The 115,343-nt window shown below is 31.7% G+C and carries 113 protein-coding genes (2 of these 113 running past the window's edge); 72 read left to right on the top strand and 41 right to left on the bottom strand.

Translation table 11 applies throughout. The annotated features are described in order from the left end of the window. On the bottom strand, positions 1 to 1,347 hold the 5' portion of the coding sequence (locus tag AAFU52_RS23300; RefSeq protein WP_024769540.1) for a TonB-dependent receptor. 102 nt of this gene lie to the left of the window's left edge; 1,347 of the gene's 1,449 nt are visible here — the first part of the coding sequence; its start codon is at positions 1,345 to 1,347; its stop codon lies off the left edge, out of view. A gap of 167 nt (positions 1,348 to 1,514) precedes the next feature. On the opposite strand from AAFU52_RS23300, the gene AAFU52_RS23295 reads away from it, so the two are divergent. Together AAFU52_RS23295 and AAFU52_RS23290 are read left to right on the top strand one after the other, a co-directional pair. After that, complete coding sequence (locus tag AAFU52_RS23295; protein WP_438423751.1) at positions 1,515 to 2,276, top strand: MBL fold metallo-hydrolase; 762 nt, start codon at positions 1,515 to 1,517, stop codon at positions 2,274 to 2,276. 3 nt (positions 2,277 to 2,279) lie between these two features. After that, the gene (locus AAFU52_RS23290; protein WP_024769538.1) at positions 2,280 to 2,777 is read left to right on the top strand and encodes a hypothetical protein; all 498 of its coding nucleotides are present in this window, start codon (positions 2,280 to 2,282) and stop codon (positions 2,775 to 2,777) included. A gap of 60 nt (positions 2,778 to 2,837) precedes the next feature. Here the strand turns inward: AAFU52_RS23290 and AAFU52_RS23285 are convergent, their stop codons facing one another. From AAFU52_RS23285 to AAFU52_RS23275, 3 genes are all read right to left on the bottom strand, one after another. Next, complete coding sequence (locus AAFU52_RS23285; RefSeq protein ID WP_024769537.1) at positions 2,838 to 3,680, bottom strand: DUF4249 family protein; 843 nt, start codon at positions 3,678 to 3,680, stop codon at positions 2,838 to 2,840. A gap of 14 nt (positions 3,681 to 3,694) precedes the next feature. Then, the gene (locus AAFU52_RS23280; protein ID WP_035091000.1) at positions 3,695 to 6,055 is read right to left on the bottom strand and encodes a TonB-dependent receptor; all 2,361 of its coding nucleotides are present in this window, start codon (positions 6,053 to 6,055) and stop codon (positions 3,695 to 3,697) included. Positions 6,056 to 6,375: 320 nt separating this feature from the next. Then, positions 6,376 to 9,180 carry an esterase-like activity of phytase family protein gene (locus AAFU52_RS23275; RefSeq protein WP_438423749.1) on the bottom strand — a complete coding sequence of 935 codons (2,805 nt, stop codon included), beginning with the start codon at positions 9,178 to 9,180 and terminating at the stop codon, positions 6,376 to 6,378. A 467-nt stretch (positions 9,181 to 9,647) separates the two neighbouring features. Here AAFU52_RS23275 and AAFU52_RS23270 point away from each other — a divergent pair, with 467 nt between their 5' ends. From AAFU52_RS23270 to AAFU52_RS23095, 36 genes are all read left to right on the top strand, one after another. Beyond that, a complete protein-coding gene (locus tag AAFU52_RS23270; protein WP_438423747.1) occupies positions 9,648 to 12,065 on the top strand; it encodes a TIM-barrel domain-containing protein in 2,418 nt (805 codons plus the stop codon). A gap of 134 nt (positions 12,066 to 12,199) precedes the next feature. Beyond that, complete coding sequence (locus AAFU52_RS23265) at positions 12,200 to 12,595, top strand: hypothetical protein (protein ID WP_152538496.1); 396 nt, start codon at positions 12,200 to 12,202, stop codon at positions 12,593 to 12,595. A gap of 24 nt (positions 12,596 to 12,619) precedes the next feature. Next, positions 12,620 to 13,165, top strand: coding sequence for an MOSC domain-containing protein (locus tag AAFU52_RS23260; RefSeq protein WP_024769532.1), 546 nt, complete (start codon positions 12,620 to 12,622; stop codon positions 13,163 to 13,165). 266 nt (positions 13,166 to 13,431) lie between these two features. Continuing rightward, positions 13,432 to 14,022, top strand: a complete 591-nt coding sequence (locus tag AAFU52_RS23255; protein WP_024769531.1) for a YdeI/OmpD-associated family protein — start codon at positions 13,432 to 13,434, stop codon at positions 14,020 to 14,022. 71 nt (positions 14,023 to 14,093) lie between these two features. Continuing rightward, a complete protein-coding gene (locus tag AAFU52_RS23250; RefSeq protein ID WP_438423744.1) occupies positions 14,094 to 14,351 on the top strand; it encodes a hypothetical protein in 258 nt (85 codons plus the stop codon). Next, on the top strand, positions 14,348 to 15,208 hold the full coding sequence (locus AAFU52_RS23245; protein ID WP_024769529.1) for an SH3 domain-containing protein: 861 nt from the start codon (positions 14,348 to 14,350) through the stop codon (positions 15,206 to 15,208). Before AAFU52_RS23250 ends, AAFU52_RS23245 begins: the two co-directional genes overlap by 4 nt. 99 nt (positions 15,209 to 15,307) lie before the next feature. Further along, complete coding sequence (locus tag AAFU52_RS23240; protein WP_024769527.1) at positions 15,308 to 15,841, top strand: hypothetical protein; 534 nt, start codon at positions 15,308 to 15,310, stop codon at positions 15,839 to 15,841. 431 nt (positions 15,842 to 16,272) lie between these two features. Continuing rightward, positions 16,273 to 16,857: a hypothetical protein gene (locus tag AAFU52_RS23235; protein ID WP_024769525.1), complete on the top strand. Its 585-nt coding sequence runs from the start codon at positions 16,273 to 16,275 to the stop codon at positions 16,855 to 16,857. Positions 16,858 to 17,039: 182 nt separating this feature from the next. After that, positions 17,040 to 18,254: a serine hydrolase domain-containing protein gene (locus AAFU52_RS23230; protein ID WP_438423740.1), complete on the top strand. Its 1,215-nt coding sequence runs from the start codon at positions 17,040 to 17,042 to the stop codon at positions 18,252 to 18,254. Between the two features lie 256 nt (positions 18,255 to 18,510). Continuing rightward, on the top strand, positions 18,511 to 19,488 hold the full coding sequence (locus tag AAFU52_RS23225) for a hypothetical protein (protein ID WP_024769522.1): 978 nt from the start codon (positions 18,511 to 18,513) through the stop codon (positions 19,486 to 19,488). Between the two features lie 163 nt (positions 19,489 to 19,651). Next, a complete protein-coding gene (locus AAFU52_RS23220) occupies positions 19,652 to 20,218 on the top strand; it encodes a Crp/Fnr family transcriptional regulator (RefSeq protein ID WP_024769521.1) in 567 nt (188 codons plus the stop codon). Between the two features lie 87 nt (positions 20,219 to 20,305). Then, positions 20,306 to 20,656: a DoxX family protein gene (locus AAFU52_RS23215; protein WP_024769520.1), complete on the top strand. Its 351-nt coding sequence runs from the start codon at positions 20,306 to 20,308 to the stop codon at positions 20,654 to 20,656. Positions 20,657 to 20,803: 147 nt separating this feature from the next. Then, positions 20,804 to 21,238 (top strand): nuclear transport factor 2 family protein, encoded by a 435-nt coding sequence (locus tag AAFU52_RS23210; RefSeq protein ID WP_438423737.1) that lies wholly within the window; start codon positions 20,804 to 20,806, stop codon positions 21,236 to 21,238. Between the two features lie 101 nt (positions 21,239 to 21,339). Continuing rightward, on the top strand, positions 21,340 to 22,071 hold the full coding sequence (locus AAFU52_RS23205; protein ID WP_438423735.1) for a DUF3108 domain-containing protein: 732 nt from the start codon (positions 21,340 to 21,342) through the stop codon (positions 22,069 to 22,071). A gap of 612 nt (positions 22,072 to 22,683) precedes the next feature. Beyond that, complete coding sequence (locus AAFU52_RS23200; protein WP_051473699.1) at positions 22,684 to 22,914, top strand: hypothetical protein; 231 nt, start codon at positions 22,684 to 22,686, stop codon at positions 22,912 to 22,914. A gap of 159 nt (positions 22,915 to 23,073) precedes the next feature. Next, a complete protein-coding gene (locus AAFU52_RS23195) occupies positions 23,074 to 23,703 on the top strand; it encodes an FAD:protein FMN transferase (RefSeq protein WP_438426654.1) in 630 nt (209 codons plus the stop codon). Positions 23,704 to 23,872: 169 nt separating this feature from the next. After that, positions 23,873 to 25,126: a glycosyltransferase gene (locus AAFU52_RS23190; RefSeq protein WP_024769516.1), complete on the top strand. Its 1,254-nt coding sequence runs from the start codon at positions 23,873 to 23,875 to the stop codon at positions 25,124 to 25,126. Between the two features lie 157 nt (positions 25,127 to 25,283). Beyond that, positions 25,284 to 25,775 (top strand): flavodoxin family protein, encoded by a 492-nt coding sequence (locus AAFU52_RS23185; RefSeq protein ID WP_024769515.1) that lies wholly within the window; start codon positions 25,284 to 25,286, stop codon positions 25,773 to 25,775. 341 nt (positions 25,776 to 26,116) lie between these two features. Beyond that, positions 26,117 to 26,368, top strand: coding sequence for a hypothetical protein (locus AAFU52_RS23180; RefSeq protein WP_084050170.1), 252 nt, complete (start codon positions 26,117 to 26,119; stop codon positions 26,366 to 26,368). A gap of 232 nt (positions 26,369 to 26,600) precedes the next feature. Then, positions 26,601 to 27,053, top strand: a complete 453-nt coding sequence (locus AAFU52_RS23175) for a carboxymuconolactone decarboxylase family protein (RefSeq protein WP_035090995.1) — start codon at positions 26,601 to 26,603, stop codon at positions 27,051 to 27,053. Between the two features lie 143 nt (positions 27,054 to 27,196). Further along, positions 27,197 to 27,658 (top strand): hypothetical protein, encoded by a 462-nt coding sequence (locus tag AAFU52_RS23170; protein WP_438423732.1) that lies wholly within the window; start codon positions 27,197 to 27,199, stop codon positions 27,656 to 27,658. Between the two features lie 141 nt (positions 27,659 to 27,799). Then, entirely contained in the window at positions 27,800 to 28,291 is a 492-nt protein-coding gene (locus AAFU52_RS23165) for a hypothetical protein (RefSeq protein WP_438426653.1), read from the top strand. Positions 28,292 to 28,553: 262 nt separating this feature from the next. After that, a complete protein-coding gene (locus AAFU52_RS23160) occupies positions 28,554 to 29,105 on the top strand; it encodes a DUF7151 family protein (RefSeq protein ID WP_438423730.1) in 552 nt (183 codons plus the stop codon). Between the two features lie 148 nt (positions 29,106 to 29,253). Next, positions 29,254 to 29,838, top strand: a complete 585-nt coding sequence (locus AAFU52_RS23155) for a Crp/Fnr family transcriptional regulator (protein ID WP_024769510.1) — start codon at positions 29,254 to 29,256, stop codon at positions 29,836 to 29,838. A 75-nt stretch (positions 29,839 to 29,913) separates the two neighbouring features. Continuing rightward, on the top strand, positions 29,914 to 30,714 hold the full coding sequence (locus AAFU52_RS23150; protein ID WP_438423727.1) for a type 1 glutamine amidotransferase domain-containing protein: 801 nt from the start codon (positions 29,914 to 29,916) through the stop codon (positions 30,712 to 30,714). Positions 30,715 to 30,892: 178 nt separating this feature from the next. After that, complete coding sequence (gene bla, locus AAFU52_RS23145) at positions 30,893 to 31,795, top strand: class A beta-lactamase, subclass A2 (protein ID WP_438423725.1); 903 nt, start codon at positions 30,893 to 30,895, stop codon at positions 31,793 to 31,795. A 272-nt stretch (positions 31,796 to 32,067) separates the two neighbouring features. Further along, the gene (locus AAFU52_RS23140) at positions 32,068 to 32,778 is read left to right on the top strand and encodes a DUF4241 domain-containing protein (protein ID WP_438423723.1); all 711 of its coding nucleotides are present in this window, start codon (positions 32,068 to 32,070) and stop codon (positions 32,776 to 32,778) included. 304 nt (positions 32,779 to 33,082) lie between these two features. Next, positions 33,083 to 33,997, top strand: a complete 915-nt coding sequence (locus tag AAFU52_RS23135) for a C1 family peptidase (protein ID WP_438423722.1) — start codon at positions 33,083 to 33,085, stop codon at positions 33,995 to 33,997. A gap of 163 nt (positions 33,998 to 34,160) precedes the next feature. Continuing rightward, the gene (locus AAFU52_RS23130; RefSeq protein WP_438423720.1) at positions 34,161 to 34,754 is read left to right on the top strand and encodes a hypothetical protein; all 594 of its coding nucleotides are present in this window, start codon (positions 34,161 to 34,163) and stop codon (positions 34,752 to 34,754) included. Between the two features lie 102 nt (positions 34,755 to 34,856). Then, positions 34,857 to 35,171: a hypothetical protein gene (locus AAFU52_RS23125; protein WP_024769504.1), complete on the top strand. Its 315-nt coding sequence runs from the start codon at positions 34,857 to 34,859 to the stop codon at positions 35,169 to 35,171. 157 nt (positions 35,172 to 35,328) lie between these two features. Next, on the top strand, positions 35,329 to 35,841 hold the full coding sequence (locus tag AAFU52_RS23120) for a DUF4348 domain-containing protein (RefSeq protein ID WP_024769503.1): 513 nt from the start codon (positions 35,329 to 35,331) through the stop codon (positions 35,839 to 35,841). 239 nt (positions 35,842 to 36,080) lie between these two features. Continuing rightward, positions 36,081 to 36,449 (top strand): hypothetical protein, encoded by a 369-nt coding sequence (locus AAFU52_RS23115; protein ID WP_035091036.1) that lies wholly within the window; start codon positions 36,081 to 36,083, stop codon positions 36,447 to 36,449. A gap of 109 nt (positions 36,450 to 36,558) precedes the next feature. After that, on the top strand, positions 36,559 to 37,365 hold the full coding sequence (locus AAFU52_RS23110) for a class I SAM-dependent methyltransferase (protein WP_438423715.1): 807 nt from the start codon (positions 36,559 to 36,561) through the stop codon (positions 37,363 to 37,365). A gap of 212 nt (positions 37,366 to 37,577) precedes the next feature. Beyond that, entirely contained in the window at positions 37,578 to 38,069 is a 492-nt protein-coding gene (locus tag AAFU52_RS23105) for a hypothetical protein (RefSeq protein WP_438423713.1), read from the top strand. Between the two features lie 88 nt (positions 38,070 to 38,157). Next, a complete protein-coding gene (locus AAFU52_RS23100) occupies positions 38,158 to 38,892 on the top strand; it encodes a LytTR family transcriptional regulator DNA-binding domain-containing protein (protein WP_438423711.1) in 735 nt (244 codons plus the stop codon). A gap of 123 nt (positions 38,893 to 39,015) precedes the next feature. Beyond that, positions 39,016 to 40,227 (top strand): alpha/beta hydrolase-fold protein, encoded by a 1,212-nt coding sequence (locus AAFU52_RS23095; RefSeq protein ID WP_438423709.1) that lies wholly within the window; start codon positions 39,016 to 39,018, stop codon positions 40,225 to 40,227. A gap of 70 nt (positions 40,228 to 40,297) precedes the next feature. On the opposite strand, the gene AAFU52_RS23090 is transcribed toward AAFU52_RS23095, so the two are convergent. Both AAFU52_RS23090 and AAFU52_RS23085 read right to left on the bottom strand, forming a co-directional pair. Beyond that, on the bottom strand, positions 40,298 to 40,888 hold the full coding sequence (locus tag AAFU52_RS23090; protein WP_438423708.1) for a hypothetical protein: 591 nt from the start codon (positions 40,886 to 40,888) through the stop codon (positions 40,298 to 40,300). Further along, complete coding sequence (locus tag AAFU52_RS23085) at positions 40,885 to 41,391, bottom strand: RNA polymerase sigma factor (RefSeq protein WP_024769496.1); 507 nt, start codon at positions 41,389 to 41,391, stop codon at positions 40,885 to 40,887. The genes AAFU52_RS23090 and AAFU52_RS23085 overlap by 4 nt, the downstream gene beginning before the upstream one ends. A 543-nt stretch (positions 41,392 to 41,934) precedes the next feature. Here AAFU52_RS23085 and AAFU52_RS23080 point away from each other — a divergent pair. The 8 genes from AAFU52_RS23080 (at position 41,935) to AAFU52_RS23045 (ending at position 48,978) form a co-directional block, all read left to right on the top strand. Next, positions 41,935 to 43,413: a nitrilase-related carbon-nitrogen hydrolase gene (locus AAFU52_RS23080; RefSeq protein WP_438423705.1), complete on the top strand. Its 1,479-nt coding sequence runs from the start codon at positions 41,935 to 41,937 to the stop codon at positions 43,411 to 43,413. Positions 43,414 to 43,697: 284 nt separating this feature from the next. Further along, a complete protein-coding gene (locus tag AAFU52_RS23075) occupies positions 43,698 to 44,093 on the top strand; it encodes a lysozyme inhibitor LprI family protein (protein WP_438423700.1) in 396 nt (131 codons plus the stop codon). Positions 44,094 to 44,249: 156 nt separating this feature from the next. Beyond that, a complete protein-coding gene (locus tag AAFU52_RS23070; protein WP_438423698.1) occupies positions 44,250 to 45,071 on the top strand; it encodes a LytR/AlgR family response regulator transcription factor in 822 nt (273 codons plus the stop codon). Positions 45,072 to 45,166: 95 nt separating this feature from the next. Continuing rightward, positions 45,167 to 45,826 (top strand): hypothetical protein, encoded by a 660-nt coding sequence (locus tag AAFU52_RS23065; RefSeq protein WP_438423697.1) that lies wholly within the window; start codon positions 45,167 to 45,169, stop codon positions 45,824 to 45,826. Between the two features lie 3 nt (positions 45,827 to 45,829). Then, positions 45,830 to 46,297, top strand: coding sequence for a DoxX family protein (locus AAFU52_RS23060; protein WP_438423696.1), 468 nt, complete (start codon positions 45,830 to 45,832; stop codon positions 46,295 to 46,297). Between the two features lie 565 nt (positions 46,298 to 46,862). Next, a complete protein-coding gene (locus AAFU52_RS23055) occupies positions 46,863 to 47,390 on the top strand; it encodes a GNAT family N-acetyltransferase (RefSeq protein WP_438423695.1) in 528 nt (175 codons plus the stop codon). Between the two features lie 76 nt (positions 47,391 to 47,466). After that, entirely contained in the window at positions 47,467 to 47,970 is a 504-nt protein-coding gene (locus AAFU52_RS23050) for a hypothetical protein (protein WP_024769484.1), read from the top strand. A gap of 54 nt (positions 47,971 to 48,024) precedes the next feature. Further along, positions 48,025 to 48,978, top strand: a complete 954-nt coding sequence (locus AAFU52_RS23045) for a hypothetical protein (protein ID WP_438423694.1) — start codon at positions 48,025 to 48,027, stop codon at positions 48,976 to 48,978. Between the two features lie 178 nt (positions 48,979 to 49,156). On the opposite strand, the gene AAFU52_RS23040 is transcribed toward AAFU52_RS23045, so the two are convergent. From AAFU52_RS23040 to AAFU52_RS23005, 8 genes are all read right to left on the bottom strand, one after another. Beyond that, positions 49,157 to 49,837, bottom strand: a complete 681-nt coding sequence (locus tag AAFU52_RS23040) for an HAD family hydrolase (RefSeq protein WP_024769483.1) — start codon at positions 49,835 to 49,837, stop codon at positions 49,157 to 49,159. A gap of 77 nt (positions 49,838 to 49,914) precedes the next feature. Then, positions 49,915 to 51,699: an NAD(P)/FAD-dependent oxidoreductase gene (locus AAFU52_RS23035; RefSeq protein ID WP_438423693.1), complete on the bottom strand. Its 1,785-nt coding sequence runs from the start codon at positions 51,697 to 51,699 to the stop codon at positions 49,915 to 49,917. Positions 51,700 to 51,720: 21 nt separating this feature from the next. Further along, complete coding sequence (locus tag AAFU52_RS23030; RefSeq protein WP_438423692.1) at positions 51,721 to 52,536, bottom strand: TauD/TfdA family dioxygenase; 816 nt, start codon at positions 52,534 to 52,536, stop codon at positions 51,721 to 51,723. Between the two features lie 35 nt (positions 52,537 to 52,571). Then, complete coding sequence (locus AAFU52_RS23025) at positions 52,572 to 53,546, bottom strand: L-tyrosine/L-tryptophan isonitrile synthase family protein (protein ID WP_438423691.1); 975 nt, start codon at positions 53,544 to 53,546, stop codon at positions 52,572 to 52,574. An 887-nt stretch (positions 53,547 to 54,433) separates the two neighbouring features. Then, positions 54,434 to 54,922 carry a hypothetical protein gene (locus AAFU52_RS23020; protein ID WP_438423690.1) on the bottom strand — a complete coding sequence of 163 codons (489 nt, stop codon included), beginning with the start codon at positions 54,920 to 54,922 and terminating at the stop codon, positions 54,434 to 54,436. 108 nt (positions 54,923 to 55,030) lie between these two features. Then, a complete protein-coding gene (locus AAFU52_RS23015; RefSeq protein WP_438423689.1) occupies positions 55,031 to 55,672 on the bottom strand; it encodes an outer membrane beta-barrel protein in 642 nt (213 codons plus the stop codon). Positions 55,673 to 55,925: 253 nt separating this feature from the next. Then, the gene (locus AAFU52_RS23010) at positions 55,926 to 56,792 is read right to left on the bottom strand and encodes a hypothetical protein (RefSeq protein ID WP_438423688.1); all 867 of its coding nucleotides are present in this window, start codon (positions 56,790 to 56,792) and stop codon (positions 55,926 to 55,928) included. 27 nt (positions 56,793 to 56,819) lie between these two features. Further along, positions 56,820 to 57,176, bottom strand: coding sequence for a hypothetical protein (locus AAFU52_RS23005; protein WP_438423687.1), 357 nt, complete (start codon positions 57,174 to 57,176; stop codon positions 56,820 to 56,822). A gap of 317 nt (positions 57,177 to 57,493) precedes the next feature. Here AAFU52_RS23005 and AAFU52_RS23000 point away from each other — a divergent pair, with 317 nt between their 5' ends. Both AAFU52_RS23000 and AAFU52_RS22995 read left to right on the top strand, forming a co-directional pair. Next, positions 57,494 to 58,171, top strand: coding sequence for a response regulator transcription factor (locus AAFU52_RS23000; RefSeq protein ID WP_106794859.1), 678 nt, complete (start codon positions 57,494 to 57,496; stop codon positions 58,169 to 58,171). After that, entirely contained in the window at positions 58,168 to 59,430 is a 1,263-nt protein-coding gene (locus tag AAFU52_RS22995) for a sensor histidine kinase (RefSeq protein ID WP_438423686.1), read from the top strand. Before AAFU52_RS23000 ends, AAFU52_RS22995 begins: the two co-directional genes overlap by 4 nt. Before the next feature lie 2 nt (positions 59,431 to 59,432). Here AAFU52_RS22995 and AAFU52_RS22990 read toward each other — a convergent pair whose 3' ends face one another. The 5 genes from AAFU52_RS22990 to AAFU52_RS22970 form a co-directional block, all read right to left on the bottom strand. Further along, positions 59,433 to 60,092: an alpha/beta hydrolase gene (locus AAFU52_RS22990; protein ID WP_438423685.1), complete on the bottom strand. Its 660-nt coding sequence runs from the start codon at positions 60,090 to 60,092 to the stop codon at positions 59,433 to 59,435. A 4-nt stretch (positions 60,093 to 60,096) separates the two neighbouring features. Then, positions 60,097 to 60,906: a hypothetical protein gene (locus tag AAFU52_RS22985; protein ID WP_438423684.1), complete on the bottom strand. Its 810-nt coding sequence runs from the start codon at positions 60,904 to 60,906 to the stop codon at positions 60,097 to 60,099. 21 nt (positions 60,907 to 60,927) lie between these two features. After that, positions 60,928 to 61,257, bottom strand: coding sequence for a membrane protein (locus tag AAFU52_RS22980; RefSeq protein ID WP_024769477.1), 330 nt, complete (start codon positions 61,255 to 61,257; stop codon positions 60,928 to 60,930). 68 nt (positions 61,258 to 61,325) lie between these two features. Continuing rightward, positions 61,326 to 62,579 carry a dihydroorotase gene (locus AAFU52_RS22975; RefSeq protein ID WP_438423683.1) on the bottom strand — a complete coding sequence of 418 codons (1,254 nt, stop codon included), beginning with the start codon at positions 62,577 to 62,579 and terminating at the stop codon, positions 61,326 to 61,328. Next, positions 62,576 to 64,504 carry a vWA domain-containing protein gene (locus tag AAFU52_RS22970; protein WP_438423682.1) on the bottom strand — a complete coding sequence of 643 codons (1,929 nt, stop codon included), beginning with the start codon at positions 64,502 to 64,504 and terminating at the stop codon, positions 62,576 to 62,578. The genes AAFU52_RS22975 and AAFU52_RS22970 overlap by 4 nt, the downstream gene beginning before the upstream one ends. A gap of 253 nt (positions 64,505 to 64,757) precedes the next feature. On the opposite strand from AAFU52_RS22970, the gene AAFU52_RS22965 reads away from it, so the two are divergent. Beyond that, a complete protein-coding gene (locus AAFU52_RS22965; protein ID WP_438423681.1) occupies positions 64,758 to 65,990 on the top strand; it encodes a DEAD/DEAH box helicase in 1,233 nt (410 codons plus the stop codon). An 82-nt stretch (positions 65,991 to 66,072) separates the two neighbouring features. Here AAFU52_RS22965 and AAFU52_RS22960 read toward each other — a convergent pair whose 3' ends face one another. Continuing rightward, complete coding sequence (locus tag AAFU52_RS22960; RefSeq protein ID WP_438423680.1) at positions 66,073 to 66,615, bottom strand: porin family protein; 543 nt, start codon at positions 66,613 to 66,615, stop codon at positions 66,073 to 66,075. 172 nt (positions 66,616 to 66,787) lie between these two features. On the opposite strand from AAFU52_RS22960, the gene AAFU52_RS22955 reads away from it, so the two are divergent. After that, a complete protein-coding gene (locus AAFU52_RS22955) occupies positions 66,788 to 68,353 on the top strand; it encodes an NAD(P)/FAD-dependent oxidoreductase (protein WP_438423679.1) in 1,566 nt (521 codons plus the stop codon). On the opposite strand, the gene AAFU52_RS22950 is transcribed toward AAFU52_RS22955, so the two are convergent. The 4 genes from AAFU52_RS22950 to AAFU52_RS22935 all read right to left on the bottom strand — a co-directional run bounded on the left by AAFU52_RS22950 (position 68,350) and on the right by AAFU52_RS22935 (position 73,930). Further along, positions 68,350 to 69,558 carry a sensor histidine kinase gene (locus AAFU52_RS22950; RefSeq protein WP_024769471.1) on the bottom strand — a complete coding sequence of 403 codons (1,209 nt, stop codon included), beginning with the start codon at positions 69,556 to 69,558 and terminating at the stop codon, positions 68,350 to 68,352. The genes AAFU52_RS22955 and AAFU52_RS22950 overlap by 4 nt on opposite strands. 186 nt (positions 69,559 to 69,744) lie before the next feature. After that, positions 69,745 to 71,538 (bottom strand): cytochrome-c peroxidase, encoded by a 1,794-nt coding sequence (locus AAFU52_RS22945; RefSeq protein WP_024769470.1) that lies wholly within the window; start codon positions 71,536 to 71,538, stop codon positions 69,745 to 69,747. 4 nt (positions 71,539 to 71,542) lie between these two features. Further along, complete coding sequence (locus AAFU52_RS22940) at positions 71,543 to 73,012, bottom strand: hypothetical protein (protein WP_024769469.1); 1,470 nt, start codon at positions 73,010 to 73,012, stop codon at positions 71,543 to 71,545. Between the two features lie 144 nt (positions 73,013 to 73,156). Continuing rightward, positions 73,157 to 73,930, bottom strand: coding sequence for a TIGR02757 family protein (locus tag AAFU52_RS22935; RefSeq protein ID WP_024769468.1), 774 nt, complete (start codon positions 73,928 to 73,930; stop codon positions 73,157 to 73,159). 256 nt (positions 73,931 to 74,186) lie between these two features. On the opposite strand from AAFU52_RS22935, the gene AAFU52_RS22930 reads away from it, so the two are divergent. From AAFU52_RS22930 to AAFU52_RS22920, 3 genes are all read left to right on the top strand, one after another. Then, positions 74,187 to 75,245, top strand: a complete 1,059-nt coding sequence (locus AAFU52_RS22930) for a helix-turn-helix domain-containing protein (protein WP_024769467.1) — start codon at positions 74,187 to 74,189, stop codon at positions 75,243 to 75,245. 553 nt (positions 75,246 to 75,798) lie between these two features. Continuing rightward, positions 75,799 to 76,641, top strand: a complete 843-nt coding sequence (locus AAFU52_RS22925) for a M57 family metalloprotease (protein WP_024769466.1) — start codon at positions 75,799 to 75,801, stop codon at positions 76,639 to 76,641. 691 nt (positions 76,642 to 77,332) lie between these two features. Continuing rightward, the gene (locus tag AAFU52_RS22920) at positions 77,333 to 78,169 is read left to right on the top strand and encodes a M57 family metalloprotease (RefSeq protein ID WP_024769465.1); all 837 of its coding nucleotides are present in this window, start codon (positions 77,333 to 77,335) and stop codon (positions 78,167 to 78,169) included. Between the two features lie 130 nt (positions 78,170 to 78,299). On the opposite strand, the gene AAFU52_RS22915 is transcribed toward AAFU52_RS22920, so the two are convergent. Continuing rightward, entirely contained in the window at positions 78,300 to 79,166 is an 867-nt protein-coding gene (locus tag AAFU52_RS22915) for an ABC transporter ATP-binding protein (RefSeq protein WP_024769464.1), read from the bottom strand. Between the two features lie 55 nt (positions 79,167 to 79,221). Continuing rightward, complete coding sequence (locus tag AAFU52_RS22910; RefSeq protein WP_438423678.1) at positions 79,222 to 81,657, bottom strand: DUF5916 domain-containing protein; 2,436 nt, start codon at positions 81,655 to 81,657, stop codon at positions 79,222 to 79,224. 142 nt (positions 81,658 to 81,799) lie between these two features. On the opposite strand from AAFU52_RS22910, the gene msrA reads away from it, so the two are divergent. The 3 genes from msrA (at position 81,800) to AAFU52_RS22895 (ending at position 83,322) form a co-directional block, all read left to right on the top strand. Then, positions 81,800 to 82,357, top strand: coding sequence for a peptide-methionine (S)-S-oxide reductase MsrA (gene msrA / locus AAFU52_RS22905; RefSeq protein ID WP_024769462.1), 558 nt, complete (start codon positions 81,800 to 81,802; stop codon positions 82,355 to 82,357). A gap of 5 nt (positions 82,358 to 82,362) precedes the next feature. Then, the gene (folE, locus tag AAFU52_RS22900) at positions 82,363 to 82,959 is read left to right on the top strand and encodes a GTP cyclohydrolase I FolE (RefSeq protein WP_024769461.1); all 597 of its coding nucleotides are present in this window, start codon (positions 82,363 to 82,365) and stop codon (positions 82,957 to 82,959) included. 63 nt (positions 82,960 to 83,022) lie between these two features. Then, entirely contained in the window at positions 83,023 to 83,322 is a 300-nt protein-coding gene (locus AAFU52_RS22895) for a hypothetical protein (RefSeq protein WP_438423677.1), read from the top strand. Here the strand turns inward: AAFU52_RS22895 and AAFU52_RS22890 are convergent. From AAFU52_RS22890 to AAFU52_RS22855, 8 genes are all read right to left on the bottom strand, one after another. Further along, positions 83,319 to 83,840 carry a DUF6787 family protein gene (locus AAFU52_RS22890; protein ID WP_024769459.1) on the bottom strand — a complete coding sequence of 174 codons (522 nt, stop codon included), beginning with the start codon at positions 83,838 to 83,840 and terminating at the stop codon, positions 83,319 to 83,321. The two genes, AAFU52_RS22895 and AAFU52_RS22890, sit on opposite strands and share 4 nt — an antisense overlap. A gap of 34 nt (positions 83,841 to 83,874) precedes the next feature. Further along, positions 83,875 to 84,303 (bottom strand): DUF6146 family protein, encoded by a 429-nt coding sequence (locus AAFU52_RS22885; protein ID WP_024769458.1) that lies wholly within the window; start codon positions 84,301 to 84,303, stop codon positions 83,875 to 83,877. Positions 84,304 to 84,350: 47 nt separating this feature from the next. Next, positions 84,351 to 85,163: a hypothetical protein gene (locus AAFU52_RS22880; protein ID WP_438423676.1), complete on the bottom strand. Its 813-nt coding sequence runs from the start codon at positions 85,161 to 85,163 to the stop codon at positions 84,351 to 84,353. 88 nt (positions 85,164 to 85,251) lie between these two features. Next, entirely contained in the window at positions 85,252 to 85,764 is a 513-nt protein-coding gene (locus AAFU52_RS22875; protein ID WP_438423675.1) for a hypothetical protein, read from the bottom strand. 117 nt (positions 85,765 to 85,881) lie between these two features. Next, positions 85,882 to 86,514, bottom strand: a complete 633-nt coding sequence (locus tag AAFU52_RS22870; protein WP_024769455.1) for a DUF937 domain-containing protein — start codon at positions 86,512 to 86,514, stop codon at positions 85,882 to 85,884. Between the two features lie 177 nt (positions 86,515 to 86,691). Then, positions 86,692 to 87,642 (bottom strand): D-2-hydroxyacid dehydrogenase, encoded by a 951-nt coding sequence (locus tag AAFU52_RS22865; RefSeq protein WP_106793001.1) that lies wholly within the window; start codon positions 87,640 to 87,642, stop codon positions 86,692 to 86,694. A gap of 68 nt (positions 87,643 to 87,710) precedes the next feature. Then, on the bottom strand, positions 87,711 to 88,775 hold the full coding sequence (serC, locus tag AAFU52_RS22860; RefSeq protein ID WP_106793002.1) for a 3-phosphoserine/phosphohydroxythreonine transaminase: 1,065 nt from the start codon (positions 88,773 to 88,775) through the stop codon (positions 87,711 to 87,713). A gap of 232 nt (positions 88,776 to 89,007) precedes the next feature. Continuing rightward, the gene (locus AAFU52_RS22855) at positions 89,008 to 90,069 is read right to left on the bottom strand and encodes an acyl-CoA reductase (RefSeq protein WP_024769452.1); all 1,062 of its coding nucleotides are present in this window, start codon (positions 90,067 to 90,069) and stop codon (positions 89,008 to 89,010) included. A 66-nt stretch (positions 90,070 to 90,135) separates the two neighbouring features. Between AAFU52_RS22855 and AAFU52_RS22850 the strand changes: the two genes are divergently transcribed. From AAFU52_RS22850 to AAFU52_RS22835, 4 genes are all read left to right on the top strand, one after another. Next, positions 90,136 to 90,483, top strand: a complete 348-nt coding sequence (locus tag AAFU52_RS22850) for a 4Fe-4S dicluster domain-containing protein (protein ID WP_024769451.1) — start codon at positions 90,136 to 90,138, stop codon at positions 90,481 to 90,483. Between the two features lie 118 nt (positions 90,484 to 90,601). Beyond that, a complete protein-coding gene (locus tag AAFU52_RS22845; RefSeq protein ID WP_024769450.1) occupies positions 90,602 to 91,192 on the top strand; it encodes an outer membrane beta-barrel protein in 591 nt (196 codons plus the stop codon). 104 nt (positions 91,193 to 91,296) lie between these two features. Continuing rightward, positions 91,297 to 92,172 (top strand): alpha/beta hydrolase, encoded by an 876-nt coding sequence (locus AAFU52_RS22840; protein ID WP_024769449.1) that lies wholly within the window; start codon positions 91,297 to 91,299, stop codon positions 92,170 to 92,172. After that, entirely contained in the window at positions 92,159 to 92,962 is an 804-nt protein-coding gene (locus AAFU52_RS22835; protein ID WP_438423674.1) for an alpha/beta hydrolase, read from the top strand. The genes AAFU52_RS22840 and AAFU52_RS22835 overlap by 14 nt, the downstream gene beginning before the upstream one ends. Before the next feature lie 108 nt (positions 92,963 to 93,070). Here the strand turns inward: AAFU52_RS22835 and AAFU52_RS22830 are convergent, their stop codons facing one another. After that, on the bottom strand, positions 93,071 to 93,436 hold the full coding sequence (locus tag AAFU52_RS22830) for a hypothetical protein (RefSeq protein WP_024769447.1): 366 nt from the start codon (positions 93,434 to 93,436) through the stop codon (positions 93,071 to 93,073). A 561-nt stretch (positions 93,437 to 93,997) separates the two neighbouring features. After that, complete coding sequence (locus tag AAFU52_RS22825; protein ID WP_438423673.1) at positions 93,998 to 95,704, bottom strand: alpha-amylase family glycosyl hydrolase; 1,707 nt, start codon at positions 95,702 to 95,704, stop codon at positions 93,998 to 94,000. Between the two features lie 196 nt (positions 95,705 to 95,900). On the opposite strand from AAFU52_RS22825, the gene menA reads away from it, so the two are divergent. The 8 genes from menA (at position 95,901) to AAFU52_RS22785 (ending at position 106,004) form a co-directional block, all read left to right on the top strand. Further along, positions 95,901 to 96,800, top strand: a complete 900-nt coding sequence (gene menA / locus AAFU52_RS22820; protein ID WP_438423672.1) for a 1,4-dihydroxy-2-naphthoate octaprenyltransferase — start codon at positions 95,901 to 95,903, stop codon at positions 96,798 to 96,800. Between the two features lie 104 nt (positions 96,801 to 96,904). Then, positions 96,905 to 97,585 (top strand): metal-dependent hydrolase, encoded by a 681-nt coding sequence (locus AAFU52_RS22815; protein WP_024769444.1) that lies wholly within the window; start codon positions 96,905 to 96,907, stop codon positions 97,583 to 97,585. Further along, positions 97,585 to 98,625, top strand: a complete 1,041-nt coding sequence (locus AAFU52_RS22810; RefSeq protein WP_438423671.1) for an o-succinylbenzoate synthase — start codon at positions 97,585 to 97,587, stop codon at positions 98,623 to 98,625. Before AAFU52_RS22815 ends, AAFU52_RS22810 begins: the two co-directional genes overlap by 1 nt. Before the next feature lie 6 nt (positions 98,626 to 98,631). Beyond that, complete coding sequence (locus tag AAFU52_RS22805; protein WP_024769442.1) at positions 98,632 to 99,570, top strand: CPBP family intramembrane glutamic endopeptidase; 939 nt, start codon at positions 98,632 to 98,634, stop codon at positions 99,568 to 99,570. Positions 99,571 to 99,640: 70 nt separating this feature from the next. After that, complete coding sequence (locus AAFU52_RS22800) at positions 99,641 to 100,756, top strand: AMP-binding protein (RefSeq protein WP_024769441.1); 1,116 nt, start codon at positions 99,641 to 99,643, stop codon at positions 100,754 to 100,756. Between the two features lie 190 nt (positions 100,757 to 100,946). After that, positions 100,947 to 103,031, top strand: a complete 2,085-nt coding sequence (locus AAFU52_RS22795) for a YfbK domain-containing protein (protein ID WP_438423670.1) — start codon at positions 100,947 to 100,949, stop codon at positions 103,029 to 103,031. A gap of 118 nt (positions 103,032 to 103,149) precedes the next feature. Then, entirely contained in the window at positions 103,150 to 104,469 is a 1,320-nt protein-coding gene (locus AAFU52_RS22790) for a M24 family metallopeptidase (protein ID WP_438423669.1), read from the top strand. Between the two features lie 83 nt (positions 104,470 to 104,552). Then, positions 104,553 to 106,004 (top strand): hypothetical protein, encoded by a 1,452-nt coding sequence (locus AAFU52_RS22785; RefSeq protein WP_438423668.1) that lies wholly within the window; start codon positions 104,553 to 104,555, stop codon positions 106,002 to 106,004. 10 nt (positions 106,005 to 106,014) lie between these two features. Here AAFU52_RS22785 and AAFU52_RS22780 read toward each other — a convergent pair whose 3' ends face one another. Both AAFU52_RS22780 and AAFU52_RS22775 read right to left on the bottom strand, forming a co-directional pair. Next, positions 106,015 to 107,250 carry a M14 family metallopeptidase gene (locus tag AAFU52_RS22780; RefSeq protein WP_438423667.1) on the bottom strand — a complete coding sequence of 412 codons (1,236 nt, stop codon included), beginning with the start codon at positions 107,248 to 107,250 and terminating at the stop codon, positions 106,015 to 106,017. A gap of 146 nt (positions 107,251 to 107,396) precedes the next feature. Further along, positions 107,397 to 109,025 (bottom strand): acyl-CoA carboxylase subunit beta, encoded by a 1,629-nt coding sequence (locus AAFU52_RS22775; RefSeq protein ID WP_024769437.1) that lies wholly within the window; start codon positions 109,023 to 109,025, stop codon positions 107,397 to 107,399. Positions 109,026 to 109,530: 505 nt separating this feature from the next. Between AAFU52_RS22775 and AAFU52_RS22770 the strand changes: the two genes are divergently transcribed. Genes AAFU52_RS22770 through AAFU52_RS22755 form a run of 4 tightly spaced genes read left to right on the top strand, consistent with a single transcriptional unit; the run spans position 109,531 to position 112,774 of the window. Then, positions 109,531 to 109,713, top strand: coding sequence for a CAL67264 family membrane protein (locus AAFU52_RS22770; protein ID WP_034238511.1), 183 nt, complete (start codon positions 109,531 to 109,533; stop codon positions 109,711 to 109,713). 40 nt (positions 109,714 to 109,753) lie between these two features. Continuing rightward, positions 109,754 to 111,445, top strand: coding sequence for an energy-dependent translational throttle protein EttA (gene ettA / locus AAFU52_RS22765; RefSeq protein ID WP_024769436.1), 1,692 nt, complete (start codon positions 109,754 to 109,756; stop codon positions 111,443 to 111,445). A 4-nt stretch (positions 111,446 to 111,449) separates the two neighbouring features. After that, positions 111,450 to 112,142: an HAD family hydrolase gene (locus tag AAFU52_RS22760; protein WP_024769435.1), complete on the top strand. Its 693-nt coding sequence runs from the start codon at positions 111,450 to 111,452 to the stop codon at positions 112,140 to 112,142. Between the two features lie 2 nt (positions 112,143 to 112,144). After that, a complete protein-coding gene (locus tag AAFU52_RS22755; RefSeq protein ID WP_438423666.1) occupies positions 112,145 to 112,774 on the top strand; it encodes a CatA-like O-acetyltransferase in 630 nt (209 codons plus the stop codon). 95 nt (positions 112,775 to 112,869) lie between these two features. Here AAFU52_RS22755 and AAFU52_RS22750 read toward each other — a convergent pair whose 3' ends face one another. From AAFU52_RS22750 to AAFU52_RS22740, 3 genes are all read right to left on the bottom strand, one after another. Next, the gene (locus AAFU52_RS22750) at positions 112,870 to 113,655 is read right to left on the bottom strand and encodes a DUF3050 domain-containing protein (RefSeq protein WP_438423665.1); all 786 of its coding nucleotides are present in this window, start codon (positions 113,653 to 113,655) and stop codon (positions 112,870 to 112,872) included. A gap of 335 nt (positions 113,656 to 113,990) precedes the next feature. After that, positions 113,991 to 115,112, bottom strand: a complete 1,122-nt coding sequence (locus tag AAFU52_RS22745; protein WP_035090976.1) for a histidine decarboxylase — start codon at positions 115,110 to 115,112, stop codon at positions 113,991 to 113,993. A 186-nt stretch (positions 115,113 to 115,298) separates the two neighbouring features. After that, positions 115,299 to 115,343, bottom strand: partial view of a pseudouridine synthase gene (locus AAFU52_RS22740; RefSeq protein ID WP_438423664.1) — the 3' portion only. The gene runs 546 nt beyond the window's last position; the window shows 45 of its 591 coding nt (coding positions 547-591); the start codon falls outside the window, past its right edge — the gene reads right to left on this strand; its stop codon occupies positions 115,299 to 115,301.

Here is a 115,343-nt window from a genome sequence, read left to right as displayed (position 1 = left end):
TTGAATTTTTTGTAATACTTCTCTTGAGAAAATATTCATAATAGAAGGATCATAATCCGTAATATCCTGTAGCTTTCCATTATACTTAAAGAACTTATAAAGCTCTTTCATTCTTGGGTGTACTTTAAGAGTATCACTAGTGGTTATCTCTCCTGTTTTATGATTTTTTAATGGGTATAAGTATACTTTTAAATCTTTAAAGAATAGTTTACCAAAAGCTTCCAGAATACCTCCACTAAGATGTCTGTAGTATTTTTCATCAAAAATATCTACCAAATTATTAACCCCCATAGAAAGTGCCATACGTTCTTTGGTGTAATTAGAGAAATACTCAACTACTTTGTAATATTCTTTAAAATTAGAAATCATTACCGTTTGCCCTAGAGAACAAAGTAACCTGGCTCTAGCCATAAAATCCTCTTCGTCGATTTCACCTTCTGCCCTTAAGTTCGATAGTGTTACCTCAAAGATGACTACGGTTTTGTCTTTATTTACTTTATTTTCACTCAAGAACATATTGAGTGATTTTTTATAGATATCCATATTAACCTTAGTCACGGGTCTAAAACTCCCACGCAGTGCCAATATGTTTTTCTTATATAATATTGCGGCAGGTAAAATATTATGTCCGTCGGGTCCAAACATTACCGCTTCGGTCATTCCATTCTTAACCAATTGTAGACTCATCAATCGATTATCTACTTTTGTAAATCGTGGTCCAGAAAAGTTAATAGTGTCAATCTCTATTTGATCTTTATCCAAATGATCATACAGATATCTCAATAATTTTTTTGGATTATCGTATTTGTAATATGCTCCATAAATAAGGTTAACACCTAATATTCCTAATGTCATTTGCTGTAATCGGGCATCATTTTCATGAAACCGAATATGGAGCAAAATTTCATTATAATCTTCATTTGGTGTTGTTTGATATCGAATGCCTACCCAACCATGACCTTTATATTTCTTAGCAAAATCAATTGTTGCTACAGTATTTGCATAACTAAAAAACAGCTTATTAGGATGTTTCTCTCTGGTAATTCTTTCTTCTATAAGACCAACTTCATGCCTAAGCATTTTTTTTAATCTTGCTTCGGTAACATAACGTTTATCGTTTTCGATACCATAAATAGCATCACTAAAATCTTTATCATACGCACTCATTGCTTTTGCAATGGTACCAGAGGCTCCGCCTGCTCTAAAAAAATTCCGAGCAGTTTCCTGACCCGCACCTATTTCTGCAAAAGTACCATAGATGTTTTGGTTCAGGTTAATACGCAAAGCTTTACTCTTTATTGAAGGGACAGATTCAAATTCTTTATCTCCCATTATCTTAATAGGCATAGTAAAAAGGGCTTTTTTTGTTTAGCGTAAAGGTAATAATACAATGAGTATTAAAAAAGGTTTGAATGTAAATTTCTATATTCCCTAATATTTTAAGTATTATTTATGGTAAATATGTGATTTTTGACCAAAAAAATATAAGTACATTTGCTCTAGTTTATTAAAGTATGGAAGTAACTTTTCTTGGTACAGGTACATCACAGGGGATTCCGATTATAGGAAGCACTCACCCTGTTTGTTTAAGTAACGATCCAAGAGATAAGCGACTTCGTGTTTCTATACTTGTATCTTGGGATGATTACCAGTATGTTGTGGATTGTGGACCAGATTTTAGACAGCAAATGCTCTCGAATCAGGTGTCCCGAATTGATGGAGTAGTCTTTACTCATGAGCACGCAGATCATACTATGGGATTAGATGATATACGACCATTTTTTTTCAGGCAGGGCGATATTCCTATCTATGCGCATAAAAGAGTTTTACAAGCACTAAGAATGAGGTTTGAGTATATTTTTTCTTCAGAAAATAAATATCCCGGAGCGCCAAGTGTTATTGAAAATGAACTTACTAATCAACCTTTTCAATTGGGTAATCTGGATATTATTCCTATAAATACGTTTCATAACCGTTTGCAGGTTTTTGGATTTCGATTTAGAGATTTTGCATATCTAACAGATGTGAAAACGGTGGAAGAAGAGGAAAGATTAAAATTAAAAGGAGTTAAGGTTTTAGTGATTAATGCACTAAGAATAGAACCCCATCACTCGCACTTTAATTTGGAAGAAGCTCTCGAATTTATTGAAGAAATACAACCAGAAAAGGCATATCTTACTCATATAAGCCATATGTTAGGGTTTCATGCCGAAGTAGAGAGATCATTACCTAAAAATGTATATATAGCTTACGATAATTTAAAAATAACTATCTAGAATATGAAAAATAAGATCTTTTTATATCTATTCATTTTTGCAGCATTATTTATTCTTTTTCAGTTTATGAATGCCAAAAAAGCAAAAGAATCCTATGATACAAAAATAGAGAACTTAAAAACCAAAATTACAACAAAAGAAGCAACCATTGATTCACTGATTAGTGCTAATATGGATATTACCTATTTTACTTTAGAAAGTAATGAGGATGCAGTAAGTTACTTTGAAGAAATGGGGTATGATGCCAATAAATTAGCTTTAACGATAAGTGACCAGATTATTGGGCAAAATAAGGCAGGAAAGGATAATCCATTAATCCCATTTGTAGGGATGGAAGGTAATATGAGTATTAATAAAGTAAGATTACTAAATCACAAATGGATTATAGCTGATTTTACTGATGGTGTGTATTGGGGAGAGCTTTTTATTATTTATGAAGTGAAAGAAGGTGGTGTGATAGATTTTGAAGTTGAAAAATCATTTTTGTATCCAAAAGACTAGAAGAATATTTAATTTAATAAAGGCCAGGAGTATATCACCTGGCCTTTATTAAGTTTATCATTAATTAAAAGTATACGTTCTTCGTGATACTTGGGTTACTCTAAAATAACCATTGGCATAATTGCTGGCATTATCCAGATTAATACAATTTCCTTTTAAAGCAACTGGAGTTGCACTAAAAAGACCGACACCTTCAGATTGCTCGATGAGTATTCTTATATAGTTATAATATCCCTCAGAAATACCGTATAAATCAATGTTTACAACATCTCCGGGTTTAAATTCTTCGGTTTTGGTTTCGGTATCTTCTTCTTTTTCATAATACCAGCTAATTTCATTACCATTTGCAAATTCATCGTCAAAATCTTCAAATTCTGCTAGGAGATCACCCACTTCTTTAAATCTGAAAAGGTAATAGTTATCTTCATCTTTTGGATCATCGAATTTAAGGTTAACCTCCAGAACTTCATCATCAAAACCATCTTCAGTTGATTGATTAACTTCTTTAATATCAACAACAGGCATTAATGTTTCTTTGGCAGAATAATTTTCTCCGTTATAGATCACCTCTAGCGTATAGGATTGATTAAGTACAGGTACAAATTCTGTAGTTGTATATTCTCCATTATTTTGATCAGTAAAAATAAACTCTACCCCGCTAGAGTCATTAGTTACTTTAACTGAAGCACCAGTAACACCTGTATTAGAGGTTGTATTAAAGTATGGAGTAGATGTACTTAATTTTATAGTTTGATTATTTCCCGTAGTACCTTTCTCCCAATCTAATGAGGCTTCAATAGTTAATCGGGCAGGAGCTGTTTGTAGATCCACATCTATTACATCTTCACAAGAGGTAAAGACGATAGTAAAAAGGAATATTATTATTTTAAAATAAGCTTTCATATGTTTATATTTTTTTAAAATTTGAAGTTATAGATTACCGATGGTACTATACCAAAAATTGCTGTTCTCGTGGCTTCATTTGCTCCTGTTTCTACATTTTGACCAAAGGATATTGAAGCTGCATTTTTCTGATTATATACATTGTATATTCCAAAGATCCATTCTCCTTTCCATCTCCTGTTTGGTTTTCTATTGGGTCTGTATGTTGCAGAGATATCAAGTCTGTGATAAGAGGGTAATCTATCAGAATTTCTATCAGAAAAGCTGGCTATAGACAATCCTTCATATTCGTATTGACCATTAGGATAGGTTACAGGTCTTCCGGTTTGAAAAACCAGATTAGCTCCAAAACTCCATTTATCAGTTAGTTTATAAGAACCTGTTACCGAAATATCATGTGTTCTGTCATATGCCGTATTATACCAATCTCCATTATTGATTCCTGGCCCTCCTGCATTACCGCCAAGACTTCTTTGTTCTGATTTTGATAAGGTATAAGAAACCCATCCTGTTAATTTACCTTCATTTTTACGTGCCAAAAATTCCAATCCGTAAGCTCTGGATTCTCCATTCAATATTTCGGTTTCAATAGTGTTGTTTCCTATTAAATCAGACCCATCAATATAATCTATTCGATTATCAGTGGTTTTATAATAAACTTCTGCTTCCAAAGAGTACATCTTATCTTTAAAGTTTCTGAAATACCCTAATGCATATTGATCTGATAATTGTGGTTTTATATATTTTCCACTTGGTGTCCACACATCTAATGGTGTAACAGAAGTAGTATTGGATAATAAATGGATATATTGCGCTGCTCTTGAGTATCCCATTTTAATAGAAGAGACATCATTTAATTGATATGCTAAGGATGCTCTGGGTTCAAAGTTTCCAAAACTTTTGATTGTTTCACTTTTCTTATAATCGGTTTCTCCTATTTCGACACCTCGTTCATAAAAACCTAAAGTACTATTATAAACAACAGGTTGGTCATTAGCATAATTTTTCAAAGCTTGCCCACCTAAACGACTAAAAGCACTATATCTAACACCATATTGTACTGTTAGCTTATCGGTAAGTTTATGCTCTGCATTTACATATACACCACTTTCCAAAGCTTTTTTTCGATCCAGAGATAAAGGGTTTATCGAAGAAGATTCTGATGTTGGCTGCACTTGCCCTGGGTCAAAATCATAATAGATACCGCTAATCCCAAAGTCTAATTTAAATTTATCACTCGCATAATATTTAAGATCATATTTAGCATTGTAGTTATTGATTGACGAAATCCATTCGAATTGCTCGATAGCAATATCTAAATCATAATCGTATTTACTATAGATAAGAGATAAGTTCGAAAATAATTTATCATTAAAGATATGGTTCCATCTTAAATTTCCTGATAGGTTTCCGTAGCTGGTTTTGAAATTATTTCCAAATTTAAAGGTATCTCTACCATAATATCCAGATAAGTATAATTTATTATTTTCGTTTAATTTATAATTGGTTTTAAGGTTTACATCATAAAACCCAACGGTATTTTTCTCTCCAGCTGCTTTTAAGATAAGATCGACATATGAACCTCTACCTGCAACCAAAAAAGAACCTTTATCACTAAATAAAGGACCTTCGGCGGCTAATCGGCTAGAAATTACACCAATTCCCCCGGTAAGACTAAATCTCTTATTGTTTCCATCCTTTTGACGAACATCCAGGACAGAAGAAGTTCTACCACCAAAACGAGCAGGAATCCCTCCTTTATATAATTTAATATCTTTAATAGCATCTGCATTAAAAACAGAAAAGAAGCCTAATAAATGAGAGGTATTATAAATTATAGCTTCATCGAGTAATACTAAATTTTGATCCGCGGCTCCTCCTCTTACATGAAATCCACTAGAGCCTTCACCATTATTGGTTACACCTGGCAGCATTTGAATAGATTTTATAATATCTACTTCTCCTAATACTACGGGCATTTGCTTTACAGTTTTGATGTTTAGCTTAGAGACACTCATTTCGGGTTTTCTAAGACTTACACGCTCTGTCTCTTCACTTTTAATAATTACTTCATCTAATTCTGTAGAAGATTCAATAATATCAAAATCTATCTTTTGATTTTTATCAAGTATTACTTCTTTATTAATATCTGCATACCCTACATAGGAGGCAATAAGGGTGTAGTTTCCTTTTGGAGCGGTAATAGAATAAAAGCCATACTCATTAGTGATAACACCAATAGAAGTACCCTTCAAAAAAACGGAAGCGCCAAAAAGTGTCTCCCCATTATTATTATCTTTAATCGTACCACTTATTGTATAGTTGTCTTGTGCCATCGCACTGGTACTAACAAAAAATATAGTCAAACAGCACATTATTAATTGCTGCGTCCTTTTTTTTAGATTTCTAAATTTAAAATGTCGATGCATATTGGTTTTGTTTTATAACTTTTGATTTGATTGAGTTGTTAAAAAAATAATTACGTATTAATGATTTTGTATTTCATAGACAATTCAGAAAACCAAGGGTTGCATGGATAACAAAATATTTAATTTTCGCTTTACATATAAACTATTAAAGTCTTGTTATTACTGTGGTTATTAAGCAAAAAAGCATACTATCTAAAAAAACCACCGGTGTAGGTGGTTTTTCTGTTTAGTTAATTTATTAAGTGATGTGAAGTTAGTATGCGATATTATTTTTTTAAGAGTTTCTTTTTGATAAACTCTCCATCGATCTCGATTACAGCGATATAGATTCCTTTAGAAACTTCAAAACCATTTTTTGATGTACCATTCCAGGTATATGTAAAGCCTTCATCATTTTGCTGTTGATCTACTAATTTTCTAATAAGGTTGCCATGTATGTCATAAATATCAATAGATACAGTATTTTCTTTTTTTATGGTATTGAAAAAAGTAACCTCATTTCTAAATGTATTTGGATATACTTTAATAGTATTGGCGGTTGTATTGTTTTTGTTAGACTTTATTTCGTCCCATTGTCTTCCTAATGGTTGATCTAACCATAAAAGTATAAACTCATTATCATCAGGTAGTCCCATACCTATATGGCGACCTACACTAAAAGGGTAGTTATTATCATTGAGTACACCAATTAAAAAAGGATTAAATACAACTACGCTTTCTATCGTAACAAATGGAAATGCAAAATCTTTCCCTATTCCTATATCACCTTCTAATCCTGGTTCAGAAATTCTACGAATATCGTTGATTTTAAGAAGATCAACATTTAGTCGTTTTTCTATCAATGTTTTGTCTTTATCTAATTCAACCTCATAAATTGCTTTATAACCATTTATATCTCCTTGAGAACCATCACGCTCTATGATTAGCCCTCTTTTTGAGTTAAACATGATAAAATCTCCTATTGCACTAGCTTTCCTATCAAGAGGATATTTAAATCTTTTACCCGTATATGATTTACTTTCTAAATCGAATTCATGAATCAGTAAATTATTAGAATCAGAACCTTTAAGAGGTTTTTCTAATAAGGGCAATAGCGTTTTTTTATCGGTGCTTAATGCCATTCCTTCAAAGCCTCCACTTCCTTTTACCCGAAAAGGAGTGTCTAATTTTGTATTTCTATATGGCCAATATAGTCCCGCTAGCCATGGAGTATTTTTCCCATTTTGATCTTGTAAATTGGTTCCATCTCCTGCATTACCTACTTTTGGAAAATCACCAAATAAACATACTGTTCGTATCTCTGGGTATTTTTTATGAGCAATAAGAAGTGTCCTGAAATCAAAACTTTGAATATCTGCCCGATCCGTAAGATTATTTGCAACGATTACATCGGCCACAGCTGTTGTAAAAGTTTTTGGATCTACTGTTCTATTTGCAAAAACATCCCCACGATCATCGATATCCGTCCTAGGGTTAATTTTGGTTTCAATATTAAAACGAACCTTGGATGCATTCTTCCAACGTTTCACTGCCTCGGGATCTGAAGCCCCAGGTCCGTTTTGGTAGTATGATGTATAAAAATTCACAAAATCGAATAGTTGTTGTAAAGAAGGCATAATATAAGGATCTATAAACCTATTCTGTTTTGCAAAAGCTACAGCAACCGGTGATAAAGAGAGATCATTAGTTTGAGAAGGCCTTCCATTTAAGATTTTATCAGCAATAAATATATTTTGAATTTGATCTAAGGAGAGATCTTTAACAAGAACTTCATCTTTAAACTCATAGGGTGTACCATCTGCTTTACGTGCTTTTGAAGCTTCGATATGCGGATCATGATCCAAAACAGGAATTCTATCCAGAGTAATGCCGCAATCAGTTTCTATCGTTGGCATCAGAAAATCCAATGCTGCCTCTATAGCGGGTAATGTATTCTCTGGGCGTAAGTTTCTGGCACCTCTATGACCTTGTCCATCAAATAAATTGATATTGATCAACCCTTCAGAAGTCATAAAATCGGGTTGACCATCTTTATTTTTATCAAAGTTTTGAAGAGCTTCTAATAATACATCAGGACGATCAGAGATAATTCCCTGTACACCAAGATCCAAAAGCAGGTTTATGTTTTCAATATCATTTACCGTATATACAACTACTTGGTGACCTGCACGATTTAAAGAAGAGACATTAAATAGCTCACTCGATGCAGCGGCTAGGGTAGAAGGAGGAGTTTTTCTACTTCCTACCACTGTATTGGTATTTTGATCATCAAGCATCACATACCATGGAGACATTACCGGAGATTTGCTTCCATATGCTTTTGCATGTGACCTCATAGCATTCATTATCCGTAGGGCACTATACTCCTCGCTATATGGATTCTGTGGTGCACGAAGTTCTTTCCCAGAGGTGTCAAAATCAGGTAATGAGATTGGAGGATCTAATAAAACACCATTTTTATCAAAATGTAATAGAAAAGGTCCAAATTCATCACCAATCCAATACTCCCCATTAGAAGTTCTTTGTATAGATTCTATATCAAAATCCGCTCCGGTAAGAACTCTCGAATCACTAAAATGATTTGTAATGGCAAAAGGAATCAAACCATTAGGATCTCGCAATTCGATATAATTTAGTATATCAATAGATCCATTACCCCAACCAATAATACTCTTAAAATTTGGTCTAATGCTATAAAGGCGAAGATTATAATCTGATGAGTTTTCGATACTCCCAAAACCATTATCAGATAATACGGTGAAGGTTCTGTCGTAGTTGTTTAAAATAGAAGAAAACCCTTGTATTGGCTGTTTATTATAAAAAGGAACTGGTTGTTGATTGATTAATCCTTGGTTGATGTATTGTCCTGAGGTGGGTCCATTGGAGAAGCTGGCAGCTGGTAGAACTGCTCTGGATATCAATATATCTCCAAAGTTTATGAAGGACTTACCAGTTCCTTTTAGGTATGTTTTTCTATTAAAATGGTTATCGGCAGGAAGATCGAATTTAGATTTCTCTATAGATTCATCTTTTGAAGTCAATTTTTGAGCTTGTAATGTAAATAGCCCCATACATAGTAGTATACTTATAAGTATACAGTGTTTTATTTTAGAAATGATTAAGTAATGACGTTTCATGGCGTGTTGTACATTTAAGATTTGCTTGGTTAATGACACCCTAAATTTACATCGCGTATATTACCTGATTGTTTATCATTCTTAAATAAATGATTATGTCTGTTATCGATTTTTATTTTTCTGAATTTACCGTAATGAAATGCTTTTTTTACTTGTAATATCGGCTTCAGCAAAGTTTTGTTACCCAATATGCAGCACTTTATGATGAACTTATTTAGAAGCCTGATTTGTACTAGAAATTTTCACGAAAACGTTGTAGTGATTTTTTGTGATTCTTATTAAGTAAATTGAGTTTTACTGAAAAATCAATAATTCTTCTCGTGCAGCTATCGTTATATCCTTATTCTATTGGGATTCCGTTATATTTGAGTACTATCTATTGATAAAAATACATGTTGAATATGAATTCTAAGTTTACCTTTTTTCTAGTATTTGTAGCACTTATACTCACGACAACTTCTTGTAAAAAGAAGTACGAAGGCCCATATCAAGGCTTCAAAAAAAAAGACACTCATATCGAGGTGTTTAAGGATAATGGAAAATATATAATTAAACCTTATTCTGATAAAATTATAGAAACCTCATTTATACCAACAGGGGAAACATTTGATTCACAATCTCATGCTGTAATCTTAAACTCTATTGCTACAAAAATACAGGTATTAGAAAATGATAGTGTATTGACTATACATACCAATGGGATTGATGTTCATATCACCAAAGTACCTTTTCATATTTCATATACGTATAAGGGAAAGAAGCTGATTTCTGAAAAAGGGGGATATATAAAAACAGATTCTACCGAAATTTTAGATTTTAACCTGGATAAAAGTGAAGTGATTTACGGAGCTGGATCTCGAGTGGTAGGGATGAATCGTAGAGGTAAAAGACTTCAGTTATACAATAGAGCTCATTATGGGTATGAAAATTATTCTGAATTAATGAATTTTACAATGCCTTTGGTGCTTTCTTCTAAAATATATGCTGTTCATTTTGATAATGCTCCGATTGGATTTTTAGATATAGATAGTAAAAAAGATAATACACTACAATATGAAACCATTAACGGAAGAAAAACATATCAGGTAGTTGCAGGGGATGATTGGAAAGACCTAATAGATCAATATACCAACCTCACAGGAAAACAACCATTGCCTCCTCGTTGGGCATTTGGAAATTTTGCGAGTCGTTTCGGGTATCATTCTGAAAAAGAAACCAAAGAAACTATAGCTAGATTTAAAGCAGATAGTATACCACTAGATGCAGTGATTCTGGATATTTATTGGTTTGGAAAAGAGATCAAGGGACATATGGGGAATTTTGAGTTTTTGAAAGACTCATTTCCAAATCCAAAACAGATGATAAATGATTTTAAAGATCAGGGAATCAAAACAATATTGATTACAGAGCCCTTTGTATTAACGACTTCAAAAAAATGGGATGATGCCGTGAAGAGAGGTGTCTTAGGAAAAGATATGAAAGGGAATCCATTTCAATATGATTTTTATTTTGGAAATACCGGAATTATAGATATTTATAATCCTGAAGGAAAAGAATGGTTTTGGGATATTTATGCTACATATACTCGCGATTATGGAGTAGCAGGTTGGTGGGGTGATTTAGGAGAACCCGAAGTGCATCCTTCAGAATTACAGCATGCTACAGGAAGTGCAGATGAGGTTCATAATATTTATGGACATGATTGGGCGCGATTGGTACAGGAAGGGTACCAAAGAGATTTCCCTGATCAACGTCCATTTATATTAATGCGTTCGGGATATTCTGGATCTCAACGATTTGGAATGATCCCATGGTCTGGCGATGTAAGTAGAAGCTGGGGTGGTTTGCAATCCCAAACAGAAATAGCATTGCAGATGGGGATGCAGGGATTAGGGTATATGCATTCTGACCTGGGAGGATTTGCTGGCGGTGAGGTTTTTGATTCAGAATTGTATACTCGCTGGTTACAATATGGAGTGTTTCAACCAATATTCAGACCACATGCTCAGGAACAGATTGCACCAGAACCTGTTTTTCATGATATAAAGACAAAAGCTTTAGCCAAGAAAAGTATCGAACTTAGATATAGCTTACTACCTTATAATTACACCATTGCTTTTGATAATAATCAAATGGGATTACCATTAATGCGCCCTTTGTTTTTTGAAAGTACAGATAATAAAGAATTATCCGAAATAAGTTTTGCCTATATGTGGGGAGACCATTTTCTGGTATCACCCATAGTACAACCAGGTATTGCATCTATGGATATTCCGTTTCCAAATGGAACTAATTGGTACGACTTCTTTACCGGACAAAAATTTGAAGGAGGAACATTTAAAACAGTTGAAATAGTAGAAGATCACATTCCTGTATTTGTAAAAGCAGGAGCATTTATTCCTATGGTAAAACCTGTACAAACCACAGAAATGTATACGACCAAAGATATAACACTACATTATTATCATGATGATCAAGTGAAGACAAGTTATGGTAAACTGTATGATGATGATGGTAAAACGCCTAATGCTTTTGAAAATGGAAAGTATGAAATATTAAAATTTGATAGTAAAACGACTCCTGAAAAATTATCTGTAACATTATCAGCAGAAAAAGGAGCCAATTACACATCAAGTGACAGAAAAGTGACTTTGATTATTCATAATATTAAAACTGAACCAAAATCTATAACAATAAAGGGAAGTTCTACTTTGTTTGATTGGGATGAAAAAGATAAAAAGCTGAAAGTAAGCCTTAATTGGAATTCTAAAGAAACTAAAAACGTGAATATTTCTTTGCAAAAGAATCTAAAAATATAGATATTGTATGTCTTAAAACCTTTAATCGATTAAGAATTAGAAGAAAATAAATACGGGTAATTTAGTATTATAAATTGCGATTGGTATTTCTTTGGATTTGCATCAAAATTCTAAGGTTTTTAATGCAAAAAAATATGAAAATCAAGAGTATACTGTTTTTTTTTATTGCCTTAATTTTAGTTGGATGTAAAACCGATGATATAGTTTGGCTTGATGGCCAGTGGGAAGGAGTAGGGTGTCAATTAGATTTAGAAGATAATAATACCTGGTCTATTAATTTAGAGATCGATATTTACCGACAATCATTTGAGATAAAATATCCAAGTTTAGAATGTTCTGGACAATGGGAACTGGTCGAGTATTCATATAATCGTGCTACTTTTAATGAATTAATTTTAGAGAACACCAATAGCTGTATAAAAGAAGGAACGGTAATCATAACCAAAGTGGATGAAAATCATATTAGTTTTAGCTATTATATTATAGATGGAAAAGATGTTTTAGCTTTTTCTACGTTGAAAAGAAAATAAGAATATTGGCGTATTATATACTAAATGAGGAAAGGAAAGATACTAGGTGTAAGCAAGAGTCAATCTCACACTTTTACTAAATTTAGTTGCGAGCATATAACTCTTATCAAAGGATTGGGCATTAAAGGAGATGCCCATATGGGAAAAACAGTAAAACATAGATCTAGAGTATTAAAAGATCCTACCCAACCAAATTTAAGACAAGTACACCTGATTCATTCTGAACTATTTGAGGAATTGAAGCAGAAAGGGTTTTATATCAAAAATGGAGAGATGGGAGAGAATATTACTACTATCGGGGTAGATTTATTAGGCCTTCCTAAGAGTACTATTCTGAAGCTTGGTGAGAAAGTGAAAATTAGAATAACCGGTTTAAGAAATCCTTGTAATCAATTAAATTCTATAAAAGAAGGATTGATGAAAGCTGTTTTGGATACTGATGAGAATGGGGATTTAATAAGAAAAGCCGGTATTATGGGAGTGGTGGTAGAAGGTGGAGAAATATCTGTTGGAGACGAAATTGAAATTTTATTACCCGAAGAACCTTACCATAAACTAGAAAGAGTATAAGAAAAAGGATACTATATCTACTTGTTGTGCATTTAGATATTTTTTTTAACTATAATCCGTCAATTCGAGTGATTCGACTTTAGGAGAAGTGTATCGAGAATAGGATTTTAGCTTTAAAAAGCTATTCTCGATACATTTTGTCTCCATTCCATTACGACAAAACACTCGAATTGACGCTTTTTTTGTAATAATCTTCCTAAATGCACAACGGGTTATATCTATAATTTAGTAGTGTTCTGAAACGTATAAATTTAATACCTGGAGTTATGCAAAAAAATAAATCAGTCGAAGAATTTATTTCAAAGAAAGAAGAATGGAAAGAAGCATTAGAAATCTTAAGATCAATAATGCTTACTACAGAAATGGAAGAGACTATAAAATGGGGGATTCCGGTTTATACTATTAATGGAAAAAATGTAATAGGAATAGGAGCATTTAAATCCTATGTTGGGATTTGGTTTTATCAAGGGGTGTTTTTAGAAGATAAGGCAAAGAAGTTGTTAAATGCTCAAGAAGGAAAAACCAAAGGTTTACGACAATGGAGATTTAATACTACTGATGAGATAGACAAAAAATTAATACTTCAGTATGTAAAAGAGGCGATTAGAAACCAAAAAGAAGGTAAAGAAATCAAACCAGAAAGGTCAAAAACAATCGAGATTCCTTCTGAATTGTTAACTGCACTGAATGCTAATGATAATTTGAAAAAATCTTTTGAACAACTAACTCCTTTCAAACAAAAAGAATACGCAGAATATATTACTACTGCAAAACGAGAAGCTACTCGTATATCGAGATTAGAAAAAATAAGCCCAATGATACTCGATGGTATTGGGTTGAATGATAAGTATCGATAAAATTAATATTATTCTTATATAAACGTTAGCATTAATACATAAATAGATTGATAAAAAAACTCATCTGCATATTGACATTAATATTTCTGACTTCTTGTTTAAGTAATAAAGAACTAAAAGAAGGTTGGTGGAAATATGGTGACGGATATCATATTGGAGATGTAATAAGTTTTGAAAGATACAATCTGGTCAATGATACTTTATATCTAAAAGATATACCAAAAGCATTATTAATTAGTCAAGAAGAAAGTGTTTTTGGCTTTACAAGTAGAAAAATCGTAATTAAGGATTTAAAATCAAACGAAACAGGTACTTATTATCAAAAATGAATAAAGTAATATTAAGCATACTATTAATTTTAACATATAATATTTCTTATGGACAAGAAATATTATATGTTAATGCGGACAATGGTTTAATAATTAGAGAAGAACCTAATAAAAAATCTAAAAGATTAGGCAAATTTAAATATGCTGAGAAAATTAAAGTTCAAGAAAAAACCAACATTAAATTTTTCATAGTTGATAATGGAGAAAAAATAAACGGTTCGTGGCTAAAAGTTCAAGGGATTGTAAATAGTAAAGTTACTAGTGGCTATGTCTTTAGTGGTTTTCTAATAGATAAGGTTCTAAAAGAACGGGTAGAAATAAAGTTTAATGATTTTATCTTAGAATTAGATAATATTGGGCTAATGGGAGATTTAACAGTATTATCAAAAGTTCAAAAGGATACGGCTAAAGTAAGTTTAGATTTATCTGGAACACCTGAAAACAAATTCCTCAAAATCATTCAGAAAAAATATAAGAAAATAGAAGTTTTTCAACGCTATGAGAATAGTATTACGATAATGGATGAAGGTCCTCATTGTGACCTCACGGAATGGAAACATTTCTACTCTGAGTGGAAAAAACTACCATATAATAAAATCAAAAATTCATTTAAAACCTTTAAATATTCAACGAAAGATTGGGAGAAGTTTATTCCTGTAAAAATCAATGAACTTAAAAGTGCAGTTGATGAATTTTGCGGAGAAAAATGGTCTAAGTTGATAAAAAACATTAAAACAGCAAATGAATACCCAAGTGGAGTTTCAATGAGCAAAATATTTTTAAAAGTTATCCTGACTAATAAAAACGATCAGATTACCGAAAAAATTATTGAGTTTGAAATTCCAATGGGATGCTAAAAAACTAATGCTAACAATTTGTATAATGCATATGCACCCTTCGGGATGCAAACGCATCATACAAGAGACGTTGTGTACAATTATGAAGTTTATTGTAAAATGAATAAAGAAATAAAAATATACATTGGAATCACAGCATTGATGTTAATTGATTTAATTCTTTATTTAACTTTAGATATTTCCTTTATTGGAAATTTAATAGATCGAATTATTCTCTGGGTTTGGTTTCTTAGTACTTTCTATATCGTTTTTAAATTTATTAGAAAAAAGTGGGCGAAAATTTATGGAGGTATTCTGATTGTTATAATTGGACTGAGTCTATTACCCATGATGATTCCTTTTTTAACAACCATTGGATTTGCAATAGTGAATGAAAATTCAGTGAAAATTGATAATGAAATTCATATTCGTGAAACTTCGAAAAGTGTAATTGCGATGCCATATATATCCATATTAAGGAATTATTGGATATTCGAACGTGAAATTGGAAAAACGGAATATGATTTTGAAATAGACGATGAGTTTTTCGGAATTGATGACGCGAAATCTATTAAAAGATTACCAAAATTAAATGACAAAAAAATAAGACTCGAATTTGAATTTGAGAACGGAAAAGTAATACGAGAAATATAAAAGAACTGTACACAACACCAAGTATGTGATCATAGCAGTTAAGTGATTACCCAAAGATTCTTTTATATTTGCTATGGCGCCAAGATTTTATGATGAGAAAATTATAAAATCAACGCAGAAAAAGTCGATGGCAAGGTAACATTTTGCTCTGCTACTACACATACTTATAACGTTCTTCGCAATTTTACCAACCAACAAACGAATGAATAAACATCATATTTTGAATACAATTAAGTTTATAGGAAAATCAATTCTTGTACTTCTGACAGGTATTTTAATATTTGCATATTCAATTGCATTAATCGAGAAAATACAACATCCGTCTTTTAAAAACTTACCGACAAATGAATTTGTAATTATCGGAATAATTTTACTGATTTTGATTTTTGTAAATCTAAAATGGGTTTTCGGAATTTTTAAAACCAAACTAAATGAAAAGTAAGATAACTATCATCTTTCTGATTATAATATTAGTTTCTTGCAAAAATGAAACTGAACAGAAATCGGAATTTGCAAAATCTGATTTTAATATAAAAACTGAATTAACCGATTTTAAGAATAAAATGACTGAATTAGATACAATCAAAATTTGGTTTGACCATTCTGTTTGCACCTATCAAGCAGTTGAACGCATTGAAATAACAAAAAAATCTGATTCAATTAAAATACGAACTGAATTTAACGAAGAAACTTTTAACGAAAATCCCGAATGGAAATTGGTTTATGAAAATAAAATACCAAAAACCGATTCAATATGGAAAATTGAGGAATTCTTTAAACGGAATGTAGAGAGACAAAAGTCTGAAGAAAAAGATTATGGAACTCTTCAGGTTTCGCACAAAGGAATTAAAGTTCATTATTTTACTAATGGTTTAGTTGACTTAAATAGATTTATGGCTGACTATTTTAAAACTATGAAAGGTTTACATCCAGAAAACATAGATAATATTTATGGTGTCGAAATCGAAAAAATCATAGACGAAGAAATAATAGAAACGGAATTAAAATCTGAATAAAAACTGCGTAGAACACCGTGTAAAATTAATGGCTGGCTATCATCGCTTACTTACGAAAATCCTCGCGGATTTTCTATTCAGTTTATATTTTTTAAATTAGATACTTAAACACGCCACTAACCATACACAAACACGTTACAGCCAATTATCCAAAACATTCTACAAATAATCAAAAACATTAAATGAGAAAAAAACTAAAAATCACATTTCTTACAGTACTGTCATTTGTTCTATTCCTTTTGATACTTCTTTCTATTCAATATACACCTACCTATGTTTATAGGCTTATAACAATGAATGTGGCTGATGTTTATGATTATAAAAACTTTAAAAATCATAGGATTCAAGGAGCAGAGCATACTAATACATTTATTTCAAAACCAAAAGAGAAGTATATAGAGTCATTATTTGAAGAACTCGTAACTAAAACTGGATTTAATAGCTTTAAAGATTGGGCAATCGAGTCTCAAACAACCGCTCTTATTGTTATAAAAAAAGATACAATCATTTATGAGAAATATTTTAATGGCTTTAGTAGAGATTCTTATTTCCATTCTCAATCTATGGCAAAGTCGTTTATATCGTTTTTAATTGGAACTGCTATTGATGATGGCTTTATAAAAAGTGTAAATGACCCAATAACAAATTATATTCCTGAACTTTTAGAACGAGATTCAAGCTTCAAAAAAATAACCATCAAACATTTACTTGAAATGCGTTCTGGGCTTGAGTACAACACAAGTCTTATACCCTTCACTAGCATTCATTCACCTTGGCACGATGAAGCTGTTGGTTATTATCACCCAAATATTCGGAAGTTGTTACTTGAAAATGTTGATATTTCATCCGAACCAGGAAAAGATTTTCAATATTCTAATTACAATACAAGCTATTTAGGATTGATTCTTGAAAGAGCCACCAGTTTAACTGCTTCCAATTATCTGGAACAAAAATTATGGTCAAAAATAATGGAGTATGATGCGCTTTTTTCTATAGATAGTGAAGAGTCTAATTTTGAATATATGCCAAGTCGTTTGATTGCTAGAGCAATTGATTATGCTCGTTTTGGTCAGCTCATGCTCAATGAAGGACATTGGAATGGCAATCAAATTGTATCAAAGGACTGGGTATTAAAGTCTACCCAAGAAAATAAATCCATTCCTCGTGATATTTATCCAAAATGGTTTGGAAGAAGTGACAAAAGAATTTACTACAATTATCAATGGTGGGGTCACGTAAATAAAGACGGTACTTATCATTTCTATGCAAATGGTAATCTTGGACAGAACATCTACATCATTCCCAAAAAAGAAACTGTAATTGTTCACTGTGGTAATTCACTTCAATATTACAGTAGTGATTTTGATTTATGGAATGTTGCTTTACAGTTAAATTAGAATTAAGTAACAGCTAAGATTCAAAATAAAAACTGGCTGTAATACCGTATATAAAACATAGCTAATATGGGTTTTCTTAAAGGTTTGTGTGTTTTTACGAGGTCACCAAATATAAATTTGGCGTTTATAGAAGAAAAAGATAAAAACAAAATATTTATATTTAGCTAAGTAATAAACCGAAACGAAAGTGCTTATTAATTACCCTACGTTTCTTATACGAGACGTTGGCAAACATTAAAAAAAACACTCATTGAAAATGAAATTTCTAATTTTAACTTTTTTATTCCTGTCTGGATTTTCTGTTTTTGGACAGTTCAATGAAAAGAAAATAGAAACTGATTCGAGTCATATTAGAATCATTAAGAATTCCGTTTATAAAACCTATACCGAAACATATAAATTCAAGGATTTAGAGTGGTATAGTGTTCATTTTATCAAAGACACTACTCGACTAAATACTGAAGGTTGGTCGATAAAGGATGGAAAGAGAATTGGGATTTGGAAAGAATACAATTTTAACAGACAATTAATGTTCACAAGAGATTACGATAATGCAGTTTGTGAAGTAAACAAAACTTTATTTCCATTTCACGAACTTCTTGAACAAATGAAAACCAAAGCAGATAATCTAATAATAAATACATATAGTAAAGAGTTTTTCGAAAATTACGTTCGTTTTGATTTTAATTGTTATGCATATGACACAGATGGATATGTCGGAAGTTGGACTGAACCCATTGAAAGAAAACCAACAAAATTTTTATTTAGATACCAAGTAAAATTAAATACCTCAGAATGGTATGACGAAATGATTGGAATTGAACTGGACGAAAAAGGAGAATATATTCCTAACGAAGGGTTCTGGAATAATTACGGATTTGAAAACGTGAAATCCAATAATAAAACATTCCAAATTGATAAAAACAAAGCGATTGAAATTGCAAAAACAAAAGGTTTACTAGTAAATAATTTAGAAAAAGTATCGGAATTTTTAAAATGGGAAAAATTCAAAAAAGCTGAATTTTATAACGGACAGTTTAAGTATTATATAACTGAATTTACAAATGAAATAAAAGACATTAAAGATAAAGGACGTTCAAGGATTGTATATAAATATAATGTTTACTCATTCGACCCTTGGACTGGAAAATTTATTGAAAAAAAGAAAATGAAAAGAGTTAGGGAATGGGAAAAAAATAGTGGATTTACATCTGACCTATTACCTGATGAATAAAAAAAACGCACTACAACAATGGCTATAATTCATTGTGGTTTTGTGCTACACCATAGTAAAAGTATAAATCAAATGGCTGGATTTCGGCGGAATAATCCTGCGGATGATTCCACAACGAAATCATAGCCGAGACCGTTGGCAACAATATAGGAAATCACTCAAAATGAAAGAACAAATCAAAACATATTTCAATCGATATGTTGAATTTAGTGACACCGAAATAGATAAGATTTATTCTAAATTAATACCAAAGACATTTCAAAAGAAAGATTACATTCTTTGTGAAGGGCAAATATGTAAAAGCAATTATTTCATAATAAATGGATTAGTTCGCTCTTTTTATATCGACGATAAAGGGAATGAAAAAATAACTCAATTTGCTCTTGAAAATTGGTGGGTAACTAATATGGAAAGCTATATAAAAAATATTCCTTCTTACTTATCTATTCAAGCAATTGAAAAAACTACAGTTCTAATAGTTGACAAAGTAGAATTAGAAAGGCTATTTAAATCTATTCCAAAACTTGAAAGATTTTTCAGAATGATTACAGAAAACATGTTAATTGCTATTCAACGTAGAAGTGACATTTATTTACAAATGAATAGTAAGGACAGATACACACATTTAATTAGACACTTTCCAAGTTTTTCTCAAAGAGTTCCTCAGTATATGATTGCATCTTACCTAGAAATTACACCTGAATACTTAAGTGAATTAAGAAAAAAGTAAGTTTTATCTATTTCTTAAGATACCTTAATTTTTAAAGAAGCTGTGTTATATAGTTTTGTAGTCATAAACTTTTAAACATCAATTGTTATGAGCAGCGAAATTTCAAAAACGAAAAAAATTATTGCTTGGATACTTGCTGGGCTCTTATTAATCCTATACCTAGGTAGTGCCGGAGCAAAGTTATTTCAACCCGAGCAGATGAACCAAATGCAGTTAGCCGATTGGAGAATTGTAATTGCTATTGGTGAGATTGTAATAGCTTTTCTTTTCTTAATTCCAAAAACAAATAAATATGGTACTCTATTGCTAAGTTCATATATGGGTGGTGCAATTGTAACGCATATGATTTGGTCTATTCCAATATATATGCCTGCTATAGTCCTAATTTTAGTTTGGCTTGTTTTCTATCTAAGAAATCCAAAATTTATCGAATTATAATCATTAACAATACAATTATGGAATGAATTACCTATCAAGACATCCCAAATGGAATGTTTGAAACGCAATACAAGCAGAAAATTTCAATGATACGAGAATGTGAAATTCAAACATTTGCTTCGTTTTAAACAATTAAAATAAAATATGATGATACAAAAAATTTCAAAACAGGTTATCGAAACTTGGATTTCAGGCTTTCATAAAGAAGATGTCGAACAACTTACTAACTTGTTTTCTAAAGATGCCACTTTCTATGATCCACGATATCCTTTATTAAAAGGTAAAAATACGATTGAATCCTATTATGTTCATTTATTATCTGAAACCACAGCTTGGGGTGCAACTATGTTTGAGGGTCCTTATTTACATGGTGAAGATTGTTTTGCAATACATTCTCGTTTAAAATTTACTTGGCGAGAAAACAATATAACTGTAGATTGGCCATTCGTTGCTTTTTTTAAAGTACGTCTATCTGATGGTAAGATTATTCGTTATAATGAATACTGGGATTCTGAAGATACTTTAAAAAAAATAGGAATTAAGACTTGGGGACCTTTACCAGAATATGCAAAGTCTAAATAATAGATCCTTTTAGATTGATAAATATAAAGGTTCAAACAATGTAAATTATAGATGAATTTTATTCTTATTCCAATCGTATCTAACACAAAAAATAATAATTTATGAAAAATATTCTTTTAGTAGTCCTTTTAGTATTTATCTCTTTGAGTTCATTTGCACAAGATTCTACGATCACACCAGTAAACAATTCTTTTGATTCAAAATTAATCAAAAATGAGAATTATGAAATGACATGGTTTATGGAAATAGACACTTCAAAAATAGAAATAGGAAAAATTAAAACAGAGATAAAAAGAATTAAAAATAACGTTTTAATAATAACCTCTGTTAAAATGAATCAAGCACAAACAAAATGGGTTGACACAACTCTTGCTCATATAAATAATCTTAAACCTATTTACCATTCTTCATATAATCAACAAAGGGATATGGTACTTAATTTTGATAAAAAAGTAACTGGTTATTATTTTGACAAAAAGACAAATACTAAAAGCGAAATAGCAGAAACTACATCTGGTAGTTATTTCGATAGCAATATCTATCCGCAATTGATTAGGTGGCTGCCTTTAAATAACGAATACCACAAAACTATTTCAATTTTTGATTATAACCCGAGTGCTAAAACAGGAGTAATAAAAGCCTTTATTAAAAATGTTAAAAAAGGTAAATTGCCTGGAAATGGAGATAGAGATGTATGGATAGTGAAAGTGACTGATGACATTTCGGACAATAAAGCCATTATGACATTTTATATTGATATTAATAATAGACAAATAATTAGACAAGAAGTAGATATGCAGGGACGAAAGATGATTATGGAGTTAATTAATTAATACGGACAGGATATTATGTACGACAGAGTATAATTTATTTTTAAATAACACAAAAATTGAATCCAAAATCTGCAATTAAAATTATGCTCTATCTATTGGTAGCGGTAATACTTTTTCACTTATGTATTATGATAAAAATAGTTCCCTATGAAATTTCTTGGGGAGGAAGATTGAAAAATGATTCTGATATGTATGTTTTTGAAACTATTTCAATCATAATCAATCTATTTTTATTTTCGATCCTTTTGATCAAAGGAAAGTATTTAAGAGAGTTTATATCAATGAAAATTGTGAATATTACTTTATGGATTTTCTTTGTCTTATTTGTATTGAATACTGTCGGAAATATTTTTGCTAAAACCTATTTTGAGAAATTTTTTGCTCTATTGACGTTATTTTTTTCAATTTTAACTTGGATAATTCTACGTAAAGACAAAAAACGAAAACACAACACGGTAAAAGATACATAGCACACTAAAAGCTATTTGTCTCATAAATTAACACAAACTTGAAGTATAGAATATGACTTACTACCAACAAGTATCTAATGCCATTTTGAAAGAGTGCATCATATACATTAGTTACCACACATTTGACAAAACCTAAAACAGAATGAATATTTTAAAATTATTTTCACTTTTTATACTTACTACAATTCTTTTAGGATGTGAAACAAATAAGCAAAAATCAATTGTCCTACAAGGATTAGCCATCGGAACTTCTTACAAAATAGAATATTATAGTAGTAATGATAATCCGAAAATCAAAAAAGGAATTGACTCTGTCATTTATTCAATGAATAAATCTTTGAGCACTTATATACCTAATAGTGATATATCCTAAATCAACGAAGGAAATTCAAATATCAATACAGATATTCTTTTTCAAGAAGTATTTAAACTTTCAAAAGATTTATATACAAAATTAAAAGGATTTTTTGACCCAACTGTTGGAACATTAAGAAATGCATATGGATTTGGAGATACTTAACCTCTTAAGTTAATTACTGATTATAAATTAGATTCTATGATGAATTATGTTGGTTTCAATAAAGTTAAGCTATTAGACAATGGTAAAATTGTTAAAGAAAATCCTAAAATTTATCTTGACTTTAATTCAATTGCAAAAGGCTATACAATAGATAAAATTGTTGAATCAATTGCAAATGAAGGTATTGAGAATCTAAGAGTAGAACTTGGTGGGGAAATTAGAGTAATTGGAAAAAACTTAAATTATAATGATAATTGGACAATTGGAATTGAAAGTATTGAATCTAAAATTAATAATAGAGCAGTCAGAGCTAGATTAAAACTAATAAACAAATCAATAGCTGGTTCTGGAAATTTCAGAAAATATAGAATTGATTCTATCACTAAGAAAAGATATGTTCATACAATAAATCCACTAAACGGAAAAGCAGAACAAAGTGATGTTTTAAGTTCGTATGTAATTGCAAACACTTGTGCCAAAGCTGATGGTTATGCAACTGCATTTATGGCTATGGGAATTGAGAAATCAAAAAAGTTGCTGTCTGAATTAGAGAAAATAGATGCTTATTTGGTTTATTCAGACTCTTTGGGAGAAACGAAAACATACATCACTAAAGGCTTTAAAAAATTAATAATAAAATAGAAAAAAAACGTGTAGTAACACCGTATATAATTTATTGCTAGTGCTAGCCTAGTTATGAAAATCCTTGTGGATTTTCTATTCGGTTTTTATTTGCTAAATTCCTTACTTAACTACGCAACAAACAATATACAAATACGCTGTAACTCATGCGAAAAAACAATTAGACAATATGAAAATACTTCTAATTTCTATAGGAACACGTGGTGATATAGAACCTTTTTTAGCGATTGGACAGCTACTGTATAAAAAGGGTCACGAAATAATATTTTCCTTTCCAGAACAGCATTCAAAATTAGTTTCAAATGAATTTAAATTTTTTCCGTTAAGCCCAAAATTCATAGAACTGATAGAAAGTGAAGATGGAAAAATAATGATGGGCGGAAAAATGAGACTGAATTCAAAAATCAAAGCTTTATATAATTTATACAAAAAAGGTAAATATGTCAATAAACTTCTTGTAAAGCAACAATATGAAATTATAGAAAAAGAAAAACCTTATAGAATTATCTATAATTCAAAATGTAACTATCCGTTGATTTGGAGTATTGAAAATTCAATGAAATCCGTAATGATTAGTCCAGTACCTTACGTTATACATTATGTCGAAGGGAATGCCCATATCGGTTTCAATGGAAATTACGGCAAACTAATTAACCGATTAACTTATCGGTTGGCAATTTTTGGTTTAGTAAAAATGATTAAAGATGCCTCCAATAATATTCCCGAAAAAATTTCTTTAAGCAAAAGAAAAATTAAAAAAGCATTATTTGCAGAAAATTTAATATTCACTATTTCTCCCACACTATTTTTAAATCCAAAAGATTGGCCTTCCAATGTTCAAATATTAGGTTATCACAAGCAGGACAAAAAAGTGGACTGGAAACCTGAAAAAGAACTTATTGCCTTTTTAGCAAACAATAAAAGAGTTGTTTTTTTGTCATTTGGTAGTATGGTGAATCCAAACCCTGAAAAAACCTCTCGTTTGCTATTAAAAACGCTGAATAAATTACAAATACCAACAGTTATAAACACAGCATCAGGTGGAATTATAAAATTGAGCGAATTTGCCAATAACGAACTATTTCATTTTGTGACTTCTATTCCTTACGAGTGGATTTTTAAAAGAACTTATGGAGTTATTCATCACGGAGGATCGGGAACAACACATATGGGACTAAAAAATGGTTGTGCCACACTTATTATTCCGCATATAATTGACCAATTTGGTTGGAACTCTATGATTAAAAGTATTGGTGCAGGACCCAAAGGACCCTCAATTGGAAAACTTTCAATAAAGACAATAGAACCTTTATTAATAGATTTAGTTACTAAAGAATCATATAAATCAAAAGCAGAAAAAATATCTCACAAAATGAATAGTGAAAATCTAAAAGAAGAGTTATACGAATTTATAATGGCGTGAAGGAAGATGTATAAAAATAATAGCGGTTTAATCGCTAAAACGAAAGTAAGTAAATATAAAAAAGGTCTGTATTAAACCGAAAAGTTAGTGCATAAAAATCGGCAACTATTATTATACTAGACCGTTGCCACACATTTGAGGAAAAACGAAACGCTTAATGAAAAATATCATAATTACAGGAAGTTCAAGAAATGATGGAGATACTAAAGCTCTGACGAATGAACTGATAAAAAAATCAAACTGGGATTTGATAGACTTGAACGATTATAATATCGGATTTTACGATTATAAGCATAATTATGAAAATGATGATTACCTCATGCTAATGCGAAAAATTATTGATAAATATGATACTCTGATTTTTGCAACACCTGTTTATTGGTATTCAATGAGCGGAATTATGAAAGTATTTTTTGACAGAATAACTGATTTATTAGAAATTGAAAAAGACCTTGGGCGAAAATTACGTGGGAAAAACATGGCTGCAATTAGTTGTTCAGTAGGAAATAATTTAGGTCATATTTTTTGGCTTCCGTTTTCTGAAACCGCAGATTATTTAGGAATGAAATATCTCGGAAGTTTACACACAATCGCAGGAGAGATAAACCAACTGGAATTAGATGAATTTATCAATCAAGTTGGAAAATAAAAACGTGTGACAAAATTTATTCACCTCACAACTAGGTAGCGGACTAATAGATATTAAGGTATATTTTTACGATACGATCCATATACATAAACATTAGCACCAATTAAAAATCAACAAACTGAAAATTATGATTTTATCAATCTTAATAAGCATAATATTAATTGGACTCGGATTAATTCATTTCAACTGGGTCATTGGAGGGGAATTTGGTTTTTCGGAATCGTTACCGACAAAAAAAAACGGAGAAAGTAAAATATGTTGAAAAATTTTTATCTGAAGTTTTTACCGAATGTGACGAATTTGCAGTCAAATACTTATCAAAAGTATTCTTACATTTCAAAATGGATTTTACACCTGCACCTGTAATAAATGAGATAAAATCTAATTCAATAAAAATTCCCATAACATTATTTGCTGGAAAAAATGACATACTTTTTCCTGGAAATAAAATGATTAAAAGAGCGAAAAAGATATTCCCAATTTTGAAAAGTGCAAAACTAATTGAAGATTCAAAACACGTTCAAAGCAAGAGGCAAAATGAATTGATCGAAAAAACCATACTGGAGAATAATGTATTACAACAACATATATAAAAAACAGTGTAAATAGTTCTCAAACCTAAAGGTTTAGATGTATATGCAAAATGGTCTAATTTTACCCAAAGAGTTCCTCAATATATCCATAGCCTCCTATTTAGAAATCACACCTGATTATTTAGGTGAATTGAGAAAAAACTAAATGCATTTCACTTCTTAAGACATCTTAATTTTTATAAGACAGACACACCGTAAATTTGTTTCATAAATTAATTAAAACATTATAATTATGGAACGAATTACATATCAAGACATCCCAAATGGAATGTTCGAAAATTTAAGAATTATTGAAGACTCAATTATTAATTCTTCTTTGGATAGAAAACTAATAGAAATAATCAGATTAAGGACTGCTCAAAGAAATGGCTGTGCCTATTGTGTGGATATGCATCACAAAGAGCTAAAGCATTTAGATGAATCTGATCTACGACTATCCTCTTTATGTGTTTGGGAAGAAACACCTTACTTTTCAGATAAAGAAAGGGCAACACTATATTTTACAGATGCACTTACCAAATTAGAACGCAAACCAATACCAGATGATATATATAATTCATTATTGAGTTTCTTTTCTAAAGAAGAAATATGTTTTTTAACATTGGCAATATCTCAAAGTAATACTTGGAATAGGTTGATGAAAACTTTTGGATTTACACCCGGGAATTATATAGCGAATAAATAATTACTGTTGCCAACACCGGATATGAAAAATAGCAGTTAAGAGCCAAATTTATAGTTTATTTCTTTTCTGCTATCTTTGTTTTAAACTGAAAATAGTCGCATACAAATCTGCTACTTTTCATATACAAAACCGTTGGCAACAATTTGAGAAAACCGAAAAACATACTAAACATTTTAACTCTGATTTTAATTTTAAACTATGGAGATTTTTATGGACAAGATACTATTAAATTAAAAGGACATTTAAGAGAAACTTTTCTTTTAGAGTCTTTTGAAATGTATCCTGACAAAACTTTCAAATGGACTAATGAATATGATTTAAGTTGGAGTGAATATGGAGAATATAAAATAGAAAAAAACAAACTGATTTTTGATTTTTATATTTGGATGTGGAAACCAACAAGTATGAGTATAAGAGATAGTATTGCGAAAACACCAAAAATATTGAATACTCGGATATTTGAAATAGAAGGAAAAAGGGTTTATCCAATTACGGAGAAAGGAAAACGGATAATCAAGATGAAAGATCCATATTACAGAAGGAAATGGAGTTGGTTATTCGGAAATAGATATGAATATAAAATTATGGCTGATAAAAAACTGTAGCCAACACCGTATAAAATTAATTGTTAGCAAATTACTTATTTACGAAAGTCCAAATGAACTTTCTTGGTTCGTATTTTATTTAGTAAATCAGTTTCTTAAAACACGCAACTAACCTTATACAAAAATGGTAGCTAATTGAAAATGATATCTAGAATTTTAAATTTAATATTAATATCCTGCCTTGTTATTGGTTGCGGAAAGAATAAAAAACAAACCGAAAACCTGAAAATAGAAATGGATATCTCTGAAAACGAACCCAAATCATTACTTGATAATGTTAGGCTTGCTATAAATCCTAAATTTGAAGATTGGGTATTATTTGAAAATGGGACTTACATTATTTTTGATGACATTAATAAAGTTAAAAATACCGAAGTCAAAGCAATTGAGTTAATGAAAGAATTTGGACCAGTTAACGCTGGCGGACCTGCCGGTGATTTTAATGTAATATCTCTTAATCAAACGAAAGGTTGGGTTGTTTCAGGACACGGATATGGAATGTACACTTATGTTCATCCTGACGAATTAAATACCAGCTCTCCAGACGATATTACAATCGGATTATTTGGACGTTCTAAGCGAGATAAAGATGGAAATGACCCGAAAATTATCCATATAAACAAAAATAACTAGCTACAACAACATATATGTGCTCATAGCAACTAAGTGATGAATTGAATGGTTGTTGTATTTTTGGTTAGGCGCAATGCTTGCCAAAAGTAAAAGTTAGCAACCAATGCGCAAAATAAATCGAAAAGCAAGGTAACATTTTGCCTTGCTACGACACATATATTAAACGTTGACAACAACCATGGGAGTAGCATCTGTTAATTATAACGGATCGGAACAAATAGAAAATGATTAAACATATAATATTAAAACAATAAAAATTAACATGAAAAAATTATTACTAAGCTTATCTTTTATTACTATTATTCTATTGGGGTGTGAAAATGAAGGTCTTGATGGGAAAAACTCTTTAATAGATATGACAATTGAAAATGCTGGAGAAAATTGTTCGAATGAAGGAATTAAGATTGTTTCGGGAATAGATTTAAATGGCAACAATGTTTTAGAGGAAAATGAAATTCAAGAAACAGAATACATTTGTAATGGTAATAACGCTAGCCTTGATTTCAGTAGCTATGTTGTAAAATTAAGTCAATCAGGAACAAATGTGCCATCAGGCATAGTAATTAAGAATGATTTAAGCTTAACTATTACTTGGGTAAGAGAAAGTTCAGGTTCATACCTAGGTACCTTTGACATGCCTTTGGATTTGACTAAAACTATTGCAACTGCAACACCTCCTCCTTCTATCAGAAATGTTTATTTGCAATTTGTGAATGATAATTCAATAAGAGTAAAAACGGAGCCTTATAATAACATTTACCAATTCACAGACACTTGGAATGACTTAATATTGGAAATAAAAACGTTTAACTAATGGCAGTTGCCAACATTTTGTATAAGTAATGGCAGGGAAAGTGCGAAATTTCAAGTTTTGTAACCCGCTCAAACTACGTAGCGGTTTGACTGGAAAGAAACTCGCAATCTGCCACTACTCACACAATTTGTAGTTGTGAGTAATTTAAATGAACATCGAAAACTCAATAATATCAGAAATTTTTAAAGACATCTCTTTTTCAAAAAAAGAAGAAAATCTTATTGAAAATAAACTTGAAAAACTCAATTTAAAAAAAGGTGCAACAATATTAAAAGCAGACGATAAAGTTATCAGTCAATATTATGTTTACAATGGATGCTTAAGGACTTACTTTATTGACAAATCTGGTAAAGAACATACTTTGCAATTCGCTATTAATGATTGGTGGATAAGTGATTATACAGCATTCTTCACAGCATCCAAAGCAATTATGCATATTGAGACTATTCAGGAAGCAACTTTGTATAGAATTTCCAAAAAAAGTATGGACGATTTATTTGTAGAGATTCCACAATTAGAAACTTTTTTTAGAAAAAAAATGGAAAGAGCTTTTGCTAGCTTTCAAAACAGAATATTAGCAGGTTTAGCTCAATCAGCTAAAGAAAGATACGTTTCTTTTATAAGCACTTACCCAAATATTGAACAGACTGTAAAAAATTACCATATAGCTTCTTATCTAGGAATTACTACAGAAAGCTTAAGTAGAATTAGAAAAGAAATATCTCATAATTGATTTTATTACCATACATCAATTTTCAATACTTAATTTGACGATAATTTTGTCCCTTTAAAATACAAACATTCTCAAATGAAAAGAATGACAACAATTGTAATCGCTTTAGCTTTATTTTCTTCTTGTGGTAATAACACAAAAGAAACTAATTCTAATGGACAAAAATTAAGTACTGACACAGAAAAAAGCAAAACAATGAAAAAAGTATTATTTGTATTAACAAGCCACGAAGATTTAGGAGACACTAGACTCAAAACCGGTTTTTGGATTGAAGAATTTGCAGCACCTTATTACTTATTAAAAGATAAAGGAATTGAAATTACTTTAGCATCTCCAAAAGGAGGACAACCTCCAATTGACCCAAAAAGTAATGAACCAGATTTCCAAACTCCAGCAACAGTAAGATTTAATAAAGATACAGAAACGCAAGAAGTATTGTCTAAAACAATAAAGTTGGAAACTGTAAATCAAGTAGATTATGAAGCTGTATTTTATCCAGGAGGACACGGACCATTATGGGATTTAGCTGAAGATAAAAATTCAATTGCCTTAATAGAAGATTTTTATAAAAACAATAAACCTGTTGCAGCCGTTTGCCACGCTCCTGCTATTTTTAAACACACAAAAAATACAAATGGGACATCTTTGGTTAATGGGAAAAAAGTAACTGGATTTACAAACGGAGAAGAAGAAGCTGTTCAACTAACTTCTGTTGTTCCATTTTTAGTAGAAGACATGTTAAAAAGTAATGGTGGAATTTACTCTAAAAAAGCAGATTGGAACCCTTATGCTGTTGAAGATGGTTTATTAATAACTGGGCAAAATCCTGCATCTTCCGAATTAGTTGCTGAACTTTTATTAGAAAAATTGAAGTAAAAACTACTCGCAACAACGTGTATAAGCAATAGCGACTTGAGCTTTAATTCAAATCGCTATTCTTTTTTATTTTGTAAATTACTCTACGAAAAGTAGTGGCAAAAAATTCGATACTACTCATACACAAACACGCAAATTTCTATATACGAACACGTTACCAGCAGGCAAAATAAAAATTATGTTTAAAAAAACGCCCATTATATTCTTAATCTTTTTAATAACTTTCTCAAAAGGATATTCTCAAGAAATTGAAACATTAAGACAGAAAATTGACAGTATTATAAATACTAAAAAAGCAATTGTTGGAGTCGCAATTAATGGTATTAAGGTTAAAGATACTCTAAGTATCAATGGTCAAAGACACTTTCCAATGCAAAGCGTATTCAAATTTCCAATTGCATTGACAATTTTATCTGAAATAGATAAAGGCAACCTTTCTCTAAACCAAAAAATAGACATTAAGAAAAGTGAGTTGTTACCAGGACTATGGAGTCCAATTCGAAGAAAGTATCCAGAAGGTGGCAAACTTACTATAGCGGAAATCATAAAGTATACTGTTGCTTTAAGTGATAATGTTGGTTGTGATGTTTTGTTAAAACTTCTTGGAGAGCCACAGGCTGTTGAAAATCATTTTTCGAGTCTCGGTTTTAAGGATTTTGCTGTTAAGATAAATGAAGAAACCATGCAAAATAATTGGGATTCACAATTTCTAAATTGGACAATACCAAAAGAAGCTAACAAGATACTGGCAACATTTTATGAAAACAAAAATGGTTTACTTTCCAAAAAAAGCTATGATTTCATATGGAATATAATGAAAGGAACCAAAACAGGGAAAAACAGACTAAGGGGACAATTGCCTAAAGAGACGGTAGTTGCACATAAAACTGGCTGGTCGGGAAAACATAAAGAAACAGGTATAACTGCCGCAGTAAATAATATCGGAATTGTTTTTCTACCTAATGGAGAATACTTTACTATAAGCGTTTTTGTCACTGAATCAGTAGAAGATTTTGAAACTAACGAGAAAATAATATCTGATATTTCTAAAGCAGCTTGGGATTATTTCATAGATGAGTAACTATAGATTATCCTAATCAGATATTAAAAATGCTAGCAGCTAACAATGTGCATAAGTAATAGTGATTTAAGTGATAACACAAAATATAAACATATAACAAAGGTCAGTGCAAAACTGAAAAGTTAGTGAGCAGAAATCCATTACTACTCACAGACGAAACGTTACCAGTAATTTGAGAGACATTGAGAAAGCTATTAATATTCGGAATAATTCTAAACTTTTTGTCTTGTAATTTATCAAACGAAAAACCTGAATCGCAAAAAGAAAAAGAAATGTTTGGACTGTTTAAGAAAAAAAATGAAAAGAAAACTGAAGTACTTTCACACGCTGATTATAATCTGATTTTTGACAATAAAGAAGTTGAGGAAACCCCAATTGAATTACTTGAAATTGGAATGTTAAATGTTCCAAGCGGACAAATTGTGGTTTGCGACCCGTTAGTTTATTCCGAAACAAAACCTTTAACAAAAACAGTTAAACCAGGTAAATATCCAATCAAAATTTATGTAGCCAAAACAAAAGAATCTGGAGATAGATATGCTGTCGCAAAACTTGAATTTAGTGACAAGAAAGCCGAAAAATGGGTTATGGCTTTGCGAACAGAAGATGACATTAACGAATTGACAGACGAAGCCGACTATTTCGGATTTCCTGTTGATGCTGGATTAGGCGGATTTTATGACTTCCAATCTGGAAAAGAATATCAAAAATTTGAAACAGATTTTATTAAAGCTAATCCCAAAGGAAATATTTATGACGATTTTTTTGCTGCAGAATTTAAGAAAAATGCAAAGGACCAAAATGATCCAACTGATTATGGAGATTGGATAAACTTTCAACTTCCCAACTCGGAATTAAATATTACTATGTTTCATTCAGGATACGGAGACGGAATGTATCCATCATATTGGGGAATTGACAAAGAAGGAGAAATTGTATCTCTTGTAATTGATTTTTTAGTGTTGTTAATACCAGAAATATAAATACACTACTGGAAACAACGTGTATAAAACATAGCTAATAAGTGCTAGATCGAGAGGTTTTTGTCTATTTGGTTTGTCATCAAAGATCTAAACTTAGTATTTTAGAAAAAATAAATATAAAACATAAACTTTGGCTAAGTGATAGTTCGAAAACCAGTGATTTTTTGCTACCGCACTACGAATAGCTAAACGTTGTGTGCAATTTTATCCTTGGTCATTTTAAACTAAAATATACCTGCTATCGAGTATTGAAACTAACGAAACTTGATACTAATATTGTTTTATCATTTTAACCTTTAAAATAATGAAACAATCTAAAAAAAATCTAGGATGGATAAAAGACTATCCAGATATTCGAGACTACGACCCAAATACTTCAACTATCCTAAGAAACCCCTTAAAACCAGATCCAACCAAATCTGTAAAAGAGCTTTTAAAGAAAACAGGGATAGCAAATAACGCAGAAGAACAATTAGAAAAAAAAGTAGACAATAGAAACTGGTGTTCACCAATCAAAAATCAAGAAAACATAGGCTCTTGTACAGCGTTTGCAGCAGTAGGAATGTATGAGTATTTTCAGAAAAGAGCATTCAACAAATATATAGATGGGTCAGAATTATTTGTTTACAAAACAACTCGAAACATTTTAAATTGGAATGGAGATACTGGTGGATATTTGAGAACTGCAATGGGCTCACTAGCTCTATTTGGTGTGCCTCCATCAAGTAGTTATCCATATGAAATAGATAAGTTCGATAAAGAACCATCAGCATTTATATATTCATATGGTCAAAACTTCCAAGCACTTACATACTACAGATTAGACCCTTTAGGTTCAAGTGGTAATCAAACTCTCATTAATATTAAAAACCAATTGGCTATTGGAATTCCTTCCATGATGGGATTTACTTGCTATACTTCTCTCGACGATCCAAAGACTTCAAACAATGGAAAAATTCCTTTTCCAGGTGAAACTGAATCTGTACTAGGCGGACACGCAGTTATGGTTGTTGGGTACGATGATGATTTGGTAATAATAAACCCTATTGATAAAAAAAGAAAAAAAGGAGCATTAATAATCAGAAATTCTTGGGGAGTAGCTTGGGGTGATAATGGATATGGATATATTCCATACGAATACGTAAAACAAAAACTCGCAAGTGATTTTTGGTGTATAATATCAGCAGAATGGATTGATACTGGAAATTTTGCTAGATAAACCAAACAGCACACAACAACGTGTATAACTAATTGCTATAGCTGGCTAGGACGACGATCTTTGCGTACTTTTTATTATATTACTGCGGAAAATAAAGCGTGTACTTTTACGCAACTGACCATACACGAACACGTTGTAGGACATTATGACCAACCACATCAAAATGAATCGAATTTTAATAATTTTTCTTACATTTCTAATCGGATTTACTAGTTGTAAAAACTCTGAAAAGACAAATGACAAACTTGAAGTTGCTGAAAAATATTTTGTGGCACTTGACAAATCGAATAGTTCCGAAATGAAAGATTTATTAAACGACAGCCTTATAACCAAAATACCGAAATACAAATATGAAGTGAGGTATTCGAAAAATGATTATATGGAGAAATGGCTAAAATGGGATTCAGTTTTTGAACCAACTTATAAAGTGCTCGAAATGAATTTGGAAAACGGAATTGTCAAAGCGAAGGTTTCAAAAATTGACAATAGAATTCTTTTTTTTATGCAAAAGCCTTTTTTGACAAATGAGATTCTGAAGTTTGAAAATGAAAAAATCACTACAATAGAAACGGAGTACCTGAATTTTGACGAAGAGACTTGGGGAAAAAATAGAAACGAACTTTTAAGCTGGATTTCGGAAAATTACCCTGAATTGAAAGGTTTTATTGATGATCAAACGGAGGCTGGAGGAAAGAAATTCTTAAAAGCACTGAACTGTATAAGAATAAAAATTAACGTGCTACAACACTATATATAGCAAATAGGGCGATTATTGTTTAATCAAATGACAAGAATTGGATTGAAAAGATAAAAGTTGGAATAGAAAACGTTCGGTAACAACCTTTAACAAACATTGAAAATGAAATACGGAATTGGATCAGTTATTCTTGCATTAATCGGAATTTGCTTTATCGTTTGGATTAATTATCAGTTCTCTCAAGTTTATATTGAGGTTGCTGCAAAATTTGAAGCTGATGGCGGTGTTGTTCCAAGTGTCGTTATGAATAAATGGATAGATAGAAGCATCGCTATTGGAATTTCATTGCTTGGCTCTATTCTAGGAATTAAGTCCTATAGAATCGGAAATAAGATTGGATTATTTGGTATTGCGCTCTCAATTTTACTTTTAATTCTGGTGTTTTTTCCTTTATGGTCATATATCGCATATTGGTAGTACTTTAGACACTAAAACAAGAATTAAGTAACGTTTGCTAACAACATGTATAATTCATTGCTAGTGTAAGCCTATTTACGAAAATTCTCATGGATTTTCTATTCGGTTTGTATTTGCTAATTTAGTTGCTTAAACACATAACTAATCTTATACAAACATGTTATCTACAATTAGATCAAATGAAAATATTATCATTACAACATACTTATTAATAGTTTTAACTATAGTTAGCTGCAAACAAGAAGTAAAATCTGAACCTGAATCTGAATCGGAACTGAAACCTGAAGTTGTTGAAAAGATTAAAGAAAAAATAGAAATCCCTAGTAATGTAGACTCTGAATTTAAAACCTTCTTTAAGTTTTTCAATAAAGATTCTACTTTTCAAATAAGTCGAATAGATTTCCCTTTAAAAATAATGGAAATGAATGGAGAGATGTCAGATGTTGAGCCTAGAATAATAGAGCTTAAGGATTATGAAAAAATGGATCTGACTTACGACAAATCTTTTGAAACTAGAGAATATGACAAATACACTCAAAAAGTCATTTTAGACGGTTCTAAAGCGAGAATCGAACTCCGTGGAATAGACAATGGAATTCATAATAATTTTGAATTCGAAAAAATTGACGGACAGTGGAAAATGATTACTTGGACGGACTCATCAACATAAAAAAGTAGACAAAACTATATATAGTAAATAGAGCAATTAGCGCTTAATCGAAAGGTTGTTGTCTATTTTTAAAACCAAATCTTTTGATTTGGTTTTAAAAATGAAAAAATAAAACAAGATAAAAAGTTTTGGCTTGTGGTTAAACTGAAAGTAATCGCTTATTTTCTGCCCAACTTGCCATATATTTAACGTTGGCAGTAATTCAACACAAACTATTAATCTATAAAAAGACAGAAAATATGGGACAACAAGAAATTTTAGATCAAACGAACGAAGCTGGAAATAACAAAAAAAGACCAACTGCAATTACAGTAATTTGTGTACTTGGTTTTATTGGAGCGGCTTTTACTATCCCAATGATTTTTTCTGACATTGCTGGACAAGTAGGTAGTTGGTACCCACCTTACTTGGGTCTATCAGCAGTAATCGGATTAGTTTGTATGCTTGGACTTTGGAAAATGAAAAAATGGGCAGCATATATGTACACTGGATTTGTTGCTTTGAATCAGATAGTTTTATTAGCAATGGGCGTTTGGAATATAATGGCTCTAATTATCCCTGGGATTGTAATAGGAATTGCACTTGCACATATAAATAAAATGGATTAGTTACAAAACGTTGTACTTAATCTAACATGATGAATAACCTTTTTTGTAGCTACTTTGATATAAAATATTTCTAACTTAGTACGTTCCATTTTCAATATATTGCTAACCTATGCTAACCAATATTTTTGCTTTCTTTCTTAAAATTTCTCCACAACTGAAGCGAGCGGTCTGGAAAAAACTATATGAGTATCTGTCAAAGAAGTATCCAACAGAGGAGTGGACTTTTATGAACTACGGATACGAATCTTGCAATGAACCTATTGAAATTCCACTAAAAGAGGAGGAAGAGCGTGACCGGTATATGATTCAGCTATACCACCATGTGGCAACAGCTATAGACCTTGTGGATAAAGACGTATTAGAAGTTGGTAGTGGACGTGGGGGAGGTTCGTCGTATATCAAACGATATCTTAAACCAAAGACGATGATTGGAATTGATTACTCTAAAAACGCAATCAAATTCTGTAACAAACATCATTCGGTGGAAGGATTAACCTTTATTCATGGTGATGGAGAAAACTTATCGTTGGGGAATGAAAGTGTAGATGTGATTGTGAATGTCGAATCGTCACATTGTTATGGGTCCATGAAAAAGTTTGTGGAGCAAGTAAACAGAGTGCTTCGTCCTGGCGGGTATTTTTTGTTTGCAGATCTACGTCCCTCAGAAAAAATTGAAGAACTTGATAAGACTTTCAATGATGCAGGATTTGAAGTACTCAAAAAGGAATTGATCTCGAAGGAAGTGGTCAATGCAATGGATGCATTTCACGAATTCAAGTTAGAATTCTTTCAAAATATGGTAAAGGGTTGGTTAAAAAAGCCGCTGAATGATTTTGCAGGAGTAAAGGGTTCGAACATTCATAAGGAATTGAGTAATGGTAAGATGGTTTATTATCATTATGTGTTAAGAAAATGATTAGCTTCTACTCTTACTCCAACATGTTTATATAGACACAGTATTAAATTGAAAAACTAAGCACAACAGAATATATAAAAAATGCTCAATATTTGGCTATCTTTGAGTTCTTCCATACTATAAAAAAGCAATCACAGATGAAAGATTTGTGTTTTTAAAGAATCGCCCATTTCATATACAATACAGTTGTGCTTAATATTAAACTAACAAATATGAACTATAGAATAATTACTAAATACTATTATCTCATTGCCTTTCTTTTACTAACTAATTCTGTTTTTAGCCAAAATGAAAAACAAGAGAAAATGGAATTATTAAACTTTATGGTTGGTGAATGGATTGGAACGTCGAAAGTTTATGAAAAAGGTATGGTTTCCAAACAAGGTTCGGCATACCAAAAAATCACCTATGACATAGACAAGAGCATTTTGGTTATTGAGTTGAACACCGAATTATTGCAGTTGCACACAATAATTTATTATGATGAAAAAGACAATAAATACTACTATTATGCTTTTTCTAAAAGAGGGGTTTCTAGATATCCTGCAGAGTATAAAAATGGACAATTAATAGTGTGGAGTAATGAAAAAAAACGATTTATTTTCAATAGAACATTAGACGGCGGTTTTCGAGAATATGGAGAACAATTAGTTGACGGAAAATGGACAAAATATTTTGAGGACACTTTTAAAAATTCTCAATAAAAAAACACTAAATACAACAACGGCTATAATTTATTGTGACAGAGAGTTAAAACAAAATTTAATTTGAAAAACCAAATACTATTAATAAATGAATAAACTTAATCCATCCATAAAACATCACCTATTTGTTGGGCTATTTATAGGTTTTTGGATTTTTTGTTTTGGTTTTTTTATTAGACCCTTTGACGATGCTATATTAGATTATGAATGGGTTCCTATAAGTATTGGGTTTGGTGTGTTTAGCTTCTTATGTTATGCTATTGTAGCTGTCATACAAAATAGGTTGTATCAAAAGATTTTAAGATGGAATATAACTTTTGAGATTATAACCATAGTATGTTACTGTCTGTTTTTTACCATTGTATTGTATGCATACTCTAAAAGCGATTTTGTAAACTCTGCTTACAACTTTTCTTACTTCTCATTTTTAATGGCAAAGACCTCTATTGTCTTAATTCCTATCCTAATACTCGCTAGAATATATGTTGTAAAACTCATTCCTCCTAAAGAAACCATGCTCACTATAAAAGGTGATAATAAGTTAGACATACTCAAACTATATCCATCAGATTTAATATCTGTCTCGAGTTCGCAAAACTATGTTGAGATTTTCTTTTTAGATAATAATGCTTTGAGTTCAAAACTTATACGATCTTCTCTAAAAAAAATTCATCAAACTGTTCCTTCTTTAATACAAGTGCATCGTTCTCACTTTATAAATCCTTCTCATTTTAAATCTTGGAAAAATCAAAATACGATTTATGTTACCCAAATGGAAGTAGTTGTTTCTAAAAATTATAAAGAGGTTATTTTAACTTTATAATTTTCGTCCCTAATAGATAACTTTTCGTACCAAACCCATATTTTTTAACGGTTTGAAGCTTTTTTGAATGTACTTTTACATTGTGATAAGCCTGTCAAATAATCATCATAAAATCACTTTTAAATGAAAAACATACTACTAGTAGTTGTCATTATAAGCATACATTTTCAGATCAATGCACAATTTTCTAAAAACGGAAAGAAAGAAATTATCATCGCCACGGTAGATTCTATTTACTCAGAAACCCTTAAAGAACATCGAGAGATATGGGTGCATCTTCCAGTTGAAGGTGAAAAAGGTGAAAAATACCCTGTATTATATATTTTAGACGCTCCAGAGCAATTTTCACCAATTGCTGGTATTGTAAGCCATCTAGAAAAATGGGATATGCCACAGACCATTGTTGTAGGGATTCCAAATACAGATAGAATTAGAGATTTTACTCCTACTGCTGTCCCAGCTTCTCCCGGAGAGCCATTTGAAAATTCAGGAGGGTATGAAAATTTTATAGACTTTATGGAGTGTGAGCTAGCTCCATATCTTAAAAATAAATATCCTGTGGATGAGATGAGTACTATCGTAGGACATTCTCTTGCGGGTCTTTTTGTAGTAAACACCTATGTATCTCATCCACGTGTTTTTGACAAGTATCTAGCTATTGATCCAGCCGTTTCCTGGGATGATCAAACATTTGTAGATACATCTGAAGAACTACTCCAAAAAAATAACTATCAAAACAAATCACTTCACGTTGCTGTCGCAAATAGCACTTCGGTAGATACCGTAAGAGTAAGAAGGATGAATGATAGACATACCGAACATTTAAGAGCAAATCTTAACTTTCACGATATCTTGGTAGAAAACAAACAACACCTTGATACTACTTGGGAGTATTATTCAGATGATGATCACAGGAGTCTGATCATTCCTTCAATGTATTCTGGCATAAAAAACTTATTTAGTTGGTATAAATTTAAAGCAAGATGGCTTTTCAATACCCCTAAAGGATATAGCGCAAAAGAACTTACAGAACCTTACTATACTCATTTTAAAACCTTGAGTACACATTTTAAACGTGATATGAAACCAGAATGGGAATTTGTAAATGAGGTAGCATTCTTTATTTTAGATGTACATAAGCTACCTGAAAAAGCAAAAGCTTATCTTGATGTAAATCTTCACTTTTATCCAGACCAATCTAGAAGCTATGTGGCGATGGGAGATTTTTACTTCAAAGAGAAAAAGAAGAAAGCCGCTGTTGAGTATTACAAAAAAGCTATTGAGATAGATGGCAATACAGACGCTCTAGAAAAACTCAAAAAACTAACTAAATAAAACTGTAATCTGAAATTACAGTTTTAATATTCAAATATTATGTTTCAATGACTAGAATCATATGTTTGAATTATTCTTCTAAACTTTCAATCAATTCATCAATTCTATTAATTCTTGGTATAATTTCATTTTTTACTCTTCTTTTGCTCAAATAGTATTCATAAATTCCTACTCCGACCAAAGCCAAAAATGCTCCGACCCCTATATATCGTGCTAAAGGTTTCTCCCAAATACCAACAAAAAACAAAGGAGCTATGAGGTAAATAGTCAAAATAGACCAATTCAACGAAGTTTCAAGCATTTTCTTTTGGGCTAGAAGGTAGACTTTGGTCTTTTCTAAGTATTGCAGGTAATTTTCTTCAAGATCACTTGGCTTGAGTTTTTTTACTCCAGACATTCGAATTCCCACATATATTGACCACACTATGACGAGTACCGAAGCAATTTTCATAGAAATATAAGGAGCCCAATAAACAATGAATATAAATGCCAGAATAGTTATCAACGCAGAAATAATATTTACCCGTTCTATATACTTCCACCAACGGTGTAAGCGTCCTAAACTTGATTGTAATTCAAGCATCAATTTAGATTTTTCAAATTTTAAACGTTCCTGATTGCTAGACGATTGCCAGATACTAATTAATTCATCTTCTATCATAATATTTCATTTATACAGTTCAATAATTTTGATTTTATTCGCTTAACCTTTACGGCTATGTTATTTTCGGACAGGCCTAGAATACTAGAAATTTCCCTATAGGCTAATCCTTCCAGGTAAAGCGCAACAATCGCCTTATCACCTTCACTCAATTTTTTTACACATTTTCTTAGACTAATTAATTTTTCATTCTCGCCTCCGATCCTTTCTTCCGAACTAAAATTTTCAATAGTTATACTATCTAGTCTGATAAATCTATTTTGGTTTTTAGTGTGTTTGGATTTAAAACGAAGGCAAACGTTTAAGGCTATTCTGAACATCCATGTACTAAGAGATGAATTACCTTTAAAGGTAGCCATCGACCTCCAAACATGAACCAAAACCTCTTGAAAAAGGTCTTTAGCGTCCTCATGGTCTTTTGAATAAATCGAGCAAATTCTGAATAGTTTCTCCTGATTTTCTTCTAAGGCATTAAGAAATATAGTTTCACGTTCTTTTCTCATTATTAAAGCTTGTCTTTACTATTTTAGTTACCATAGTTTTCAAAATATGACACTTTAGGATACTATTTTTTAATCAATAACTAAAGCTTTTCATTACAACAGGTATTCTAGCTGGTACGCGAAGACGCACTTGACTCTGACGTGACTGTTACGGTGAGCTTTACTCAATCAGATAAAAGACAGACTCAAAAAATTAATTGCTTACTCTTTACGTGTTGCTACAGAAAATAACAATATGTAAGAAAAGATAGGTTTTTGTGTTTAATCCAAAGGTCTGTGTTATTTGTAAAGTCATCTAATATTCATATTTGACTTAGTACCAACCCGAATTGTATGGCTTATCAACTGCCCTACATTTCTTACACGAAACGTTAGCAACAAGCTAAAGAAATATCCGAACTAAGATTAAAATGAAGGTAATAAATAAAATCAAGATGTACATTTTACAATTCAACTAAGCCAAACGATACTTCAGCAAAAACAACTACTTGGTTGGAGAGATTAAATTGATATTGCACCAATATTAATTTAATAAATAGAAAAATGAAACTTACTAGAAAAATAACATTCGTATCAATCTTATTATTATTCTCTGTATTTTCTAACGGACAATATGCTGTCTTCTTTGCCATTTGGATTTTTATAGCAATGCTTCTTTTTGCTGTTCGAAAATTAAAGAGATGGCAAGGGTTTTTACTAGCCTTCTTGGTAATAACAGTAGGTTATTTTATTGGCTTTGATGTCGTCCCTTTTTTACCTCTTATTGTCTCTATTATTATTTCTACAATTTTTGGTTTGCTTGCTTCATTACCATATTTAATTGATTCATTTTTTTCAAAAAAAAGAAAATCCTTTTTAAGCACCTTAATATTTCCATGTTCAGTTGTTTTAATTGAATATGTTTATCACCTATTTAATCAATATGGCACTTGGGGTCATTTCGCATATTCACAGCAAACACAAAATGTTCTATTACAATCTATTTCTGTTTTTGGGATGGGTTATATTACATTTTTAATTACTTGGTTTGCCTCTGTTAGTAATTGGGTTTATGAGCAAAGAAATGACTGGGGAAATGTAAAAAAAGGAGCACTTATTTATAGTATAGTTTTAGGTTTAACATTCATTTATGGTGGTTATCGTGTGCAATTTCAAAAACCCAATTCTGAAACTATTAGAATAGCTTCTATTTCTGCATTAGATAGTCTTAAAGTTTTGGTTGATATTCAAGGATTAAACAACAAAGAAACTGAAAATGATGTTAAAGTAGAAACTAGAAAAAACACATCTAAATTGAATCAAAATTTATTTGATAGAAGTGTTAAAGAGGCAGAAGCTGGAGCAAAAATAGTTTTTTGGGCAGAAGGCAATAGTATAATATTAAAAGAAGATGAAAAGGAGCTTTATGAAAAAGCAAGCCAAGTAGCGTTAAAGCAAAACTTCTATTTGGGTTTAGGAGTAGCAGTAATCGACCCTTTAAATACTAAATTTCTTGAAAATAAATTTGTTTTATTCGACAACGACGGAAAAAAAGTCATTGATTATTGGAAAGGTATTTCAGTTCCTGGTGCAGAGACCTCAATTAGCAATAATAAAGCTACTGGAATCCAAAAAATAGAAACTGAGTACGGAACTATTGCAGGGGCAATATGCTTCGATATGGATTTTCCAAATTATTTAAAAGAGGCGAAGGGCTCTGACATTCTGTTAGCCCCAAGCAATGATTGGAAAGAAATTGACCCAATTCATACAGATATGTCAAAATTTAGAGCGATTGAGCAAGGTTTTAATTTTATTCGTCAAACTAGTCTTGGTCTATCAATTGGCACAGATTATACAGGAAAAGTGATTAGTGAAATGGATCATTTTACCGATAATGATAAAGTACTGATAACACAACTACCGACAAAAGGAACGAAGACAATATATTCTATGATTGGGGATAGTTTCATTCTATTTTGTTTGCTCTTGCTTATTTTGGTCATAATAGTAATTAGAAAGAAAAAGGCTGAAAAGAATTAATATTTAGCTTAAATAGACAAGTTAAATCAATAGACTAAAACCAAGCAGAACTTAAAAGCAAGTTGCCAACAATGTATAAGAAAACATAAGTTTTTTGTGCTTAATCCAAAGGTCTATGTTATTTGTAAAGTCGCCAAATATAAAATTTGACGTTTATGAGAAAAAGATAAAAGCAAAATATTTATATTTGGCTTAGTACCAATCCGAATTGTATCGCTTATCAATTGCCCTACATTTCTTACTCGAAGCATTGGCAACAAGCTAAAGAAACAAAACACTGAAAAATGAACCGATTATTTTTAATATTATTTTTGACTTTTAAATTGACTTGTTTTTCGCAGACTCAATCGGAAATGAATAAAGATGCGAATAACGAATATCAAAAAGCGGATACAGAACTTAATGAAGTTTATCAAAATATACTGACAGAATATAAATCTGACACAATTTTTATTGACCGACTTAAAAAAACACAAAGAATTTGGATTTCTTACAGAGATGCTGAATTGGAAATGAAATTCCCTGTTAAAAATAAACAAACCGAGTATGGAAGTGTTTACCCAATGTGCGTTTCTTATTTTTTGAAAGAACTGACTGAAGAGCGAATTGAAAAATTAAAAGTTTGGTTAATTGGAGTTGAGGAAGGAGATGTTTGTTCAGGTTCAGTTAAAATAAAATAAAAACCAGTTGCCAATACAGTATAAAAAATTGCAGGAGTTAGAATTAAGCAAAGGTCGTTGTACGTTTGCTACGTGTGAATTTCCGAAGGAAATTCTTCGCACACAAACACGCAACTTTCCATATACAAACACGTTGGTAGTAACTTTCAAAAAGAGGTGATAAAACAAAAACTTAATAAAACAATAAACAAACTCCTACATCCAAATTTTGGAACATTGGTTGTATTTTGTGTTGTACTTTATGGGTTAGCAATTTTTCAGGACTACGTTTTCTCCAAAATTAAACCTACTGGTTTTTATTGGACTGATACTATGCTCTATAATATGTATTGGCTTTTATTTATTCCATTTATAAAAATTGCAAATTTCTTTTACAATAAAGTTCAATTCAAATCCCTAACTAGCAAAGTACTTTACTCTTTAAGTACAGGATTTATATTTAGTGTACTACATATATTTATTTTTACTTCAATTTTTATTTTAGGAAGTAATCTTATCTATTCTGTACCTCACCGTTTTTTAACAATACTTAAAAATGTAGTCTCAAATCAATTACATATAACAATTATTGTCTATTTATTTAGTCCTTTTGTTTTTGACTATCTTAAAAGAAAAAAACAGTTAAACAAAAACTTCCAAAATCAAAAGACCAATAAGACCATTACTGTTAAAAATGGTATTCGTAGAGTAAAGATTGACATTTTTACAATCCTATTTATTGAAACAGACAGACCCTATACAATGATACATACAACTGGTCAAAAAATTTTGCATGATGAGAGTTTAAAAAAACTAGGAGACTTATTAGACCCTCAAACCTTTTTAAGAGTTCATCGTTCAGTAATTATCAATAAAAACCACATAACAGAATTAAAATCAAGAAAGAATGGTGATTATGATGGTGTTTTATCCAATGGCCAATCCATAAGGTTCAGCAGACACTATCGTCAAAATTGGAGTGAACTATTAAACCACTAAGTTCTAAAACCACTCCAGTAAGCCTATTTACAGGTGGTTGCCTTTTCAATACATTAGATTTTTTGGACTTTTGATGTTCAATAAAATTTAAAACAATGATTTATAAGAAAGGCACAATAGCGTTATGCATTGCAGGTTTATTCATTACTCTAAATGCTTGTTCACAATCCCCCAAAAAACGTGACAAGAATTTAAAAACAGAAATTTCCACAGAAAGCACCAATCAAAAAAAATGTAACTGGTGCGGAACTTTTGAAGTTCCGGAAAATGTTTCTTGGAGAACCATTATCCCTCCAAAAGGAGAATCAGGAAACAAGCTTATTATTTCGGGAACGGTATATTTCCCTGATGGTAAAACGCCTGCAAAAGATGTTATTGTTTACGTTCATCACACCAATACTAAAGGGATCTATCCCAAAAGAGGAAATGAAAAAGGAAATGGTAAATACCATGGATACTTGAGAGGATGGATGAAAACAGATTCAAATGGCAGGTATGAACTTGAGACTATTCGGCCTGCTCCCTATCACAGTCATGACGGAGAACCAGCACACATCCATTATAATATTGAAGCCCCTGACTATCCTGAGTATTGGCTAACCGGACTATGGTTTTCTGATGACCCTAGAGTGAATGGATATAAAGACAAAATCGAGAGAAACGGAGGGTTTTCCAACATTGTAACCTTAACAAAGGATGAAAACAATATTTTAAGAGGTACAAGGAATATTATACTGGAAAAATTTGAAGATTAAGGTATGAAATCACTATCATTTTTGAACAAATCGATTTGGACTACCTCTGAAATAAGTGTCAGTTTTGGTTTACTTATGTTAAGGATTGGGATATCATTTTCTATGATTTATTTACATGGGTATCCAAGACTTATCAATTTCAGTGAAATTAGTTCCGAATTTGCTGACCCTTTGGGAGTGGGTATCGTCACAAGTTTAAGTCTTGTTGTGTTTGCCGAATTCTTTTGTTCTTTATTTTTAATAATTGGGCTGTTTACAAGGTGGAGTTGTGTTCCATTGATTATTACAATGATTGTTGCAACTTGGATAATTAATGGAGGAAAAGGTTTTATTTTTCAAGAAAAAAGTATTATTTATTTAATTGGCTACACCAGTTTATTAATAAGTGGAGGAGGTTACTTTTCTTTAGATTACTTACTATTAGGTAGAAAAATGAAAACTAAAACACAAACTACTACGAACAATGTATAACTGCAATTACGGCGGATTCGACTATGTCTGAATCCACTCAGAATTACTAAAGTCAGTGTTTAATCTGAAAATTAATTAACTTTATACCCGTAACTAGCGATTATACGAGACCGTTGGCAATAATTGACAAATGAATCATTTAATTATCTGGAAAGAAACTTCTCTTTTCTTAGGAAGTAATAATACAGGTATTTCTGAACATCAACATCCAATGATTCAGTTAATACTATGTATCAATGATTTATTTTTATGGAAAGACACAAATAGGAATTGGATAAAAAAGAAGACCTTGCTTATTTCTCCAAACCAAACTCAACAGTGCAAGGACTAACTTAGGGAATTGTAAAATAGAAAGAATTGAATTTAGTCGAATGGAAAAATAATTTTGGGTAACACCTCTTATATGTGATCATAGCTGATTGAGGCTAAACCGAAAGGTCTTTGTATATTTATGATGGCGTAGCTTGCAAAACAAAAAACATAGCAATCAATGCATAAATAATGTCAAGGCTAGGTAATATCTTACTCTGTTACGGCACATATATGAAACGTTATAAGCAATAAAATGAAAACCTTAATAGAAACAGAAAGATTATTGTTAAAGGAAATTACTTTGGATGATAAAGAGGAAATGTTTCAGTTGCATTCTAATTCTGACGTACAAAAGTATACGGGAGAACCTCTGGTTGAATCTATAGAAGAAATGGAACAGGCAATACAGACAAGAATTTACGACTATAAAAAGTATGGATATGGAAGATGGGCTACCTTTCTAAAAAATGGAATGCAGTTTGTTGGCTGGGCTGGTTTAGCATACCTGCCTGAATTTGATGAAATTGATCTTGGTTATAGATTCTCACCTAAATATTGGGGGATGGGTTTTGCAACAGAAGCATCTCACGCAATTTTGACATACGGATTTGATAAACTCGAATTAGGACGGATAATAGCAATTGCTATGAAAGAAAATAAAGCATCTATAAGAGTAATGGAAAAAGTTGGGATGGAATTTGATAAATTTGCACCTTATGAACCTGGAAGTGAAGATGTTGCTTGGTATTGGTGTGACAAAAAACTTATAACAAAAAAATAAACGACATTAAAAACAACTGCTTATACTCAACGTTAGCGATCAGGAAGTAAAACAAGGAGTCAACCAGAATTAAAAAATGAAATTTAAAGCAAAGAAATCCTCAATTTTTGAATGTACTTTGGAAAGAGCATTTAAAACACCAATATTATGTGATGTAACAAAAGTTCATACTGGATATGGAGTTATGCCTAAGGTGATCCATACAAAAAATGATGAAAATTGGGGAAAAGTAGGGGCGAGCAAAAAAATATATGTAGCTAAATCAATGACGCAAAAAGGAGGTTTTGCTTCTGTAGATAGTATACTTGAACGAGTTGAAAATGAATATTGGAAAATACAAATAGATGAATTTCAATCTTGGATGCTTGGGTTTTACAAATTTGTTGGAAAATGGAAAGTGACAAAGTTAGAAGAAAGGAAAATTTTAGTAGAATACACCTATTTTTTACACTCTAAGAATCCTGTATTTTATCCCTTCAATTGGATATTTGCAAAAACGTTTTGGAGAATCTATATGAAAAGAGTTATGGATAATATTAGAAATATGGTGAACAATGAAGAGCCGTATCAATTTGAATAAAATAAACCCTAATCTTTAACTTGTGTAAATAATGTCCCTTAAGGAACGTTAAAAATGGACGAAGAACAAATTATAAAATGGTTGCTTAATGGTGATGTTTCAATACAGTATCAGGTTCACCGTGATTTGTTAGGTTCTGACAAAAAAGATTTACAAGAGAGAATTGCAAATGAAGGGTGGGGGAAACAATTCTTAGCAAAACGAAAGCAAAATGGCAATTGGGGAGATGGGTTTTATCAACCTAAATGGATTTCGACTCATTATACTCTTCTCGACCTTCGAAATTTGAATTTGAGCCCTAATCACAAACCAGTAAAAGAACCGATCCAAGAGGTTCTAAACACATCAAAAGCCAAAGATGGAGGAATTCAACTTGGCTCATCCACCTCTCAACATAGTGATGTTTGTGTAAATGGTATGTTTTTAAATTATGCATCTTATTTCAATGTTCCAGAAAAGGAACTTGAATCTATTGTAGATAGTCTTCTCAATGAAATAATGCATGATGGCGGATTCAATTGTAGGACGACAAGAAGCGGGGCAAGTCATAGTTCTTTACATTCAACAATCTCAGTTCTTGAAGGACTGCTTGAGTTTCAAAAAGCAGGTTTCACTTACAGAAAAGATGACATTTCAAGCGCAATCAAAAGTGCAGAAGAATTCATACTGATTCATAGATTATTCCTTTCTGACCGAACAGGTAAAATTATTCACAAGGACTTTTTGAAATTATCGTATCCGAGCAGATGGAAGTATGATATTCTTAGAGCATTGGATTATTTCCAAAAAGCTGAAAGAAAGTGGGATGAAAGAATAGATGAAGCTATTACAGTAATTCAAAAAAAACGAAATAAATATGGCACTTGGAATATGCAAGCGGCTCATCCTGGCCAGTTACACTTTGTAATGGAAAAAGCTGGTAAACCCAGTAGATGGAATACATTGAGAGCTATGCGGGTTTTGAAATATTATCAAAGAAATAAAAACTACAGCCAACAAAAGTTATAACACACTAATTAAAACGCTCGATAGCCAAACGAGATATTACTCGTATATCAAGATTAGAAAAAAATAAGACCATAGATACTCGATGGTATAGGACTTAATGATAAGTATAGGTAAAGAGTTTGTTTAAATAATGCTACTACAAAATTTAGTTACGAGAAAAAGGAGTAACATCTTTCTTTTATAAAACTACGTATTGATCTAGTAACAGTTGTTTTAAGTCATTAGAGTTTCTTACTATATAGTTTGGAGATAATGGTATCAATTTTTCTTCATTTCTAAACCCCCAGGTAATGGCAATGCTATCAATACCTGCATTTTTGGCAGTAACTAAATCTACTTCAGTGTCTCCAATTAATACCAATCGATCTAAAGATATTTTGAGAGAATGTGAAATATCTAAAATACCCTTTGGGTCTGGTTTTTTATGTATGTCTGATTGACCTATAATATGATCGAATTTGATATTTGGAAAAAAATGATTTGCACATTTACATGTTAAATCATGAAATTTATTGGATAATAAAGCTAATTTTATTCCAGTTGATTGTAATTCTTCTAAAATCTCCAAAATACCCACATATACTTCAGAATGTTGAGTATACAAATTTTCATACATTAAACGAAACTCACTTAATAAGTCTTCTGTTAATTTTTCATTTCTATCTTTTGTAGGAATTGATTGTATTATAAGATTTTTAGTTCCATTCCCAATAAACTCACGATAATTTTTTATTGTATGAGTTGGGAAATTATTTTTTTTCATAAGCTCATTCATGATATGAGTGTATATTCCTAAGGTATTTAAGAGCGTTCCATCTAAATCAAAAATGATCCCATCGTATTTCTTTTTTATTGACATACAACAATTGTTTTTTTAAGAGTTCCAGAGATAGATACTTTTATCTCTGTGAACTCTTTTTTATTTTGAATCAAAAATTATTTTATTTCTATAAGAGATTCTTTTTGCACATTTACCATACCTTCTAATATTAAATTTTTAAGTAAAGTTAATTGTGTCATACTTATTTTGTCTATTAATTCACTATATAAAACAGGCTGTTGTTTTAATAAATCAAATAGTGCTTTACCTCCTGTTCTTTGATCTACAAATCTAACTTCTTTATTTTTATCAAGTCCTGTTTTAGTAAATCTTGAACAAGGAATTAGATGTTCAATTCCTGAAGGAGCAGCATCACCATTTTTAATTGGATCTTTCCAATATGTTGCAATGGCTTTTTTTAGTTCTTCCGGAATCTCTATTGGAGGAATACTTGCTTTAAAACCTGGGACATCAATAGAAAAACCATCTCTAATATATACACTTTCATCTAATGATAATATGTCAGAGGGAGAAGGTTCAGATCGATTTAATTCTGATAATCTCTTCAAAAACCTACCATCAGTATCCAAATCTTCTTTTTTGAAAGAACCTGAGGTTAGTAATGTTAAGAGATCTTGATTTAAAGCAGTATCTACCAATGCATGAAAAGTTTCATCTTTAATACCCAGATCAGAAGTAAGTACATTCCTTTTATTCCAAAAAATACTTTGCGGGTTAGATTTGGCTATGGCATGATACCATTGATCTATAGATAGAGCAAAAGAGTGAGCAATTTTATGCCATTCTTCATCATAATCATGCCATACATCTTTTTTCATTTCATAGGTAAGGTTTTTATCATCTAGCGTCGACCTTATTAATAAAGAAGCAGTTGATGCCATACCACCTGCAAAAGCAACACCCGAAGAAAAAAGAGGGTCAACAAAATAAGCAGAATCTCCTACCATTATCCAGCCTTCATCAAAGTCACAAAATTTTTCCTGAATCATAGAATAGTTGGATAGCACTTTAACTTCATCATTTACAGGTTTTGCATCTTTAATAAGATCTTTTAATCTTGGAACGGTTTTTATAAAATCAAAAAACTGTTCAGGATCTTTTAAATCCTTATTTAAAGTTTTTATTAATTTTGGATCAGTAATGATTCCTAATGAGTATACAATTGTTCTTTCGTTGTTTATCATTTTAGGAATAGGAATATACCAAATCCAACCATGTTCAAAAGCGAAACAAGCAACCGGAGATTGATTGTTTTCTTTAAAGATGTTCCAATCCCCATCAAGAGTTTGAGCCGGTTTTCCTCCAACAAAATGATTCCAGACAGCCAAGTTTTTATATTCTGAAAGATAACTCTTTCGAGTCGTCGGGATTACCGTATTTCTTCTGCCGGATGCATCTACAAAAATTTTACAATTTAGAGTCTGACCAGATTCTAATGTAACAGTTCCGATATTGTTCTCATAGCGATACTCTTCTATTTTGTTTTTTTCAAATACATCAACGCCAGATGATTGTGCATGATCCAATAGGATTTTATCGAATTCTGCTCTATCTGTATGTATGGCCCAACGATGAACACCATCTTCTACATAGTTTAACATGTCAAAGAAGGTAGTTTTAGGAGTTTTGTTATCCCAATCAAAAATTCCTCCAAACTTTTTTATCCAGCAACCACTATCCAAAACTTTTTGAAGTACTCCGCACTCCTCCAAAATAGGAATTATAGGGTGAGCAAATGATTCTCCTATTTTTTCACGGGGAAATTCATCTTCTTCGAAAATTGCTACTTTTAGATTACTTTTTTTGGTTAGTAAAGCACCCAATATGGATCCAGAGGGACCTCCTCCCATGATTATAATATCATATTCTTTATGTGTCATAATTAGTTTATTATTTGTGGTTTATAAAATATGTATTCGTTGTAAATAGCGATCCATATTTTCTTTTAAAGAGTTTCTTCCGTGTAATAGTGATAAATTATCAATTAGTAAATAATCCCCTGTTTCCCATCTATGTTGATAACATACATCGGATTCATATAATTTTGGTATGAAGCTTTTCAGAAAATTATTTTTTTCATTTGTAGAAAACCCTGATATTTCAATATGTATAGGGTTAAGTTGTACACTTTCTTCATTTAGAGGTTCTGCAAATCGTATTACATCTTTACCAAGATGCTCATCAAAGTGAACAAGGTTCTGTGTTATTTTCCCTCCATAATGGGCGTTTTTTTCTGTGCTATATGTAATGGTGATACTTTTCCATAATTTTAATTCTTGTGAGCTAGCTTTTTCTAATACTTTTTGGGTATCACAAAATGTACTTTCTCCACCAGGTACACTAATATTGGCTTTTAAACATTGAAAAAATAAGAATGAGGGTACTGCATTTGCAAATGCTCCATCCCAATGAAAAGGAACATTTCCTTTTGTGAATAGATAATTATTAGTATTTTCTTTAATTTCTAAATTTAAAATATGTCCAAAATTCCATTCGAGAAGATTTCCCCACCGTTTTGCATAGTTTAGCATATTATCAGATTCCATAGGTTGAAACCCTTTTAGAAGCACAACTTTTTCTTGATGTATAATTTCTGTTAAATCTTTTATAGATAAATCAGTAAGTTGATCATTTTCGTTAGCTTGTATAATTGTGCCAAAAGGAAGTATTGGTTTGGTTTTTATTTGTGGTAATGCATTTAAACTATTTGTTTCCATATTATTTTATTTTTTTTATTTAATAAATAAGATTGTTATACCATTGAATAAAATGAATACCCTTTTTGTGAAGAGATTAATTCTGCTCCCATTTCTTTTGCCTCTTTGTTTTTTACTAATTTATAACCTTCTTCATCTAGCAAAACAACATTGTGCCAAGGAGTACCCCAATTATGATTGCATTTTACTAATTGAATGCCTATTTTTCCAGTGTTTAGTTTTTGTGGATGAATAGAAATTCTGATGCATTCGGGGAAAAATTTTGCTACTAGATCGCTCCAGGAATGACTTCTTTGAATTACTTGATACGCTATTTCTTTTGATTGTTTTTTTAATTGATTCTTACTTAATTCTCTATTTAATACAGACATATCTTCATATACAAACTTGTGTAAACCATTAAATAAGTTTTTCTCTGATTCTTGATTCTTTACATTATATTTTACTTCTTCTATACTTTCACCATAATTATTACTTAATTCATATCTCATTTCATCATATGATAGTTCTGGAAAAACGTTATCTAAATTGAAGGTTTCTAAATAGTTTATATTTTCTCGTTTAATCATATCGTTTAGTGCTTCAGAATAGGTCGTAACATCATCATCGTTGACTTGAACAATATCACTAAAGACTCTTCCGTCAGAGCAGATAACAACTTTTGCTCCTGGAGTATAAATCTGTTGAATCTGGGAACATATTTTATTAAGACGTTTTAACCCCAGAAATTCCCCCAAATCAGGTTTGATTCCTAAGGTTTTCTCCCGGTTGGGAGATTTTGCAGGAAAAGCAGGTAAGATTAGTCGGATTGGTTCATTTTTATGGATAAATGAATTTATTTTTTTCAAGTGATTTTGAACTGCAACATTTACATCTGGATCATCAAAAATGATTTCAATATCAAAAACTTTTAAATGACTATAATTCATTATAATATTGAAAACTTTTTTGGCTAGAGAAGATTGCTCTTTTTTAAGAGAAACAACACTGTTGTTTTGTAATAAATTCATGGTTTTAAATAGTTTAAGTTGGGTTATGTTTAATATTATTTGTAGTTGTTTGTTTAAGAGAAAGGCATAGGATTAGGTTTAAAAATGTAGCAGATTTAAAATTCCATATATTGTACTTTGGTTATCACCAGCAACAAATTTGATATTTTGTGTTTACTATATTAACCCCAAATCCTCCAAGGGGTTTTTTGGGTTTAGGAGATAGCCATATTAAATAGAAATCTTATTTACGTCTATGGTTCTGTAATTAATAAGAATTTGGTCAATATCTATTTCTGACAATGAGTCATTGATTGGTAGGGATAAGGATAAGGTTTTTTTCGAACCGTAATCTTTATGATGATTTTACCTTTAATAAGATGAATGCTATAGTAGTTTTTTATAGCTTGAATAATAGATAATTGTATAGTTATAAGCTTATCTATATGGTTATGAATTGCTTTTTGTAAGTGTAACATGTGTTGAGTTTGGTTTTAAGAGAAAGTATTTTTTTTACATATGCTTTATTGTTTGTAAGGAATACGATTAAAATTTATGTTTTATTTTGATGTCGAAATTAAGTAATTGCTTATACTTAAAATGTAACATTTATAGGTGTTTTATTGCACTTTTATGCTTACATATTCATTGTTTGATATTATATAAATAGTGATTTTGTTATGTTTATATAACTAATGATTTAAAAGAAAACCCCTCTCATTATAGATATATTAAGAATTTTGACTCTATTTTTTAATTCTAAGTGAGAATTAGAGTCGTTCACACAATCTTCCCTAAAAGGGATAAATTCTTGACATACTATATTAGATTTGCCCAAATTATTATTGAGCTATACCAACACCTAGTTTGTATAGGAGGAGAGGAGTTTATTTGTAGTTTATGAAGAGTTATGTTGTGCTATTTTTGTTTTCCACCTCTTCTTTTATAGAGTTGTAAATACTCTTATCATCAATTTTAGTTATCGAAGACAACTTTTTGAGTAACAACATTGCTTCGTCTTTGCCTTCCTCAAACATATTTATAGTATTCTTATTAAATGTGATGTTCTCTTCTGCTTCCATTTTTAGTATGTGAGATTGATATAAGAAGTTTCGTATAATATGATTACTAGCATATAACATTGAGTGATATATTTTTCTTTTTTCAACGTTTCGCTTCTTTTCTAAAATTACTATGATATTCAGCATAATAAATAGAGCAAAGAACTTAAACCATAGAAATATTAATTCATCGATTTTTGATGATTTTATAAAGTTGAAGTACATATCTATTTGTTCTGCCAAATCTATATTTCTAATAATGCAATAAAAATACCCGATGGTAGATAGTAAAAATCCAACGATCACGTAGACATATTTTTTTAAAACCAGTTTCATTGTATGTTATTATTTTATTTATAATATTTTTAGTTATGTAACAATACAACCGTAATGTATAGGTGATTTTAGGGTAGTTATTATAGTAGGTTATAACGGATGTTGTTTTTAGAATTTGTATGCTAATCCAAAATTGATATGCTCAAAATCAAATCCTATAATAATTTCGTCGGTGGATTTCTCTCCTTCATCAGCTTTCATAGATTCATAAGATAAAGCTCCCCATAGCGCTTCAATAGCAAAATGATCATTCAAGAAATATGTTAACCCAGGAATAAGCCCGATTTTATACCCTTTTTCTTTATTTTTAATACCATTTCTTTCTATATCAGCTGTAAGGTAATCTACTCCAAGTTCACCAAAAAGAGAGAATTTATGACCTGGCGTAAAATCATATCGTCCAAATACTCCTATAAGTCCATGATGAGATTTTATTTCTCCTTCTTCTTCTTTTTCACTTTCACTTTCATATCCAAGTTTTATACCACCAGTTACAGTCTCGGAAATAAGGTATCCAACTCTGGTGAATACATCTAACATAATATCTTCATGCTCTTCTCCTTCATTTTTAATTGTTTTGGAATCAAATCCAAACAAAGCAGAAACAAATACATCTCCTTGTTCAAACTCTCCTTTTTTATCATAGTCTTTAGCAAAATGATGCTCCTTCGTAGCATTATTATGATGTTCTTGAGCATTAGCAAAAGCGAATGATGCTATTGTGATCGTAGTTAATAGTATTTTTTTCATGAATTAGTATTTTTAAAATATTTAGTTTTATTATGTTTTTGATATTGCTAGAATCCAGCACGACATTTTGTAGAGGAAATGAGTAATATTTTGGGTTTTTTGTTAGGCTTAAATGTGGGGTAAGGATATTAATCTATAGCGTTTTTCGAAGCAGTGCCCTGGGGATAAGGCACCTTAAATAGCTCGAAAACATTGGGGTTTCAGAAGATTAATTTAGATTTTAACACGTTTTTACGTAAAGCAATGAGATACATTATAATTTGGTATGCTCGTATAAGGTTGTTATTTCATTGTATGCTCTGGTAAGTTTATTAGAAATATCATAGATTTCTTTATGCTTATATCCTTGTTTTCCAAGTTTACCTTGTTTTATAATTTCCCATATCGTTAACGCATTTGCAATTTTTTCATCTGTTTCTGCATTATCAAAGTCAGAAAGGAGTAATGGTGTATTCATTCCGTCTATTTCATTGTATATGTTTTTCAACATTTGTTCAGAATTTTTGTCTTTCAGTGTTGGATGATTTGCTAAATAATATAATGCCAGTCTTTGTGCAAGCATACGTTGTCTTCCTGAGACGGTTATGATTTTTTTAAGTTCTATATCTTTTTCGTTATAAGATTCATCATTGGCTAGTCCTTTTGTAGCTCTATTAGCGTTTTTGGATTCTATTGCGATCGAGCGCACAACATTTTCTGTTTCTTTAAGTAAATCTGTATTCAGGTTTAATATTTTTTTGGCATCATCAAAATTTGGAGTACTTACTATATGTTTTTTAAAAGTGGTCCATAGATTACTAACTTTTTTAATTTTACTCTTTGTTACTTTATTGCTAGAATTTTTAGATAAAATTTCATTCTGTTTTTCAAAAATGATTTTACTTGTCATGAGATCTCTTGAAGCTTTGGCATCATCAGAATTCTCGACCATATATAAATAATCTTTGGCCATTTTTTGAATTAACATGCCTTGTTTCTCTGATATATTAATAGCTTTATTATAAGTCATCACACCATACTTTGGCTTAGATTGGGCATTAATTGTAGACAAACCAAGTGTCATTATTCCTAGTATAAACAGTATATACGTTGATTTAGTAGTTAAATAATTATGTCTCATTTTTATTATTTTTTAAGTATTTAAATATTAATATTCTTCAAGAATTAATTTTGTAATTTTCTTATCAGGAGATACCCCTATAATTAGAATCAAGGAAGTATTTTCGAATTCTGTTAGGTATCTTTTTGCTTTGTCTTCATCTAATAAAAAAGAAGAAGCTCCCATTGGCCCTTTTTTTGATTGGTTTTCAGAAATGAATTGCTTCACTCTTTCTATTGTAAATGTCGATTGTAATTGGGGGGATAACGTATCAAAAATCTTTTTAGAATCTTTTGCGTTGTATGCATCCGTTACTTCGGTGATTATTTTTTGATAATCCTCCTGAGTTTGTGAAAAACCTATTTGCAAAAAAAGAAATAAGATTAGGCTAAGTATTTTTTTCATAGTATTTAAATTATGGTTTAACTATTTCGTGATTACGGTTAAATGATTGTTTTTAACCGATTTGTTTTATTGGGTGCGAAAGTAGAATTAGAATCTGTAGAGAATTTGTGGAGAATCTGTAGGAAATCTGTAGACGTTGTTTTGATTCTTTTTTTGAAATAATAACCTAAAAAACAAATAGATAGATAACTTCTTTTTAAGTCATGAATGGACTTGTTTTCTGAAAGTGAATATTATTTATAAAAACTTTTGCTTTCTGATAATTATTTGTTTCTTTAATTATAGGTAATTGGAGTATTAAATTTAATCCGAAAGAAGTGAAAATTCTAATTATAGAAGATGAACATATGCTTGCCGAATCAATGGTACAGTACCTTGAGAGAGAAGGATACCAATGTGAATGGACAGATAACTTAGCGGCGGCAAAAGAAAAAAGCTGGGATTATGAGTATGATTGTCTGGTTGTTGATATTAACCTTCCTGATGGTAGTGGTCTTGATGTTATCAAACAGGTTAAAGAAATGAGATCAAAATCAGGAATTATCATTGTATCTGCCCGTAATGCTATTGATGATAGAATTTATGGCCTTGATATTGGAGCGGATGATTACCTTACTAAGCCATTTGATCTTGCAGAGTTAAATGCACGTATAAAGGCAATTATACGCAGAAGAAATTTTGATGCACAAAATACGATTACCTTTAATGAAATTGAAGTGTGCCCTTATGAAATGAGCGTTAAAGTAAATAATAAAACTCTCAAACTTACTAAAAAGGAATATGACCTAATGTTATATTTTATCTCGAATCCAAATCGTGTAATTCCCAAAGGATCTATTGCAGAACATCTCTGGGGAGATGAAATGGGGATCGCAGATTCATATGATTTTATATATTCTCATTTAAAAAACCTTAGAAAAAAAATTCTCGAACAAGGTGGTCAAGATTACATCCAAACGGTATATAGTGTAGGGTATAAATTTTCTGATCAATGAAACTACTAAGCTTATCCAATCGTTATTATTTTACAGGATTGTTTATCGTATCCCTTATAGGAGGTTTATCTTCTTATTTTGTTATTAGACATACTGTAAATAGTGAGTTTAACGATAAATTATTTGCAGCAAAAGAAGAATTAGTAGATGAGCTTTATAGACATGATGAGTTATTAAGTAGTTATAGTCTAAATATAGGTGATAATATTGTTATTCAAAAAGTAGATAGAGATCCAAAAATCCAAACATTTATAAAAGACACGATATTGTTTAATGAATATCAAAATGAGGAGATGAACTATAGGCAGATCACCTTTTCTGATAAAGTGAAAGATACTTTTTATGTCTTTTCGATAACTAAATCATTACTTTCTTCAGAAGATTTAATACGAGGTGTTACACAGGTTATTACTTTGATTACTGCCTTGTTTTTTATAACAATGCTTGTATTAAGTAATATCGTTTCACAACGAATTTGGGTACCTTTTTATAATACTCTAAGCCAGATAAAAGATTTTAATGTAAAGAAACCAAAACCATTGTCTTTTAGTGAAACCAAAATATTGGAGTTTCGGGAGTTAAATTCTACGTTAGAACTCATGACAAATCAAGTAGCAAAAGATTATAAGAATTTAAAAGAGTATACCGAGAATACTTCTCACGAAATACAGACACCATTGGCGATTATTAAAAACAAAATGGAGCTTTTAATGCAAGATAAAAATCTTTCTGAACAACAAATATCCATTTTAGGACAAGTATATGAATCTACAGGAAGACTATCAAAACTTAAAGATAATCTTTCGTTATTGTCAAAAATTGATAACAATCAATTTATAGATACTACAAAACTAATAGTAGCAGAATATCTTAAAAAGAAAATAGGTAAGGTAAAAGAATTACTTGATATTAAAAATATTGAAGTAACCTATGATTTTAAAGGAAATCCAGTGATAGAGATTAATGAAACAATGGCCTATGTATTGTTTAATAATTTGATTAGTAATGCCATAAAACATAATATAGAATCGGGAAAACTCGTATTGACACTTACCAATGAGTATTTTGAAATTAAAAACACGGGAGAACCATTAGAGATACCAGAAGAACAATTGTTTGGACGTTTTAAGAAATCTGGAAACAGACCTGATTCTAGCGGTCTTGGTTTGTCATTAGTATATCGAATTGTTGATTACTATGACTTCTCTATAAGTTATAAAAATACTGATATTTGGCATAAAATTACACTTAAATTCTAATGCTAAATACGAGTACTCAACCATTCTTTAAATTGATAAAAATTCTGTGGCGCTACACCATGACCTACCGGAAATTCATTTAATGGACTTGTTATATCAAGCTCTGAAAGTAAGATAGGAGCTTTACGTGCCCAATCCACAGGAATTACTTGATCAACACTACCATGAGAACAATATAGATTAAGCTTAGAAAAGTCATTTGTCTTGTAATTATCGGCTAAGATATCTTCATTTATATATCCACTTAGTGCAATTACATTTTTTACCTTTTGAGGGTAGGAGAGTGCAACTGCATAACTAAGGATAGTTCCCTGGCTAAACCCAAGAAGAGTAACATTATCTTTATCCAAATCATAAGCATTTATAGCTTCATCAATAAAACCAGCAATTTTATCTCTGGATTCGATAGCCTGTTTATCATCACTAAATTTTCCTTGATTGTCATCAAAATAGATTGCGTACCATGCATTACCGTATGGTTGCATAGGATAAGGTGCTCGTACCGAGATAATGAATAATTCCTCTTGTAATTCTGTAGCAAAAGAAAAAAGATCATTTTCATCACTACCATACCCATGAAACATGAATAGAACAGGAGTCTTTTCTTTTTTTATTGTTGGTTCTTTAATGATATGGTGTAGTGATAATGTTTTGGCTTGCATAGTTTTATTTTAATTGTATATGTATATGATCATCATGCCGTACAGCCTGGCATCCATGAAATCGTATTTTGGCACTTTGTACCTTTAATCTATTCTTAAGATGTGGCTCTATAAAGACTTTCTCTATCTGTTTTTGTTTTACGATTGCCAAAAGTAAATCTTTTGTAGCTTTTTTTGAAAGTTTTAGCCCTTTGTTTATAGTTCCAAAAGTTATATACTTTGTAAAATCATACTGCCAGTTTCCTTTTTGTTTACAAACTAAGGTTTGATTATATTCTTGTTTAGTAGGAGATTCAAATACCCCGTAGCCACTAATTGAAGGTTTTTTATTTGTAACCTTATAATTATGATCTTGATAAATAAATGAGATGTCGATTTTTTTTCCATCATTATGACTTAAATGTGGAAGTAATGGAAATCCGTTTATGAATGGAAAATTTGCATCTAGATATATTAACATAACCTCTGGATTGGACTGTTGAACCAAACTTGAGGTTTTTTCTAATACGGTATAGAGTTTTGGATGTACATAATTCCTATTCAAAAGTTTTGTGAAGAAACTGTGGGCTTTTATTTGTGTAGTATCTTTTATTTTTTCTCTACCAAATAATGGAGCGATATATGGAACAATAAAAAATGTTATAAATATATAAGTGATAAGAAATACACCTAATTTTCTAAATCTATACTTTGGTACATTTCTTTTAACGAGTAATTCTGTAAGGATATATATAACTCCACCAATTTGGGTTAGAGCAGTTAAAAAAAGAAATAATAAGAATTTGAGGACTAGTTTCGCTATTTTTTTGAACATAAAAAGGTTCATTATAACCTTCTATTTAATAAAACTAAACCATTCCTGAAAGTAAGGCCCCAAAATGGGAACTGTTTTTTGTTCTTCTCGTATTGCCAAGATAAGTCCAAAAACAATCAATACAATGCAGAATATGTAAAAAGCGAGATGAATCATTAGTGAGTCAAAAACATTAGCTAAAGCTATTAAAAGGTAGAAACTGATCCACGAACCTAATGCCTGCCTGATATGAAAACTTGCAAACTGGTTTTTACTTTCCTGATTCATAAAAAAAGCTATAATTGTACCAATAACAGTTATATATGAAACAATAGCCGCTGTTTTTCCTTGTTTTGCGTAGTCAGATTGCATGATTGTCGTATTATATTATTTAGTTTTACTATACTAGATCTTAATGAAGAATTAGCTTTGTAATAGACTTATTTCAATATCATTTTTCCCTTAGCAATAATGCCATAAGGAGTTCCTTTTATGGGTTTTCCTATAAAAGCACTATTTCTTGAAGAAGATATAATATGTTCTTCTGTAAAAGTGGTATTATTCATAGGACTAAATAGTGATAAATCTGCTTTATTACCTTTTTCAATGCTCTCACTTTCTATTTTGAAAATAGATTTACCTCTGGTAAGTAGTGCTATTGTTTGTTCAATATCTAATACGTTATTAAGAGTTCCAAAAGCACTTTCTAGCCCTGTTGTACCATATTTTGCATGATCAAATTCTACCTTTTTATGTTCTACATCTATTGGCTGGTGATCACTGGTAACCATATCAATTGTACCATCCTTTATACCTTTTACTAAGGCATTTACATCTTTTTGTGTTCTTAATGGAGGGAGTACCTTATAATTAGTGTCGAATGTAACCAGTTCTTTATCGGTTAGAGTTAAATGATGAACGGTTGTACTACAGCTTACTTGTAATCCTTTTGCCTTAGCGTCTCGAATTAGTGCTACTGATTTTGCTGTCGAAATTGTAGGGATGTGTAAGGTGCCTCCGGTATATTCTAGTAGAAATAAATCCCGTGCAATCTGTAACTCTTCTGCTAAAGCAGGAATTCCTTTCAACCCTAATAAAGTACTTTGTTCTTCTTCATTAACCATTCCTTTTCCGGCAATATTATTTTCCTGAGGAAAAGATAGAACCAATCCGCCAAAATTTTGCGCATAGAGAAGAGCAATCTTTAATAAATTAGGGTTTTGAACGGCTTTTTTATAATCACCAAAGGCGATAGCACCTGCCTGTTGCATATCATATAACTCTGCCATATCTATTCCCTTAGATTGTATTGTCAAAGCTCCGATAGGATATAGGGATACTGCACTATTTTGGGATTTTCCTTTCAGAAAGCCTACAGAAGTACTATTGTCGGTTATAGGAAATGTGTTTGGATGTAGTGCTATAGCTGTGAAACCACTTTTTGCAGCTACTTGTAAACCGTGATCGATAGTTTCACGTTCTTCGTATCCTGGTTCACCAAAACTTACACTACTATCAAACCATCCTTGCGAGACGTGTAAGTTGTCTAATGTAACTTCTTCAACATGATCCGAGGCCTTGATTGTGGTATTAATATCTGTAATTATCCCGTTTTCGATCAAGATATCAACTGTTTGACGATGAAAGGGAGACTTTGGATCAATTACAGTAGCAGCCTTTAATAAGAAGTTCATTTTAGATATTTTAATAGTAGTATTTCAATTAGCAGGAATATCAATGCAAAAATAACAAACCATTTCCAAAGTTCATTAACACTAGTCTCTTCTTTTATTTGGTCAAAAAGCTCTGTTATTGATTGGCTTACTTGATAATCTCCGGTAGTATTTAGATTATAGTATTGTAAATCACTCTCTGCACTATTATAATTATAACTTACATGTTGTTGAACACTGTTATTTTTATCTTGCACTCTATAAATTCCTGCTCTCGTAGGAACCTCATCTGTAGTGATACTCACTTTTGTAGAAAAACTTTGCTGCAAGGGTATAATACTTTCCTGATCAGAAACCAGAGACAATATCCCATCTTGCCCGAGAGATATGGGAACATCATAAGAATTGATCTGACCAATAGTATATGATATATCGGTAAGTTGCAGGCTGCGTTTACCAATGTTATATAGTGTAGGAACAATTAGCGGAGAATTCTTAAAATTAGAGTTTTCCTGATTTATAGCCGATGTAAATACGTATATATTATTTGTCTTATACAAGAAAGGACTATTATCTTCAAAAGATAATACAATATTAGATGCAGTTGCTTGATAATAGCTATTCACCTTTGGATATTGAAAATTGGTAATCTTTTTATCAAATACCCCCCGATACAATGGGTGTGAGAAGTTAATCGAAGTAATTTTCTTTTCCTGTGTTTTTTCTGCCAATAATCCTTGTGTCGAATATCCGCTTATAAATTGTTGATAAGAAACCAAATCCCCCTGTATAGCAGGAATAAGACAAATAGTGCCTCCTTGATCAACAAAAGGTTTTAATGCGTTAATAAGTGATACCGGAATTTGCTTAACCTCATTAATTATCACAAGGTTTGCATTATTAATATCATTATAATTAAGTCTTTCGACAGAGCTGCTTAGCACTACAAATTCATCTGGAGTAAAAATATTTTTTATAAAACTATCATCAGCTTCATTAATTGCAACAACTTTTATCTTTTCTGGAGTGTTTATAGTAAAAAACCTTGAGTTATCAAAGGTTATTGCAGGATCTTCTATAATAACGCGACCATTGATTTTTATGTTTTCATCTAAACGAAATTCAGTTTGAGCTGTACCATTTTCGGGAATTGAAACTGCCGTTTTAGCAATTAATTTATCATCATTATATAACGCAATAGATGTGTTTTCTGCATTAGCATCGGTATTGCTTAATACTACATTAAGTGTGAGGTCATTATTTGTATTGTGTTCTAAATATAAACTGTCGATAGCAATATTTTGCCTAGTGACAGGTTGTAATTGAACAAGGTGCGTTTTTGTATCTGTATCTTTTTGTAAAGCAAAAGCGTTTTCTTTTTGTTGAAAATCCGAAACCATTATTACACGCTTAATAGTTTCTGGAGATGTCCCGAGTAATTGTTTCGCTTTAAGATAAGCTGCAGGGTATGAAAGTTGATTTGATGAGTATTCGATCTGTAATAAGTCGTTTTGAATATCTTGTTTAGAAACATCAATAAAAGTCTCTGTATTGGTAAAAAGAGATATTGTCTCTTCCTCAGGAAGGTCGCTAAGGATTTCTTGTACAGCACGTTTTAGGAGAGGCCCTTTAGATCCTTTGGCCTGCATACTAAATGAATTATCAAGGTATAATGCCGTTTTACTTTTTTTGCCAACAATTTCTTCTAATGCCAGAAATGGTTGAGCAAAAGCAAAAATAATAGCAGCCATAGCTAATAAACGGGCAATTAGTGTTAACCATTTTTTGATTTGAGAACTCTTACGAGTTTGTATGGTAACTGCTTTTAAAAACTGAACATTTGTAAAATTAACCTTTTTAAAACGCCGTAACTGAAATAAATGAACTAGAATAGGAATTATAAGTGCAAAAAGAGCGTAAAGAAATTCTGGGTGTTTAAACTGCATTCCTCTTGTTAATTCTTGAATTGTGTAAATATACTATAAGATTTGAGAATAAGGATTTTGAAAACGTATTTTTTATATGCTATGATGTATCAGGTACAATAGATTATTTAAAGTAGTAGTATTAGGTAGGTTATTAAACAAAAACATCATTCTAGATTGTTTTACTAAAGAAAATCATAAAAAATAGGGCTATCTTTGCAAAAATATTCAGAAATGGCATTTCGCATAAATTGTTATTTCTTAAACGATTTATATGTCATTTAACACATTAGGATTATCCGATGCACTTTTACGAGCCATCGACAAAAAAGGATATACAGTTCCTTCGCCGATTCAAGAAAAAGCTATTCCGCCGATTTTAGAAAGAAAAGATGTTTTAGCATCTGCGCAGACAGGTACTGGAAAAACAGCAGGATTTACATTACCACTATTACAGATTTTGTCTCAAGGACAGAAATTAAGAAAAAGACCTGTACGTGCTTTGGTACTAACACCTACAAGAGAATTAGCGGCTCAGGTATTAGATAATGTAAGGGCATATAGCGAATTCCTGGATTTGCGATCAATGGTAATATTTGGAGGAGTGAATGCAAATCCACAAATACGAGCATTAAGAAATGGTGTTGATGTATTGGTTGCTACTCCTGGACGGTTATTGGATTTACATAATCAAAGAGCACTCTCTTTGGCCAATGTTGAAATTTTGGTTTTAGATGAAGCAGATCGTATGCTTGATATGGGATTTCAAAGAGATATTAATAAGATTCTAAACTTATTACCAGCAAAGAGGCAAAACTTATTATTTTCTGCTACATTTTCTAAAGAAATTAAACAATTAGCTAATGGAATTTTACATCATCCAGTCTGGGTTGAAGCTGCACCAGAAAATACTACAGCAGAGAAGATTGAACAAAAGTTATATAGGGTTGATCAAAAAAGAAAATCTGAACTAATTATTAAATTTATATCAGAAGGAGGGTGGAAACAAGTATTAGTTTTTACCAGAACAAAGCATGGAGCTAATCGACTAACAAAAAAAATGGTAGCAGAGGGTATTACTGCCGCCGCAATCCATGGAAATAAAAGCCAGGGAGCTAGAACAAAAGCCCTCGGAGGTTTTAAAAAAGGAACGATTCGGGTGTTGGTAGCAACAGATATAGCGGCTCGTGGACTAGATATTCCATTACTACCACATGTTGTAAATTTTGAATTACCCAATATTTCTGAAGATTATGTACATCGTATTGGTCGTACTGGTAGAGCAGGAGCTAGTGGAGAAGCGATCTCTTTGGTTAGTCAGGAAGAAATAAGCTATGTAAAAGGAATAGAAAAATTATTAGGAGAAAAATTGCAAAGTGAAATTGTAGAAGGTTTTGAACCCACAGTAGGTTTTGAAAAATCAGCATCGACACCAAGAAACAAATCTCGTAAAAAAACTAAGCCAAAAAGTAATAATAGAAACTATAACAGGAGATCTAGAAGGTGAAAAATTGGCTTTTCATAAAATAGTAGGCAACAAAAAAGCGGAAGTAAGACTTCCGCTTTTTATATATAAATCTTTTTTTGTATTAAAAGATATAGTATCCAACAGAAACTTGAAATACAGAGTTTTTAGCTTCAGTGTTATCTACAATATCAGTAAAACCAATATTATATCGTAATTGACCGAAAAAAGAACCAAATTCTACTCCAGCACCTATAGCAGCACTTAGATCAAAACTTTCTGGATCGGTACCACCATTAAAATTATCATTAACTATAAAACCAAATTGAGGTCCTGCTTCTGCACTAAAAAATTTAGCGAATTTAAATTTTACCAAAACTGGAAGATTTAAATAATCAACATCAATATCTTGATCTATACCAAAGGCTTTAAATTTTGCTCCTTGTGCAGAATATATAAGTTCTGGCTGTACAGCAAACATATCTGATAGCCCTATTTGAACTACAGCACCAATATGATATCCTGTTCGTCCATCTAAATTGGCGTAACCGTTTCCATTTAATGTAGCGAAGTTTACCCCTCCTTTAAAACCAAGTTTGATGTCTTGTGCATTCGAAGAAATAGAAAAACCGATTACCGCAATTGCTAATAAAAAAAGCTTTTTCATAATTGTAAATTTAAGGTTTGTTTGAGGTCAAAGATAGGAACTAATATCTTAAGAAAAGGTTAAATCTAGAAAGCTTCGACTTGTTTACTAGTACCATTTTGATGTTTTGTAAGAGTTATTTTGAAGCAAAGAATGTTGTATCTTCGCCCTAAATTCAAAACCTAAGCTAAGATTGCAATACGAATTCACAATACAAGTTTCGCCAGAAATTGCGGCACATCCCGATCAATTAAAAAGTAAGGTAGCACATAAAAATGGTATCCCTTTGGATGAAATTAGACATGTTCAAGTTTTAAAACGTTCTATTGATGCGCGACAACGGGCAATTAAGGTTAATTTGAAGCTAAAAGTATATGTACAGGAGGACTTTATAGATCAACCAATTTTAGTACCCGAATATCCGGATGTTTCTAATGCACCAGAAGTTATCATCATTGGAGCTGGGCCGGCTGGTTTGTTTGCAGCACTACGTTGTATTGAATTAGGTTGTAAACCCATTGTTTTAGAACGAGGAAAAGATGTACAGGCACGTCGCAGAGATCTTAAAGCTATTAATAGAGATCATATTGTTAATGAAGATTCAAATTATTGTTTTGGAGAAGGTGGAGCAGGTACATACAGTGATGGTAAGTTATATACCCGATCTAAGAAAAGAGGAGATGTACATCGTATTTTAGAGCTTCTGGTTGGATTTGGAGCTACCGATCAGATTTTGGTCGAGGCACACCCGCATATTGGGACAAATAAATTACCCGGTATTATAACCGCAATACGAGAGAAAATTGTTGAAAGAGGAGGGGAGATACATTTTGATACCCGTGTAATTGATTTTAAAATTAAAAACTCTGAAATTAATGGTGTAACTCTACTTGATGGCAGTACTATTGATACTAACAAGGTTATCTTGGCTACAGGACATTCTGCAAGAGATATATTTAAACTGTTGCATGATAAAAAAATAGAGATCGAAGTAAAACCTTTTGCTTTGGGAGTACGAGTAGAACATCCACAAAAACTTATAGATCAGATCCAGTATTCATGTGAGGTTCGTGGCCCTTATTTACCTCCTTCACCATATAGTATTGTAAAACAGGTAAAAGGCAGAGGAATGTATTCTTTCTGTATGTGCCCGGGAGGGGTGATTGCTCCATGTGCTACCAGCCCTGGAGAAGTGGTTACAAACGGGTGGTCTCCTTCTAAAAGAGATCAACCTACCGCCAATAGTGGTATTGTTATAGAATTAAGGTTAGAAGATTTTAAGGAGTTTTCTAAGTATGGCCCTTTATCTGGAATGTATTTTCAGAAAAGTATAGAGCAGCACGCATGGCAGGTAGGTGGGGAGACTCAGAGAGTTCCTGCACAAAGATTAATAGATATGGTTGAAGGAAAAATATCAACAAACCTTCCTGAAACCTCTTATAAGCCTGGTTTAACATCTACTGATATGGGGCTAGTATTCCCCGAATTTATTCATCAAACGCTACAAGATGGTTTTAAGGCATTTGGTAAAAGCATGAAAGGGTATCTTACTAACGAAGCTATAGTACATGCTCCCGAGTCCAGAACATCATCGCCAGTTCGTATTCCCAGGGATTGGAAAACATTAGAACATACACATATTAAAGGATTATACCCTTGTGGTGAAGGTGCGGGATATGCCGGTGGTATAATTTCTGCGGCTATTGATGGTGAAAAATGTGCTCAGGCTTGTGTAGCAACAACAACTAAAACAGTTTAATTAGATTTCTTTATAGAGAACTCAAAAGTGGTTTGAATCTTTTCTTTAGAAGATACTTTAATATAACCTCCTAGGTTTTTAACTAATTTTTCTACTGTAGAAAGCCCAATACCATTACCTTTATTACCACTTCTATCTGCAATATTTGCTGTAGTGAAAAGTTCAAAAATAGTATCCAATTTATCATTTGGAATTCCCATTCCATTATCCGTTATTCTGAAATAATAGAAATTTTCATCTTCGTTAGTTTCTATAGATATAATGATTTGCTCTTTGTCATTATATTTAATACTGTTTCCGATAAGATTAAAGAAAATTTGTTTTAATGCAAGCTTATTACACTGTATAATAGGATCTTCTTCAGGAAAATAAATAGTGAAATCCGGTTTCATAGTAAGTAAATCAACGATTTTATTCAACAGATGATTTAAATAAAATTCTTCGGGTTTATTATGCATTAAACTTTCACTCTCATAATGATCTAGTACATCACTAATATAGCTACTCATAGAGAAAGAAGAAGTTTTGATATAATCAAAATATTCTAAACTTTCATTATCGAGTTTATCTCCCAGTTTAAGCTTCAATAAATCTGTCGATGTAATAACATTGGCTAAAGGCATCTTAAGATCATGAGAAATCACTCTTGCAAACTCCCTTAAGGATTCGTTATGTTTTTTTAACTTATTTTGAATTATTTGAAGATCATTATTCTTTTTGTTCAGCTCAAAGAGAATAATCACTTGTTTTGCCAAAGCATTAAGAGATTCTAATTGCTTATTAGAAAGTTCTCTTGGAACACTATCCATCACACATAATGACCCTAAAGCAAAACCATCCTTATCTACTAATGGAATTCCTGCATAAAAAATAATAGGCTTTTCTTCAAGAATAATTGAGCTGTCATTAAAACGTTTATCTTCTCTGGTGTCTTTAATTATTAATGGAGCATGAGGTTGTAAAACAACGTGAGAGCAAAGAGAATTATTACGAGGAGTCTCGCAAGTTTCTAATCCGTGTTTAGATTTAAACCATTGTCTGTCATTATCTACCAACGAAATTAGTGCCATATCTGTTTCACAGATAAACGCAGCAAGAGCTGTAATCTCATCAAACTCCTTCTGTGATTCGGTATCCAGAATGTCTAATGATTTTAAAGCTTCTAACCTAAAGTTTTCGTTTATGGGTATTGCGTTTGATATCATCCTCTTACAAAGAATTGATTTATATAAGAATCAATTCCTAATAAAATTAACAAAAATAACCCAGATATTACAAATTAATTAGCATTACATAATAATTTTACGTGATAACCGTAATGTAATTAGAAGAGATATGCTATTATCTATATTCTATTAGTAAAGGGGTAAGAAGAGTGATCAAATTCTCTTTTAATATGCTTCAATGTCATCTTCTAGTGAATGTATAAATGAAATAATATCCTTTATTTCCTGATTAGTGAGGTCTAATGCATCAGAAGGTAGTGTTTGATATTCATTATGAATACCAATACCAATACCGCCGCCACGATTATAAAAATCCATAACATCTTCTAGAGTATTATACACTCCATTATGCATATAAGGGGCAGTTTTTCCTGCGTTTCTAACTGTAGGGGTTTTAAAAAAATGCTTCCTTTCAGGAGTTTTATATACATGATACCTTCCCAAATCAGAACTAATAATGGCATTGATAGTATCATTTTGCTCTGGAACTCCAATGAATTCAATTTCTGACTCTCTATAGTTGGGCGGTACAGTACCATTAAAAACAGGAGCAAAATGACATGTGGCACATTTGGCTTTACCATTAAAAAGATTAAAACCATTAATTTCATTTTGCGTAAGCGTATTTTCTATAGTGTTTATGTTACGATCAAATTTAGAGTCAAACGGTGCTAAACTTCTTATATAACTGGCTATAGCATTCCTGATTTCTGCATTACCAACTTTTTGGTTTTTAAAAACTTCTGCAAAACTTTTTGTGTATATACTATCTTGTGTTACAACTTGCCTCAACGTTTCTAAATCTGTATGAAACTCATTTTTGTTTTCTATTACAGCAATAATTTGCCCCTCTAAACTACCTGCTCTTTTATCATAGAAAAATGCCTTTTGTAAACCCGAATAAAGTAGAGTAGGAGTATTGCGTGTAACTTTTGCTCCAATTTTTAATCCATCTGTAAACGCTTTATCTGCATGATGACAAGTTGCACAACTAGTTTTTTTATCCGATGACAAATTAGTGTCGTAAAATAGTTTTTTACCTAATGTTATTTTTTGCGGAGTCATTTCTCCAGAATTTCTGTCCGAAAAATAGGTGTGATTATAAGTGTCTTTAGAAAAAAGAGAAATAGCTTTATTTTTTATTGCTAACTCAAAAGGAAAACTCACATGCCAATCATTCACAATCTGATTCCATAAGTCTAATTGTTTATGAGTATGATTTTTAATGAAATCATATCGATTAAATGTATTAAAATCAGCGTTTAAATCTTTAATTGAAGCTTCTATTTCATAATTCCATTTTTTTAAAAGTGCTGGATTATTAAATTCATTTTGAAAGATCGATAAATATGTTTTCAAACTCTGATATACTATTTTGGACTCTTCTAAAGAGTTTTCTAAGACTGGAGAATCAAAACCTGTTATTCCTGTAAGTGCTATTTGAACTATTGATTTTCTAAACAGCCACAAAAAATGATATGTCTTTAAGTGATTAAAACTAGTGTTCTTTCTGATTAATTTTAATCTATTTGAAACTAGATTCAAGTGTTTGTTTACACGTACAGAATTCATGTTTTCTGTAAAGATTTCTTCTTCAAGCACTTGATATCCACTTGGCTTTTTAGTTTTTATATCAGTAAAGTCCTCTTCTTCGACTTTCAAAATATTTGGTTGATTTAAGAAGCCATAGTTTTCAATGTCCAGGGAAGCCAAAATGGGTTCGATTTTTTTGAAATACTTTCTGGATTGAAGAAAATATTTTTTGACATTGCTAGTATCAGTTTTAGCACTATCCAAATGATTAATAGCCATAGTGATATCGGATATGAATTGTTCTTTCATTTGGATATTGAATGACGTTTTTTCTTCTTTCTCTTTTGAACAAGAAGAAAAAATACCGAATATGATAAAGAGGCTTATCACAAAATAAGCCCCTTTACTGTATTTAAATAAAATCATATGTTTATCTTTCTAAACCTTTAATTATATAAAGCATACTTCCTTCTTTACGACTATTTGCTATATCAGGATTTGCTGTAGGATCGGTAAAAGGTGTTCCGTCTGCTCTTTCCCAACCATGATTTTGGGTAATCATAAGAAAAGTCTCATCTATACCAATAACGTCTGATATATCAATCATACCTGTTATTTCCCATATTCTGTCTAGACTACCATATCCGGCTGCTGCTGCTTTAGGTTGATCACATTCTAACACTACTTTTAACTCTCCGGTGTTTAAATTGTATTGATATAATCTTGAATAATGATTTGCTGCAGGTTTAAAATCTTGAATCCCATTTGGGTCTTCTTGTATGTAAGCATAATTTTTGGTTACCAAAATATTATCAGGGCTATGAAAAGCTTCCGCGGTACCGCCTACTTTATCACCATCCAATACACACGTTATTTTACCGGGACCATATGGAGTTTTATGATTTAGTTCTACTTTATAAATTCTTCCAGAACGTGTTCCTTTTCCCACTAATCCAGGTTTATCTCTTCCCGTTACTGCAAAATAGACTTCTTGATTATTACTTCTACTATGTCCTCTTCTCCAATCTATATCTTCCAATCTAGAAAATCCCATTACGCCTTTTTCTTTGGCTTCGGCATCCAATAAATCGATATTTTTTTCGGTTAATTCTACAAATTCCATTTCATAAGAAACCCCTTCTTCCATATCTACTTCGTAGGTTACTGTAGGTGAGGTTACCTTTAACCCATATAATTTACCACCCTCAAGATCTCCTTGTCTGCCTACATACATTCCTAATTGTCCAGAAGGAACTTCGTTATTACTATTATCATCACCAATAAAAACTACAGTTTTACCAGGATACGCACGTCTGCTTAGTGCTACTGCATTTTCGGTAGACCATTGTCCTAATGCAGTCAACATTCTTGGGGCAGAAGCTTCTGATACGTTTTTATAAGGATTAGTTGCGAAAACACCTTTAGAATTTCCTCCCCATTCACCACCAGAAAGGTATAAAGGACCGAAACCATGTACAGATGGAGTGATTAATGAACCAGAACACTGGGCTGTGTTTGCAGTGGCCAATGCATTAAGAATATGTTCTCCTTTAATGGGTTTAAAAGTTTCATCTAATGTGATTCTGGCAACAGAATAATCAGCTTCGATATTATTAATTAAAGTAAATGTTCCGTTTTTATTACGAAGTAATCCTGCTCCATCTGCCATAGAACCATATGTAAAATCAGGAATATAGGTATCTTCAGATGAAAGTAGGTTGTATATTTCTACATCAGAAAATTCAGAAGTCTTTTCTAATAAAACAGGAGAGATAGAATGATTTTTTAGTTCAATTTTTCCTGTTGGAGGTTTAACAGGACCTCCTGTGTAGTCGTCTAGATTGCAAGAAGCCAATAATAATGCAGCACCTAGAGAGGCAATAATAAGATGATTTTTCATGATTGTGTGGATTTTTTTGTTTCCACAAATTTAGACTAAGGTATACCTCAACAACTTTATGAAGATGTTTTATGTTTATTAAAGAAATATCATCTAAATGTTTAGAATGTAAAATTAAGATTACTCTTTAGAATTGTTCTAAGTTTAAAATTTTTCAAAAACTCCAAGTCCAAATAATGCGTAATCGTACTTGACTGGGTCTGAGGAGTCTAATTTTCTCAATTTTGTATCAAGTTCTAACAATGCTTTTCCATCATTTTGTTTGCGTGTAAGCAATCCTAATTTTCGAGCAACATTTCCCGAATGCACATCTAATGGGCATGATAATTGAGCAGGAGACAGGTTACGCCAAATACCTAAATCGACCCCGGCAGAAGCATCTCTTACCATCCACCGTAGAAACATATTAATTCGCTTAGCAGCAGAATTTTTATAAGGATCACTAACATGTTTTTCTGTTCTGAGTGGATGTGGCAACGAAAAGAATTCCTTTTTAAAATTATGAATCGCAGCCTGAAAGTTGTCATCTCCCTTATGTAATTTAAAAAAAGCTTCCATATCAACATATTTGGTATATATATACCGTAATGCAGTGATAAAATAGGAGAGATCGGTACTATTAAAGGTTCTATGAACAAAACCATTAAAATCTTGAAGATTCATTTCGGTATGATTCATTATAAAATCATACGGGCTATTACCCAAAAGAGACATTAATTTGTGAGAATTGGTTAAGATGCTTTTACGGTTTCCCCAGGAAATGGTAGCAGTAAGGAATCCCGAAATTTCAATATCTTCTTTTTGAGTATACAGATGGGGAATTTGTACTGGATCTGTTTCAATAAATTTTGGTTGTTCGTAGTAAAAAGCCTTTTCATCCAGGAAATCTTTGAGCTCGATATTGTTGAATTTTTTCAAAAGGATATATTATGATTTTTAGTATTCTATCATCAACAAAGATGATAATTTTAATGAATACTCTTTAATATTTAAGAAAAAGGTTAAATAAAATACAGATTTGAGTTTTGTGTACAATAAATTGATGTGTTAAAAAGTTTATCTATTTTAGTACTATTAAAAAGATAGTTTTTACTATGTTACTAAACATATAGGCATTTCTATTGATCTATATTAATAACAGTCAGTGATTTTTTGTTATTTAAAGATTCTTGAGATGAAAATTATAGATTATTTATTTTTAATAAGTGGCTTACAAACGTTAGTTATTACTGTTATTCTTCTTTTTTACCGATCTAAAAAAGTATATATTAATAGATATCTGGGGTTGTTTTTTGTTACTCTATGTGTAGAGATGGCAATGTATTTTGCTTATAAGTATGTAGAACATCCGGCTGTTTATTATCACCCATTTCGATTTAATTTGTTGAGTATGAATTTTTTGTTTTTCTACGCAGTGGAAACAGCAGGGATTTATATAAAACGTAAAATCTATTATTATATTCCGGCAATTTTTGAGTTTTTGTTTTTATCAGTATTTTTTCTTTTAGTACTGCAAGACCCAGAAATGCATACCACTTTTCGAGAAATGTATTTTGGTAGAATATTGAACATTGTTGGTGCGATTTATATCATAACGATGTCTGTTATGATTATTAAAGTTAATAATAAACATAAGAAACAACTGCCATATTTTTATGAAATTACTAAATACAAGTCATTAAATTGGTTAACTGTTTTTTGTGTTATTTGTATCTTATTTAATCTTGTTGGGAATTTATTGAACCTGTTTGTTAGTGAAAAGCATTATACATACACGGTGAATACTATTCTTTTACTGTCGCTTTATTATATTACTATTGCGAGTTTAGTACAGATTAATATCATTAACATGATTTCACCCAGGGTGGAAGAAAAAGAAACGAAAGCAGAATTAGAGAATATTGTAAGGATTATTGAAGAATACATGTTAGAGACCAAAGCATATTTAAATCCATCAATTACTCTAAAAACATTTGCCAAGGAGGTTAGGTTGCCAGAAAGGCTAATTTCTAAAGCGATTAATAAGATTGAGCATAAGAATTTCAATAATTATATCAATTATTATAGAATAGAGGAGTTTAAACAACTTTTGTCTATGGACAGACATAAAAAGTTTAGCATTTCTGCAATAGCTAACGAGGTTGGTTTTAACTCCAGAGCATCTTTTTACAAAAACTTCAAAGACATTGTTGGAGTCTCTCCTTCATCATATGCAAAAAATTCAGATGACTGATTATCTTATCTTTATAATGTTTCTTATTATGATTTAAGACATCCTAAATCATGTTAAGGGACACCTATTTGTTGACTTGAGTGTTCTTTTTGTTGAATTTAGCACCAACTAATTTTACACAAACAATCGACTTATGAAAACATTATTCAGCACTATTCCAATTCTTGTTTTTAGATATAATCAAAAAAATATCAAGATAACTCGTAGGTTATACTATTGATTTCTACAAAGCTATAAACCGGAATTTTTTTAAATATAATTTTAGGATTCTTAGGGACCATTTTGAAAGCCTGAAAGTTGAGATTTAAAATTTCTTATTGAGTGAGTGACAATCAAAATGCTTTTCAAATTTTGATTCATATGAGGCCTTTTTAGCCTCGATCCGGTTTATGCTTTGTTTGGCTATAGCTTAGACAGTCTTTTTTAGAACAATACAGATTACATATTCTTAATTGTATTAAGGTTTCAAAGTTCTTAATATATAATTTTTTAATCGAGATGATAGAAAACCTTTTGGTTTTTGTTAACTCACACAAATTAACAAACTTAAAATATGAAAACTATCAAATTATTAGCGCTTAGCGCTATCGTTGCAGGATGCATTACTTCTTGCCAAAAAGAAGAAGTTGCTGCAGAAGTAAATGAAATAAATAATGCACCCACAAAAGAACAGCTTCTTAAGTTAGAAAGCATGGGGGTTAATACAGAAGATGTGTCTGTAAAAACGATAACAGATCTTGACGGAAGTACAGCGGACTATTTTGTTAATGGTACAGATCTTGGTATTCCAGTAGCCGGGCTTGTAGATCAGCCAAGCTTAGGGGTTATGGATAATGGAATGAAGCAGTATAGAACAAGAAACATCGTTTCTAGTAGCAACCGTACAATTAATGTACTGGGTTACACTGGCGGCGGCGGTAATGGGCTTTCTAATACAGGAAGACAGGCTTTACAAAGAGCTGTTAATACATATAATGGAATAAATTCTACTCTTAATATGAGACTTACCTTTGGTACTAACTATCAAGCTGCTGATATAGTAGTATATGTACGAAGTGACCTAGGATCAGGTGGATTAGCAGGATTTCCTTCTGGTGGAAGAGCTTACAAGTGGGCAAGAATCGGACCTAGTGTAAAAAACAGAGGAGTTACTTACACTCAACATGTAATTACTCATGAAATGGGTCATTGTATTGGTTTGCGTCATACAGATTGGCAGAGAAGAGTGTGTAATGGTCAAAATGAAGGACAAGGCCAAGATGGAGCTATCCATATCCCAGGAACACCAACAGGTACGGATATTACATCATTAATGATTTCTTGCCCTACACAAGGAAACCCGCAAAATGGGAGTCTAAATAGAAATGATGTTACTGCATTGGAGTACATGTATTAATATAAAGTATTAAGAACTTTGATTTTTTTTAGAAGAGGCTGCCTGAAAAGGCAGTCTTTTCGTGCTTTATTTTTTTTGATATAAATAAATGTTTAGGGATGACCTGAATCCCGTAAACACCTATTTTTACTATAGTTAATGGTCTTTTTGTAAATGTCCTTAATCATGATTTAGGACATCTTAAATCGTGATTAAAGACATCTAATTATTGATTTGAGCGCTTTTTTTATGGAATTTAGCACCAACTAATTTTACACAAACTCTTGACTTATGAAAACACTATTCAACACAATTCCAATTTTGTTTTTAGTAAATAGGTAATAGTCTATAGAATAACTATAGATTATATTCTTGGTTGCACAAAGTTATAAACCGGAATATTTTTTAAATATAATTTTAGGATTCTAGGGACCATTTTGAAAACCTAAAAATTGAAGTTTAAAAATTCTTATTGAGGAACAATCAAAAAATACTTTCCAAATTTTGATTCATATGAGGTCTTTTTGGCCTCTATCCGGTTTATGCTTTGTTGTTTAGCGATATGCTTAAACAGCTTCATTTAGAACAATACAGATTACATACTCTTAATTGTATTAAGATTTCAAAGTTCTTAATATCTAATTTTTTTAATCGAGATGATAGAAAACCTTTTGGTTTTTGTTGACTCACACAAATTAACAAACTTAATAATATGAAAACTATCAAATTATTAGCGCTTAGCGCTATCGTGGCGGGATGCATTACTTCTTGCCAAAAAGAGGAAATTACTGCTGAAGTAAATGAAATAGATAATGCTCCTACAAAAGAACAGCTTCTTAAATTAGAAAGCATGGGAGTTAATACAAATAATGTGTCTGTTAAAACGGTTACAGATTTGGATGGAAGTACTGCAGACTATTTTGTTAATGGTACAGATCTAGGTGTGCCAGTAGCTGGACTTGTTGATCAGCCAAGTTTAGAATCTTTGGATAATGGAAACAAGCAGTATAGAACAAGAAACCTTATTTCTAGCCGTAATCGTACTATTGATGTATTAGGTTACACAGGAGGTGGAGGTAATGGGCTTTCTAATACAGGAAGACAAGCCTTACAAAGAGCTGTTGCTAATTTTAATAATTTAAATACTTCTCTTAATATGAGACTTACCTTTGGTACTAACTATCAAGCTGCTGACTTAGTAGTATATGTTAGAAGTGACTTAGGTGGTGGTGGATTAGCCGGATTCCCTTCTGGTGGAAGAGCTTACAAATGGGCACGAATCGGACCTAGAGTAGCTAGCAACGGTGTTACTTATGCTACTCATGTAATTACTCATGAAATGGGACACTGTATTGGCTTACGTCATACCGACTGGTTTGCAAGATCATGTGATGGTAGTAACGAAGGTCAAGGTTCTGATGGAGCTATTCATATTCCAGGAACACCAACAGGTATCGACAGAACTTCTATAATGATTTCTTGTGCAACAGGAAACGAAAATGGAGTTTTTAATAGAAACGATGCAACTGCAATACAGTACTTGTATTAATTAGATATTGCTAAGAACTTTGAAATTTATTAAGAAAAGGCTGCATAATCATGCAGCCTTTTCTATAGAATTTTTATAATAATACAGTATATGTATACTACTGGTATAATTTGTTATTTACAATGAAGAGTTACCCTACAATTTTGCCATCTACCATAACCAACTTTCTATCGGCCATATCTGCCAATTCCTGATTATGAGTTACAATCACAAAAGTTTGACCAAATTCATCTCTAAGCTTAAAAAATAATTGATGTAAATTCTCTGCAGCTTCGCTGTCTAAATTTCCAGAAGGTTCATCAGCAAATATCACTTTTGGGTTATTGATTAGTGCTCTGGCAACGGCAACACGTTGTTGTTCTCCTCCAGATAATTCATTAGGCTTATGATCATATCGATGAGAAAGCCCTAAAAAATCTAATAGTTCTTTGGCTCTTTTCTCTACTTCAATTCGTGATGTTTTTTTAATAAAAGAAGGAATGCAAACATTTTCTAGAGCAGTAAATTCGGGTAATAATTGATGAAATTGAAAAATAAAACCTAATTGTTCATTCCTAAAAGAAGAAAGTCCCTTATCCTTTTTATTTTTTTTTATAAAATTTATGATACCAAAAATCAGTAAAGGAATAATGAGTACGACCCTAATTACTGTTCTAATATATATATCAAAAATATCGGGTGAGATAACCCATGAGAGAATAACGAAGATAGCATATGCTATAAGAAAGAACTGAAATAGATTTGAAAACTTTTTTGATTTTTGATTTTTTAATTCTTTGTCTTGAAGCTTAAAAATATCAGTTTCATTAATAGTTAGAGAAGAATCATCTTTTTGACCGGGCTTATCTAATGTACCCAAAATTTGCAGTAATGTAGTTTTTCCTGCACCAGAAGCACCAACAATAGAAACAATTTCTCCTTGTTTGATATGAAGATCTACTCCTTTAAGAACATGAAGGTCTCCATAGTTTTTATGAATATTATTAGCTTTGATCATCCGTTTTCTATACTTGAAGGAGTGAAAGTAATCAATATCATTAGAATCCCCAAGATTATCCTTTAGAAGAACGTTTTAAATTATTCACATCAAGAAAATAGACTACTCTTAACGATAAAGTATGCTTGATAGGTTTGTTAAACAAATTGTCTAAACTTTGTGTATAATTTAGTGTAGATAGCTCATCATCATTAAAAATTTGATTGCGATAGAGTAGGGTAGCTTCGCTACCAGGAGCAAATCTCCAGTTAAAACTCAAATCCAGATTCCAAATATTAAAATTGGTATTTGGATTATCTTCTGAGATATCATAATCAATTTGGGATCTAGAACCATTTTCGTTTAGAATATAAAATACATTATCAGAATAATCAGCGGTACTCCAGAAGTTTCGGAAACGCAAATTTACAGCTTTGTATGGGTCAAAATTATAACTTGCACTTAACGAATTTTCTAGTGAAATAATATCTCGTTGTCCAAGGAATACATCTGTACCATCGTCATCGATATATCCAAAATTGTTTGGACGATTATAATACTCTGACCTCCATATCACTAATAATTTATCAGAAAACCGATATCGGGGAGAAACCTCTATTCTATATATTTTTTGTCCGTCATCAAACCACTGTCTGGTTCCCGCGCTAATATCATACGCGAATTTTTTTCTATAATCAGAAGAAACAAACATTCTTCCTCCCAGACTTCGACTAAAAGTAACAAATCTTCCATCTATACGAGGCTCAAAATAGTCTTGGTTTTTAGAATTATAAGCTCCTCTACCACCAAAACCAAATCGTTTTTTGGTCACAAAAAACCAATTGGCACCTATAGAATTTTGTGTTTGAATGCTAGGGTCATATAATCGCCTATGTCTTGCAAAAACATTAATCCGATAGGTGTTAAATAACCCTTTAGGTTCAAAGATCTGGTAGGACGCACTTACTCTAAAATTATTGAAGTTATTTCTAAAATTAACTCCCAAATCATTGATGTTATACGTGGTATTTGCTAAATCGTGACCAAAACCATACCTGATTTTACCTTTGATACGGTCAAAATCAAGCTCAGATGCAAAACCACCAATATTATCTCCAGGAGAATTTATGTGACTAACCAAAGATCTTCCGGTTAGGCGATACGAGTTTGACTTATTTGCTAGGTTCCAAACCAACCCAGTTACATTTGCATTTCTAAACTCACTACCACTACGAGTTACATTAGTATTTATTAAGGAAACAGAAGAATTTTTATTAAACTGTTGATCCAACACAAAAATATTATAATTCGATATAGGTTCGACTACTTCTTTGCGCACAGCTCCAGTAATAGTATCGGTAATTCGTATTTCTGTTTTTTCTGTAATAGCATTAAAAAAACCGATACCCAGATTTCCTTTTGTCCTTCCCGAGATTTTTAATGCATTAAGCAAATTTACTTTAGAAGGGGCGTCCTCAGCAACTTCATTTACGTTAAGATCATCATCAGATATAGATGTAGATGGTTTGCCACCAACTCTCCTGGAAAAGAAAATATTTCCCTTGTTAAATAATTCTGTGCCTTCAGTAAAGAATTGCCTGTTTTCGCCGAAAGTTTGTTCGAACGGACCTAAATTAAGGCGAACTTCATCAAAGGCTGCTTGCCCAAAATCCGGAATTAGAGTAGCATCTAATGTAAAGCTATCACTTAGCCCGTATTTCACATCCATTCCAGCACTAAAATCAGTCTCGGTGTCTCCATCAGAATGTGATACCAGACCTTGCACAAACGGAAAAAAAGTAAGCCTCACAGGAGGGTTAACATTCTCTACACCTTTAACCAAACCATTATATTGTGTGCGTTGACCAATTTTATTATCAATAAAGTTCCAGGTATGAGTTTGATTTCTACTCAGAGATCTTCTATAAAAATTGATGCTCCAATCTTGTATATTCACTTCGGGAAAGCGTAATGCATTATACGGTATCTTAAATTCTGCATACCATCCTTGGGCATCAAAAGAAACTTTGGCATCAAAAACTACATTATAACTAAAATCTTCATTGAATTGATCTGCTCTTGCATCACCAATAGTACCTGCACTGGTTATAAAGAAACGAGTTTCATTCGTTCCATCGTTGTAGGTATTTATTGCAATACTAAAATGATCTGCCTGAACAAATATATCATCTCGTTGACTAAATTGACGCAATACTGTATCGGGTTGATTATCATATAAGTAGACTCCAAAATAAACGGCTTTATTGTCATATGCCATTTTTACTTCGGATCTTATTTCTTTTGGTATTTTTCCCTCATTTCCGGGTTGCCACATTTGAAAATCACCATGAGCCGGAAGAGTTTTCCATATTTCATCATCAAGAACACCATCAACTTTTGGAGGGTTATTTATTCTTTCTGCTATAATTTCCTTTCTTTCTTGAGCAAAAGATTGTAATGTAACGAAAAGTAAAAATACTGCATAAGCTTTTGAGTGTAGTTGTATATTCATAAAATTGTAATAAAAACCTTACTTTTTTGATATTTGCAAAACTAGGCTTGTAATAGGAGATGTGGTACTAACGAAAAGTTAAAAAGCAAAAATTGGATATGCATATATGTATTTTTGTTAAAAAAATTACGACTATTTAGTTATGAAAGAAAATAATATAGAAACCGCAGTATTTGCTGGAGGGTGTTTTTGGTGTACAGAGGCAGTTTTTCAGCGCTTAGAAGGGGTGCATAAGGTAATATCGGGATATACAGGAGGAACTATAAAAAACCCTGCATACCGTGAGATAACAACAGGAAGAACAGGCCATGCTGAAGCGATTAAAATCGAATATGATCCTAACCTCATTAGCTATAAAGAACTATTAGAAATATTTTTTGCTACACATGATCCTACAACATTAAATAGTCAAGGAGCAGATCGTGGTACACAATATCGAAGTGCTATATTTTATGTTGATGAACAACAACAACAGATAGCAGAACAAATAATTGCAACCCTTAAGAATGACTTCGTTTTTGATGATCCTATAGTTACAGAAATAACCAAACTGGGACCATTTTATAATGCAGAAGGATACCATCAGGATTACTATAATCAAAATAGTAGTCAGGGATATTGTCAATTTGTGATAAATCCAAAACTTAATAAATTAAATACTACCTTTAAAAATAAATTGAAAAAAGAAATACAGAATTAATTGCTATGCCGTATAAACATTTTGAAGAATACAATATAAAAGTAACAGAAGAAGTAAAAGAAAAATTTGAATCTATTATTGAAGATCTTGGAGAAGATATAAAAAGAGAAGGTATTGTTAAAACTCCTGAGCGAGCAGCAAAAGCAATGCAGTTTCTTACTCAGGGATACCATCAGGATCCTGCCGAAATTCTTAAAAGTGCTATGTTTAAGGAAGGCTATGACGATATGGTTATAGTTAAGGATATCGAACTATATTCGTTGTGTGAACATCATATGTTACCCTTTTTTGGTAAAGCACATATTGCATATATACCTGATGGATATATAGTAGGATTAAGCAAATTACCTAGAATTGTTGATGTATTTGCAAGGCGATTACAAGTACAGGAACGGCTTACACATGATATTTTAGAGTGTATTAATAATACATTGAAACCGAAAGGTGTTGCTGTAGTGATTGAAGCTTCTCATATGTGTATGATGATGCGTGGAGTACAAAAGCAGAATTCGGTAACAACCACTTCTGGTTTTAGAGGGCAATTTGAAAAAATAGAAACTCGATCAGAGTTTTTGAGATTAATTACGGCTGATTTGGGGTAACAAATTTTTGGAATACTCTTTGCTTTATTTGTTGTATATTAAACTATAAATTATGTATTAAATATGGCAAAAGACAAATACAAAAAACTTGGATTAAGTTTACTTTTTGATGGCTTAGGAATGGTTAGCTATGCTATTCCGGGAATTGGTGAATTTGCAGATGTAATATGGGCTCCTTTAGCGGGTTGGTTGATGACCAGAATGTATAAAGGTAATGTTGGTAAGGCAGCCGGAGTATTTACATTTGTAGAAGAAGCACTACCGGGTATGGATATTGTACCAACATTTACAATAATGTGGGTATATACGTATGTGATTAAAAAAGAAAAAGTAAAAGAGATTATTGATGTTGATATTTCTTAATCTTTAAAGAAACGAGCAAATCCCATTCTGCTTAACATCTTTTTTTCAAAACCCCAGAAAAATTTAAATTGCCCAAAGAGCCATCCTACGATGACAAGTAATATTTGGTATATTGGAAATATAAATAATATTCTGATAGGCCAATACAACCATCCATTTGTTGTATCTCTATGTAGTCCTATAAAAGTAAGTATAGGATCAGAAATACGAGCTGCAGTAGATCCTGTAACCGCAAAAGCAATAAAGATTGCTATGAGTTCCCATCGATACGAAACATTCCACTTTGTCTCCAGAATATTAAAAAGCTTCAGAGTAATGAAAAGGAATATCGAAAATAGAAAAAGTATTATGGCCGATAGTGTACCAATATAGATGCTATCGGTCTGATCTATTGGTAATAATTCCAGAATATACTTACCAATCAGATAAGAAGAGAATACTAAACCGAGTAATCCTAATACGGGAAATACTAATTGCCAACTACGTTCTATTTCCCAGCGTTCCTTAAATTTTTGCATAGCGCAAAAGTACAATAATTAAAAAGAATTTAAATCAAAATCGTCGCCCTCTTGTAGCAATAAATCGTTGCCTATAGCGCTGCTCAAAATATATAAAATAATTATATAAAAGGTAGTTTACCTCATAACCATAATGCGTTGCATATTGATAATTGATTTGCTGAAGATATAAATTAGGATCAAATCGTTGTGGTTGCATTACCCGTTGATTATATTCTGTGACATATATGCGATTCCTAGTTTCTAAAAATGTCTCAGAATAAAAACCTCTTGGCCTTTGCGTTACCAGCCATGAATTAAATCCAGGTTCGATGATAATAATTTCATATTCCAGACTATCATTTGCTATTCTTACGGTATCTGAAGCGGTATCGGTAGAGGCTACATCCATTTTTCTATTTTTGGTTGTAGAACAACTATAAATGAATATTCCTAAGATTAATATATAAATACAATTTTTCATAACCTTATAAATATATCTAAAAAAAGAATACTAAAGTGTTGTAGAAATTATAAATTCCAGAAATCAATTTGATCTTGTTCAATTTCTTGAGTATCAGTGAGATTAATATCCATACTATACATGATCAACTCAGTAAATCGGTTGGTTGCAAATTGTGAATTATTTCCATTAGAATATAGGATTCCGGCACCATTTGTAGCTGTGCATCGACCTAAAGTATAATTTCCGGTTCTAAGAATGGTTCCTGATCGTCGAATAGTTTGTACAACATTAGCACGGATAAATGAGAGTTGTTGCCATTGATTATTGGTGTTTGAAGCCCATCGTACAGGCTCACTACAGCAAATACCTGAGTCAAAATAAACTCTATTGTTTGACCAGTTTACATGAATAGACCATCGATTTCTATTAGCACCTGGCTGTCTTGTACCAAATGAAAACTGGTTATTAGAAGTAGAGTATAGCACTGTAAATACAGAACCATTAACTCCTGCATTAGTAAGAATTTGGATACTTGTGTTGATATCCAATCGGTCATTATTACCATCTCCAAAAAAATAGGGCCTCGTGGGATCAGTTATAAAACGAGGCTGAAAAGCATTGGTATTCTGAATTGCATTTCTACCTAAACCACTTTGATCATACCATGTGACTACAAATACATTTGCAGCACCTCTCCATGTATCTATTGCTGCTACATCTACAATATCATTATCAGCCCATCCAAAATCCTGTTGGGTATTATCACTATCTCTTCTTAAACGTATAATAGGACCGTTATAATCAGATTCTAATACACGAAGCGAGAAGGCAAAACTAATATTGGTGAGTTTTTCATCCAGAATATGAGATGGCCTCATCGTCGGAAAGTTATTGTGTTGACCAATTTGACAATAACCGAAGCTTGAAAAAAATAAACATATGTAAAGTAATAATCTTCTCATGTTATTAATTTCTTTTTAAATCCCCAGTGATATGAAATGTATTCGTTGCTGTACATACAATACCAGCTCCGGCATCTAATCCTGCTGTTTTAAATCGTAATAATCTATTTTTTATAGTTACTCCTGCAGCTCCTGAAACAGTTACTTTTCCTACTCCTGTTTGATAGATACTAACATTGTATCCTATAGGGAGCCCTACAGGAACTGTTAGTGTAACATCTGTAGCACTATTAAAAGTTAGTATATTATGATTGTCTGTATCTACGAGAGTGTAATTTCCGGTTTTAGCAAATACAGATGGAGATTCAAGTAATTCTTTCCATTCTGTTCCGTTAAATTGAAATACCTTTTTTTTTACTGTATCAAATACTAAAGATCCTTCTTGTATCGTAATTGTACTAATGTTATTTATATCGGTTGTGGTAGCTCCTGGTAATCCTAGTAGTGCATTAGCATCGATTTGGGCAATAGTGTTTGTGCCATATAGAAATAATACTAAAATTAGTAATTTTTTCATATTGAAGATAGTTGGTTAAAAATAAAAGCTTATTAAAGTCGTACAACTCTAATAAGCCCTTTCTTTTGATATATTCAAAATAATAAAATTATATTATTTGACTATAGGGTAGGAGTATTATTTTCCGAAAAGACCGCCTAATAATCCTCCAAGACCTCCTTTTTTCTTTCCACCACCACTTAGTAACATTCCGGCAACATCATCAAGAATACTCCCATCGCCATCTGCATCTAAGAAAGATTCTATCAATGATTGTTGCTTAGAACCACCACCAGACATACCACCTAGTAAACCTGATAACCCATTAGCATCACTTACATTACTTTGTTTAGCTTGTTTTCCTAATACTCCTAAAAGAATTGGAGCAGCAACTTTTAGTATTTGAGCCACAGAACCGGCATCAATTCCCGATTTTTGACTTAAAGCATTTTCTACTGCAGGTTGTTTATTTCCAAGAATATGACCTAGAATACCAGCTCCATCATTAGTAACACTTTGATCAACACCACCGTCAAATAAACCTCCTAAATTATCCAAAATCCCACCAGTATGCTTACCTGTTAGTGCTCCTAATAGTCCCGAAGCTCCTTCAGGAGTAGATGCATTTCGTTGCATTGCTCCCATAAGTACAGGCATAGCCATACTTAATAAATCTCCGGTTTTACCTTCGGATTGTCCCGTTTGTGAGCTTACACCGTTGATAATTTGCTTGCCCATAGGGCTATTTAATAGATCTAAAATTCCTGACATTGTAAATATTTTTTAATGAATCTAAATTTACATTATTAATACTAGAATTAGAGTTAAGAGTTGATTTTATTTTGATAAAAAAAAGATGAAAAACCATTTTATAGGATGAAGAGCAAAAAAAGAGCCGTTTCAATCATTGAAACGGCTCTTTACCAATATGAAATTTATATTTCGTGTCTAGTTCAAAATCTTAATAATTTGCTCGGCTAATTCTTGGCCAATACGATCTTGAGCTTCTCCTGTCGCTGCACCAATATGTGGTGTTAGCGATATTTTACTATTCATCAATATTTTGATAGCCGGACTAGGTTCATTTTCGAATACATCAAGTCCTGCAAAACCTAACTTTCCTTTCTCTAAAGCTTCTACCAATGCTACTTCATCGATTACTCCCCCTCTTGCAGCATTAATGATTCCTGCGCCATCTTTCATTTGTTCGATTTCAGGATTCCCGATCACATATTCTTTTTGTGCAGGAACGTGTAGTGTGAAAAAATCAGAATTTTTAAGAACTTCTTCTTTGGATACAGTCTTGATCTTAAATTTTAATGATTGTCCATCAAAGAACTCTAATGGTATTTCTACTTCTTCAATAAAAGGATCATAGGCAATAACATTCATTCCAACTCCAATTGCAATTTTTGCAGTTGCCTGTCCTATTCGTCCGATACCGATTACTCCAAGAGTTTTTCCTCTTAATTCGATACCGCTACCATATGCTTTTTTTAGGTTTTTGAATTTACTATCACCCTCTAGAGGCATATTACGGTTAGAATCATGTAAAAAACGTACACTACCATATAAGTGTGCAAAAACCAACTCTGCAACAGATCCAGAAGAAGCTGCTGGAGTATTAATTACATGTAGTCCTTTTTCTCGGGCATAAGCTACATCAATGTTGTCCATTCCTACACCACCACGACCAATAATCTTAAGAGAAGGACAATTATCAATAATATCTGTTCTTACTTTAGTAGCACTTCGTACAAGTAGTACTGAAATTTCATTTTCATTAATATAATTAACCAATTGATCTTGAGCTACCGTAGTTGTTAAAACCTCGAAGCCTTTTTTTTCTAAAGCTTTAATTCCGCTTTGAGATACTCCGTCGTTTGCTAATACTTTCATTTTCAAGTTTTAAATTTTGAATATTAAGTCTTATAAGTTGACTTGTCTTAATGATTATTGTTGTTAGTTTACGCTTTACGTTCCAGGTCACCCATTATATCAACAAGAGCAGCAACACTTTCAAGGCTTAATGCATTGTACATACTAGCTCTGTAACCTCCGATACTTCTGTGGCCATTGATTCCGTTGATTCCTGCTTCTTTCCACATGGCATCAAAAGTTTCTTTAAGGTCTTCATTTACCAACGTAAAAGTTGCATTCATATAAGAACGATCTTCTTTGGCAGCAAATCCTTTAAATAGAGGGTTTACATCAATTTCAGAGTAAATAAGGTTAGCCTTTTTTTCGTTTAATTCTTCTATTGCAGATATTCCGCCAAGTTGTTTTAGCCAACGGAGTGTAAGCATAGAAACATAAACAGGATAAACTGGTGGTGTGTTAAACATACTTGCTTTGCTAATATGAACTTGATAGTCTAACATAGAAGGAATATCCCTTTCTATTTTACCAAGAATATCTTCTTTTACAACTACAAGTGTTGTTCCTGCAGGTCCCATATTTTTTTGCGCCCCAGCATAAATCAAACTAAATTTAGAAAAATCTAATTGTCTGGAGAAGATATCGCTACTCATATCACATACCAATGGGATATCTGTAGTAGGGAAATCCTTTAATTGTGTCCCATAAATAGTATTATTACTGGTAAGGTGTAAATAATCTAAATCTGTAGGAATATTTAATTTTTTGGGAATAAAGTTGAAATTGGCATCTTTTGATGAAGCAACTTCTATAACTTCACCAAACTTTTTTGCCTCCTTTACGGCTTTATCACTCCAAGCTCCCGTGTTTAAGTATCCTGCTTTTGATTGTAGTAGGTTATAGGCAGTCATTAGAAATTGAGTACTTGCCCCACCTTGAAGAAATAAGGCTTTATATCCTTTACCTTCAAGACCTAATAATTCTAAAGCCAGACTGCGGGCTTCTTCCATAACATCAACAAAATCTTTACTACGATGCGATATTTCCAGAATGGAAAGACCAGAATTGTTAAAATCTAACACTGCTTGTGATGCTTCTTTAAATACTTCTTGTGGTAAAATACAGGGTCCAGCGCTAAAATTATGTTTTTTCATGTGCTAATGTTTGTTGTTTTTAATGGCCACATGGAATCTTTAACAATTATAAATACCTTAAACTTTTATGTTTTTGATTATTTTTAATTGTATCCGTTTCATTTGTAGTTTTTAATTGTTGTTAAATAGATAGTTTTTTGATCTTTTCTTTTACTCAAAAAAGAGAGTTAGAAAAAACACCACAAAGGTGCTAATAATATGATACAAAAGCATTGTCAAAATGATAAATTATTCAATTAATTTTTGTCAAAAATTCAATAATATCTATACCATCTGCATAATCTGAAAGTTGAGGATTTTGAGTTTCTCCAAATTCAATACATTCTGGAGAAAAATCAGAACCTACAATACATTGAATTTTTTCACTGTCATTTTGTATTTTTTTACTTAACTGGTCTTTAGAGTCATAGGTTTCATAAAATAATGTTGCAATTGGAGAAGCATAACTTTCATCCTCTTTGAGCATTAAAAAACCATTTTCAAACAATTTGTAATTACTCATAAGATAAACTGCTTTATTGTAATCATAATTGTTAGCATACTTTGCACTATTGATGATATCATGATATGGATATATGGCTTTAAAAAAAGAATCAAAATCATACCCTTTTGGGACCATTAGTTTTGATACACTCCTGCATCCTAATCCATAATATCTAAAAATATCATTGCCGAGTACTTCGAGTTGTTCTTTAGTCTCATTTCCTGTTAAAATTGCAACAGAATTTCTGTTTTTACGTATAATATTAGGAACTTTACCAAAATAATATTCAAAATATCGAGAAGTATTGTTACTTCCTGTTGCAATTACTGCATCAAAACCTTTAAATTTTTCTGAAGTAAATTTGATAGATGCTTCAAACCGAGGCTCTATTGCTATTAGGTATGAAGCTAAAAAAGGTAATAGCTGATTATCATTAGAGGATTGTTTTACCAAAACATGATGTCCTGTAATTAGTACAGAAAGAAAATCATGAAACCCTACTAATGGTATATTTCCTGCCATAATAATACCAACAGTTTTTGGCTCTATTTTTTCTAATGAGTAATGAGATAACCAATCTTTTAAATTGTTCTCGGTAAGAGCATTACTCCATTGCTGTAGGGAAAAAAGTACATTTTCTTCTGTAAACCATCCATTATGATGTACTGCAGTAGTAGTTTTATGAATCATTTCATCAAAAAATTCATCATTGCGATGAAGGGTATTAACTTTCTCATAACCAGTAGATTTGAATTGGTTAAGAAACTTTCCTAATTGAGAAAAAGCTTTGATACGGTCATTTAATAACATCTCTTATTTGTTTATCACTAGTTTACGAGCTATTTTTGTGCTGCAAATTTAGAATAAAAAAGAGCTATGGCAATTATAATAACAGATGAATGTATAAACTGTGGTGCTTGTGAGCCAGAATGCCCAAATACTGCAATTTATGAAGGAGCTGATGATTGGAGATATTCTGACGGTACAGATTTAGAAGGAGATGTAGTTCTTCCTGGAGGTAAAAATGTAAATGCTGATGAAGCACAAGAGCCTGTAAGTGACGAGGTATATTATATAGTTCCCGATAAATGTACAGAATGTAAAGGGTTTCATGAAGAACCACAATGTGCGGCTGTATGCCCTGTAGATTGCTGTATTCCTGATGAAGATATAGTAGAAACTGAAGAATTTTTATTGCAAAAACAAGGTTTTATGCATAAATAGAAGGTATTATCTCAATATAGACCATAAAAAAACCTGTCATATGGCAGGTTTTTTTATGGTCATTTTTTAATTTTTAGTATTTTCGCTCTACTACAACCTCAAATCTAAAAACGAAATCATGAAAAAAACAATCTTTTTTATTCTTTTTACAACGCTTTCTGTTGTTTCTTATGGACAATATCGCTGGGAAGTTTCTGCCGGAGCTACTTTTTCTAAACTAAACCTTGATAACACCGAAACTACAGGTGGAACTGGTTTTTTTGTTAATGCCGGATATGGTTATGTAATGGGAGTTAGAGCGAGAACAAGTATTGTTTTTTCTTTAGACCTTTTGCAACGTACCAGCGAAATAGAAGGAACAGGTGATGCAGAAACACTACAGGTTGGGTTTAACCCAAAATTTAGATACTTAACTGGTGATGGTAAAGATCGTTTTCGTGGCTTTATTAATGTTGGACCTTCTTTTAGAGTAAATACAAAATTTGAAATAAACGGTGTAGAATTAGAAGATGATGCCTATGAGAGTTTGATTATAGGTGGCGTGTACGGAGCTGGTTTTTCTCAAATGATAGGAGAGATGTTCGATGTTATGGCAGAAGTAGGAGTAATGAACGATTTTGTAGATAATCTTACAGATACTAATAGTAAATTCTTTGATATTTATGCGCGAGTAGGGGTCCGATTCAGAATTTATGATGCACGACGATAAACTTTAACAAATAATGTGTGTTTAAAATCCTGCTTTGGCAGGATTTTTTTATACTTCAATTTAATTTTTTGTAAATTAGATACTTACAAAAAAAGAATAATTGGATGTCATATTGGGGATATATAGCAATTGGTGTTCTTGCAGTGTATATTGTTGTAAGTATAACCTTGTATTATTTGCAGGAGTACTTTATTTTTAAACCAGAGAAGTTAGATAAGGATTTTGAATTTCATTATAACAATCAGGTTGTAGAAGAGTATAATCTGGAAACAAGAGATGGAGCTATACTTAATGGTCTTCATTTTAAAGTAGAGAACCCAAAGGGCGTTGTTCTATATCTTAAAGGAAACTCTAAAAGTATAAAAGGTTGGGGGAAATTTGCTGTGGACTTTACAAGACATGGATATGACGTATTTATGTTGGATTATAGAGGGTTTGGTAAAAGTACGGGCAGACGTTCTTTTAAAGCAATAAAAAGAGATCTTCAGTTTGTCTACAATAAGATTAAAGATAAAGTAAAGGAAGAGTATATTATTCTATATGGCCGTTCAATGGGATCTGGATTTGCTACAAAACTTGCCTCTATTAATAATCCAAAAATGTTGATATTGGATGCTCCATATTATAGTCTAAATAAGGTTGCTGCAAAGTTTATACCTTTTATGCCGATTTCTTTAATAATGAGGTATCCTATACCAACCTATAAATGGCTTAAGTATGTAAATTGCCCTATTCATATTATACACGGCACTCACGATAAATTAATTCCTTTTAAATCAAGTATTAAATTATCAAAAATTCGACCAAAGCTTACTCGATTGTATACTGTGATAGGAGGAGGGCATAAAAATTTAAATAATTTCGAATCTTATCATAAGATGCTTGAAGAAATTATCAATTCTAAAATGAGAAAGATAAACCTTTCTAATACAAGTATTGGTGTTGTGCACTCTTCAAAAAAAGCAAATGCGCAGGCTTAAAAAAATACTATTGTGGAGTATATCACTCTATAGTATTGCTATGATGTTACTTTACTTTTTTCAAGAAAAAATTATTTTTCAACCAGAAAAGCTTTCTGATGATTTTGTTTTTCAATTTAAGCATCCCTTTGAAGAGTTTTTTATAAAAACTAATGATAACAGTCGTCTTAATGCTATTCGCTTTGTCAATGAAGATCCTAAAGGGGTGATTTTGTATTTTCATGGTAATAAAGGAAGTTTGAAACGTTGGGGAGAAATAGCAATGTTCTTTGCCAAAAAAAAATATGATATCATCGTAATGGATTATCGAGGATATGGAAAAAGTACAGGAAAAATCAGTGAACAAAAATTATATGAGGACGCTCAGTTGTTTTATAACTATGTTTTAGAATTGTACCCCAAAGATCAAATAACTATTTATGGAAGATCCATTGGTACCGGAATTGCAGTAAAAGTCGCTTCAGACAATCAACCTGGTCATTTAATATTAGAAACACCTTATTACAATATGAATGATATAGCAGAAAACTGGTTGCCCTATTTTCCAACAAACAAGTTATTACGATATAAAATTCCGTCTAATAAGTTTATACAAAATGTAGTTTGTGATATCACTATTTATCATGGAACCGACGATAGAGTAGTTCCTTATGCATCGGGGGAGCTATTATTTAATAGTATTTCAGCTTTAAATAAAAGAATGATTACAATACCAAAGGGATCGCATAACGACTTAATAAAATTTGAAGAGTACCTTACTACGATTGATAACGTCCTTAAAAATGACTAATTATATTAAAAAGAGAAGCGCTATCCTTACATAAAAGATATAGCGCTTCTATAAAAATCTATGATTTTTTAAAAGGATAAAGAAAATGGTTCATTTAGAATTTACCATTTAATACTCCATAAGAGCATCTCTATACTCTTTTAAATCTGATATATTTGTTCTGTTTTTAAGACTTTTTGTAAGTGATACCAAATATTTAAGACTCTCTACTGGGTCTTTGGTTCCTTCATTATTTGTTATTTCGGTATCCTCATCTATAGGTTCATCATCCGGAATTGGTATGAGAAAAGAATTATTCTCTTCTATATGTTCATAAGTAAACCTAAGAACTTTTACTACTAGTGGTATTTGCTCTTCTAAAGCATAAGTCCTTAATTCTTTAAGGTCTCCAATTAGTGCATCTGTGTTGATACCTGTTTTTTCCAGGTCTACCAGAATTTTATCGATTAACTTGATTGCTTTTTTATTTTCCAAATGGGTAATATTATAAAGATGATTAACTACTAATGATTGCAAATTTAGATTTTTCTTGAATTATTAGAAATCAATTTGGGGTATTTATTTACGTATATATTTGTTTTTTTTATTTAGTATAATTTAACACACAAGGTTGTTTTGTGTTAAATGCTTGTTTTTCAAATAGTTAAATGCTTTATCTTCAATCCATACTACTATTCCGGCTAAAGTTTGAGGTAAAACCGTAACCGTATATGCACTAAACCTCTTTATCTTTGACATGTATTCCAATTACAATTTTTCCCTTACTTTTTTTGTTTTCCCCAACACTTACCTCCTTATCCTAAGGAGGTAAGTTCTTCAAGGGGTATTACGTACTTCAATAAATTACTAAATTATTACCTGATATAGGGTCTAGTTTTTACTTTAAATTTCTATGAAAACATAAGGTATATGTATATATCGCTATATACAGCTTGGTATTGAGATGTATTATTTTTGAATGTTAGAAAAAAAATAAAACAAGATTCATAGTCATATGATGACAATCTATGATTAAAAAGAATTCTTATTATTAATTTACTTTTTAATAGCTAATAGAACAATTTCATATTCAGAATCGACTGCTACCGAATCATTAGAGATTGTAATTTCTTTACCCGAGTACTTATCAACCAAAATGGTTCCCTCTGGGAAAACCGAATTAATTTTAATTACTTTTTCTCCCATAGGAAGACCTAATCCTATTACTACCTTGTCTGATATTCCATTTTTATGATACTTTCTTGAAAACACATAGGGTTTTTGAGATATCATTTTGTGTTTACCTGCTCCTACAGCAGGATGATCTTTTCTAAAAACCCCTAGTTTTTGCCAATGTCTTAATAATGCTTTGGTATCCTCATTGTTGATTGCATCCCAATTCATGTTAGATCTAAGAGTAGCATCTCCTTTAGTTTCATCGATGATAAGGGGTCTTGCTATTTCATCTCCATAATATATTTGTGATATCCCGGGAGTTAGTAGCAGTTTGGTGGCAGATTCATAGGTTTTATTTCTTTTACTGTCAAAAGGTTTACCATCATCATGAGAACTTATATAATTGGTTATCCCTTTACCAATTAAATTTGTATATAAAGTTTTACTGTATTTACTGAACAATTTTTCATAATCAAGCTGATTAGCATCATGTTTAAATTGAAAATTGATCATGTTATCAAACCCATGAGCAAAATAATCTACTTTTCGGTCTCCAAAATCATAATATCGCTTACCATCGATTCCATAACCATATAATTCACCTAATATAAAGAACTCATTATTATCCAGCAGTTTATCTGGGTTTTTTGATTTCCATTCTAAGAAGGCTAACTTAGCTTGCTCGGCCAGGGTACTCCAAGCATCTTCTCTAATATGTTTTACAGTATCTACTCGATATCCATCTATCCCTAATTCTCTAACATAATCGGTTAACCATTTGATAATGTAATTTTTAGGAGATCTTTTTAATCTTGTTTTAGTAAAGAAAATATCTATTTCTGCAAGTTCTATTTCTAATCGCCCCTCTGCCTTCCATTTATTTATTAATGCTTCGGGTAATTCTACATTTTCATTATTCTCTGTTTTTATATCAGGAAGATTTTTTACCAGAGTGCAATTTATAGTGCTTTCATAATTTTTATAAGTGCATTGTGGAGAGGTTCGTACCCAGCTATCTGGCCAAACAGGGTCTTGCTCGGTAACAGGGCCAGTATGGTTCATTACAACATCCATTAGAATTCGGATATCATTTTTATGGGCAGTTTCTACTAATTGTTTCAGTTCTTTATAAGTCCCAAAATTAGGATCAATTTTTGTCCAATCCTTTGTCCAATATCCATGAAACGCATATGTATTTCCAGTACCTTCATCTACACTTCCGTGTATCTGTTCAACAACAGGACTGAACCAAATCACATTAATCCCAAGATCTCTAAAATATCCATCTTCTATTTTTTGAGTAATCCCTTTAATATCGCCACCTTCAAAACCTCTAAGTTTCCCAGTTTTTTTGGTTCGTTCTAAAACTTTATCATTCGTAGTATTTCCATTTTTAAACCTGTCGGTTAACAAAAAATATATATTGGACCCTTCCCAAACAAAGGAAGGCTTTTCATTTTTTTTTACTTTATTAATATTGGGTTTGATGATTTTTGATTGATCAATACCATCTTTTTTTGACTCATTTTTACATCCGATCATTAGGCATAAGAGTAAAAAAACAATGGTTTTTATAAATTTGAACATAGTATTTTGGGATTTTAAAATGCTAAGCTATAAAAAGTCTCATAAAAATTAGAGGAAGATGAATTACTAAATTCATAAAAATAAGAGATATTATAATTTGTTATGCATTTTTGCAAATCCATAAGGTAGAGAATTGATGTAATTAATTTTTATTTTTCTATAAAAATAATGTTCCTTTGGAGTCAAAATTATAAAAATGACCAAATTCAAAGCATGGATCTCTGCAGCTAGATTAAGAACTTTACCGCTATCGGTTTCAGGAATAGTTGTTGGATCGGCTTTAGGTTATATAAATTTTTTAGAAACAAACATCTTTTGGCTGGCTATTGCTACTACATTAGGACTACAAATTTTGTCCAATTTTGCTAATGATTATGGTGATGGGGTAAAAGGTACTGATAATGAGGATAGAGTAGGGCCACAAAGAGCTTTGCAAAGTGGAGCCATTTCTAAAAAAGAAATGTATAGAGGAATAGTGTTTACAGCATTAATCACGTTAGGAGTTGCCATTGCTTTAATTTATGTTTCTTTCGGAAAAGAAAACTTTTTCTATTCTGTATTCTTTTTCATACTAGGACTTACTGCTATAGCTGCCGCTATTAAATATACTATGGGCAGTTCTGCATATGGCTATAGAGGCTTAGGAGATCTTTTTGTATTTATCTTTTTTGGATTAGTTAGTGTCGTTGGATGCTACTTTTTGTTCGCAAAAAAACTTAATATACTTGTTTTTTTACCCGCTATCACTATTGGATTATTAAGTGCCACAGTATTAAATCTTAATAATATGAGAGATTACTATAGTGATAAAAAAGCAGGTAAAAATACACTTGTTGTAAAACTAGGAATTAATCGAGCGAGAACATATCATTTTACTTTGCTAATTATTGCTATGCTATCAATGTTAGTGTATCTATATGCTACGTATAAAACTCCCATAAACTTTTTGTTTCTGATTGCTTATATACCTTTACTCATTCATATAAGAAAGGTAGCCAAAACCAGTGATTCAGAACTACTGGATCCCGAGCTTAAAAAAATAGCTTTAACAACATTTTTACTGTCTATTTTATTTAGTCTGGGGCAGATTTTATAATTTAGTCGAACTCTGTAATTACAGATGATTTATAGTAGTTCCTTGTGATATTCTATTGTATCTCAGGATCTATTTATAGTATAATAAGTTTAAATTTTTCACACATGAAAATCACCTTTTACGGCCATAATACTTTATTAATTGAAATCAATGAAACGAATATTCTTATAGATCCATTTATTTCGGGTAATCCATTATCTAAGGATAAAATTGATATGAGTACAATTAAAGCAGATTATATACTGCTTACTCATGCACATCAAGATCATGTTCTTGATGCAGAAGCTATAGCTAAAAGAAATACTGCTACGATTGTCTCGAATTATGAAATTGCTACATATTACCAGAATCTGGGTATAGAAGTGCACCCTATGAATCATGGAGGGGCCTGGAGTTTTGAATTTGGAAAAGTAAAATATGTAAATGCAATTCATACCAGTAGCTTTGCCGATGGAACTTATGGAGGGCAACCAGGAGGATTTATTATTGAAGGAGAACATAAAACTATTTACATTGCTGGAGATACAGCATTAACAATGGACATGAAATTAATTCCATTAAGAAATACTTTAGATCTTGCTATTTTACCTATAGGAGATAATTTTACAATGGGAGTGGATGATGCTATTATCGCAAGTGATTTTGTTGAATGTAATAAAATATTAGGTGTACATTATGATACTTTTGGGTATATCGAAATTGATCATGATGAAGCCAAGCAAAAGTTTTTTGAAAAAAACAAAGACCTTATGCTGTTAGGTATAGGGGAAAGCATCGTATTATAATGGACGCCAGTTATTATAAGTATACCCTTCAGTTTAAAAGGCCAAGCGGTACTTCGAGAGGGATTCTAAAAACCAAAGAAACCTGGTTTATCGTGATTTCTGATGGAACAAAGAAAGGGATAGGTGAATGCGGAATTCTAAGAACATTAAGTATAGATGACCGACCAGATTATGAGGATAAATTAAGGTGGACCTGTGAGAATATTCATTTAGGAGTAGATAAACTTTGGGAAGAACTTATAGAGTTTCCAAGTATTCAGTTTGGAGTAGAGATAGCTTTTAGATCTTTAGAAAGCGATTCTCCCTTTTTATTATTTCCTTCGGCATTTACTAATGGAGAGGAACGAATTTCTATTAATGGACTCATATGGATGGGAGATAAAGAATATATGAGGCAACAAATTACCTCAAAATTAGATGATGGGTTCGATTGTATAAAAATGAAAATTGGTGCTATTGATTTTGAAACAGAACTAAATTTGTTGTCCTATATACGATCTCATTTTTCTTCAGATAGCATTGAATTAAGAGTAGATGCTAATGGAGCTTTTAAACCAGAAGAAGCCTTAGATAAATTAAAACGCCTTTCTGTTTATAATTTGCATAGTATAGAACAACCTATACGACAGGGACAGCATATAGAAATGGCAAGGTTATGTAAAGAAACTCAATTACCTATAGCGCTAGATGAAGAATTAATAGGTGTTTTTGATGTAACGGAAAAGAAAAAATTGCTACAAACTATACAACCACAATATATTATTCTTAAACCAAGCTTGGTAGGAGGTTTTAAGGGAACCAAAGAATGGATTGATATTGCAGAATCTTACGGGATAGGGTGGTGGATTACCAGCGCACTAGAGAGCAACATAGGGTTAAACGCTATTGCACAGTATACATATACCTTAAATAGCAAAATGCCCCAAGGTTTGGGAACAGGAGGATTGTATACGAATAACTTTGATTCACCATTAGTGGTTAGTCAAGGAACTTTGAAATATTATAATAACATAAACTGGAACGTAAATTATTTAAATTAAGATTATATGTATATAGCACAAGCACTTAAAATAAAACATGATTGGTGGAGATATTTAATCGGATTAGTAATCATTTTTATTTTTTGGCAATTTATTGGTATTATCCCTTTATTCATAGGGGCATTTATAAATACTGGTGATTTACAAACGTTGATGGTTGCTGCAGAATCTAACTTTACCTCGTTAGATATGAATTCTAATCTATTTCTAACCTTAGTGATTATAAGTTTTATATCTGGATTATTGGGGTTATTTATAGCTGCTAAGTTTCTTCACAAACAAAAAATTAGAGAATTGACTACAACAAGAAAAAAGATTGATTGGAAACGTATTTGGTTTACATTCTTTCTTGTTTCATCTATAAATCTTGTGTTTTTTGCAATTAGCTATTATACAGAACCAGAAATTTATAAGCTTAATTTTGAAATGATTCCGTTTTTAATCCTGGCTTTAATTTCTTTACTCTTGTTGCCGTTACAAACCAGTTTTGAAGAGTATTTGTTTAGAGGATATTTAATGCAAGGTATAGGTGTTTTAGCTAAGAATAAATGGTTACCACTTATCATAACTTCTGTAACGTTTGGATTACTTCATGGTTTAAATCCAGAAGTCGAGAAACTAGGCTATGTTATGATGGTATTTTATATAGGGACTGGTCTTTTATTAGGTATTATGACCCTAATGGACGATGGTATGGAATTGGCCCTAGGCTTTCATGCGGCAAATAATATAATGGCTGCAATGTTAGTTACAACAGACTGGAGTGCTTTTCAGACTAATGCAATATTTTTAGATATATCAGAACCTTCAGCTGGTATTGATATTGTACTTCCAGTTATTATATTATATCCTATTTATCTGTTCATATTAGCTAAGAAATATAAATGGACAGGGTGGAAAGATAAACTATTTGGAAACATAGCATCTGATAGAATTTTAGAATAACTAACAAAAAGATAACACACTCTTTACATATTGATAACTTATGAGTATGTTAGAAAATTGAAATTTGAATATGCAAACTAAGAGTACATTTTCTATACCCGAAATACATCAAAGCTTCTCAATAAATAAAAGTTCTTTTGATAAGGAAAGACTAAAGTCTTTGGCGTATAGTTTTATTAAAGAAGGTGAGGTTTATGAACAGGAAGCAGGAAGTTTTTTGTTGGATTGGTTAAATGAAAAAGATCATATTGTTGTGCAAACTTCTGGTTCTACGGGAAAACCAAAAAAAATAAAAGTTTATAAACAGCACATGATCAATAGTGCAATAGCAACCGGAAAATTTTTTAAATCTGAAGAAGGAACTACCGCACTGCTATGCCTTCCTGCAAATTATATTGCTGGAAAAATGATGCTTGTAAGAGCTATGGTATTGGGGTGGAAGATAGATTTGATACCTCCAAGAACAAATCCTTTGGATACTGTATATAAGCAATATGACTTTTGTGCAATGGTACCCTTGCAATTAGATAACTCTCTTAATAGACTCCATTTAATTAAAAAACTAATAGTCGGTGGTGGTCCTGTTTCAGAAAATTTAAAAGAATTGGTTCAGGGTTTTAAAACTAAAATATTTGAAACCTATGGTATGACAGAAACAGTTTCTCATATTGCTGCAAGAAGAATAAATCCAAAGAAAAAAGATAAAAAAGATGCTCGCTATTTTAAAGCGTTACCTAATATCACATTAAGTACTGATACAAGAAATTGTTTGATTATTAAGGCTCCACAGCTAAATGAAGAAACAATTATTACCAATGACGTAGTAGAACTGAAAACATATAAAAAGTTTTTGTGGAAAGGGCGTCATGATAATGTAATTAATAGTGGCGGGGTGAAGCTGTATCCAGAAGAGATAGAAATAAAATTACAACTATTGATCGGACATCGTTTTTTTGTTACCAGCATCCCTGATGATACACTAGGTGATAAAGTAATCTTACTCATAGAACATGAGTATGATAAGATTGCATATCTAACACTGCAGGAAGGGATACAAAATCTAAATACCTTAAACAAATACGAAATCCCGAAAGAGATTTATTTTCTACCTCAATTTATAGGAACAGAAAATGGAAAAGTACAAAGAAAACAGACTGTAGAGATGGCCATGAATTTTAAAATGTAATTCTTTTCTAATTAAAATTTGATTTGTATTTATCAATAAATTCAAATCGTAAACTCTTCACTGTTGCATTTTATGGAAACATAAAACCAATATTTCCTTTTTACTCAATAAAAAGACTACTTCACTCATTTTTGATTGTTATCGCTTATAAGAACACATAGTTTTAGTTCATAATTAAAAACTATCAACTATGAGACTATTATATAATATTTTGTTTGTTTTTCTTACCATAGGAATTACGAATGCGCAACAGATAAAAATTACAGGAAAAGTAACCGATGACCAAAGTCTACCATTACCAGGGGTTAATATCTTAGTAAAAGGTGATGCTAACGGTACGCAAACAGATTTTGACGGTAATTACTCTATTATGGCGAATATTGGAGATACACTACTGTTTTCTTATGTGGGATTCGAAACCGCAGAAGAAAAAGTAACTGCTACCTCTGCTTTTATGCATATTAAATTGATTCCTTCTTCGGCAGAATTAGAAGAAGTTATAGTCACCGCATATGGGTCAAATAGAGTAAGAAAATCGATGAGTTATGCTGTATCCAGTAATAGACCAAGAAGGAGAGGAAGAAAACATAAGCAAAGACGTATGAACAAATCGTCGGGAGTACAAGTTTTTAATACAGGTAATGCATTAAAAATCAGAGGAGTAAGTTCGGTTTCAGGTACAAAGCAACCGTTGTATGTGGTAGATGGAGTTCCTATTGATAATAAAGATATAGCCGTGGTAAAAGCAATAGATCCTTCAAAAATTGCAAAGATAGAAGTGCTTAAAAATAAAAAAGGAGCTTCGGTTTATGGAGCTAAGGCTAAACATGGGTGTATTGTAATTACAACACATTCTGGTAATTATAAAGTACAAAATGATGAGTCATATAGAGAAATTGTTGAGAATGATTTTAAAAGAGTTCAGATGTCTCCTCTTTCTACCTTCTCTATTGATGTAGATAAAGCATCTTATAGTAATATTCGAAGAATGATTAATACAGGAGTTAAAGTTCCTGCCGATGCTGTTAAAATAGAAGAAATGATCAATTATTTTAATTATCAATACGAACAACCCAAAGACGAACATCCTTTTGCAATTCATACCGAATATGCCTCAACTCCTTGGAATACAAAGACGCAATTGGTTAAGATTGGATTAAAAGGAAAAGAGATTCCTCAGCATGAAATTCCTGCGTCGAATCTTGTGTTCCTAATTGATGTATCAGGATCAATGAGTAACAGTAACAAGCTACCACTACTTAAGAAAGCTTTTAAACTTTTGGTGAATCAATTACGGGAAAAAGACAAAGTTTCTATTGTAGTATATGCTGGAGCAGCAGGAATGGTGCTTAAACCAACATCTGGCGCTAATAAGCATGAAATTAACCAAGCGCTGCAAAACCTTGAGGCGGGAGGATCAACAGCAGGAGGAGAAGGAATAAGACTGGCATATAAAATAGCCAAAGACAATTTTATAAAAAATGGCAATAATAGGGTTATTCTAGCTACAGATGGTGATTTTAATGTAGGGATTAGTAGTGATAAAGACATGAAAAAAATGATTGAAGAAAAACGAAAATCCGATGTATTTTTAACATGTTTAGGATTTGGGATGGGGAACTATAAAGATAGTAAGTTAGAAACATTGGCAGATACTGGTAATGGTAACCATGCATATATTGATACCATGCAAGAAGCACAAAGAGTATTGGGAAAAGAATTCGGCGGTACTTTATATACAATAGCTAAAGATGTGAAGATTCAGGTTGAGTTTAACCCTAGTAAAGTACAGGCATATCGATTGATAGGGTATGAAAATAGACTTTTGACAGATGAAGATTTTATAGATGATACCAAAGATGCAGGAGAGCTGGGGAGTGGGCATACAGTGACTGCACTGTATGAGGTAATTCCTGTAGGAGTAAAAAGCAAGTATATCAAAGAAATTGCTGATCTAAAATATACCAGTTCAACAATTAATAAAGAATATGGAGATGAGTTATTAACCGTTAAGTTTAGATATAAAAAACCACAAGAGAAAAAGAGTATAGAAATGGTTCATGTTTTATATACAGATTCCAAAACATCCGCTTCACAAGATTTTAATTTTGCAGCTTCAATCGCTTGGTTTGGAATGAAATTAAGAGATTCAAAATATATTAAAAACCAAAATATTAAAGACATAATATCTTTAGCCGAAACAAATAAAGAGAATGACAATCAGGGATATAAAGCAGAGTTTATAAGACTCATGAACAGCTACCAGGGATTGTAAGGTAATCAAAAGGTATTGTTAAAGTTAGAAAGAGACATCTGTATTGTTTTGCAGGTGTCTTTTTTTGTGATATTTTTATTTCAATTATATAATTAATTGCCTCACACTAATCATAACAATGAAAAACTTTTTTATTATAATTTTACTTTTCCTAAGTACTACAATTCAATCTCAAATCCTTAAAGAAAGAGAAAGAGCAGCAGCAATTGATATGGTTTTAAAAGATCGATTCGATAATCTTTTGCCTCAATTAATGGATCGTACAGAGTTTGATATGTGGATATTGATTTCAAGAGAATACAATGAAGATCCCGTACTTAAAACAATGCTACCTTCAACCTGGTTAAACGCCAGAAGAAGAACTATCTTGGTTTTTTATAGAGATAAAGCCAAGAATACAATAGAAAAACTGGCTGTAGCCCGATACAATGTGGGAAAAAATATTGATTCTGAATGGGATAAAGATAAACAACCAGATCAATGGAAAGCACTAGTGGATATCATTTCAAAAAGAGATCCTAAAAAAATTGGGATTAATTATTCTAAGGATTTTGGAATTTTGGATGGTGTCGTAAAAACAGATTATGATGAGTTTATGAAGGTGCTGCCAGAAGAATATAAACCAAGGGTTTCCTCGGCCGAGAAATTATCAATAGCGTGGATAGAAACACGTACCAAGCAGGAAATGGAAATATATAAAGAGTTGGTAAAGATCACTCATGCTATTATAGAAGAAGCATTTAGTACATCGGTTATACAACCAGGAACCACTACTACAGATGATGTAGTATGGTGGCTAAGACAAAAGGTAACCGATATGGGGTTAAAAACCTGGTTTCATCCTACTGTAGATATTCAACGTTCGGGAGAAGCATTACAAAACCATATTGTTTCCTTTTCTGATCGACCAAAAGATAAAACGATTCGACCGGGAGATTTAATTCATTGTGATTTTGGGATTACGTATTTACGGTTAAATACAGATTGCCAGCAACATGCTTATATTCTAAAAAATGAAGAAACATCACCACCAGGGTTTTTAACAAAGGCTTTTGCAGACGGAAATAAAGTACAGGATATTTTTACATCTAATTTTAAGACCGGTAAGACCGGAAATGAGATTTTATTGAAATCCCTGGAACAGGGAAAAGCCGAAGGACTTAAGCCATCAATATACACACATCCATTAGGGTTGTATGGGCATTCTGCAGGTCCAACAATAGGAATGTGGGATGCACAAGGCGGAGTCCCGGGAACAGGAGATTATCTCTTGTATGAAAATACGGTTTATGCTATTGAATTAAATACAACAGTAACACTCCCAGAATGGAAAAAAGATATCCGTATTATGCTCGAAGAAGCAGGCTTTTGGGGAACTTCTGGTTTTAAATATGTTAATGACAGGCAAACAGAATTGATAACCATTCCAAAACGATAATTTTTATCACAATATAGTTTTGAATTCCTATATTCGCAGACTAGATTTTTTAATATTTATAGTTTATAATTAGCCGGAGTTTTATGAATCGATTATTTGTTTTTTTATTTGTGAGTGCCTTATTATTTGGATGTAATTCTGATAATGATGTGGTTGTTGATGAACCGGATAATGGAGAAATTGTTACCGAAAAAGAAAATACGTTATTAACTATTTCTAGAGGGAGTAATTTTAGTATAAGGTATAATGAAGAAATTAAAGATCTTAGTTTAGAGGTGATCATAACTGGAGAAGATGGTACAATCTTGACAAGAAATAATGTTGAAACAAATACAGAAATTAAATTGATGGCAAAATATGATACAAATAAGCCGTATCATTTACATTTTGTGCTCAGGTATCTTGAGTCAGATACCGAACCAGAATTTAGATATGAAAATGTTGTAAAATATTATGTTCAAACTTTTTTGAATGTTTCTAATCGAACATATTTTTATGACCTGGACATTGATCAAGATAAAGCAGAGGGTACTGCGGAATTAAAATTTGATAATGTTCCTTTTAATTTTTTGAATGCATCACAAAATACCAGTTTTGGAAGTTCTACTACATTTGATTTACCAATTGTAGATAATAAACTTAATTTTGATGTTAAAGTTAAACAGGTTGGCGCGACTACCGTATACGCATATGTAGAAAACACAAAAGTTGGTTTTGAGGAACTTAGATATACAAGACAAGAATTAAGTAATGGAGAACTGGTAACTTTAGACTATAATACTTTACCTAAAGCGAAACTGATAAAGGTTGATTTTCCGGATTTGGGTCTGTCAAATTCTGCTTTTAGAAGATTCACCAGTATTCTATCAGGTTTTGATTCATCAGAAAATTCTACTTTTTTTAGATTTGATAGTAGTTTGGTGTTTCCGGGAGGCGAATTATCAAAAGAGTTTTTTGTTCCAGAGAATATTTTTGAAAAGTATTCATTTTTTGGAACATCGGTATTTGATAATAATATTACTTCAACTCGGAATTTTTATAATAGTATTGATGAAATTCCAAAAGCATATGTTCCGTCAACATTAAATGTTTCTATAATAAATAATTCATTTCTAAATTATCAAGCAACGGTAACAGGAGATTATGATTATTTTAATTTTGCGGCATCATATAGTGATGGTGAGAATGTTTTAGCAGATACCAAAAGGTTTAGCTGGGTGATTTTTGATTCTGCTATTCCGTCAATATCAGTTGTTTTAAAAGATTTAGTTTCAGAATTTATTAGAGAGGAAGATGGTTTTAATATAACAGCTTCAGATCTAGGAAACCCACAACTAACTATTTATAAGAGTTCTGAAATTAATGATAAGAACGATTTTGTTGATATGGCAATCGATAGGAACCGTTCTAAAAATTTAAGAAATATACCATATGAGCGATGGATATCTATTGATAGAGGGACTAAAAGTAGCTTTACTATAGAGAATGATATCTATGAAATGCAGTTGTTACAAAAAGATGATTATGCCTATTAAACTTTAATAATCATTTACTTACCAAAATCCTCATCATTTGTTCGGCAGTAACCGTACCGATCACTTTTATTTTATCTCTTGGAGTATCATCACCTATTTCATAAGTTACACCTGTAGCATTATGCCCATATAGAAACCACCCTTTAGAAACAGGTTTCTTGCTGTTTCCTGGTTTTTCGTTTACAACATAGTCAGGGATATTATTTTCTAATGCAGTAAACCAATTTTCTACAAAATGGGGGAGAGTAGTGCCTTTTCGTATTTGATTTGTATAAAATATATCATACCAGGTAGAATGAAAATCTAAGCCCAGAATTAATTTAGAATTATGGTTTTTTAGTGTTTCGGTAATAAATTGTACAGTTTGTCTAATTTCGAGCTGTCGGTATGCAGACCAATCTCGATTAGTATCAACACCACCAGCATTATGTCTCCAGTGCCCCAGATCTACACCATCAGGATTCATAATTGGAAAAGCCAATACCCGGTATCTATTTAAAAACTTATCAGAAAGCTCAGAATCATCTAATATGGTTTGTACAAAGTGCTGAAAGGCAAAATAACCGGTAACTTCAGGAGGATGCTGACGGGTTAGTAAAACGATAAGATCTCTGTTTTCAGGCTTACCTTTATAGATGTCTAAAACAGGTAAGTTTCTGCCCAATTTTGAAGTTCCAAAAATACTAAGATTTACATAACTCTCTTTTCCTTTGATTAATGTTGTATACCAGTTTTTAACATCATTAGATGATTGTATTTCTTGTGAAGCTATTACTAGAGGAGTCTTTTCTAATTTTACTTTAATCGTAGTACTTTCTCCAATTTCATATACATTAGTTGAATCTATACTTCTCCACCGACCATTTACTTTTAGCCGAGGAAAATACCTGTGTTTATGCCCTTCTGTATATTGAAATTTAAAATAAAAATATTTGGATGTATTTGCCCATGTTTTAAAAGCATAATAAGCACTTTTGTTGATAGGAGTATTTTCTGGGCTTATAATTACAGCAGCGGTACTGTCGTTTATTTGTCTAAACCCATTAAGGCGAGCTCCATCAAATTCATTACTAGCATATACACCTGTATCTTTTAATTCATAGGTTTGCTTAGCTTGAAAATTAATTTTTTTAGTAGTAGTGTCTACTGGGGTTTCAAAAGAAACTTTTTTAACAGTTTGGCAACTTGATAGAAAAATAAAACTCAGTATCAATATTGGATATAAGGTGTTGACATATACTTTCATAATGAATGAGTTTTATTGTCTGTAAATAGATGAATAAAGATACTGAATACAAATTTCATCAATAAGTAAACCCTAATTACTTAATAATTAGGGTTTACTTTGTTAATCTATAAAATGATTATTAGATGCGAGATGATATTTTAATTTTATACCTGAATTATTCCTAAATTAAATTTCTTTTCGATTGGAGAATGATCTGCAGCTTCTATACCCATAGAAACCCATTTTCTGGTATCTAGTGGATCGATAATGGCATCTGTCCAGATACGTGCAGCAGCATAATATGGAGAAGTCTGTCTGTCATATCTCGCTTTTATTTTATTAAACAAAGCTTTCTCATCTTCTTCAGATAATTGTTCCCCTTTCTTTTTTAAAGAAGCAGTTTCTATTTGTAATAATACTTTTGCTGCCTGCGAACCTCCCATTACTGCTAATTCGGCACTTGGCCACGCAGCAATTAATCTTGGATCATATGCTTTACCGCACATTGCATAATTACCAGCACCATAAGAATTACCAATTACGATTGTGAATTTTGGCACTACACTGTTACTTACGGCATTTACCATTTTTGCACCATCTTTAATGATACCACCATGTTCACTTTTGCTACCCACCATAAATCCAGTTACATCCTGTAGAAATACCAATGGTATTTTCTTTTGATTACAATTGGCAATAAACCGTGTTGCTTTATCTGCCGAGTCAGAATAGATGACTCCTCCAAATTGCATTTCTCCTTTCTTAGTCTTTACAATTTTACGTTGATTTGCTACAATACCTACAGCCCAGCCATCGATACGCGCATACCCAGTTAGAATAGTTTGTCCATATCCGGCTTTGTATTCTTCAAAATCAGAATCATCTACTAGTCGATTGATGATTTCCATCATGTCATACTGTTCATTTCTGGCTTTTGGTAAGATACCATAGATATCATCCTGATTTTCTTTTGGAGAAACAGGTTTGCTACGATTAAAACCAGCTTTTTCAAAATCCCCAATTTTTGACATTATATTTTTAATGGTATTTAGAGCATCTGCATCATCTTTAGATTTATAATCAGTTACTCCAGAAATTTCACAATGAGTGGTAGCACCACCCAGAGTTTCATTATCAATACTTTCTCCGATAGCTGCCTTTACCAAATAACTTCCGGCAAGAAATATACTACCTGTTTTATCTACAATCAATGCTTCATCACTCATGATAGGTAGATATGCACCTCCAGCAACGCAACTTCCCATAACAGCAGAAATTTGAACGATTCCCATACTACTCATTACCGCATTATTACGAAATATTCTCCCGAAATGTTCTTTATCAGGAAAGATTTCATCTTGCATTGGTAAATATACTCCCGCGCTATCTACAAGATAGATGATTGGTAATTTGTTTTCAATAGATAATTCCTGAGCTCTTAAATTTTTCTTTCCTGTAATAGGAAACCAGGCACCAGCTTTTACTGTTGCATCATTTGCAACAACAATACATTGTTTTCCACTTACATACCCAATCTTAACAACTACACCACCACTAGGACATCCTCCATGATCTTGATACATATCCTCTCCTGCAAAAGCGCCAATTTCTATTGATTTAGAATCTTTGTCCAATAAATAATCGATTCTTTCTCTTGCGGTCATTTTGCCTTTGGCATGCAGTTTTTCGATACGTTTTTCGCCTCCTCCTAATTTTACTTTAGCCAGTCGCTGTCGTAATTCTGATACTAAAAGTTTATTGTGATCTTCGTTTTTGTTGAAGTTTATATCCATTGCGTGTATTGTGTGTATTGTTTGCACGAAAATACAAAAAACGTAGATTTTATGAATGATAGAAAGTCAATTTAAACTGTGCTATTATTTCGTTTTTAAAATAATGTTTTTTAAATTGTTTAATCTGTTGTTTTTTAATGGTTTAATGGGGGTGTTGCTAAATCTATAATTAGAGATTCCATTGTTTCATGATTGAATTGGGTGGCAGTCAAATAATTTGGTAACAACGTTTGTTTGTATCAATGTAGTATCATCATTTAGAATCAGAAAATGATGATATGTGTTATTGATAATACTATGAATCATGTTTTATAGTTGATACTCAACCCTTGAAGATCTGTTTTTGAACAAAAGTAAATTCTTAATTTGCTGTAGCACAATAGGTAAACTGTTTTTTTGTCTTAACAACTCTATAAAAACCTGTGTTTTGACGATAAAATACCGATATTTGCACTTGCTTATATATAAAAACATGAGTAACCGTACTAAACTAAAAAAATAATTTATGGGAATGAATAAAAATACAGTGTTGGCTTGGGCAACTTTTATAATGATAATAGTTGGTTTAGCACTTATTGCATTAGGAGCTTTTAGATATAGAGATGTATCGGGATATGGTTTTGCGGCTGTTGGAGTAGGCTTTTTTGCAATTGCCTGGGTTTTTAATGCATTAAAAGGAAGAGTTTAACTCTTATAACTATACAATCAAAAATAACAATTAAGGGCTTATGTCAGACGATAAAAAAGTAATCTTTTCGATGTCCGGAGTGAGTAAAACGTACAAAAGTGCAAATACTCCGGTTCTCAAAAACATATATCTCAGCTTTTTTTATGGAGCTAAAATAGGTATCCTGGGACTTAATGGTTCTGGAAAATCTACTTTACTTAAGATTATAGCAGGAATAGATAAAAACTATCAGGGCGATGTTGTATTTGCTCCTGGATATACAGTTGGTTTGTTAGAACAAGAACCAAAACTGGATCCTGAAAAAACTGTATTAGAAGTAGTAAAGGAAGGAGTGGCAGAAACTGTTGCCATTTTAGACGAGTATAATAAGATCAATGATATGTTTGGTTTACCAGAGGTCTATGAGAATCCTGATAAAATGCAGGAACTTATGGATAAACAAGCTAACCTGCAGGATCAGATTGATGCCAGTAATGCATGGGAGCTGGATACCAAGCTAGAAATAGCTATGGATGCACTTCGTACTCCAGAATCTGATAAGAAAATTGGAGTACTGTCTGGTGGTGAACGTAGAAGGGTAGCTCTTTGTCGTCTCTTATTACAAGAACCAGATGTTTTATTATTAGATGAACCTACTAACCACTTAGATGCAGAGTCAGTTCATTGGTTAGAGCACCACCTACAACAATATAAAGGTACTGTGATTGCTGTAACTCACGACAGGTACTTTTTGGATAATGCTGCAGGATGGATATTAGAACTTGATAGAGGAGAGGGTATCCCCTGGAAAGGAAATTATTCTTCATGGTTAGATCAAAAATCGAAACGACTAGCACAAGAACAAAAACAAGCTTCTAAACGTCAAAAGACTTTAGAACGAGAGTTAGAATGGGTTCGTATGGCTCCAAAAGGCCGTCAGGCAAAACAAAAAGCACGTTTAAGTAACTATGATAAATTGCTTAGTCAGGATCAAAAACAAGTGGATGAAAAGCTTGAAATTTATATCCCGAATGGTCCTAGATTAGGAACTAATGTAATCGAAGCTACAGGAGTAAGTAAGGCTTTTGATGATAAGTTGTTGTATGAAGATTTAAATTTTAATCTTCCTCAGGCAGGTATTGTTGGTATTATTGGTCCAAACGGAGCTGGTAAGACCACTATATTTAAAATGATAATGGGAGAAGAGCAACCAGATAAAGGTAGCTTTGCTGTTGGGGACACTGCTAAGATCGCTTATGTAGATCAAAGTCATAGTAATATCGATCCCGATAAGACGATTTGGCAAAACTTTAGTGATGAACAAGAGCTAGTCACAATGGGAGGAAGGCAAGTGAATTCCAGAGCATATCTGAGTCGTTTTAATTTTAGCGGAAGCGAACAAAACAAAATGGTATCTGCTCTTTCTGGAGGTGAACGTAACCGATTGCACCTGGCAATGACCTTAAAAGAAGAAGGTAATGTATTACTTTTAGATGAGCCTACTAATGATCTTGATGTCAATACATTAAGAGCACTGGAAGAAGGGTTGGAGAACTTTGCCGGATGCGCCGTTGTAATTTCTCACGACCGTTGGTTTTTGGATAGAGTTTGTACTCATATTTTGGCTTTTGAAGGAGATTCGCAAGTATATTTCTTCGAAGGAAGTTTCTCTGATTACGAAGAGAATAAAAAGAAACGTTTAGGTGGTGATTTAATGCCAAAACGTATTAAGTATAAAAAATTGGTAAGATAGTAGCATGCCTTTAAAAAAGATCAAAGTAATAGCTTTTGATGCAGACGATACACTCTGGGTAAATGAGACTTTTTTTAGAAAAGCAGAGGATGAGTTTTGTACTTTATTAGAAGAGTATTTATCCAAAGAAGAAGCAAATAAATTACTTTTTGATGTTGAAATGCAAAACCTGCCATTATATGGTTATGGGATAAAACCTTTTACACTTTCGTTAATAGAAGCAGCTATAAAAATTTCTAATGGAAATATGACGATTGATTTGGTGCAAAAGCTGATAGAAAAAGGAAAAGAAATGCTTCGGGAACCCATAGAACTGATTGATGGAATTGATAAAACATTAGATCAGTTATCTAAGAAGTATCGCCTTGTAATGGCAACTAAAGGAGATTTGTTAGACCAGGAACGAAAACTCATAAAATCAGGACTGGAAAATTATTTTCATCACATTGAAATTGTTTCTGATAAAACAGAAAAACAATATAAAAAACTAGTAAAACATCTGGATATTACCGAAGATGAATTTTTAATGGTAGGTAACTCTTTAAAATCTGATGTCCTACCGGTTTTAAATATTGGAGCACATGCATTTCATATTCCGTTTCATACTACCTGGGTACATGAAATGGTCGATGATAAAATTGATCACCCAAATTTTAGAAGTTTTGCAAAGGCTAGCGAGTTATTGCAAATATTATAAAAATGAAAACAAAACTAGATCTTACTACTTGGAACAGAAAAGAACATTTTGACTTTTTTGGTAGTTTTGATGAACCATTTTTTGGAATAACAACAACTGTAGATTTTACATTAGGATACCAAAAAATAGAAGATCTGGGGTATCCTTATTTTTTGTTTTATTTATACAAATCCCTTCATGCTGCAAATGCAATTGAAGCATTTAGATATCGTATAGAGGATAATCGAGTGTTTGTATATGATAAAATTCATGCATCACCAACTATAGGTAGAGAAGATCATACATTTGGATTTTCATTTATGGAGTATGATGATGATTTTGATATGTTTTGTAATAAAGCGCAACAAGAAATTGAAGCTGTTAAAAAAAGTACAGGATTACGACATACAGATAATGCCAAGCGTATAGATACTATTCATTATTCATCTATTCCCTGGTATAATTTTACTGGACTTACACATGCTAGGCATTTTCAGTTTAAGGATAGTGTTCCTAAAATTTCTTTTGGAAGATATACCAAAGAAAACGGTAGATTAAGTTTACCAATTGCTATTAATGTACATCATGGACTTATGGATGGATACCATATTGGTCTTTATCTTGAAGAGTTTCAACGGTTATTGAATGAATAGTGTGTTTTTTATCATAAAAATGATTCTTTAAGACCGTAATCAATATAGAAAAACAAAAGCCTTATATTTAAATGTAAGACTTTTGTTTTATTGTTTTAGGTACTGTGTATAAGCTTTTTATTTTTGATTAAATCAGAAATGCAATCCCATAACCTAATTCTTTGAATTAATGATCTCTTGGCGACTTGCAAAGCTTCTTCCCACTTTTTTGAATCATTTCCACATAATTGAGAAATCATTTCTAATGAAAGCGGCCCATGTTCATCACCATCAAGTTCGATATGTCTTTCTAGGTAGTATGTTAGTTTGTTATATAGTTTATTTTCTGAGTCGGATTTCTTCAATATTTCAATAAACATATCAGGAATTACATCCTCTCTACCAAAAGTGAATGCAGATGCAATACGATGAGGTTCTCCTGTTTCTATAATTTCGAAAGAAAACTTAACAAAACCTATTACGTGTTGATCAATATGTAATTGGCTTAATGCGTCATTAACATCATTTCCGGATTCAATTAAATCAATTAACGAATCAATTTTGGACGTATCAGCTTTTATCTGTTTCATGGCATCTAAATACATTTCAAAATGACTTTTGGGTTCTCCTAATTCATTAATATCACTTTCTTCTGCATGTACTATTTCATTTATAAATCTTGATAATACAGGGTTTTTCCTTGGGGTCCAAGGAGTAGTGGTGTTAGTTAATTTAACCTGTATTGCTTTTAATAAAGACATGAAATCCCAAACTGCAAAAACATGGTTTTCCATAAATATTTTTATATCATTAATATGATCTAAATTTTTATAGAGCTTGTGATTTTGTAATTGTGCTCTTAAATCAAAAAGTTCATTTTCTATATGCTGCAACTTATTCATAATGTATACATTCTATTTTGCTATTTCATGTTAGCTATTCTAATCAAAGAAAAATTTTAAAGCTGTATTTTTTAATTGGCGCAAAAATAATATAAAAACAGAATACCACCGCATATGGCGGTGGTACTTGCAATGATAAATCATTTTAATATAGGAAAGTATTGTTGAATTATATTAAATAGTGAATGGGATATTCTATATAAGAAATGACAACATACTTTTACACAAATTCATTGACGAAAATACCATAAAATCGTATGTTTATTTATGAAATAATCATTACAATTTGTAATACCCCATTCTATTATGTTATAATCACATGATTCAATTTTATATTAGATAGCGCACATTTCAACTTCCATATCTGCTATAAAGTTATCAATTTGCTCATAAGATACATTGGGCATGCAAATGATATGAGATTGCCCATTTTCTGTTGCTAATTGCCATTTATTTATAATTTTAGGGCTAGGAGCAGGGAAAATTATAGTAATGGCATTGGGGTTTCTCCAGGCTTCAATTCCAAGGTTTTTTAGTTTACTTTCTGTGTAAGAAGCCACAGCCAAACTATGTTCTGTACGTTTTTTGAACCCTTCGATTCCTAATTTTTTTATCGCATACCATAAAAATAACGGAGTATGTCCATTTCTTGATCCGGTTATAGTAGCATCAGAACTACCTATGTATGCTATTCTTCTTGCAATTCGATCTCTATTATCTTTTTTTACAATAACTACACCCGATGGCATTGGAGACCCTATAAACTTATGTCCACTGATTGAGATGCTATCTATACCATCCTCAAAATCAAATTGAGGCCGTGGAGTAACGAACGGAGCAAAACCACCTGCCAAAGCAGCATCTGCATGAATGTAATGTTTCTCTATAGCCATATCTTTCAAAATTCCTTTAATTTTTTTGGTATTGTCTTTAGCTTCAGTCATTGTAGTACCAATATTTGCAACTACTATTGCTGGCCTATGTCTGTTGTAGCCAATAGCTTCTTTTAAATCGTTATAATCCATCTCACCGTTTGGAAGTGATTTTACAATTACATGATTGATATTGAGTAGGGTTACATTTTTTTGAATACTATAATGTGTAGCTTCAGAAAAATAAACCATTCCTTTTGGATATAACTCTCTCGCTACATAAAGACTGTATAGATTTCCTTCAGAGCCACCATTGGTTACATATCCCCAAATATCATTTTCATGAGCTCTAAATAACCCTGCAAAGAAATTTACAACTTCACGTTCCATAGCTCTCGAATCTACACGATATGTAGATTCGCTAAATGGATCTCCTAAATTATTTAAAGGAAACTGAAGAAATGGCATTAATTCTGAATAATCGAAATCTTTTGAAACTGGGTATCCTAAAAAGTTTTGTGTTGTACTTTTGATACTATAATATAATTCTTCAAGTTGCTGTTGTTCTGTAGTATGTAATTTCATAATAGGCTTAATAATTTGCTCAAAATTACATGTATCAGGTTAATATTCTAAATTAGATAATAAAATAAGAATATTAATCTTTTTTATTTCGTATTAAAAGATTTTAATTCTATTACAATAATATTTATGTACTCTTTTTAGAATATCATTCTTGTAGATGTTTTGCTTTTACTTTATAGCGTGTATTTATAAAGTGTATAATTCTTTTACTTCCCCAGCTTCCATTGCATC

The sequence above is a fragment of the Aquimarina macrocephali genome, assembly GCF_051627225.1.
Lineage (GTDB): Bacteria > Bacteroidota > Bacteroidia > Flavobacteriales > Flavobacteriaceae > Aquimarina > Aquimarina macrocephali.
Note: the sequence above shows the minus strand (reverse complement) of the source record. Positions and strands in the feature narration are given on the sequence as shown.

Coding starts and splice junctions, on each gene's coding strand:
- AAFU52_RS23295 (WP_438423751.1), top strand. CDS start 1,515: ATGGAAGTAACTTTTCTTGGTACAGGTACATCACAGGGGATTCCGATT.
- AAFU52_RS23290 (WP_024769538.1), top strand. CDS start 2,280: ATGAAAAATAAGATCTTTTTATATCTATTCATTTTTGCAGCATTATTT.
- AAFU52_RS23285 (WP_024769537.1), bottom strand. CDS start 3,680: ATGAAAGCTTATTTTAAAATAATAATATTCCTTTTTACTATCGTCTTT.
- AAFU52_RS23280 (WP_035091000.1), bottom strand. CDS start 6,055: ATGTGCTGTTTGACTATATTTTTTGTTAGTACCAGTGCGATGGCACAA.
- AAFU52_RS23275 (WP_438423749.1), bottom strand. CDS start 9,180: ATGGGGCTATTTACATTACAAGCTCAAAAATTGACTTCAAAAGATGAA.
- AAFU52_RS23270 (WP_438423747.1), top strand. CDS start 9,648: ATGAATTCTAAGTTTACCTTTTTTCTAGTATTTGTAGCACTTATACTC.
- AAFU52_RS23265 (WP_152538496.1), top strand. CDS start 12,200: ATGAAAATCAAGAGTATACTGTTTTTTTTTATTGCCTTAATTTTAGTT.
- AAFU52_RS23260 (WP_024769532.1), top strand. CDS start 12,620: ATGAGGAAAGGAAAGATACTAGGTGTAAGCAAGAGTCAATCTCACACT.
- AAFU52_RS23255 (WP_024769531.1), top strand. CDS start 13,432: ATGCAAAAAAATAAATCAGTCGAAGAATTTATTTCAAAGAAAGAAGAA.
- AAFU52_RS23245 (WP_024769529.1), top strand. CDS start 14,348: ATGAATAAAGTAATATTAAGCATACTATTAATTTTAACATATAATATT.
- AAFU52_RS23240 (WP_024769527.1), top strand. CDS start 15,308: ATGAATAAAGAAATAAAAATATACATTGGAATCACAGCATTGATGTTA.
- AAFU52_RS23235 (WP_024769525.1), top strand. CDS start 16,273: ATGAAAAGTAAGATAACTATCATCTTTCTGATTATAATATTAGTTTCT.
- AAFU52_RS23230 (WP_438423740.1), top strand. CDS start 17,040: ATGAGAAAAAAACTAAAAATCACATTTCTTACAGTACTGTCATTTGTT.
- AAFU52_RS23225 (WP_024769522.1), top strand. CDS start 18,511: ATGAAATTTCTAATTTTAACTTTTTTATTCCTGTCTGGATTTTCTGTT.
- AAFU52_RS23220 (WP_024769521.1), top strand. CDS start 19,652: ATGAAAGAACAAATCAAAACATATTTCAATCGATATGTTGAATTTAGT.
- AAFU52_RS23215 (WP_024769520.1), top strand. CDS start 20,306: ATGAGCAGCGAAATTTCAAAAACGAAAAAAATTATTGCTTGGATACTT.
- AAFU52_RS23210 (WP_438423737.1), top strand. CDS start 20,804: ATGATACAAAAAATTTCAAAACAGGTTATCGAAACTTGGATTTCAGGC.
- AAFU52_RS23205 (WP_438423735.1), top strand. CDS start 21,340: ATGAAAAATATTCTTTTAGTAGTCCTTTTAGTATTTATCTCTTTGAGT.
- AAFU52_RS23200 (WP_051473699.1), top strand. CDS start 22,684: ATGAATATTTTAAAATTATTTTCACTTTTTATACTTACTACAATTCTT.
- AAFU52_RS23190 (WP_024769516.1), top strand. CDS start 23,873: ATGAAAATACTTCTAATTTCTATAGGAACACGTGGTGATATAGAACCT.
- AAFU52_RS23185 (WP_024769515.1), top strand. CDS start 25,284: ATGAAAAATATCATAATTACAGGAAGTTCAAGAAATGATGGAGATACT.
- AAFU52_RS23180 (WP_084050170.1), top strand. CDS start 26,117: ATGGATTTTACACCTGCACCTGTAATAAATGAGATAAAATCTAATTCA.
- AAFU52_RS23175 (WP_035090995.1), top strand. CDS start 26,601: ATGGAACGAATTACATATCAAGACATCCCAAATGGAATGTTCGAAAAT.
- AAFU52_RS23165 (WP_438426653.1), top strand. CDS start 27,800: ATGATATCTAGAATTTTAAATTTAATATTAATATCCTGCCTTGTTATT.
- AAFU52_RS23160 (WP_438423730.1), top strand. CDS start 28,554: ATGAAAAAATTATTACTAAGCTTATCTTTTATTACTATTATTCTATTG.
- AAFU52_RS23155 (WP_024769510.1), top strand. CDS start 29,254: ATGAACATCGAAAACTCAATAATATCAGAAATTTTTAAAGACATCTCT.
- AAFU52_RS23150 (WP_438423727.1), top strand. CDS start 29,914: ATGAAAAGAATGACAACAATTGTAATCGCTTTAGCTTTATTTTCTTCT.
- bla (WP_438423725.1), top strand. CDS start 30,893: ATGTTTAAAAAAACGCCCATTATATTCTTAATCTTTTTAATAACTTTC.
- AAFU52_RS23140 (WP_438423723.1), top strand. CDS start 32,068: ATGTTTGGACTGTTTAAGAAAAAAAATGAAAAGAAAACTGAAGTACTT.
- AAFU52_RS23135 (WP_438423722.1), top strand. CDS start 33,083: ATGAAACAATCTAAAAAAAATCTAGGATGGATAAAAGACTATCCAGAT.
- AAFU52_RS23130 (WP_438423720.1), top strand. CDS start 34,161: ATGAATCGAATTTTAATAATTTTTCTTACATTTCTAATCGGATTTACT.
- AAFU52_RS23125 (WP_024769504.1), top strand. CDS start 34,857: ATGAAATACGGAATTGGATCAGTTATTCTTGCATTAATCGGAATTTGC.
- AAFU52_RS23120 (WP_024769503.1), top strand. CDS start 35,329: ATGTTATCTACAATTAGATCAAATGAAAATATTATCATTACAACATAC.
- AAFU52_RS23115 (WP_035091036.1), top strand. CDS start 36,081: ATGGGACAACAAGAAATTTTAGATCAAACGAACGAAGCTGGAAATAAC.
- AAFU52_RS23110 (WP_438423715.1), top strand. CDS start 36,559: ATGCTAACCAATATTTTTGCTTTCTTTCTTAAAATTTCTCCACAACTG.
- AAFU52_RS23105 (WP_438423713.1), top strand. CDS start 37,578: ATGAACTATAGAATAATTACTAAATACTATTATCTCATTGCCTTTCTT.
- AAFU52_RS23100 (WP_438423711.1), top strand. CDS start 38,158: ATGAATAAACTTAATCCATCCATAAAACATCACCTATTTGTTGGGCTA.
- AAFU52_RS23095 (WP_438423709.1), top strand. CDS start 39,016: ATGAAAAACATACTACTAGTAGTTGTCATTATAAGCATACATTTTCAG.
- AAFU52_RS23090 (WP_438423708.1), bottom strand. CDS start 40,888: ATGATAGAAGATGAATTAATTAGTATCTGGCAATCGTCTAGCAATCAG.
- AAFU52_RS23085 (WP_024769496.1), bottom strand. CDS start 41,391: ATGAGAAAAGAACGTGAAACTATATTTCTTAATGCCTTAGAAGAAAAT.
- AAFU52_RS23080 (WP_438423705.1), top strand. CDS start 41,935: ATGAAACTTACTAGAAAAATAACATTCGTATCAATCTTATTATTATTC.
- AAFU52_RS23075 (WP_438423700.1), top strand. CDS start 43,698: ATGAACCGATTATTTTTAATATTATTTTTGACTTTTAAATTGACTTGT.
- AAFU52_RS23065 (WP_438423697.1), top strand. CDS start 45,167: ATGATTTATAAGAAAGGCACAATAGCGTTATGCATTGCAGGTTTATTC.
- AAFU52_RS23060 (WP_438423696.1), top strand. CDS start 45,830: ATGAAATCACTATCATTTTTGAACAAATCGATTTGGACTACCTCTGAA.
- AAFU52_RS23055 (WP_438423695.1), top strand. CDS start 46,863: ATGAAAACCTTAATAGAAACAGAAAGATTATTGTTAAAGGAAATTACT.
- AAFU52_RS23050 (WP_024769484.1), top strand. CDS start 47,467: ATGAAATTTAAAGCAAAGAAATCCTCAATTTTTGAATGTACTTTGGAA.
- AAFU52_RS23045 (WP_438423694.1), top strand. CDS start 48,025: ATGGACGAAGAACAAATTATAAAATGGTTGCTTAATGGTGATGTTTCA.
- AAFU52_RS23040 (WP_024769483.1), bottom strand. CDS start 49,837: ATGTCAATAAAAAAGAAATACGATGGGATCATTTTTGATTTAGATGGA.
- AAFU52_RS23035 (WP_438423693.1), bottom strand. CDS start 51,699: ATGACACATAAAGAATATGATATTATAATCATGGGAGGAGGTCCCTCT.
- AAFU52_RS23030 (WP_438423692.1), bottom strand. CDS start 52,536: ATGGAAACAAATAGTTTAAATGCATTACCACAAATAAAAACCAAACCA.
- AAFU52_RS23025 (WP_438423691.1), bottom strand. CDS start 53,546: ATGAATTTATTACAAAACAACAGTGTTGTTTCTCTTAAAAAAGAGCAA.
- AAFU52_RS23020 (WP_438423690.1), bottom strand. CDS start 54,922: ATGAAACTGGTTTTAAAAAAATATGTCTACGTGATCGTTGGATTTTTA.
- AAFU52_RS23015 (WP_438423689.1), bottom strand. CDS start 55,672: ATGAAAAAAATACTATTAACTACGATCACAATAGCATCATTCGCTTTT.
- AAFU52_RS23010 (WP_438423688.1), bottom strand. CDS start 56,792: ATGAGACATAATTATTTAACTACTAAATCAACGTATATACTGTTTATA.
- AAFU52_RS23005 (WP_438423687.1), bottom strand. CDS start 57,176: ATGAAAAAAATACTTAGCCTAATCTTATTTCTTTTTTTGCAAATAGGT.
- AAFU52_RS22995 (WP_438423686.1), top strand. CDS start 58,168: ATGAAACTACTAAGCTTATCCAATCGTTATTATTTTACAGGATTGTTT.
- AAFU52_RS22990 (WP_438423685.1), bottom strand. CDS start 60,092: ATGCAAGCCAAAACATTATCACTACACCATATCATTAAAGAACCAACA.
- AAFU52_RS22985 (WP_438423684.1), bottom strand. CDS start 60,906: ATGTTCAAAAAAATAGCGAAACTAGTCCTCAAATTCTTATTATTTCTT.
- AAFU52_RS22980 (WP_024769477.1), bottom strand. CDS start 61,257: ATGCAATCTGACTACGCAAAACAAGGAAAAACAGCGGCTATTGTTTCA.
- AAFU52_RS22975 (WP_438423683.1), bottom strand. CDS start 62,579: ATGAACTTCTTATTAAAGGCTGCTACTGTAATTGATCCAAAGTCTCCC.
- AAFU52_RS22970 (WP_438423682.1), bottom strand. CDS start 64,504: ATGCAGTTTAAACACCCAGAATTTCTTTACGCTCTTTTTGCACTTATA.
- AAFU52_RS22965 (WP_438423681.1), top strand. CDS start 64,758: ATGTCATTTAACACATTAGGATTATCCGATGCACTTTTACGAGCCATC.
- AAFU52_RS22960 (WP_438423680.1), bottom strand. CDS start 66,615: ATGAAAAAGCTTTTTTTATTAGCAATTGCGGTAATCGGTTTTTCTATT.
- AAFU52_RS22950 (WP_024769471.1), bottom strand. CDS start 69,558: ATGATATCAAACGCAATACCCATAAACGAAAACTTTAGGTTAGAAGCT.
- AAFU52_RS22945 (WP_024769470.1), bottom strand. CDS start 71,538: ATGATTTTATTTAAATACAGTAAAGGGGCTTATTTTGTGATAAGCCTC.
- AAFU52_RS22940 (WP_024769469.1), bottom strand. CDS start 73,012: ATGAAAAATCATCTTATTATTGCCTCTCTAGGTGCTGCATTATTATTG.
- AAFU52_RS22930 (WP_024769467.1), top strand. CDS start 74,187: ATGAAAATTATAGATTATTTATTTTTAATAAGTGGCTTACAAACGTTA.
- AAFU52_RS22925 (WP_024769466.1), top strand. CDS start 75,799: ATGAAAACTATCAAATTATTAGCGCTTAGCGCTATCGTTGCAGGATGC.
- AAFU52_RS22920 (WP_024769465.1), top strand. CDS start 77,333: ATGAAAACTATCAAATTATTAGCGCTTAGCGCTATCGTGGCGGGATGC.
- AAFU52_RS22915 (WP_024769464.1), bottom strand. CDS start 79,166: ATGATCAAAGCTAATAATATTCATAAAAACTATGGAGACCTTCATGTT.
- AAFU52_RS22910 (WP_438423678.1), bottom strand. CDS start 81,657: ATGAATATACAACTACACTCAAAAGCTTATGCAGTATTTTTACTTTTC.
- msrA (WP_024769462.1), top strand. CDS start 81,800: ATGAAAGAAAATAATATAGAAACCGCAGTATTTGCTGGAGGGTGTTTT.
- folE (WP_024769461.1), top strand. CDS start 82,363: ATGCCGTATAAACATTTTGAAGAATACAATATAAAAGTAACAGAAGAA.
- AAFU52_RS22895 (WP_438423677.1), top strand. CDS start 83,023: ATGGCAAAAGACAAATACAAAAAACTTGGATTAAGTTTACTTTTTGAT.
- AAFU52_RS22890 (WP_024769459.1), bottom strand. CDS start 83,840: ATGCAAAAATTTAAGGAACGCTGGGAAATAGAACGTAGTTGGCAATTA.
- AAFU52_RS22885 (WP_024769458.1), bottom strand. CDS start 84,303: ATGAAAAATTGTATTTATATATTAATCTTAGGAATATTCATTTATAGT.
- AAFU52_RS22880 (WP_438423676.1), bottom strand. CDS start 85,163: ATGAGGCCATCTCATATTCTGGATGAAAAACTCACCAATATTAGTTTT.
- AAFU52_RS22875 (WP_438423675.1), bottom strand. CDS start 85,764: ATGAAAAAATTACTAATTTTAGTATTATTTCTATATGGCACAAACACT.
- AAFU52_RS22870 (WP_024769455.1), bottom strand. CDS start 86,514: ATGTCAGGAATTTTAGATCTATTAAATAGCCCTATGGGCAAGCAAATT.
- AAFU52_RS22865 (WP_106793001.1), bottom strand. CDS start 87,642: ATGAAAGTATTAGCAAACGACGGAGTATCTCAAAGCGGAATTAAAGCT.
- serC (WP_106793002.1), bottom strand. CDS start 88,775: ATGAAAAAACATAATTTTAGCGCTGGACCCTGTATTTTACCACAAGAA.
- AAFU52_RS22855 (WP_024769452.1), bottom strand. CDS start 90,069: ATGTTATTAAATGACCGTATCAAAGCTTTTTCTCAATTAGGAAAGTTT.
- AAFU52_RS22850 (WP_024769451.1), top strand. CDS start 90,136: ATGGCAATTATAATAACAGATGAATGTATAAACTGTGGTGCTTGTGAG.
- AAFU52_RS22845 (WP_024769450.1), top strand. CDS start 90,602: ATGAAAAAAACAATCTTTTTTATTCTTTTTACAACGCTTTCTGTTGTT.
- AAFU52_RS22840 (WP_024769449.1), top strand. CDS start 91,297: ATGTCATATTGGGGATATATAGCAATTGGTGTTCTTGCAGTGTATATT.
- AAFU52_RS22835 (WP_438423674.1), top strand. CDS start 92,159: ATGCGCAGGCTTAAAAAAATACTATTGTGGAGTATATCACTCTATAGT.
- AAFU52_RS22825 (WP_438423673.1), bottom strand. CDS start 95,704: ATGTTCAAATTTATAAAAACCATTGTTTTTTTACTCTTATGCCTAATG.
- menA (WP_438423672.1), top strand. CDS start 95,901: ATGACCAAATTCAAAGCATGGATCTCTGCAGCTAGATTAAGAACTTTA.
- AAFU52_RS22815 (WP_024769444.1), top strand. CDS start 96,905: ATGAAAATCACCTTTTACGGCCATAATACTTTATTAATTGAAATCAAT.
- AAFU52_RS22810 (WP_438423671.1), top strand. CDS start 97,585: ATGGACGCCAGTTATTATAAGTATACCCTTCAGTTTAAAAGGCCAAGC.
- AAFU52_RS22805 (WP_024769442.1), top strand. CDS start 98,632: ATGTATATAGCACAAGCACTTAAAATAAAACATGATTGGTGGAGATAT.
- AAFU52_RS22800 (WP_024769441.1), top strand. CDS start 99,641: ATGCAAACTAAGAGTACATTTTCTATACCCGAAATACATCAAAGCTTC.
- AAFU52_RS22795 (WP_438423670.1), top strand. CDS start 100,947: ATGAGACTATTATATAATATTTTGTTTGTTTTTCTTACCATAGGAATT.
- AAFU52_RS22790 (WP_438423669.1), top strand. CDS start 103,150: ATGAAAAACTTTTTTATTATAATTTTACTTTTCCTAAGTACTACAATT.
- AAFU52_RS22785 (WP_438423668.1), top strand. CDS start 104,553: ATGAATCGATTATTTGTTTTTTTATTTGTGAGTGCCTTATTATTTGGA.
- AAFU52_RS22780 (WP_438423667.1), bottom strand. CDS start 107,250: ATGAAAGTATATGTCAACACCTTATATCCAATATTGATACTGAGTTTT.
- AAFU52_RS22775 (WP_024769437.1), bottom strand. CDS start 109,025: ATGGATATAAACTTCAACAAAAACGAAGATCACAATAAACTTTTAGTA.
- AAFU52_RS22770 (WP_034238511.1), top strand. CDS start 109,531: ATGGGAATGAATAAAAATACAGTGTTGGCTTGGGCAACTTTTATAATG.
- ettA (WP_024769436.1), top strand. CDS start 109,754: ATGTCAGACGATAAAAAAGTAATCTTTTCGATGTCCGGAGTGAGTAAA.
- AAFU52_RS22760 (WP_024769435.1), top strand. CDS start 111,450: ATGCCTTTAAAAAAGATCAAAGTAATAGCTTTTGATGCAGACGATACA.
- AAFU52_RS22755 (WP_438423666.1), top strand. CDS start 112,145: ATGAAAACAAAACTAGATCTTACTACTTGGAACAGAAAAGAACATTTT.
- AAFU52_RS22750 (WP_438423665.1), bottom strand. CDS start 113,655: ATGAATAAGTTGCAGCATATAGAAAATGAACTTTTTGATTTAAGAGCA.
- AAFU52_RS22745 (WP_035090976.1), bottom strand. CDS start 115,112: ATGAAATTACATACTACAGAACAACAGCAACTTGAAGAATTATATTAT.